The 113,491-nt window shown below is 68.8% G+C and carries 99 protein-coding genes and 1 pseudogene (1 of these 100 cut by a window edge); 46 read left to right on the top strand and 54 right to left on the bottom strand.

The genetic code is table 11. The annotated features are described in order from the left end of the window. Positions 1–616, top strand: the final stretch of a protein-coding gene (locus RZR99_RS13600) for a hypothetical protein (protein ID WP_323120297.1). Its footprint begins 1,238 nt before the window's first position; the window shows 616 of its 1,854 coding nt (coding positions 1,239–1,854); its start codon lies off the left edge, out of view; the stop codon is at positions 614–616. A 198-nt stretch (positions 617–814) separates the two neighbouring features. Here RZR99_RS13600 and soxR read toward each other — a convergent pair whose 3' ends face one another. Continuing rightward, complete coding sequence (soxR, locus tag RZR99_RS13595) at positions 815–1,285, bottom strand: redox-sensitive transcriptional activator SoxR (RefSeq protein ID WP_323120296.1); 471 nt, start codon at positions 1,283–1,285, stop codon at positions 815–817. Positions 1,286–1,364: 79 nt separating this feature from the next. On the opposite strand from soxR, the gene RZR99_RS13590 reads away from it, so the two are divergent. The 5 genes from RZR99_RS13590 to RZR99_RS13570 are packed head-to-tail and all read left to right on the top strand — an operon-like array spanning position 1,365 to position 8,941. After that, the gene (locus RZR99_RS13590) at positions 1,365–2,570 is read left to right on the top strand and encodes an efflux RND transporter periplasmic adaptor subunit (RefSeq protein ID WP_323120295.1); all 1,206 of its coding nucleotides are present in this window, start codon (positions 1,365–1,367) and stop codon (positions 2,568–2,570) included. A 15-nt stretch (positions 2,571–2,585) separates the two neighbouring features. Continuing rightward, complete coding sequence (locus RZR99_RS13585; protein WP_323120294.1) at positions 2,586–5,759, top strand: efflux RND transporter permease subunit; 3,174 nt, start codon at positions 2,586–2,588, stop codon at positions 5,757–5,759. After that, on the top strand, positions 5,756–7,231 hold the full coding sequence (locus RZR99_RS13580) for an efflux transporter outer membrane subunit (protein WP_323120293.1): 1,476 nt from the start codon (positions 5,756–5,758) through the stop codon (positions 7,229–7,231). Before RZR99_RS13585 ends, RZR99_RS13580 begins: the two co-directional genes overlap by 4 nt. 34 nt (positions 7,232–7,265) lie before the next feature. Further along, the gene (locus tag RZR99_RS13575; protein WP_323120292.1) at positions 7,266–7,706 is read left to right on the top strand and encodes a DoxX family protein; all 441 of its coding nucleotides are present in this window, start codon (positions 7,266–7,268) and stop codon (positions 7,704–7,706) included. Then, positions 7,703–8,941 carry an MFS transporter gene (locus RZR99_RS13570; protein ID WP_323120291.1) on the top strand — a complete coding sequence of 413 codons (1,239 nt, stop codon included), beginning with the start codon at positions 7,703–7,705 and terminating at the stop codon, positions 8,939–8,941. The genes RZR99_RS13575 and RZR99_RS13570 overlap by 4 nt, the downstream gene beginning before the upstream one ends. Before the next feature lie 194 nt (positions 8,942–9,135). On the opposite strand, the gene RZR99_RS13565 is transcribed toward RZR99_RS13570, so the two are convergent. Beyond that, positions 9,136–9,468, bottom strand: coding sequence for a hypothetical protein (locus RZR99_RS13565; protein WP_323120290.1), 333 nt, complete (start codon positions 9,466–9,468; stop codon positions 9,136–9,138). 53 nt (positions 9,469–9,521) lie between these two features. Here RZR99_RS13565 and RZR99_RS13560 point away from each other — a divergent pair, with 53 nt between their 5' ends. Further along, positions 9,522–9,740, top strand: a complete 219-nt coding sequence (locus RZR99_RS13560) for a hypothetical protein (protein WP_323120289.1) — start codon at positions 9,522–9,524, stop codon at positions 9,738–9,740. Positions 9,741–9,931: 191 nt separating this feature from the next. Here the strand turns inward: RZR99_RS13560 and RZR99_RS13555 are convergent, their stop codons facing one another. The 3 genes from RZR99_RS13555 to RZR99_RS13545 all read right to left on the bottom strand — a co-directional run bounded on the left by RZR99_RS13555 (position 9,932) and on the right by RZR99_RS13545 (position 13,267). Beyond that, positions 9,932–10,054, bottom strand: a complete 123-nt coding sequence (locus RZR99_RS13555; RefSeq protein WP_323120288.1) for a hypothetical protein — start codon at positions 10,052–10,054, stop codon at positions 9,932–9,934. 281 nt (positions 10,055–10,335) lie between these two features. Then, positions 10,336–11,781 carry an NAD-dependent succinate-semialdehyde dehydrogenase gene (locus RZR99_RS13550; protein ID WP_323120287.1) on the bottom strand — a complete coding sequence of 482 codons (1,446 nt, stop codon included), beginning with the start codon at positions 11,779–11,781 and terminating at the stop codon, positions 10,336–10,338. A 385-nt stretch (positions 11,782–12,166) separates the two neighbouring features. Then, positions 12,167–13,267, bottom strand: a complete 1,101-nt coding sequence (locus RZR99_RS13545; RefSeq protein WP_323120286.1) for an aromatic ring-hydroxylating dioxygenase subunit alpha — start codon at positions 13,265–13,267, stop codon at positions 12,167–12,169. A 519-nt stretch (positions 13,268–13,786) separates the two neighbouring features. Here RZR99_RS13545 and RZR99_RS13540 point away from each other — a divergent pair. From RZR99_RS13540 to RZR99_RS13525, 4 genes are all read left to right on the top strand, one after another. Next, positions 13,787–14,716 carry an alpha/beta hydrolase family protein gene (locus tag RZR99_RS13540; protein ID WP_323120285.1) on the top strand — a complete coding sequence of 310 codons (930 nt, stop codon included), beginning with the start codon at positions 13,787–13,789 and terminating at the stop codon, positions 14,714–14,716. Next, positions 14,713–15,132 (top strand): MarR family winged helix-turn-helix transcriptional regulator, encoded by a 420-nt coding sequence (locus RZR99_RS13535; RefSeq protein ID WP_323120284.1) that lies wholly within the window; start codon positions 14,713–14,715, stop codon positions 15,130–15,132. Before RZR99_RS13540 ends, RZR99_RS13535 begins: the two co-directional genes overlap by 4 nt. Positions 15,133–15,605: 473 nt before the next feature. Next, positions 15,606–17,012: a class I SAM-dependent methyltransferase gene (locus tag RZR99_RS13530; protein WP_323120283.1), complete on the top strand. Its 1,407-nt coding sequence runs from the start codon at positions 15,606–15,608 to the stop codon at positions 17,010–17,012. Positions 17,013–17,315: 303 nt separating this feature from the next. Continuing rightward, positions 17,316–18,890, top strand: a complete 1,575-nt coding sequence (locus tag RZR99_RS13525) for a hypothetical protein (protein ID WP_323120282.1) — start codon at positions 17,316–17,318, stop codon at positions 18,888–18,890. 52 nt (positions 18,891–18,942) lie between these two features. Here the strand turns inward: RZR99_RS13525 and RZR99_RS13520 are convergent, their stop codons facing one another. From RZR99_RS13520 to RZR99_RS13505, 4 genes are all read right to left on the bottom strand, one after another. Next, positions 18,943–20,652, bottom strand: a complete 1,710-nt coding sequence (locus RZR99_RS13520) for a CocE/NonD family hydrolase (RefSeq protein WP_407655446.1) — start codon at positions 20,650–20,652, stop codon at positions 18,943–18,945. Positions 20,653–20,997: 345 nt separating this feature from the next. Then, complete coding sequence (locus RZR99_RS13515) at positions 20,998–21,906, bottom strand: phosphatase PAP2 family protein (protein WP_323120280.1); 909 nt, start codon at positions 21,904–21,906, stop codon at positions 20,998–21,000. Positions 21,907–22,070: 164 nt separating this feature from the next. Beyond that, on the bottom strand, positions 22,071–23,579 hold the full coding sequence (gene fliD / locus RZR99_RS13510; protein WP_323120279.1) for a flagellar filament capping protein FliD: 1,509 nt from the start codon (positions 23,577–23,579) through the stop codon (positions 22,071–22,073). Between the two features lie 366 nt (positions 23,580–23,945). Next, complete coding sequence (locus RZR99_RS13505; protein WP_323120278.1) at positions 23,946–24,824, bottom strand: phosphatidylinositol-specific phospholipase C; 879 nt, start codon at positions 24,822–24,824, stop codon at positions 23,946–23,948. Between the two features lie 179 nt (positions 24,825–25,003). Between RZR99_RS13505 and RZR99_RS13500 the strand changes: the two genes are divergently transcribed. Further along, entirely contained in the window at positions 25,004–26,017 is a 1,014-nt protein-coding gene (locus RZR99_RS13500) for a LacI family DNA-binding transcriptional regulator (protein ID WP_323120277.1), read from the top strand. Positions 26,018–26,043: 26 nt separating this feature from the next. Here RZR99_RS13500 and ugpC read toward each other — a convergent pair whose 3' ends face one another. The 6 genes from ugpC to RZR99_RS13470 form a co-directional block, all read right to left on the bottom strand. Next, positions 26,044–27,132: a sn-glycerol-3-phosphate ABC transporter ATP-binding protein UgpC gene (ugpC, locus tag RZR99_RS13495; RefSeq protein ID WP_323120276.1), complete on the bottom strand. Its 1,089-nt coding sequence runs from the start codon at positions 27,130–27,132 to the stop codon at positions 26,044–26,046. 103 nt (positions 27,133–27,235) lie between these two features. Next, positions 27,236–28,438, bottom strand: a complete 1,203-nt coding sequence (locus RZR99_RS13490) for a porin (RefSeq protein ID WP_323120275.1) — start codon at positions 28,436–28,438, stop codon at positions 27,236–27,238. Between the two features lie 101 nt (positions 28,439–28,539). Continuing rightward, complete coding sequence (locus RZR99_RS13485; protein ID WP_456061826.1) at positions 28,540–29,430, bottom strand: carbohydrate ABC transporter permease; 891 nt, start codon at positions 29,428–29,430, stop codon at positions 28,540–28,542. After that, positions 29,400–30,269: a carbohydrate ABC transporter permease gene (locus tag RZR99_RS13480; RefSeq protein WP_323120274.1), complete on the bottom strand. Its 870-nt coding sequence runs from the start codon at positions 30,267–30,269 to the stop codon at positions 29,400–29,402. Before RZR99_RS13480 ends, RZR99_RS13485 begins: the two co-directional genes overlap by 31 nt. A gap of 37 nt (positions 30,270–30,306) precedes the next feature. After that, positions 30,307–31,545: an ABC transporter substrate-binding protein gene (locus RZR99_RS13475; protein WP_323120273.1), complete on the bottom strand. Its 1,239-nt coding sequence runs from the start codon at positions 31,543–31,545 to the stop codon at positions 30,307–30,309. A 242-nt stretch (positions 31,546–31,787) separates the two neighbouring features. Continuing rightward, positions 31,788–32,549: a helix-turn-helix domain-containing protein gene (locus RZR99_RS13470; RefSeq protein WP_323120272.1), complete on the bottom strand. Its 762-nt coding sequence runs from the start codon at positions 32,547–32,549 to the stop codon at positions 31,788–31,790. A gap of 1,006 nt (positions 32,550–33,555) precedes the next feature. Between RZR99_RS13470 and RZR99_RS13465 the strand changes: the two genes are divergently transcribed. The 4 genes from RZR99_RS13465 (at position 33,556) to RZR99_RS13450 (ending at position 36,372) form a co-directional block, all read left to right on the top strand. After that, positions 33,556–34,146, top strand: coding sequence for a tetratricopeptide repeat protein (locus RZR99_RS13465; protein WP_323120271.1), 591 nt, complete (start codon positions 33,556–33,558; stop codon positions 34,144–34,146). Between the two features lie 126 nt (positions 34,147–34,272). After that, entirely contained in the window at positions 34,273–35,100 is an 828-nt protein-coding gene (locus RZR99_RS13460) for a hypothetical protein (RefSeq protein WP_323120270.1), read from the top strand. A 110-nt stretch (positions 35,101–35,210) separates the two neighbouring features. Further along, the gene (locus RZR99_RS13455; RefSeq protein ID WP_323120269.1) at positions 35,211–35,711 is read left to right on the top strand and encodes a hypothetical protein; all 501 of its coding nucleotides are present in this window, start codon (positions 35,211–35,213) and stop codon (positions 35,709–35,711) included. A 229-nt stretch (positions 35,712–35,940) separates the two neighbouring features. Further along, positions 35,941–36,372: an acetyltransferase gene (locus RZR99_RS13450; protein ID WP_323120268.1), complete on the top strand. Its 432-nt coding sequence runs from the start codon at positions 35,941–35,943 to the stop codon at positions 36,370–36,372. A gap of 36 nt (positions 36,373–36,408) precedes the next feature. Here RZR99_RS13450 and RZR99_RS13445 read toward each other — a convergent pair whose 3' ends face one another. Continuing rightward, on the bottom strand, positions 36,409–37,071 hold the full coding sequence (locus tag RZR99_RS13445; protein ID WP_323120267.1) for a GntR family transcriptional regulator: 663 nt from the start codon (positions 37,069–37,071) through the stop codon (positions 36,409–36,411). A gap of 58 nt (positions 37,072–37,129) precedes the next feature. Between RZR99_RS13445 and RZR99_RS13440 the strand changes: the two genes are divergently transcribed. The 6 genes from RZR99_RS13440 to RZR99_RS13415 all read left to right on the top strand — a co-directional run bounded on the left by RZR99_RS13440 (position 37,130) and on the right by RZR99_RS13415 (position 43,519). Further along, entirely contained in the window at positions 37,130–38,305 is a 1,176-nt protein-coding gene (locus RZR99_RS13440) for a pyridoxal phosphate-dependent aminotransferase (protein WP_323120266.1), read from the top strand. 476 nt (positions 38,306–38,781) lie between these two features. Continuing rightward, entirely contained in the window at positions 38,782–40,086 is a 1,305-nt protein-coding gene (shiA, locus tag RZR99_RS13435; protein ID WP_323120265.1) for a shikimate transporter, read from the top strand. A gap of 165 nt (positions 40,087–40,251) precedes the next feature. After that, complete coding sequence (locus tag RZR99_RS13430) at positions 40,252–41,157, top strand: LysR family transcriptional regulator (protein ID WP_323120264.1); 906 nt, start codon at positions 40,252–40,254, stop codon at positions 41,155–41,157. A 116-nt stretch (positions 41,158–41,273) separates the two neighbouring features. Beyond that, the gene (locus RZR99_RS13425) at positions 41,274–41,954 is read left to right on the top strand and encodes an HAD family hydrolase (RefSeq protein WP_323120263.1); all 681 of its coding nucleotides are present in this window, start codon (positions 41,274–41,276) and stop codon (positions 41,952–41,954) included. 25 nt (positions 41,955–41,979) lie between these two features. Continuing rightward, positions 41,980–43,119 carry a DSD1 family PLP-dependent enzyme gene (locus tag RZR99_RS13420; protein WP_323120262.1) on the top strand — a complete coding sequence of 380 codons (1,140 nt, stop codon included), beginning with the start codon at positions 41,980–41,982 and terminating at the stop codon, positions 43,117–43,119. Then, a complete protein-coding gene (locus RZR99_RS13415; protein WP_323120261.1) occupies positions 43,109–43,519 on the top strand; it encodes a RidA family protein in 411 nt (136 codons plus the stop codon). Before RZR99_RS13420 ends, RZR99_RS13415 begins: the two co-directional genes overlap by 11 nt. Positions 43,520–43,529: 10 nt before the next feature. Here the strand turns inward: RZR99_RS13415 and RZR99_RS13410 are convergent, their stop codons facing one another. The 4 genes from RZR99_RS13410 to RZR99_RS13395 all read right to left on the bottom strand — a co-directional run bounded on the left by RZR99_RS13410 (position 43,530) and on the right by RZR99_RS13395 (position 47,192). Beyond that, positions 43,530–44,078, bottom strand: a complete 549-nt coding sequence (locus tag RZR99_RS13410; RefSeq protein ID WP_323120260.1) for a MarR family winged helix-turn-helix transcriptional regulator — start codon at positions 44,076–44,078, stop codon at positions 43,530–43,532. A gap of 153 nt (positions 44,079–44,231) precedes the next feature. Next, a complete protein-coding gene (locus tag RZR99_RS13405) occupies positions 44,232–45,488 on the bottom strand; it encodes a Zn-dependent hydrolase (RefSeq protein WP_323120259.1) in 1,257 nt (418 codons plus the stop codon). Then, positions 45,478–45,996: an L-2-amino-thiazoline-4-carboxylic acid hydrolase gene (locus RZR99_RS13400; RefSeq protein ID WP_323120258.1), complete on the bottom strand. Its 519-nt coding sequence runs from the start codon at positions 45,994–45,996 to the stop codon at positions 45,478–45,480. The genes RZR99_RS13405 and RZR99_RS13400 overlap by 11 nt, the downstream gene beginning before the upstream one ends. A gap of 20 nt (positions 45,997–46,016) precedes the next feature. After that, positions 46,017–47,192: a branched-chain amino acid ABC transporter substrate-binding protein gene (locus RZR99_RS13395; RefSeq protein WP_323120257.1), complete on the bottom strand. Its 1,176-nt coding sequence runs from the start codon at positions 47,190–47,192 to the stop codon at positions 46,017–46,019. Positions 47,193–47,392: 200 nt separating this feature from the next. Here RZR99_RS13395 and RZR99_RS13390 point away from each other — a divergent pair, with 200 nt between their 5' ends. Then, a complete protein-coding gene (locus tag RZR99_RS13390; protein WP_323120256.1) occupies positions 47,393–48,295 on the top strand; it encodes a LysR substrate-binding domain-containing protein in 903 nt (300 codons plus the stop codon). A gap of 65 nt (positions 48,296–48,360) precedes the next feature. Here the strand turns inward: RZR99_RS13390 and RZR99_RS13385 are convergent, their stop codons facing one another. From RZR99_RS13385 to RZR99_RS13365, 5 genes are all read right to left on the bottom strand, one after another. Further along, the gene (locus RZR99_RS13385; RefSeq protein WP_323120255.1) at positions 48,361–49,386 is read right to left on the bottom strand and encodes a 5'-nucleotidase; all 1,026 of its coding nucleotides are present in this window, start codon (positions 49,384–49,386) and stop codon (positions 48,361–48,363) included. Between the two features lie 349 nt (positions 49,387–49,735). Then, the gene (locus tag RZR99_RS13380; protein ID WP_323120254.1) at positions 49,736–50,683 is read right to left on the bottom strand and encodes an aldo/keto reductase; all 948 of its coding nucleotides are present in this window, start codon (positions 50,681–50,683) and stop codon (positions 49,736–49,738) included. A gap of 256 nt (positions 50,684–50,939) precedes the next feature. After that, positions 50,940–51,614 carry an OmpA family protein gene (locus tag RZR99_RS13375; protein WP_323120253.1) on the bottom strand — a complete coding sequence of 225 codons (675 nt, stop codon included), beginning with the start codon at positions 51,612–51,614 and terminating at the stop codon, positions 50,940–50,942. A gap of 485 nt (positions 51,615–52,099) precedes the next feature. Beyond that, positions 52,100–52,627 (bottom strand): cytochrome b, encoded by a 528-nt coding sequence (locus tag RZR99_RS13370; RefSeq protein ID WP_323120252.1) that lies wholly within the window; start codon positions 52,625–52,627, stop codon positions 52,100–52,102. Next, positions 52,624–53,715, bottom strand: a complete 1,092-nt coding sequence (locus tag RZR99_RS13365; RefSeq protein WP_323120251.1) for a catalase family peroxidase — start codon at positions 53,713–53,715, stop codon at positions 52,624–52,626. The genes RZR99_RS13370 and RZR99_RS13365 overlap by 4 nt, the downstream gene beginning before the upstream one ends. Positions 53,716–53,873: 158 nt before the next feature. Between RZR99_RS13365 and RZR99_RS13360 the strand changes: the two genes are divergently transcribed. Together RZR99_RS13360 and RZR99_RS13355 are read left to right on the top strand one after the other, a co-directional pair. Beyond that, positions 53,874–54,389: an RNA polymerase sigma factor gene (locus tag RZR99_RS13360; RefSeq protein ID WP_323120250.1), complete on the top strand. Its 516-nt coding sequence runs from the start codon at positions 53,874–53,876 to the stop codon at positions 54,387–54,389. Continuing rightward, positions 54,386–55,144 carry an anti-sigma factor family protein gene (locus RZR99_RS13355; RefSeq protein ID WP_323120249.1) on the top strand — a complete coding sequence of 253 codons (759 nt, stop codon included), beginning with the start codon at positions 54,386–54,388 and terminating at the stop codon, positions 55,142–55,144. Before RZR99_RS13360 ends, RZR99_RS13355 begins: the two co-directional genes overlap by 4 nt. 102 nt (positions 55,145–55,246) lie before the next feature. Here the strand turns inward: RZR99_RS13355 and RZR99_RS13350 are convergent, their stop codons facing one another. After that, a complete protein-coding gene (locus tag RZR99_RS13350; RefSeq protein ID WP_323120248.1) occupies positions 55,247–55,858 on the bottom strand; it encodes a TetR/AcrR family transcriptional regulator in 612 nt (203 codons plus the stop codon). A gap of 144 nt (positions 55,859–56,002) precedes the next feature. Between RZR99_RS13350 and RZR99_RS13345 the strand changes: the two genes are divergently transcribed. Further along, positions 56,003–57,076 carry an MBL fold metallo-hydrolase gene (locus RZR99_RS13345; RefSeq protein WP_323120407.1) on the top strand — a complete coding sequence of 358 codons (1,074 nt, stop codon included), beginning with the start codon at positions 56,003–56,005 and terminating at the stop codon, positions 57,074–57,076. A 52-nt stretch (positions 57,077–57,128) separates the two neighbouring features. Here RZR99_RS13345 and RZR99_RS13340 read toward each other — a convergent pair whose 3' ends face one another. Further along, positions 57,129–57,812 carry a DsbA family protein gene (locus RZR99_RS13340; protein ID WP_323120247.1) on the bottom strand — a complete coding sequence of 228 codons (684 nt, stop codon included), beginning with the start codon at positions 57,810–57,812 and terminating at the stop codon, positions 57,129–57,131. Positions 57,813–57,916: 104 nt separating this feature from the next. Here RZR99_RS13340 and RZR99_RS13335 point away from each other — a divergent pair, with 104 nt between their 5' ends. Continuing rightward, positions 57,917–58,816 (top strand): LysR family transcriptional regulator, encoded by a 900-nt coding sequence (locus RZR99_RS13335; RefSeq protein ID WP_323120246.1) that lies wholly within the window; start codon positions 57,917–57,919, stop codon positions 58,814–58,816. Positions 58,817–58,836: 20 nt separating this feature from the next. Beyond that, the gene (locus tag RZR99_RS13330) at positions 58,837–60,264 is read left to right on the top strand and encodes an aminotransferase-like domain-containing protein (RefSeq protein ID WP_323120245.1); all 1,428 of its coding nucleotides are present in this window, start codon (positions 58,837–58,839) and stop codon (positions 60,262–60,264) included. Between the two features lie 24 nt (positions 60,265–60,288). Here the strand turns inward: RZR99_RS13330 and RZR99_RS13325 are convergent, their stop codons facing one another. Then, entirely contained in the window at positions 60,289–60,477 is a 189-nt protein-coding gene (locus RZR99_RS13325; RefSeq protein ID WP_323120244.1) for a DUF2970 domain-containing protein, read from the bottom strand. Between the two features lie 232 nt (positions 60,478–60,709). Continuing rightward, entirely contained in the window at positions 60,710–62,200 is a 1,491-nt protein-coding gene (gene pdxR / locus RZR99_RS13320; RefSeq protein WP_323120243.1) for a MocR-like pyridoxine biosynthesis transcription factor PdxR, read from the bottom strand. 90 nt (positions 62,201–62,290) lie between these two features. On the opposite strand from pdxR, the gene RZR99_RS13315 reads away from it, so the two are divergent. Then, complete coding sequence (locus tag RZR99_RS13315) at positions 62,291–62,554, top strand: hypothetical protein (RefSeq protein ID WP_323120242.1); 264 nt, start codon at positions 62,291–62,293, stop codon at positions 62,552–62,554. A gap of 62 nt (positions 62,555–62,616) precedes the next feature. Here the strand turns inward: RZR99_RS13315 and RZR99_RS13310 are convergent, their stop codons facing one another. The 3 genes from RZR99_RS13310 to RZR99_RS13300 form a co-directional block, all read right to left on the bottom strand. Then, a complete protein-coding gene (locus RZR99_RS13310; RefSeq protein WP_323120241.1) occupies positions 62,617–64,188 on the bottom strand; it encodes a serine hydrolase domain-containing protein in 1,572 nt (523 codons plus the stop codon). Positions 64,189–64,385: 197 nt separating this feature from the next. Beyond that, a complete protein-coding gene (locus RZR99_RS13305; protein ID WP_323120240.1) occupies positions 64,386–65,576 on the bottom strand; it encodes a succinylglutamate desuccinylase/aspartoacylase family protein in 1,191 nt (396 codons plus the stop codon). 43 nt (positions 65,577–65,619) lie between these two features. Then, complete coding sequence (locus RZR99_RS13300) at positions 65,620–66,384, bottom strand: transporter substrate-binding domain-containing protein (protein ID WP_323120239.1); 765 nt, start codon at positions 66,382–66,384, stop codon at positions 65,620–65,622. A 142-nt stretch (positions 66,385–66,526) separates the two neighbouring features. Here RZR99_RS13300 and RZR99_RS13295 point away from each other — a divergent pair, with 142 nt between their 5' ends. After that, complete coding sequence (locus RZR99_RS13295; protein WP_323120238.1) at positions 66,527–67,447, top strand: LysR family transcriptional regulator; 921 nt, start codon at positions 66,527–66,529, stop codon at positions 67,445–67,447. Between the two features lie 238 nt (positions 67,448–67,685). On the opposite strand, the gene RZR99_RS13290 is transcribed toward RZR99_RS13295, so the two are convergent. Beyond that, complete coding sequence (locus RZR99_RS13290) at positions 67,686–68,021, bottom strand: hypothetical protein (RefSeq protein ID WP_323120237.1); 336 nt, start codon at positions 68,019–68,021, stop codon at positions 67,686–67,688. A gap of 10 nt (positions 68,022–68,031) precedes the next feature. Here RZR99_RS13290 and RZR99_RS13285 point away from each other — a divergent pair, with 10 nt between their 5' ends. The 4 genes from RZR99_RS13285 to RZR99_RS13270 all read left to right on the top strand — a co-directional run bounded on the left by RZR99_RS13285 (position 68,032) and on the right by RZR99_RS13270 (position 74,244). After that, positions 68,032–70,449 carry a glycoside hydrolase domain-containing protein gene (locus tag RZR99_RS13285; protein ID WP_323120236.1) on the top strand — a complete coding sequence of 806 codons (2,418 nt, stop codon included), beginning with the start codon at positions 68,032–68,034 and terminating at the stop codon, positions 70,447–70,449. A 160-nt stretch (positions 70,450–70,609) separates the two neighbouring features. Next, positions 70,610–73,465 (top strand): glycoside hydrolase family 2 protein, encoded by a 2,856-nt coding sequence (locus tag RZR99_RS13280; protein WP_323120235.1) that lies wholly within the window; start codon positions 70,610–70,612, stop codon positions 73,463–73,465. 418 nt (positions 73,466–73,883) lie between these two features. Next, positions 73,884–74,063: a hypothetical protein gene (locus tag RZR99_RS13275; protein WP_323120234.1), complete on the top strand. Its 180-nt coding sequence runs from the start codon at positions 73,884–73,886 to the stop codon at positions 74,061–74,063. Positions 74,064–74,109: 46 nt separating this feature from the next. Continuing rightward, a complete protein-coding gene (locus RZR99_RS13270) occupies positions 74,110–74,244 on the top strand; it encodes an HHHH-motif protein (RefSeq protein WP_323120233.1) in 135 nt (44 codons plus the stop codon). A 97-nt stretch (positions 74,245–74,341) separates the two neighbouring features. On the opposite strand, the gene RZR99_RS13265 is transcribed toward RZR99_RS13270, so the two are convergent. Together RZR99_RS13265 and RZR99_RS13260 are read right to left on the bottom strand one after the other, a co-directional pair. After that, positions 74,342–76,618, bottom strand: a complete 2,277-nt coding sequence (locus tag RZR99_RS13265; RefSeq protein ID WP_323120232.1) for an ATP-dependent DNA helicase — start codon at positions 76,616–76,618, stop codon at positions 74,342–74,344. Next, positions 76,615–78,315 (bottom strand): VRR-NUC domain-containing protein, encoded by a 1,701-nt coding sequence (locus RZR99_RS13260; protein WP_323120231.1) that lies wholly within the window; start codon positions 78,313–78,315, stop codon positions 76,615–76,617. The genes RZR99_RS13265 and RZR99_RS13260 overlap by 4 nt, the downstream gene beginning before the upstream one ends. 198 nt (positions 78,316–78,513) lie before the next feature. Between RZR99_RS13260 and rbsK the strand changes: the two genes are divergently transcribed. After that, positions 78,514–79,440, top strand: a complete 927-nt coding sequence (rbsK, locus tag RZR99_RS13255; RefSeq protein WP_323120230.1) for a ribokinase — start codon at positions 78,514–78,516, stop codon at positions 79,438–79,440. A 47-nt stretch (positions 79,441–79,487) separates the two neighbouring features. Beyond that, a complete protein-coding gene (gene fucP / locus RZR99_RS13250; protein ID WP_323120229.1) occupies positions 79,488–80,849 on the top strand; it encodes an L-fucose:H+ symporter permease in 1,362 nt (453 codons plus the stop codon). A gap of 107 nt (positions 80,850–80,956) precedes the next feature. On the opposite strand, the gene deoR is transcribed toward fucP, so the two are convergent. Further along, on the bottom strand, positions 80,957–81,727 hold the full coding sequence (gene deoR / locus RZR99_RS13245) for a DNA-binding transcriptional repressor DeoR (protein WP_323120228.1): 771 nt from the start codon (positions 81,725–81,727) through the stop codon (positions 80,957–80,959). A 139-nt stretch (positions 81,728–81,866) separates the two neighbouring features. On the opposite strand from deoR, the gene deoC reads away from it, so the two are divergent. Further along, complete coding sequence (deoC, locus tag RZR99_RS13240) at positions 81,867–82,547, top strand: deoxyribose-phosphate aldolase (RefSeq protein WP_323120227.1); 681 nt, start codon at positions 81,867–81,869, stop codon at positions 82,545–82,547. Between the two features lie 37 nt (positions 82,548–82,584). Here the strand turns inward: deoC and RZR99_RS13235 are convergent, their stop codons facing one another. Beyond that, positions 82,585–83,523 carry a LysR family transcriptional regulator gene (locus RZR99_RS13235; protein WP_323120226.1) on the bottom strand — a complete coding sequence of 313 codons (939 nt, stop codon included), beginning with the start codon at positions 83,521–83,523 and terminating at the stop codon, positions 82,585–82,587. A gap of 97 nt (positions 83,524–83,620) precedes the next feature. Here RZR99_RS13235 and RZR99_RS13230 point away from each other — a divergent pair, with 97 nt between their 5' ends. After that, on the top strand, positions 83,621–84,598 hold the full coding sequence (locus RZR99_RS13230) for an alpha/beta hydrolase (RefSeq protein WP_323120225.1): 978 nt from the start codon (positions 83,621–83,623) through the stop codon (positions 84,596–84,598). A 92-nt stretch (positions 84,599–84,690) separates the two neighbouring features. On the opposite strand, the gene RZR99_RS13225 is transcribed toward RZR99_RS13230, so the two are convergent. The 3 genes from RZR99_RS13225 to RZR99_RS13215 form a co-directional block, all read right to left on the bottom strand. Continuing rightward, entirely contained in the window at positions 84,691–85,722 is a 1,032-nt protein-coding gene (locus RZR99_RS13225; protein ID WP_323120224.1) for a hypothetical protein, read from the bottom strand. A 422-nt stretch (positions 85,723–86,144) separates the two neighbouring features. After that, on the bottom strand, positions 86,145–87,122 hold the full coding sequence (locus RZR99_RS13220; protein ID WP_323120223.1) for a nucleoside hydrolase: 978 nt from the start codon (positions 87,120–87,122) through the stop codon (positions 86,145–86,147). A 117-nt stretch (positions 87,123–87,239) separates the two neighbouring features. Beyond that, positions 87,240–87,425, bottom strand: a complete 186-nt coding sequence (locus RZR99_RS13215) for a hypothetical protein (RefSeq protein ID WP_323120222.1) — start codon at positions 87,423–87,425, stop codon at positions 87,240–87,242. A gap of 403 nt (positions 87,426–87,828) precedes the next feature. On the opposite strand from RZR99_RS13215, the gene RZR99_RS13210 reads away from it, so the two are divergent. The 6 genes from RZR99_RS13210 (at position 87,829) to RZR99_RS13185 (ending at position 93,615) form a co-directional block, all read left to right on the top strand. Continuing rightward, positions 87,829–88,866 (top strand): aliphatic amidase, encoded by a 1,038-nt coding sequence (locus tag RZR99_RS13210; RefSeq protein ID WP_323120221.1) that lies wholly within the window; start codon positions 87,829–87,831, stop codon positions 88,864–88,866. A gap of 66 nt (positions 88,867–88,932) precedes the next feature. Further along, a complete protein-coding gene (locus tag RZR99_RS13205) occupies positions 88,933–89,415 on the top strand; it encodes an AmiS/UreI family transporter (RefSeq protein ID WP_323120220.1) in 483 nt (160 codons plus the stop codon). Beyond that, positions 89,409–90,248 (top strand): CbbQ/NirQ/NorQ/GpvN family protein, encoded by an 840-nt coding sequence (locus RZR99_RS13200; protein ID WP_323120219.1) that lies wholly within the window; start codon positions 89,409–89,411, stop codon positions 90,246–90,248. Before RZR99_RS13205 ends, RZR99_RS13200 begins: the two co-directional genes overlap by 7 nt. Beyond that, positions 90,245–91,804: a nitric oxide reductase activation protein gene (locus RZR99_RS13195; RefSeq protein ID WP_323120218.1), complete on the top strand. Its 1,560-nt coding sequence runs from the start codon at positions 90,245–90,247 to the stop codon at positions 91,802–91,804. The genes RZR99_RS13200 and RZR99_RS13195 overlap by 4 nt, the downstream gene beginning before the upstream one ends. Positions 91,805–91,846: 42 nt before the next feature. Further along, complete coding sequence (locus RZR99_RS13190) at positions 91,847–92,989, top strand: transporter substrate-binding domain-containing protein (RefSeq protein ID WP_323120217.1); 1,143 nt, start codon at positions 91,847–91,849, stop codon at positions 92,987–92,989. Between the two features lie 8 nt (positions 92,990–92,997). Beyond that, the gene (locus tag RZR99_RS13185; RefSeq protein ID WP_323120216.1) at positions 92,998–93,615 is read left to right on the top strand and encodes an ANTAR domain-containing response regulator; all 618 of its coding nucleotides are present in this window, start codon (positions 92,998–93,000) and stop codon (positions 93,613–93,615) included. 113 nt (positions 93,616–93,728) lie between these two features. Here RZR99_RS13185 and RZR99_RS13180 read toward each other — a convergent pair whose 3' ends face one another. From RZR99_RS13180 to RZR99_RS13165, 4 genes and pseudogenes are all read right to left on the bottom strand, one after another. Next, positions 93,729–95,075 (bottom strand): LLM class flavin-dependent oxidoreductase, encoded by a 1,347-nt coding sequence (locus RZR99_RS13180; protein WP_323120215.1) that lies wholly within the window; start codon positions 95,073–95,075, stop codon positions 93,729–93,731. 16 nt (positions 95,076–95,091) lie between these two features. Beyond that, entirely contained in the window at positions 95,092–95,436 is a 345-nt protein-coding gene (locus RZR99_RS13175) for a DUF3088 domain-containing protein (protein WP_323120214.1), read from the bottom strand. 215 nt (positions 95,437–95,651) lie between these two features. Further along, positions 95,652–96,920, bottom strand: coding sequence for an HD domain-containing protein (locus tag RZR99_RS13170; protein ID WP_323120213.1), 1,269 nt, complete (start codon positions 96,918–96,920; stop codon positions 95,652–95,654). 60 nt (positions 96,921–96,980) lie between these two features. Then, positions 96,981–97,166: pseudogene (locus RZR99_RS13165) on the bottom strand (epoxyqueuosine reductase QueH); the annotation flags it as partial. Positions 97,167–97,310: 144 nt separating this feature from the next. On the opposite strand from RZR99_RS13165, the gene metE reads away from it, so the two are divergent. Further along, positions 97,311–99,602 carry a 5-methyltetrahydropteroyltriglutamate--homocysteine S-methyltransferase gene (gene metE / locus RZR99_RS13160; RefSeq protein ID WP_323120212.1) on the top strand — a complete coding sequence of 764 codons (2,292 nt, stop codon included), beginning with the start codon at positions 97,311–97,313 and terminating at the stop codon, positions 99,600–99,602. A gap of 365 nt (positions 99,603–99,967) precedes the next feature. Beyond that, a complete protein-coding gene (locus RZR99_RS13155) occupies positions 99,968–101,233 on the top strand; it encodes an acyl-CoA dehydrogenase family protein (protein WP_323120211.1) in 1,266 nt (421 codons plus the stop codon). A gap of 383 nt (positions 101,234–101,616) precedes the next feature. Here RZR99_RS13155 and RZR99_RS13150 read toward each other — a convergent pair whose 3' ends face one another. The 10 genes from RZR99_RS13150 to RZR99_RS13105 form a co-directional block, all read right to left on the bottom strand. Beyond that, complete coding sequence (locus RZR99_RS13150; protein ID WP_323120210.1) at positions 101,617–102,438, bottom strand: ABC transporter ATP-binding protein; 822 nt, start codon at positions 102,436–102,438, stop codon at positions 101,617–101,619. A 34-nt stretch (positions 102,439–102,472) separates the two neighbouring features. Beyond that, positions 102,473–102,901, bottom strand: a complete 429-nt coding sequence (locus RZR99_RS13145) for an ExbD/TolR family protein (protein ID WP_323120209.1) — start codon at positions 102,899–102,901, stop codon at positions 102,473–102,475. A 1-nt stretch (position 102,902) separates the two neighbouring features. Further along, complete coding sequence (locus RZR99_RS13140) at positions 102,903–103,766, bottom strand: MotA/TolQ/ExbB proton channel family protein (protein WP_323120208.1); 864 nt, start codon at positions 103,764–103,766, stop codon at positions 102,903–102,905. A 28-nt stretch (positions 103,767–103,794) separates the two neighbouring features. Then, the gene (locus RZR99_RS13135) at positions 103,795–104,337 is read right to left on the bottom strand and encodes a TonB family protein (protein WP_323120207.1); all 543 of its coding nucleotides are present in this window, start codon (positions 104,335–104,337) and stop codon (positions 103,795–103,797) included. 245 nt (positions 104,338–104,582) lie between these two features. Continuing rightward, the gene (locus tag RZR99_RS13130; protein ID WP_323120206.1) at positions 104,583–106,238 is read right to left on the bottom strand and encodes an arylsulfatase; all 1,656 of its coding nucleotides are present in this window, start codon (positions 106,236–106,238) and stop codon (positions 104,583–104,585) included. A 43-nt stretch (positions 106,239–106,281) separates the two neighbouring features. Beyond that, positions 106,282–107,937, bottom strand: coding sequence for an ABC transporter permease (locus RZR99_RS13125; RefSeq protein ID WP_323120205.1), 1,656 nt, complete (start codon positions 107,935–107,937; stop codon positions 106,282–106,284). 26 nt (positions 107,938–107,963) lie between these two features. Beyond that, positions 107,964–110,402 carry a TonB-dependent receptor gene (locus RZR99_RS13120; RefSeq protein ID WP_323120204.1) on the bottom strand — a complete coding sequence of 813 codons (2,439 nt, stop codon included), beginning with the start codon at positions 110,400–110,402 and terminating at the stop codon, positions 107,964–107,966. A 10-nt stretch (positions 110,403–110,412) separates the two neighbouring features. Next, positions 110,413–111,489 (bottom strand): ABC transporter substrate-binding protein, encoded by a 1,077-nt coding sequence (locus RZR99_RS13115; RefSeq protein WP_323120203.1) that lies wholly within the window; start codon positions 111,487–111,489, stop codon positions 110,413–110,415. A 52-nt stretch (positions 111,490–111,541) separates the two neighbouring features. Beyond that, the gene (locus RZR99_RS13110) at positions 111,542–112,486 is read right to left on the bottom strand and encodes a TauD/TfdA dioxygenase family protein (RefSeq protein ID WP_323120202.1); all 945 of its coding nucleotides are present in this window, start codon (positions 112,484–112,486) and stop codon (positions 111,542–111,544) included. Between the two features lie 711 nt (positions 112,487–113,197). Beyond that, positions 113,198–113,491, bottom strand: a 294-nt coding sequence (locus RZR99_RS13105; protein ID WP_323120201.1) for a cation transporting ATPase C-terminal domain-containing protein, incomplete at its 5' end; no start/stop codon positions are given.

The raw sequence follows: 113,491 nt of genomic DNA, 5'->3' as shown, positions 1-113,491 counted from the left end.
AGGCTGGGAGTGCGTGACGAAGGCCAAGCGCAAGCTCAAGCGGCAGGACGATGCGATCGCGGTACCGCCGCAGTTGCAGACGGGCGGGCGCTATTACCTGGCCGGAACAAGTGAGTTCGACGCGCTGGTGCGGACGTTCCTGCGGCCCCGGCCGGAGTTGCCGGCCGGCATCCGGTCCGACGAGTTTGCCGCGCGAACCGCGGCGATCGCGCACGACGGCGCAGCGACCGGCGACAATCTCGGCATCGTGTACCTGAACGATCCCGTGAGCGGCGGCCGGCAGCGCTTCCCGTACGGGCTCAGCCATATCTGGGCGCCCGGCGGAGGCGGCGGCGAGGACGGCCACCGTCAGGACTGGCGTGCGCTCTCGGTCGATTCGACCGGCGCCCTCACACGCGTCATCATGGCCGCTCTGACCGACGTCAACGCGCGGTACACGCAGACCCGCACGGCCGACGGAAAGGTCGTTCGCACCTATCGCCGCTTCAGCTTCATGGCCGACGGACGCCAGACCGTGTACCAGAACGTCCGCATCGTGCTGCGGCAAAACGGCATGGTCGTCACGGCGTTCCCGCTCAAGAATGCCAAACGGGAGGTCGTGCAGCTCAACATGTAAGCGTCGTCGGCATCCTCTGACGAACGTGGCGGGTGCGTTGCCGAGTCGGCCGGCAACGCACCCGGCCTTCTCCGGCCGGACGGCCGGCGGTCTCTCTTCCGCTCGCAACGGCTGCCCCGCAGCGGATATTTCCGGGCGCGGCAGGCGGTACGTCCGCCGCGCCCCCTCTCATCGCCCCCGACGCGCGGGCTCGTCCGCTCACGTCGGCGGCGGATCCCCCAGCCAGCGGCGCGCACCCGGCCCGTTGCGCCCCGCGCGGTCGTCCGGGTTGGTCAGCTTGCAGCGTTTCAGCGACAGGCACCCGCAGCCGATGCAGTGGTCGAGATCGATGTACAGCCGCTGCAACTCGTCGATCTTGTCGGCCACCCGCTTCTTCCAGTCCCGCGACAGCCTCAGCCAGTCCTCGTCGGCCGCCAGCGTCTTGCCCGGCAGGCTCGACAGCTGGTCGGCGATTTCGTCGAGCGAATACCCGATCCGCTGCGCGAACACGATGAACGCGATCAGCCGAAGCGTCGAGCGCGGGTAGTAGCGATGGCTCGACCCGCTCCGCTTCGATGCGATCAGGCCGCGCGACTCGTAGAAACGCAGCGCCGATGCACTGACCCCGCTGCGCGCCACCACCTCGCTGATCGACAGCAGCGGGTCATTAACTTCACCAGTGAGACGCACTGTTGCACCTCCGTTACCTTTACTTCAAGTTAGCTTTAATTTGTACACTGGGCGCCAGTCTAATTCATGGCGAGGCCAAATGCATCCTTCCACTCTGCGCGGCGCTCCGCGCTGGTTCGCCATCGGCGCGCTTCTGCTGGCGCTTGCCGCCTGTCACGACAACAAGAAGGACGCCGCGGCCTTCGCACCGCCCGAAGTGGGCGTCACGAAGCTCGCGGCACGCTCCGTCCATCTGGTGGACGAATTCAACGGCCGGGTCGATGCGGTCGACGCGGTCGAGCTGCGGCCGCGCGTGAGCGGCTATCTGCAGCGGCTCACATACAAGGAAGGCGATCAGGTCGCGCTCGGCACGGTCCTCTTCGTGATCGACCAGCGGCCGTACCGGATCGCGCTGGAGCGGGCCGATGCGCAGTTCGAACGGGCCCGCGCGGCGGCCCTCCTCGCGAAAACGCAGCTCAAGCGCGCCGAGACGCTGATCGGCTCGAAGGCGATATCGCAAGAAGAACTGGACAGCGCCCGCGCGACCGACGCGCAGGCGAGCGCCGACCTGCACGCGGCGGCGGCGGCCGTCGACGACGCCAAGCTGAACCTGGGTTTCACGGAGGTGCGCGCGCCGATCGGCGGCCGCGTCGGCCGCGCGCTCGTGACGACCGGCAACCTCGCTCGCGCCGACCAGACGCTGCTGACGACCGTGGTGTCGCAGGATCCCGTCTACGTGTATTTCGATTGCGACGAGCAAAGCTACCTGCGCTACAACGCGCAGCGCGCAAACGCGAAGGGGCCGGCGATCGGCGCGAATCCGGTGCGCATCGGGCTGGCCGACGAGCAAGGTTTCCCGCATCAGGGCACGGTGGATTTTCTCGACAACCGCCTTGATCCCGCCACCGGCACGATCCGCGCGCGGGTCAAGCTGCCGAATGCCGACCGGGCGTTCACGCCCGGCCTGTACGCCCGCGTGCAGCTCACGAGCGGCTACGACCAGGACGCGCTGCTCGTCGACGACAAGGCGATCCTGACCGACCAGGATCGCAAATACGTGTACGTGGTCGGCCCGGGCGACAAGGCCTTGCGCCGCGACGTCACGATCGGGCGCCTGATCGACGGCGAACGGCTCGTCAAGACCGGGCTGCGCGCCGGCGACGCCGTCATCGTCGAGGGCCTCCAGAAGATCTTCTACCCGGGCGCCCCCGTGCAGCCCAAGGCGCTTCCCGCGCGGCTCGCGACGGCCCCCGCCGCCGCATCCGATCCGGCCGACCCTTCCGCCCCGCCGGTCACGGCGCAGTAACGAGCGAGCGCGTTCATGGACTTTTCCAAATTCTTCATCGACCGGCCGATCTTCGCGGTCGTGCTGTCGATCGTCATCTTCGCGATCGGGCTGATCGCCATCCCGATGCTGCCCGCCGGCGAGTACCCCGAGGTGGTGCCGCCGAGCGTCGTGGTGCGCGCGACCTACCCGGGCGCGAACCCGAAGGACATCGCGGAATCCGTCGCCGAGCCGCTGGAGGAAGCGATCAACGGCGTCGAAGGCATCATGTACATGAAGTCGGTGGCCGGCTCGGACGGCAGCCTGCAGGTGGTCATCACCTTCCTGCCCGGCGTCGATCCCGATACCGCCGCCGTGCGGGTGCAGAACCGCGTGAGCCAGGCGCTGTCGCGCCTGCCCGACGAGGTGCGCCAGTACGGCGTGACGACGCAGAAACAGTCGCCGACGCCGCTGATGTACGTGAGCCTCTATTCACCCGACAACCGCTACGACTCGCTGTACCTGCGCAACTATCTGACGCTGCACGTGAAGGACGAGCTGTCGCGCATTCCCGGCGTCGGCGACGTCGGGCTGTCCGGCTCGGGCGACTATGCGATGCGGATCTGGCTCGATCCGAACCGGCTCGCGTCGCGCGGGATGACGTCGAACGACGTGCTCAACGCGGTGCGCGAGCAGAACGTGCAGGTGTCGGCCGGCCAGCTCGGCGCGCAGCCGTCGCCGAAGAAGAACGATTTCCTGATCTCGATCAACGTGCGCGGCCGCCTCCGGACCGTGCAGGAATTCGGCGACATCGTGCTCAAGAACGGCGCGGACGGCCAGGTCGTGCGGCTGTCCGACGTCGCGCGCGTGGAACTGGGCGCGAGCGACTACACGCTGCGTTCGTTGTTCGACGACAAGAATTCCGCCGTGGTCGGCATCTTCCTGTCGCCCGGCGCGAATTCGCTGTCGGTCGCAAAGGCCGTCTACGAAAAACTCGACACCCTCTCGAAGCGCTTCCCGGCCGGCCTCGCGTATCGCCCGGTCTGGGATCCGACGGTATTCGTGCGCGAGTCGATCCGCGCAGTACAGCACACGCTGATCGAAGCCGTGGTGCTGGTCGTGCTCGTCGTGATCCTGTTCCTGCAGACCTGGCGCGCGTCGATCATTCCGCTGATCGCGGTGCCCGTGTCGATCGTCGGCACGTTCGCGTGGCTTTATCTGCTCGGCTACTCGATCAATACGCTGACGCTGTTCGGGCTGGTGCTCGCGATCGGGATCGTGGTCGACGATGCGATCGTGGTGGTCGAGAACGTCGAGCGCAACATCGAACGCGGCCTGAGTCCGCGCGATGCCGCGCACCAGGCGATGAGGGAAGTGTCGGGGCCGATCATGGCGATCGCGCTCGTGCTGTGCGCGGTGTTCGTGCCGATGGCGTTCCTGTCGGGCGTGACCGGCCAGTTCTACAAGCAGTTCGCGGTGACGATCGCGATCTCCACCGTGATCTCCGCGATCAACTCGCTGACGCTGTCGCCCGCGCTCGCCGCGAAGCTGCTGACGCCGCACGGCGCGCCCAAGGATGCGCTGTCGCGTGCTATCGAACGCGGCTTCGGCTGGCTGTTCCGGCCGTTCAACCGCTTCTTCCAGCGCAGCTCGGAGCGCTACCACGGCGTGGTGTCCCGCTCGCTCGGCCGGCGCGGCCTCGTGTTCGGCGTCTATGCGGTACTGCTGGGCGCGACCGCGCTGCTGTTCCAGAGCGTGCCCGGCGGCTTCATTCCGATCCAGGACAAGCTTTACCTGTTCGCGGGCGCGAAGCTCCCGGAAGGCGCGTCGCTGTCGCGCACCGATACGGTCACGCGCCAGATGATCGATATCGCCCGGAAGGTCGACGGCGTGGACATGATCCAGGGGTTCGCGGGCTTCAATGCGCTCCAGCTCGCCAACACGCCGAACAGCACGAACTCGTACATCATCCTGAAGCCCTTCGACGAGCGCAAGCGCAGCGCCGCGCAAATCAACGCCGAACTGAACGCGCGCTTCGCGAACGTGAAGGACGGCTTCGCGTACGCGCTGCGGCCGCCGCCGATCCAGGGCCTCGGCAACGGCTCGGGCTACTCGCTGTACCTGGAGGATCGCGCGGGCCTCGGCTACGGCGCGCTGCAGAACGCGCTCTACGCGTTCCAGGGCGCCGTTGCCAGGACGCCCGGCATGACCTACCCGGTCAGTTCCTACCAGGCCAACATCCCGCAGCTCGAGGTGAAGATCGACCGCGTGAAGGCCAAGGCGCAGGGTGTGGCGCTGACCGATCTGTTCAGCACGCTGCAGGTGTATCTCGGCTCCGTCTACGTGAACGATTTCAACCTGTTCGGCCGCGTGTATCGCGTGATGGCCCAGGCCGATGCGTCGCACCGCCAGACCGCCGAGGACATCGGCAACCTGCGCACTCGCAACGCGAACGGCGAGATGGTGCCGATCGGCTCGATGGTGACCGTCACGCCGACCTACGGCCCGGACCCGGTCATGCGCTACAACGGCTACCCCGCCGCCGACCTGATCGGCGATTCCGATCCGAAGATGATGTCGTCCGCGCAGGTGATCGCCAAACTGACGCAGATCGCGAAGGACGTGCTGCCGCCCGGCATCACGCTCGAATGGACCGATCTGAGCTATCAGCAGGTCACGCAAAGCAATGCGGCGATCGTCGTGTTCCCGCTCGCGGTCATGCTCGCGTTTCTGGTGCTCGCCGCGCTGTACGAGAGCTGGACGCTGCCGCTCGCGGTGATCCTGATCGTGCCGGTGTGCATGTGCGCAGCGCTGTTCGGCGTCTGGCTGTCGGGCGGCGACAACAACGTGTTCGTGCAGGTCGGCCTGGTGGTGCTGATGGGGCTCGCGTGCAAGAACGCGATCCTGATCGTCGAATTCGCGCGCGAACTGGAGATTCAGGGGATGAGCATCGTCGATGCGGCGCTCGAGGCATGCCGCCTGCGGTTGCGCCCGATCGTGATGACCTCGGTCGCGTTCATCGCCGGATCGGTGCCGCTGCTGATCGGCTCCGGCGCGGGCAGCGAAGTGCGCGCGGCGACCGGCATCACGGTCTTCTCGGGGATGCTCGGCGTGACCTTGTTCGGTCTGTTCCTGACCCCCGTGTTCTACGTCACGATCCGCAAGCTCGCGCATCGTCAGCCGGCCGCCTGGAGCGAGCCGCATGAAACCACGCACGGAGTCGAACAATGATGGCGCTGGCACGTTTCACCCCGCTCACGCTGGCGCTCATGCTGTCCGCCTGCGCGGTCGGCCCGGACTACCGCCGCCCCGACGCGGCGCTGCCGGCCGGGTTCGCCCGAGCCGAGCCGGCCGACGCCCGGCTCGGCACCGCGCCTTCGCCGGTTTCGCCGGCCGATTCGGCCGATGCCGAGTTCTGGCGCGGCTTCAACGATCCGACGCTCAGCGCGCTGATCGCACAGGCGCTCGCGGCGAACAACGACCTGAAGGTTGCCGTCGCGCGCTACGACGCGGCGAACGCGCTGCTGCGCAACGCGAAATTCGATCTCTATCCGACGATCACGGCCGGCGGCCAGATCGGCCACCAGTTGCTGAGCCAGTCGCAGGCGTTCGGCGCATCGCGCGACCAGCGCGACACCCCCGTGTCCGGGCTGAACGTCAACGCCAGCTGGGAGCTGGATCTGTTCGGCCGAGTGCGGCGCGGCGTCGAATCGCAGCGCGAGGAAACCGCGGCGAGCGCAGCCGACCTGCGCGCGGTGCGCGTCGCGCTGGCGGGCAACGTCGCGAACGCCTACCTCGATCTGCGCGGCCAGCAGGAGCGGCTGCGCATCGCGCGCGACAACGCCGACAACCAGCGCCAGACCCTGGCGCTGATCGAAGCCCGGCTGAGCGCGGGGCGCGGCTCCGAGCTGGACGCGGCGCGCGCCCGTGCGCAGTTCGAGACGACGGCGTCGCGCATCGCGGTGTACGAAGCGGGAATCGGGGTCGACGAACACCGTCTCGCCGTGCTGACCGGGCGCACGCCGGATGCGCTGATCGCGTGGCTCGATACCCCCGCGCCGCTGCCGGCCTTGCCCGCCGACATCGATCCCGGCACGCCGGCCGACGTGCTGCGCCGCCGGCCGGACGTCGCGGCGGCGGAAGCCCGCCTGCACGCGGCCACCGCGCGGGTCGGCGTCGCGACCGCCGACCTGTTCCCGCGCTTCACGCTGACCGGCATGCTGGGCAGCCTGACGTCGCGCTACGGCTTCTTTTCGAGCGGCAGCGACACCAACCTGATCGCGCTCGGCGTCGACTGGTCGTTCCTCGACGTGGGCCGCGTGCGCGCCCGCATCGCCGCGAGCCGCGCCGACGCGGCCGGGCTTCTCGCGCAATACCAGCAGACCGTGCTGGGCGCGCTGGAGGACACCGAGAACGCGCTGCTCCGCTCCGCGCGCACGCGTGATGAATCCGCGCATCTCGAGCGGGCGGCCGGCAGCAGCGCGCAGGCCGCGCAATTGGCGCAGACCCGCTTCGAGGCCGGCGCGATCGACTACTACGAGGTGCTGGATGCCGAGCGCACCCTGCTGCAGGCCCAGGACGCCGCCGCCGACAGCCGGGTGCGCAGCGCGACGGCCGTCGTCGCGCTGTACAAGGCGCTCGCGGGCGGATGGCCGCCGGCGGCGGCGGGCGAACCCGGCCCGCTCGCCCAGCGGCGCGATTGAAGCCACGGACCCTGCACCGCCAATGTCCGTCGACATGCGATCTCCTCCCGCCTATCCCGGGCATCGGTCCGCGCTCCGCGCCGTCCTGCTTTCGCCGGCGGCCGCGTTGCTCGCGCGGGTGCTGCTGACGTCTCCGTTCTGGATCAACGGCCTGTCGAAAGCGGTCGACTTCTCGTCGGGCGCGGCGGAAATGGAGCATCTCGGTTTCGCGCCGGGCGCGCTGTACAGCGCGCTGACCATCGCGCTGCATCTGGGAGGCGCCGCGCTCATCATCGCGCGGCGCCGGACTGCGCTGGCCGCGTTCGCACTCGCTATGTTCACGGCGCTGACGATTCCGCTCGTCCATCGCTTCTGGGCATTCGACGGCCTCCGGCATCTGATCGCGTTGTACACCGCCGAGGAGCATGTCGGGATGATCGGCGGCCTGATCCTCGTCGCCGTGCTCGACGCCCGGGAACACAGGAGACTGCGATGAAACCGCCGGCCGCCCTCGCGGAGACTCACGCCGACCGCGCCGATCGCGCCGATCCGGATGCCGCGCCGACGCCCTGGCTGGCGATCGCCAACGTCGTGTTCGCGGGGATCGCCGCCGCGCTGCACGTCGGGAAAGCCACCATCGCGCTGCCGCTGCTGCAGCAGGAATTCGGCCGCTCGCTCGCGTCGCTGAGCTGGATCATGTCCGCGTTTCCGTTCGTCGGCGTGTTCGGCGGCATCGCCGCGGGCATGCTGGTGCGTCGCTGGGGAGACCGGCGTCTGCTGATGCTCGGGCTCGTCGTGCTCGGCGTATCGAGCGTGGCGGGTGCCGTCGTGCGCGATTTCACCTGGCTCCTCGGCACCCGCTTCATCGAAGGGCTCGGCTTCCTGATCGTGGTAGTGGCCGCGCCGGCCGTGCTGAACCGGCTCGCGCCGCCGTCGCGACGCGGCCTGGTGTTCGGGATCTGGAGCACGTTCATGGGCAGCGGCATCGCGCTGTCGCTGCTGCTCGGCCCACTCGTGGGCGGGTGGCGCAACGGCTGGCTGGCCAGTGCGGCGCTCGCGCTTGCCGGCGCGCTGCTGTTGCCGCTCACCACGCCGCGCGACGAAGCGGCCGGCGCCGCGCGACCGGCGGGCGGCCGCGCGCTACGCTCGCTGCGCGACGTGCTGACCGCGCGCTCGACGCTGCTGTTGACCTTCGGCTTCACCGCGTACAACCTGCAGTTCTTTTCGCTGATGTCGTTCCTGCCGATCTTCCTGATGCACCGCCTGTCGATCCCGGTCGGTCCGGCCGGCGCGATCAGCGCGGCGATCGTCGCCTCCAACATCGTCGGCAATCTGCTGGCGGGCGTGCTGCTGTCGAAGGGCATTCGCGCCGGGCGGCTGATGGCCGCGACCAGCGTCGCCATGGGCGCCGCGGGCGCGGGCGTGCTTCTGTCCGCCACCCCCGCGCCGCTCGCCGTGCTGCTGTGCTTCGCGTTCAGCGCGATCGCCGGCATGTTGCCCACGACCATTCTCGCGACGGCGCCTTCGACCGCGCCCGCGCCCTCGCTGACGCCGCTCAGTCTCGGTCTGGTGATGCAGGGCAACTATCTCGGGCAGGTGCTGGGGCCGATCCTGATCGGCACGATCGTCGGCGCGGCGGGATGGCCGGCCGCGGTGTTCCTGATTCTGGCGGCGGCCGTCTGGGGAGCGTGGCTCGGCCTTGCGCTGAAAGTCGAGCGACACGCGGCTTGAACGATCCGGCAGGCGCCGCCCGCGGCCATCCCGGTTGGTTCGGGCGCGGCGGACTCGTTGCGTGCGGGATCGCCGTCGGGCGGGCTGGATCCGGCTGTACGTCGGTGATCGGCAGCGGAGCCCCGTGCGGCGCATCGGGAGGTCGAGGCTTCATCCTGCCGCCTCGACCTCGCCGGAGGCCAGCCGCGCGGGCATTACCAGGGCTGGCAGACCGCCAGTTCGAGAAGACCCATCCGATACCACGGATGATCGCAACTCAGATCGAACAAGGCCGTCTTCATGGGCTGCCCGGCCTCACGCCCGGCGATGCCCGCGACCCCGGACGAACCGAGGACGGGCAGCAGGAACGCGTCCGCCTGGAGACCTGTGCCCTTTGCATGCATGGCACTCGCGCCGGACGTCAGCGAACCGTAATTGACGTGGTCGCTTTCGGCCGCGCCGGCCATGCTGCTGAACGTCATGCCGATCGCGCAAGCGACGATCAGCCCAATATGCTGCCTGCGTGCCTTCTGGTCGATGAATGCCATACAACCCCCTTGATTGAGATTTCACACAAACACTTTCGAGACGGATGAAAGCCGTGGCTGCCATGGTGGGATTGGAATTTTTCATGGTGTCGCAACGGGACTTAAATCATTGCGAATCCTTATTATTCCATTCGCACCACGAGCAACATGGCGCGATCAGGTTTGCACATCACAATCTCAAAGGCAACCCGGTCATCGAGTGGGATAAAGGCTCTATGAATTGCCGACAGAACGCGGGCTTCGCCTGGATCGATCTTGACTATTCCATATAAATCATTGACTTAATACACATTCGACAAGAAGGTGTCGGGAATTTTCACCTTGCTCTCGAGATCGCCCAGTTGCTTCAAAAGACGCAGGGTTACCTAAAATGGACGCAGGGTCACCCATTCGACCCAAAGCCACCGAGGCACGCTCAATCCGCAATGCGGTCGCCTTTATTTCCACGATTGATTCCATCGCATCAGGCGACAAACAAACTACGCAGCCGCTCAGAAAAAAGCGCGCTGCCGACGCGTGCGGAAATCAGGCAAGACATCAAACGTCCGTCGTTTCCGCCGGGTATGACATGGATGAAATACGCCATGACCGTTCGTTCAATCTTCCATGTACGGTCGACGCCCACTTCCCGGAATCCCGCGCCACCTTGCCGCATCGGCCCCCTGCGTTCCCGTCATGCACTCGCGCTATTCAATGCCCGGCGAGCGGGATGTAGTCGAGCCGGCGGTTCATTGCATCGACGCGTGCGTGCGACCCCTCCCGCACGTTCCCGCGTCCCGTCCCGGCTCGGCGGAATGAGCAACGCCCCTCGCGCCGAGCTGTCCCGGCGCGAGGGGCGTATCGAAAACGACGCGGACGAAGCGCGGCTTAAACCGCCATCACCGACACCGCCTTGGTCACGAGATACGGCTCCAGCGCTTCCGGCCCGCCTTCCGATCCATAGCCCGAATCCTTGACGCCGCCGAACGGCATTTCCGGCCACGGCGCCGCCGGCTGGTTGATCCACAGCATGCCGACCTCGAGCTGCTGGGTCAGCAGGTGCACGTTGCGGAACGACTGCGTGAACGCATAGCCGGCCAGCCCGTAAGGCAGGCGGTTCGCTTCGGCGATCGCCTCGTCGAGGGAGTCGAAGCCGCGGATCGCAGCGATCGGGCCGAACGGCTCGTTGTTGAACACGTCGGCTTCGAGCGATACGTTGGTCAGCACGGTCGGCGCGAAGAAATTGCCGGCGTCGCCGACCCGCTCGCCGCCCGTCTCGACCTTCGCGCCGGTCGCGCGTGCATCGTCGAGCACCTTGCTCATCGCCGTCAGGCGGCGCGCGTTCGCGAGCGGGCCGAGCGTCGTGCCTTCGGCAAGACCGTCGCCGAGCTTCAGGCTTTCGGCATGCTTGACGAGCGAGCGCGAGAATTCGTCGCGAATGCTGTTGTGGACCAGGAAACGGGTCGGCGAAATGCACACCTGGCCCGCGTTGCGGAACTTCGCGCCGCCCGCCGCCTTGACCGCGAGCGCGAGGTCCGCGTCCTCCGCGACGATCACGGGCGCGTGGCCGCCCAGTTCCATCGTCGCGCGCTTCATATGCAGACCGGCCAGCGCCGCGAGCTGCTTGCCGACGGGGGTCGAACCGGTAAACGTCACCTTGCGGATCACCGGATGCGGAATCAGGTAGCTCGAGATTTCCGCCGGATCGCCGTACACCAGCCCGATCACGCCGGCCGGCACGCCCGCGTCGGCAAACGCGCGCAGCAGCTCGGCGGGCGATGCCGGGGTCTCTTCCGGCGCCTTCACGAGGAACGAGCAGCCGGTCGCGAGCGCGGCGCTCAGCTTGCGCACCACCTGGTTGACCGGGAAGTTCCACGGCGTGAACGCCGCGACCGGGCCGACCGGCTCCTTGACCACCGTCTGCTGCGCGGCCAGCGTGCGCGGCGGCACGATCCGGCCGTAGACCCGGCGGCCTTCGTCGGCGAACCACTCGATGATGTCGGCGGCGGCCAGCACCTCGATGCGGGATTCCACGAACGGCTTGCCCTGCTCCTGCGTCATCAGCCGCGCGATCGCATCGGCGCGTTCGCGCACGAGGCCCGCGGCCTTGCGCATCGTCGCCGCGCGTTCGTGCGCGGGCACCTTGCGCCACCGCTCGAAACCGCGCTGCGCGGCGTCGAGCGCGCGGTCGAGATCGGCGATGCCCGCGTGCGCGACGCGGCCGATCACGGCACCCGTCGCCGGATTCACGACGTCGATCGTCTTGCCGCTCGCGGCATCGCACCATTCGCCGTTGATCAGCAACTGCGTATCGGTGTAACTCGAGATGGCCATGCTCATGCTCCACTGGGTCGGTGAGTATCGGACGGCGGCCACGGATGGCGGCGCGCCGGGAAAGCTGGGCGAGGCGTTGCACGGCCCGCCTGCCGGATCGAGCGGCGTGTTGCAACGCGGGATCGGCCGGCGAGGCAACGGCACCGTGCAACGTGTCGTGGTTATCGGGACAGGCGTCCAGGAAGAGGATGATACAGACGAATTAGACCAGTCGTCTCGCCGCCGCTTGCCGCGACAGATGTCCGCCGCCGACGGCTACCGGTTCCCGTCTCGCGCGGATTATCGGGCAGAAGCGCCAACGGCGAACCGGCGGGATCCGCGTCGAACGCGGATCCCGCGCGAAGCGTGCGGGCGCCTTCCGCCGCCCTTCGGCGATCGCGTCGGGTTACGCCTGCGCCTGATGAACCGGGATCACGGTGCGCCCGCCGCAGCTGCGCAGCAAGTCGCGCAGTTCGTTGATGACCGGAAACACCTCGTGATTCCAGTCGGCGCCCTGCTTGTCGTGCGCTTCCTGCTCGCGCTCGACGATCCAGCGGTCTTCCTTGAAGATCCGTTCCGTGAACCAGACCAGCAGCGGCCACGCCAGATCCAGCGCGAACGGGATGCCCGGCTTGCGGATGGACAGCAGGCCGAACGTGCGGTTGGTACGTTGCGCCGCATCGAGCGGCACATAGACGATCCACAGATCCATCACCAGCGTCTGCGAGCGCGAGCGGATCTGCAGGGTCTGGTACGGGTAGCCGGTGCGCACCGTCATCACGTCCTTGTCGTTGTCGCCGCGCGTCTTGCCGCCGCCGAACACCAGCGCCTCGCCCACCGGCTGCTTGCCCGCCATCCGCGAAAACGTGTAGTCGACTTCCACCCAGTCGTCGCCGCGCCGCCGGCCGAGCGAGCGCGCCCGCATCTGCCCCATCTGGCGCCGGTGCAGGAACTGGTGGTTCATGTCCATCAGGTTCTCATGCATGAACGAGTAATGGCACTTGACCTCGCGGCCGAAGCGGCGCGTCTTGTACGCCTTGTCGTCCACCGACGGCAGATCGGGCAGCGGCCGCGTCTCGGCGAGCGTCGCGTCGCCGGGAAAGACGAAGATCAGGCCATGCACCTCGCGGCACGGATAGGCGCGCACGCCGTTCGGCAGGCGCTCGCGGCCGAGATAGGGCACGTCGATACAGCGGCCGCTGCAGTCGTAGGTCCAGCCGTGATAGCCGCAGCGGATCGACTCGCCGTCCACCACGCCCGCGTGGAGAGGAACCTGCCGGTGCGCGCAACGATCCTCCAGCGCGAATACCGCCCCGGATTCGGTGCGCGCCAGCACGATCGGCTCGCCGGCGAAATGCACCCCGAGGGTCTTGCCGCGCTTGACCTCGCCGGACCAGGCGAGCGGATACCAGTGATCGGGATGAATGGGCACGCGGCGCAGGTCGCGCACGGACGCGCCGGCGGACGGATCGAGCGTAGCGCTATCGAGCAAGGGGGTTGCGTGCATGACACCTCTTTGCAAAACGGGGGCTTTGACCGTCGCCACCAGCAAACGAATCGGCGAACGGGTGATCCGACTCAGTCTACGCGAATTGGGGGAGCATGAAAGTGATCTGTCATCGGGTGTCGATGAAAAGACCGGGGAGCGATGCTGCCGACCCGGATCGTCCTTTACGGCAGGGTTTCCCGGATTGACGCCCTTCGGTTGCACGAAGCCTGCCGCCAAGCGTGCATCGAACCTGGTAATCGACGCGATGCGAGTGACCCGGCAACCGGTAGCGGCACCGGAGCCCGCGCGCCGTCCCCGGATCTCGAAACGCGCCGCGGGAAAATCACGAGCAGCGACACGCGATGCTTGGCGCCGGTATCGCTTGCCCATCCGCTCACCTGCCGGTTTCTCCGCATTTTCACGATCGCGCGGCGCCAGGGTATCGCATCCGAGCATCCGCTCCAGATCTATTTCGTACACGAAGTAAATTTCCCGATATATTTCGCACACGAAACACCTGTCGCCAGGAGGCCCGCCATGCAGCCGCATCCCGTGCAATTCCCCGCCGCCGACGGCTATCCGCTGCACGGCACGCTCTGGCACCCGCCGGGAGATGCCCGCGCCTGCGTGCTGATCCATCCCGCCACCGCCGTGCCGGAGCGGCTTTACTTCGGTTTCGCGCAGTATCTCGCCGAGCGGGGTTTCGCGGCACTGACCTACAACTATCGCGGCATCGGCGCGTCGCGTCCCGCGCAGTTGGGGCGGCTCGATGCACGGATGCGCGACTGGGCCGACCTGGACGTCGAAGCGGCCACCGGCTGGGCCCGGCGCCGCTTTCCGGACCTGCCGCTACTGGCGGTCGGCCACAGCTTCGGCGGGCACGCGATCGGCCTGTGCGACGCGACCCGGCACCTGCAAGCCGCGGTGCTCGTCGCGTCGCATGCCGGCAGCACCCGCCTCATCCGCAGCCGGATGGAACGGCTGCGCGTGCGGCTCATGATGCGTGTGATCGCGCCGCTCGCGTGCAGGCTGTTCGGCTACATGCCCGGCCGCTATCTCGGCCTCGGCGAGGATCTGCCGGCCGGCGTGCTGCGTGAATGGGCCCGCTGGACCGAGTCGCCGCGCTACTTCTTCGACGACCCGACACTTGACGCCCCCGGCCGCTTCGAGCGGCACAGCCTGCCGCTGCTGGTGATCGGCCTCGACGACGATCCGTGGGGCACGCCGGCCGCGATCGATCTGTTGGCAAGCTATCTCAAACGTGCCAAAGTCGAGCGCCGCCAGATCGATCCGCGCGCCGCCGGCGGCGGGCCGATCGGGCACATGGGCGCGTTCCGCAGCCGGCCGGGCAAAGTGCTGTGGCCGGACATCGCCGGCTGGCTGTCGTCGGCCGTGACGGCACGGCACGCCGCCCCTTCGCCATCCGGCGCCGAAGATCCGGCGTCGCCCATCGGGAACCGAGCTTGACCTCAGATCGACGCCTGTTTCTGCTGTTGAACATCGGCCAGCGCCGCGTCATGCGCTGGCTCGACCAGCGAACCGACGCCGGCGCGCAAGCGAGCGCCGTCCAGGCGGGCGCGCTGTTCCACGTCGCGAGGCACGACGGCGCGCTGATCGGCGAAGTCGCCGCCGCGCTGCATCTCGCGCCGTCCGCGATGACCGGGCTGGCCGACCGGATGGCCAAGGCCGGTCTGCTGGAGCGGCGCAGCGACGCGGACGACGGCCGCGCCACACGGCTTTACATGACCGCGGCCGGCCACGATGCGCTGAAGAAAGCGCGGGGGCTGCTGCGCGAGTTGAATGCAAGAATGTGCGAAGGGTTTTCCGACGACGAGATCGACACCGTTGCCCGCTGGCTCGCGGCCCTGCAGCAGCGCTTCTAGCCCAGGGGCCGTTCATCGCATCGCCCGCTCGTGCGCCGCCGTCATTTTCCTGGGCTTCGGCAAGGGCGGGCATCGCCTCTCACCGGAGCGGACGAAGCAACGAACGCCTCGAACGATCGAACATCGGGCCATCCGATTCGATGTCCGCGCGACCGGCGATCCGCGCGCTCATGCAGCCCGGCATCGCATGGCGAAGCGCACCTCCGCACCCGCGCGTCGCGTCGCGAACCTCGCGCGCCCCTCGTCCGGCTGCGCTGAAATCGCTGCGCCCGAGGAAGGTCAGCCGCGCCCCATGTCCCGCTCTGGCGCGCGAACCCGTGTGTTAAGCTTGGGCGCCGTCGTCGGCCGCCTCCATCACGCCGCGCCCGCCGAACCGGGCTCGCGTTGCCGCCCGGCTTCCACGCCTCGACCACGGCGAAGTTCAGGCACCGTATCCACGACGCGCGGCCGACAACACGCTTATCCGACAGCCCATGCACGCTTCCGATCGCCCCTCCTTTTATTTGAGCGACGTGACGTTCCCCGACCGGTTTCTTCGCGAACTCGCGCCGGCCTGGCTGAGCTACGTGGGTGCCGTGGGCGGTATCCCGCCGCGCGATTTCGACCGTCCTTTCACCTACCTGGAGCTGGGGTGCGGCTTCGCGCGTTCGACGGTCGTGAATGCGGCCGCCTATCCCCGCGCCGAGTTCCACGCGTGCGATTTCAATCCGGTCCACATCGAGGCCGCCGCGCGCCACGCCGCCGACCTCGGCGTCGGCAACGTCGTGCTGCACGAAGCCGGCTTCGAGACGCTGCTCGACAAGGATCTGCCTTCGTTCGACTTCATCGTCCTGCACGGCGTATACAGCTGGGTCGATACCGACGCGCGCTCCGCGCTGCGGCGGATCATCGCGCGCAAGCTCAATGACGGCGGCATCGTCTACGTGAGCTACAACTGCTTCCCCGGGTGGTCCGCCGAGGTGCCGCTGCGCAAGCTCTGGGTGGAACTGTCCCAGGCGGCCGAAGGCAGCGTCGAACAGCGCACGGACACCGCGCTCCAGGCGATGAAGCAGTTGGGCAACCCGAGCATCAAGTATTTCCGCGAGACGCCGGCGGCCGTCGAGGCCCTGGCGACGTTCTCCAGGCATCCGGTCAACTACCTCGCGCACGAATTCCTGAACGGCACGTGGGACGTGCACTACTCCGTCGACGTCGCGGACGAGATGGCCCGATCCGGCCTGTCCTACGTCGGTAGCGCAACGCTGGCGGACAATCACCCGCTGCTGCTGATGGACAAGCAGGCGGCCGACTCGATCACCGCGCTCCCCAACGCGCGCCTGAAGCATCTGGCCGCGGATTTCGCGGTCAACCGGCGGTTCCGCCGCGACGTGTTCGTCCGGCGAGGACGTACTCACCACGCGCCGGGCGGCGCGCTGGGCGACGCGATCGTCGGCTGCGCGAGCGTTGTCGAGGAGATCGACACCCAGGTGAACATTCCACGCGGCGTGCTCCACTTCCAGTCCGATTTCGTCGGTGACTTGCGCGCGCTGATGTCGCAAGGCGCGATGCGCGTCGAGGACATCGTCGCGCGCCTGAGCGCGCCGCGGCGCAACCCGATGGAGATCCGGCAGAACCTGCTGTTCCTGGTCGCGGCCGGCGCGTTGACGCCCTTTGCCAAAGCGGGCGGCTACCCCGATCCGGTTTCGCAGCCCGCACGGAATCCCGCCGCTCGGTACACGCTGAGGCAGATCGTCGAACAGTCGACGCCGGGCTTCGTCCCATGCGAACTGCTGGGCAACGGCCTTCCCGTAACGGTCGACGAAGCCGCCGCCGCGCAGCGATGGATCGCCCACCCGGACACGGCGCGCCCGGATCGGCTCGCGCGGCTGGGCATCGTATAGCCGCCCGGCGCGGGCGCGTCGACCTGCCCGCGTGTCCACCGCTCATCGCGACGCGCGATGGCCGAGATCCGGGCGGCGAACACGCGTCGCCGACGGCCCGAATCGTCCGCCACTCCCCGCCCACTCCCTCCGACCGCTCGCGATATATCCCCCCGTTGCCTTGCCCGCTGTCGCACGCCTTTAACAAAAGGCGCTCATAAATACGCCCGGCGCACCCCATTCCGCAATCGCGCCTGTCCCCTGCATTGCACACGTGTGCATCGATCGATGCCGCGCCTTTCGCAACCGTGAACAGGATTCGCCATGACTCGCAAGAAAACGCCGCCTTCCCTGCCCGCCCAGCGCCGGGCGTTCATCACGCGCGGGGCCGCGCTGGCGCTCTCGCCGCTCGTCGGCGCCCTCGCCGCCTGCGGCGGGGACAACGGCGGGGGCGCGCCGGCATCGCTGCTGTCGACGGCCGGCGCGACGAGTCCCGCCGCGCGCAACCTCAGCCTGACGGGCCGCTCGATGACCGTCAACGTCACCAGTTGGATCCCCGACCTGACGCTCGCCTACGGCAACGCCGCGAGCCAGAGCGGCTCGCAGCCGCAGGCATCGCAGCCCCGGATCGCCGACGGACAGACGACGACGGTCAGCGCGTCGAGCAGCTGGAGCGACTGCACCGGCTCGTTCAGCCTCGCCGGCGGCGGCGCGACGTTCAATCTGGCCTACGTGCATCCGTTCGGTTCGCAGCCGACCACCGTCGGCGTCACGGCGTCGTCCGGCTACGTGTCGGGCGCCAACGCGGCGACGTTCCCCGGCCACGATGCGGTCGCGAACCTCAACCTTTACCGGGGCATCGCGACCGCCAGCGGCGCGGCCGTCGTGCCGCTCGCACTGCTGGGCGCGAGCCCGCGCAACAATTGCCAGGATTTCGCGAACAGCATGTTCGGCGCGACGATTCGCGGCGCGGGCGTGATTCAGTCCGCCTACCGGAGCGCCGGCGCGGCCGGCTATGTGCCGCCCGCCGATTTCACGGGCGGCCAGTTGGCGGGATTCGTCGCGCAATGGGTGCAGCGCTGGCTGAACGGCGCCGCCTACGGGACGCTGCCCGCCAGCGACGCGCAGTTGATCGACCTGCTGAAAAGCTATGTGGCAAACGCATCGCCCAGCGGCTCGCTGACGATGTGGGTACCGCAAATCGCCTATCAGGCGGGCACGGATCCCGCCGTCTTCAGCCTGAGCGGCTATCGCGCGTTCGCGTTCGCCGATGCGGCGGGCAACTGGGACGCCGCGAGCCTGAGCGCCTTCCTGACCTTGCTGGCGTCGGGCTCGCATTTCGTCGCGATCAGCGCGACCGGCGACCTGCCGGCGGGCGTGTCGATGCAAGCGTTCGACAGCTACATCGGCGCGAGCGGCCTCGCGACCGCGCTCGATATCGGCAACTCGCACTACGCGTCGCTCGTCAACACGACGGGCCGCTACTACCTGAGCATCGGCAGCGATTTCGCGCCGGAAAACTGCGGACTGATTCTGTCCTTCCTGTACGGCCGCACCGTCAACAACCTGCTCGCGGGCGCGGGGACGTACAACACGTTCATCCAGCTCGAGGGCTGGCAGGCGGGCGGCTCGCGCCACAACGCCGACTACGACACGTATCAGAAAACGCTGTGGAATATTTCGACGTACGGCGCATCGGCGTACAGCGAGAAGCGCGCGACCTCGGTATTCCTCGCGCCGCCGGGCTGGACGCCGCAGGTGTACCAAACGACGCGCATGATGCCTTATGTCGGCGCGTACGCGCAGTCGAACGGCACGCCGCAAGGCTGGCTCGACACCGCGCTCGTGACGATCCCGGCGGATGCGCCGCCGCTGCCGTCGCGCTACGTGTCCAGCTGAACCGGAACGGACGCCCGCCGCGCGCCGAAGCCCCGCGCGCGGCGGCGGACCGTCACGACTTGACCGGCAGCACCAGCGTCGCCTGTTTCGCCGGGTCGAACTGGAACGTGACGCCGAACCGCTCGCCCGGATTGACGGGCGGCTGGTACAGGCTGTCGAACGTATCGAGCACGATGCCGATGTGGTGGCCGGCCGGCACGTCGTACGCGGTCGCCGAGAATTCGATCGGGAAATCGATCGTCGCGCCCGGCGTCGCCCAGTGCACGGTTCGCGCACCGTGCGTGATCAGCTTGCCGACCCCGAGCGCATCGACGTCGTACAGATAGGCGACCACCTGCGCGCGCGCCTGCGACGGCGTCGCGCGCAGATTCAGCGTAGGGATCCCGCGCAACTGCATCGGCGCGCGCAGCGGCGCGCCCTCGTAGCGCACGCCGGTTGCGAGATTCACGGTCGGCAGCGCGTTGATGACCGGCGCGCCCAGCCCTTCGCCGAGCGTCGACAGAATCGGAATCGGCCCGCTCGTCGCCGTGGTGTCGGAGAAATTCTGGATCAGATCGGCGCCGGCGGACGCGTTCGGCGTGGCCTGCAGCGCCCCCGTCGTCCCCTTCCAGCACAGGCAGCCCAGTTCCCAGCGCACGTTGCCGCGCGGCCCGACGTACAGCGTCTGCGCGCGCACGTTGCTGGCCGGCCAAGTATCGAAGCTGTCGCGCGTCGCGCTGAACTTGACCTGCATCGACACCTTCGGCTCGGTGTCCACGCCGTTCTGCTCTCCCTTCAGCCAGCGGTCGAACCAGCGGTGCGCCTGGTCGTACGGATAGTTCGGCGCGCCGAGCAGCGCGCCCGGGATTTCCGCCTGCGCGTGAATGCCGGGATTCAGCAGCAGCTTCTTGGGCCCGGTCAACTGCGAGAACATCCGCATCGACGAGTTCGGCGTGAACATGTCGTCCTCGAAGTTCTTGCTGAGGAACACCGGCGCGCGGCGCCGGTTGATCGCGTCGACATAGCTCGCGGGCGAGCGGACCCCGGCCCACGCGACGATCTCGTTCACTTTCTCAGGCGGCGTGTTCGGATCGAGCAGCGCCTTCACGTACTGGTCGACGAGCGGATCGAGCCGCCCCGTGACCTTTCCCGACAGGAACAGCACCGCCGACCAGGTCGCGTTCGGCGACTGCGCCGGATACAGCTGATCGACCAGATCGCCCCAGCCCGACAGCGCGACGGCCGTCTTCAGACGCGGATCCTGCGCGAGCGCGAGCAGCGACAGCCCCGCGCCGTACGAGATGCCGCTCGCCGCGAGCCGGTCGGGATCGGCCGGCGCGTTGGCCGTCACCCAGTCGACCGCGGTGGACACGTCCTTGACGTCCTGCGGCCCGGCGACCTGCACGGTGCCGCCCGACAGGTAGAAGCCGCGCGGCGTATAGCTCAGCACGATGTAGCCGTCCTGCGCGAGCTTTTGCTGCTGGCCGAGATACTCGAAGAAATCCGACGCGGCCCAGCTGGCGATCATCACGATCGTCGGGAAGGTCTGGTCGGGGCGGGTGATTTTCGGCAGAGAGAGATTCGCGGTGAGCCGGGTGCCGTCGGAGGCCGTCACCGCGAGATTGTTGATCCAGCAGGTGCCGTCCCTCGGCGACGTCACGCCCGGAAACTGGAACGGCGTGGTGTAGACGGCCGCTTCGAGCGGCGTCGCCGGCCGGCACGACACGGCGGCCTGCGACAGCGATGCGGCCAGCGCCAGTCCGGCGCCCGCGATCCAACGCATGATATTCACGTCCCCTCCGATTTTGATCTGTCCTGGATGGATGCCGCGTGCGACGCATCGCCGTCGCGGCGTTCCGCGGATTGAGCCATCCGGGACGGGACGGGTCAAGGCAATTGAAAGCTGTCGCCCGAGCACGCGCATGCTCCGTTCGTCATGAATCGTTTGAAGTCGCGCGGGGAATCGTTGACGCAAAAGCGGGGCGGCCGCGAGCCGATGTTTGAAACCGGGCGTGACCGCCCGGTATGAAGAAATCCTCGAAACACCGGATGACCGCGCGGCTTTCCGATGCTGCGGCGCGGCAACGGCACGCGCGCCGATCGCGCGTCGCGCGCCCGGCACCCGCGATCAACGCCGCGTGCGCAGCATCGGCCGGGAACGGCTTGCCGCGATCGCGGCCGCCGCCGTGGCGAGGCCCGCCAGCACGTCGACCAGATAGTGGCCGCCGTGCGTCGGCGTCGCGGCGATCACCAGCGCGTTCAGCACGAGGAACAGCGGGAACAGCCGGCTCTTGCGCATCGCGTACGCCAGGGCGACCGCCGTCACCGTGTGAAAGGACGGGAACGAGAACAGACCCTGCGTGCGCAGCAGATCGAACGACTTGAGCGTGCCGGCGCGCAGCGGTTCGAAGTCCGACCACATCGCGAGATCCGCATGCACGGCCGGCCAGTAGAACTTCGCGGCGCCCGCCGCGGGCAGCCAGCCCGCGATCACCGTGGTGACGACAAACGCGATCACCACGACGTTGAAGAACTCGACCAGCCGCGCGCGCTGCCGCCGGAGGCTCAGATAGACGATCAGGAACGCCATCTGAAACAACGCGCTGCCGTATGCCCACGCAAGCGCCTCATCGAGGCGCGGCCGGTCGTGCAGCCACCGGTACAGCCCGGGCCAGTCGAATCCGAGCCAGCGATCCCAGCGCGCGAAGGTCGCGTCGGCGAGCGGGGCGTGGGTGCTGACGACGAGATAGCTCAAGAGCGCGGCAACGTTCGTGAAAAACACGAATTGCGCGGCGGCGGTGCAGATCGAGCGGACCCTGAAATCGTTGCGGTAGCGCGGCATCGCCAGCAGCGCGAGCGGTGCCGCGCAGCCGGCCGCGCCCAGCAGCAGCTGGCGCGGCGGAATGCGCCAGCCCGCGACGACGCACCAGACGATGTCGATGCACAGAATCAGCAGCGCCGCCGGCAGCAGCAGTTCGCGCGGCGGGTCGTCGCGCCGCCCGGCGTGCGCGGGAAAACGGAGGAATTCGGTTGCCATGCGGTCCTGACGGTGGGGGACCCGTCGACATGGCGGGATGCCGTGCGCGTCCGGCCGGACGCGCGAGGCGTCCGAAGCGGCCGGACGACGAATCGCGCAGAGATGGTGCGATGATCCAGCCGTTGCGGCGCAACCGCAAGGGGCGCGGCGCGCCCCGCCGCGGCTTACTTCTTCGCGAGCGCGCCGGCGCTGAACGCGCCGCCGAACAACTGGGTCAGATAGTCCGAATTGTTCTTCATCTTCGCCATCAGCGCGTCGAGCGCGGTGAACTGCGCCTTGTACTGGCTGGTGAGATCCGCCGCATAGTTCGTCAGGCTTTCCTGCCGCTTGGTGAGGCTCTTCATGTCGCGGTCGATTCCCTCGAAGCGCCTGTCGAAGGTGCCGTCCTTCTTCAGATGCCCGGACAGCTCGTCGCTCAGCTGCTTGCCGATGCCGTCGACCTCGTTGAAGACCTTCGCGACCGTCGCCGGGCTGTTCTGGAGCACCCCGTTGAGCCGCTTCTGATCGATCACCAGCGAACCTTCCGGCAGCTTCGAGCCGAGCGGCGCGAACGTCACGCCGAGATCGGCGAGACCGACCTTGCCGATTCCGTGGCGCACGCCCTCGGACGCCAGCCGGCCCATCGTATTGCGGATCGCGGCGATCGTCGGATCGCCGAGCAGCGTGCCGCCCTGTTCACCCTTCTTTTGCGACTTGTCGAACGTCGAGTACGCCGCCATCGTCGACACCACGCTGTTGTACAGGTCGACGAAGTTCGTCACCGCCTTCGCCTGGCCTTCCAGGTCGGGGGTCACGCTGAGCGACTGCGACGTGCCGACCGACTCTTGCGTGAGCGTCAGCGTGATGCCCGCGATCACGTTGCTCACGGTGTTCTCCGCGCTGCGCGCGGTGATGCCGCCGACCGTCAGGATCGCGTCCTGCGCGGCCGCGCTTTGCGTCCAGCCGTTCTTGTCGTCCTTCGGAATGGTCGACGGGCCGCCTTTCGAGTCGGCCGTCGACGCGATCGCCAGCTTGGACAGGCCGTTGTCGTCCTTCACGCCGTCGACGCCGACGTTGATCACCTTGTCGCTGCCCGACGCCGTCGAGCGCAGCACGAGGTGCGCGCCGTCGGTGCCCGTGACGACCGTCGCCGACACGCCCGGGTTGTTCGCCGCTCCGTTGATCGCCGCGGCAATGCCCGCCGGCGTGTTGTTCTGCGCGGTGATGTCGAGTTTCATCGACTTGTCGCCGACACCGAGCGTCAGCGTGCCGGTGCCGAGCTTCTGCTTCGCGTCGAACGCGCCGGACACCAGCGACTGCTGGTTCGCGATCTGCTTCACGTCCACCTGGTAGCTGCCGGCCGCGGCGCCCTTGTCGGTGGTCGCGGTCAGGCCCTTGCCGGTCGCCTTGATCGCGTACTTCTGCAGCAGCGTGCCGTTGGACAGCGATTCGAGGCCGTTCTGCAGCGCCGTGAGATCGGTGCGAACCCGGCCGAGCGCGGCGGCCTGGTCGTTGTTCTTCTTGGCGGACTCGCTCAGCGCGACGGTCAGTCCCGCCGTCTTGCCGCCGACCAGCGCCGCGACCAGCGCGTTCACGTCCATCGAGGACTTGCCGGTCGTCCCGTTGATGATCGACTGGGCTGCGTCCTGCAGCGCGGTATTGGCTTTGGAGATGGAAGTGCTGTCGATCGCCATTGAATCACCCCGAAGTATTGGTTGGCCTATTGCTTACGTGCTTTACAACGGTAATTTTCGGAAAGAATATCGTAATACTTTAGGGTGGCTTGTGAAAAAATGTGCAGAGACCGGCCCGATGCGCCTGTTTACCGTCGACTTGGGTTGATTTTCGTCAAATTCGGACACCGTCCCGGGTGCCCGGGATCGCGGTCCCGCATGGATCGGACGTGCGTCCGGCAATTTGACCGACGGCAATTGAATTGAGTCGATCCGGTGGATTTATTGACCGGATTTTTTCCGGAATTGTGCCGCGCCGGATTCGGGGGGACGGCGGCGCGGCGGTTTCGCCTCGACCGCCTCGCGCCCGAGCCGCCGCCGGCTACCTCAAGCGTTGCGCGCGACCAGCGCCCGGACCAGCGCCCAATCGCGGTCGTCGCAGAAATCGAGCATCAGCGTGCCGCACGCGCCGTCATGGGTCGCGAGGCGCCCGAGCAGACGGGCGTGAATGCCGGCCGCCCCGGCGTCGCCGAGCGCGATCAGCCGCGGGTTCGCCCCCATCCCGGTGCCGCTGCAGAAATTGACGACCCAGCGTTGCCCGCCGACCGTCGGCGTCTCGCCGAGCAACGCGTCGATCGCGTGCCATTTGTAGTCGATCGATGCGCGCACCGGCACCCGGTACTCGTCCTGGATCGCGAACGCCGCGCCCGCGCCGTCGACCAGGAAACTGGCATTGTCCGGCCAGGCGGACAGGTCGATGCCGAGCGGCCGCTCGCTCGCGAAGCGGCGCAGCAGCACGATCGCGCCGCGCACGCTGCCGAGTGCCGGAATCGCCGTGCCGAGATGCCAGCGCACCGCGGCATCCCGCGCCAGATACGTGTCGAATGTGCGCTCGAAGCTCCGGGTACAGTCGCGCGAACCGCATTCGTCCTTCACCGACATCACGATGCACTCCCCCGGATGCGCGGCCAGGAAGCGCGCACAGTCGGCGAGCACCGCGTCGAACGTGATGCCCAGCGCAATCCCGCCGTGATTGATGTGGAACGTGTCCCGCTCGTGCCGGCAGCGGATGTCGAGCACGCGCACGCCATGGAGCAACTGCCGATCGAGCGGCGCGGACTGAGTACGGGCGAGCGCGTCGTCGACGGTATACGCACAGGTGTCATGACTGCCGGGTAAGCTCAGCGTATGGAGTTCGCGGCGGTCGTCGAGCGCCGACATCCAGTCGGCGAGCGGCAAGGTCGAATCGGTCGGGCAAGGCGTCATGAAAAATGGTCGACAGAGAAAAGACTGGCTGAACCGGCACGGCGTTCAGCCCCGAAAACGCCCGGGCAATCCGGCGGGGCGACGCCGCGCCCGCCTCACCCGGGGCGGTCGCGAAGCCGTATCATGTGTCGCTCGCGGCGCCCCGGCGCATGCGGTGCCCCGCCCCCTCCGATCCGTGCATGACTGACAAACAGAAAAAACACTGGGTTACCGCGTCCGACGTCGCGCAGCGCGCCGGCGTGTCGCGTTCCGCCGTCTCCCGCGCATTCTCGCCCACCGCGAGCATCGCGCCCGAGACCCGCGAGCGCGTGATGGAGGCCGCTCGCGCGCTCGGCTACCAGGTCAACATGATCGCGCGCGAAATGATCATGCAGCGCAGCAGCATGGTCGGCGTCGTCACGGCCGGCTTCGAAAATCCGTTCCGCGCCAAGCTGCTGGCCGACATCATCACCGCGCTCGGGCGCTATGCGTTGACACCGCTCGTGATGAACGCCGAGGATCCGCGCCAGATCAAGGATTCGCTCGAAATGCTGCTGAGCTACCGGATCGCCGGCATCGTGATGACGTCGGCTTCGCCGCCGCTCGGCCTCGCCCGCCAGTACCTCGACTACAAGATCCCGGTCGCGATGATCAACCGGGCGTCGAACCTGCCCGGCGCGGACGTCGTCGTCAGCGACAACGCGGCGGGCGCCGCGCTCGCCGCTCAGATGCTGACCCGCGCGGGCGCGACCCGGTTCGCGTTCGTCGGGCCGCTTAAAACCAGCTACAGCGCGGCGGCGCGCGGCGAAGGCTTCGCGCGCACCCTGCGGCGCGACGGCGCGGGACCGGCCGGCACGCTCGTCACGCCGTCCGACACCTACGCCGCCGGCGTCGACGCCGCCCATCGTCTGCTCGCGGGCCAGCCGCGTCCGGACGGCATCTTCTGTTCGTCCGACCTGCTCGCGCTCGGCCTGATCGACACCGCGCGTCATCATTACGGGCTGCGCGTGCCCGGCGACCTGTTCGTGATCGGCTTCGACGACATTCCGGCCGCCGGCTACGAAACCTATCAGCTCACGACCATCCAGCAGGACACGCACGGCCTCGCCAACCAGGCCGTCGGCATGCTCGCGGACCGGATCGACGCTTTCTCCGGCGATTCCCGGATGCGCGTCGTGCCGGTCGCCGGCGTGGTCCGCAAGACCTGCGGCTGATCCGCGCCCGCCCTCCCCACGCCGCGTCAATTGACGCGGCGCCCGGTCTCCCGGTCGAAGAAATGCAGATGCACGCTCGGCAGGCCGACCTCCAGCGCTTCGCCCGCCGCCGCGCGCCACCCCGACGGCAGACGCACCGCGACGCTCGCTCGCCCCCAATTGCCGAACGCAAGACTGTCCGCGCCCAGCATTTCGCACAGATCGACCGGCAGCGTGGCGCGCTCCCCCTGCGCTGCACAGCCGACCTCGACATGCTCGGGCCGGATGCCGAGCACGTAGCCGCGCCCCGGCGCCAGCGTGCCGGACTGCCGCAATACGTCCGGGACCGGGATATCGGGGCCGTCCTCGACCGCGAAGCGCCGGCCGTCGGCGGCAACGCGGCCCGGCAGCAGGTTCATCGCGGGCGAACCCATGAAGCTCGCGACGAACGTGCTTTGCGGACGCGCGTAGATCTGCTCGGGCGTGCCGGTCTGCTCGATCCGGCCTTGATTCAACACGACAATGCGCTGGGCCAGCGTCATCGCCTCGACCTGGTCGTGCGTCACGTACAGCGTCGTGGTGGCGAGCCGCGCATGGAGCCGGCGCATCTCGATGCGCATGTGCGCCCGCAGGCGCGCGTCGAGATTGGACAGCGGCTCGTCGAACAGGAACAGCGCCGGCTCGCGCACGATCGCCCGGCCCATCGCCACCCGCTGCCGCTGTCCGCCGGACAGTTCGCCGGGCTTGCGCGCGAGCAGCGCGTCGAGCGACAGCATCCGGGCGGTCTCCGCGACCCGCGCGCGGATCGTGTCCGCCGCGGCGCCGCGCATCCTCATTCCGAACGCGATGTTGTCGGCCACCGTCATGTGCGGATAAAGCGCGTAGTTCTGAAACACCATCGCGACGTTGCGGTCCTGCGGCCCGAGATCGTTGACGCGGCGCGTGCCGATCCGGATTTCGCCCGACGTCACGCTGTCGAGCCCGGCCGTCATCCTCAGCAGCGTCGACTTCCCGCATCCGGACGGGCCGACCAGCACGACGAACTCGCCGTCCGCGACATCGAGATCGAGATGATGCAGCACCGGCTGCCGGTTCTCGCGCGTCTTGGATACCGCGCTGAGCGTAAGTGTCGCCACGAAAGATTCCTGTCTTGATGGGCGGGGGAGAAAGGACCGCGCCGTCCGTGCCCCGGTGCGCGGCGTCCAGGCGGTCGAACGCCGCGCAGCGGGGTTCCGCCGCTTAGAAGCGGTGCAGCATCCCGCCGCCGACGACGAACTGCGTGCGGCTGGACGACGGCGTGCCGTTGAAGCCGTCGCCGATCGACGCGGTCGCATGGATGATCTGCACGCCGTTCGAGCCGATCGTCTTGCCGTTCGCGCGCTGATACGCCTCGCCGAGATACAGGCCGGTGCGCTTCGACAGGCTGTAGAACTGCGTGAGCGAGATCTGGTGATACTGGGCGGCGCTCGTGATGCCGTTCGACTGGGTGGCGCGCGTGTAGCTGTAGCCGCCGGCGAAATCCCACGTGACGGTCGGCTTCCAGTGCAGCACGAGCCCCGCCGTATTGAAGATCGCGGTATTGCGGAACGCCGACCCCGTGCCCGGCAGATACTGGACATTCGAGTACGACGCCGACACATCCCAAGCCGACGCGAACTGATAGCCCGCCGTCACCGCGATGCGCTGCTGCGCCTGGGCCGTCTGGTAGCCGTTGTTGATCGCGGACACGCCCGGCTGTCCTCCCGAATTGGTCGTGGAGTCGGTTCCCCACGCACCGCCGCCGAGCGTCGAGTTGTTGACGCGCTGGAACCCCGCCGCGATGCCGAGCGGGCCGTTCAGATACTGGATCGCCGCGCTCCACGTCGAACCGCGGTTGACGCTGCCGGCCACGCCGCCGAGCGAATACGAGCCGCTGACGGTGAAACCGTAGCGCTGCGGCGACGTATACACGAGCGAATTGTTCGCGCGGATCGTCGTATCGAGCGAGTCGAGGTCGCCCGGATGCGCGCCGAAGAAGCCCGTCAGGTAGGTCGTCGGGCTGTACGGCGACAGCAGCGTGTAGTAGGCCGTGTACTGGCGGCCGGCCGTCAGCGTACCGTAGGCCGGATGGGTCAGGCCGACCCAAGCCTGCCGCGTGAAGATGCCCCCCGCGAACTGCGACGTGCCGTTCGACGTGCTGACGCCCGATTCGAGCTGGAAGATCGCCTTCGATCCGCCGCCCAGATCCTCGCCGCCCTTCAGCCCGAAGCGACTGCCCGCCCACGCGCCGGTCGACATCGTCACGGCCGAATGGCCGCCCGACGTCGAACCGCGCGACGTGCTGCTGTTCTGGTAGACGATGCCGTTGTCGAGCACCCCGTACAGCGTGACGCTGCTCTGGGCCTGGGCCGCCGCGGCGGCGGCAAGACCCGCGGCCGCGACGGCTATCATGCGCTTGTTCATGTCAGATGGACTCCTAATGGTTATGAGGCGGGCGTCGGCAGCCCGGCACGGTATTGCGGCCTCTCGCGCCTGGAGCATCGCGCGCTCCGGGCTTTGTTCGGTTATTTCAGCCCGCCGGAAAAGCCCCGCAGCAGGTACCGCTGCACGTAACCGGCCACGGCCAGGGTCGGCAGCGACGCGATCAGCCCGGCGCTCATCAGGTCGCCCCAGTCGATGCCGTTTTCCGTCACGTAGCCCGCGATCGCGAGCGGCAGCGTGAAGCGGCTCGGTGTCGACACGAACAGCAGCGCCAGCAGGAATTCGTTCCACGCGGTGATGAACACGAAAATCGCGGTCGCGATGAGCCCGGGCGCGCACAGCGGCAGCACGATGTGCGTGAGCCGGCGCGCCAGGCCCGCGCCGTCGAGGCAGGCGGCCTCCTCGTACTCGATCGGCACGTCGCGGACGAACGACAGCAGCATCCAGATCGCCATCGGCAGCGTGTACACCTGATAGACGAGCATCAGCCCGACCGCCGAATCCAGCAGATGCAGCGATTTCGCGAGCGAGAACAGCGGCACGGCGATCGTGATCGGCGGCATCAGCTTGAGCGCGAGCACGAGCATCAGGAACAGCAGGTCGAGACGCGCGGGAAAGCGCATCCGCACGAGCGCATAGGCGGCCGGGAACGCGAGCGCCAGCGACACGACGGTCGCCCCGACGCTCACGGCGAGCGAATTCGCGGCCTGCCGGCCGATGCCGCTCGCCCACACCGCGGCGAAATGCTCGAAGGTCGGCGCCGACGGCCACAGCCGCAGCGGATGATCGAGCCGTTCGAGGGTCGGCATGAACGCCGCGCCCGCCATCCACAGGCACGGCAACAGCAGCACCAGCAGCGCGCCGGCCCGCAGCGCCCAGATCGCCGCCCCGCCCGCCGCCCGCCGCGACGGCCGCGCGAATCCGCCCTGCGCGCCGGCGCGCATCACTTGTCCGGCTTCCGGACCGACTGCCATACATACCCCGAAACCAGAACCGCCGACGCCGCGAGCATCAGCACCGCCGCCGCGCTGGCCGGCCCGACATTGAAAAAGCGGAAACCCGTGTCGTAGACGTAGGTCGACAGCGTCTGCGTCGCATTGCCCGGCCCGCCGCCCGTCAGCGCGTACACCTTGTCGAACAGCTTGAAGGTGTCGATCGAGCGCAGCAGCATCGCGAGCACGATTTGCGGCATCACGAGCGGCAGGGTGATGTGCATCAGGCACTGCCGCTCGCTCGCGCCGTCGGTGCGCGCCGCCTCGTACAGTTCCTGCGGAATCGCCTGCAATCCGGCGAGCACGATCAGAAAGGCCATCGGCGTCCACTGCCACACGTCGACCAGGATCAGCGACCAGATCGCGAGATGCGGATCGGACAGCCAGCGCACGCCCGGCCAGCCGAACAGCGCGAGCAGCGCGTTGAGGAAGCCGCTGTAGTTGAGCCAGTTGCGCCAGATCGCCGAGCACACGAGCGTCGACAGCATCATCGGCAGGATCGCGAGCGGCAGCGCGATGCGCCGGCCCGGAAACCGCCGCACGAACAGCAGCGCGAGGCCGAAGCCGAGCGCCACCTCGACGATCGACGCGACGACGGTGAACTGCAGCGTGTTGCCGAAGCTCGCCGCGAACGCGTCGTCCCCGAGCACCGCGCGGTAATTGGCCCAGCCCGCGAACGCGCGGCGGCCCGACGCGTAGTCGACGTTGAAGAACGAGTCGATCAGTACCCGCGCGACCGGATAGAGCGCGAGCACGCCGAGCACCAGCAGCGCGGGGCCCGTCAGCGCGACGAGCGGCAGGAAGCGGCGCGCGGCGCTCATCGGCGCGGCTCCGTCGCGCGCTGCATCGCGACGATGCTCACTTGCCCGCCGCCGCGAGCGCCTGGGTCATTTTCTGCGCGGCCTGCCGCAACGCCGCCTGCGGGGCGGCCTGGCCGGTCAGCGCCAGCTGCAGTTGATCGCCGAGAATGCTTTCGAGCTGCTGCCAGTCCTTCACGCGCGGCCGGGCGCGGCCCGCTTCGAGCGCCTTCAGCTGATCCGGATACCAGCGGAACTGCTGAACCAGCGCGGGATCGGCGAAGACGCTCTTGCGCGTCGGCGGCAGCCCGAGCGCCGCGAGCCGCGTCTGCGTATCGCGCGCCGTCAGGTAAGCCAGGAAATCCTGCGCCAGCTTCTCGTGCGGCGCATCCTTCGGAATCGCCATCTGCCAGATGCCGAGCATCGGCGCCGGTCCCTTCACCTGCCCGGGGGGCGCCTGCAACGCGATCTGGCCGACCACCCGCGACTGCTTCGGATCGTCGAGCGCCGGAATCCACGCGGGCCAGACCTCGATCGACTGCGCCGCGGTGCCGCGCTGCAGCGCATCGCGCACTTCCGCCGCGCCATACACGTCGACATCCTTCGGCGCCGACGCCTTCAGCGCGAGGAACGTCTTCAGCGCCGCCTGCGCCTCGGGCGAGTCGATCGACACCTTGCCGTTGCGGTCGAGCACGTCGCCGCCGTATGCCCAGAGGATCGGCAGGAAGCCCGTCACCACCGGATTGCCCTTGGTGCCGCGAAATACCACGCCGGACAGGCTCTTGTCCGCGCCGCCGACGGTCTGCGCGATCTTCAGCACGTCGTCCCAGTTGCGCGGCGGCTGCAGCTTGTACTTCGCGAGCAGATCCTTCCGGTACGCGAACATCTCGACGTTGCCGACGATCGGCAGCGCATACAGTCCGCCTGTCGCGGCGCGGCCCAGCGCGACCGTCGACGGAACCATGTCCGCGTCCGCGAGCGCATCGGGCAACGGTTTCAGCCAGCCGTTACCGATGAATTCGGGCGACCAGGTGTCGTCCATCATGATCAGGTCGTACGCGGCCGTACCCTCGCGCATCGACAACTTCAGCTTCTGGTACAGATTCGCGTTGGGCAGCTTCAGCAGCTCGATCTCGGCGCCCGGGTGCAGCTTGGTGAAACCGGCGACGGCCTCGGCCAGCCCCCGGCCGTAGATGTCGTCGCGCCCGGCGATCACGAGATCCGCCGCGCCGGCGCTCAGGGTCGTGACGGACAGGGCGACGGCGGCGGACAGGGCGCGCAGGCGGCGTGACAGTTTCATGCGGTCTCTCTCTGGTGGGACGACAGCTCGCGTCCGGATTGCACACGTGTGCAACATCGAATCCGGCATGCAGCGAAGCGATGAGCACGGGCGCCATTGTCACGGCGGATGGTTAAAGATTTATGGCATGGACGGCACCGGTCCCGGCGGGACCGATCAGGTTCGTCCCGCCAGGGCCGCCCGGCTCGCGCGCCGATGCTGGTTTCGTCCCGCCGGCCGGCAACGACAGGCGCGCCGCCGGATCAGCCGGCAGCGCCCGCCTGGCGCGCATGCGCCACGGTGTCGCGCGGCGTATGGCCGAACTCCGCCTTGTACACCCGGCTGAAATGTTTTTCGCTGACGAAACCGTGGCACCAGGCGATCTCGGCAATCCGCATCTTCGGACGAGACGGATCGGACAGGATGTCGCGAATACGCTTGAGCCGCTGCCGCTGAACGACACGCATCACGCCGCCCGACGGTTCGAAGAGCTGATACAGCTTCGAGCGCGAGATACCGACCTCCTTGCAGATCCGCTCGGGCGTCAGCTCCGGGCTCGACAGGTGGCTGTCGATATAGCGCTGGACGCGGTGGAACAGCATCGCGTTGATGGCGGTCTGCCCTTCGTCGCGAGCATCCTGCTGCGGCTTCAGTCCGGCTTTCATCAGACTGTTCGTCGCCTGAATCACGTGCGGCGTTTCCGCCGCGCTCAGGTGCGGCAGATGCTTGCGCAGCGAGCACAGGTAGTCGAACAGCAGCGCGCTCGCGGCCGTCGGTGTCTGCAACTCCGTCGTCGCGGCAGGCGGCGGCCCGTGCGCCGCCGGAGCGCCGGCGCACGACGCTCGCAGCTCCGCCGCGATGCGCTCGCGCGCATCGCCCCATCCGCCGTCGTTTGCCCCGGGAGCGTGGTCGATTCCGCCCGCCTCGACCGGCATGCCGATCGAGCGTGAAGCGTCTCCGTGGTCTCTCCGCGCGTGTTCGGCCACCCCCGGCCGAACCGTGTCCTGATTCGATATCTCGTCCATTGACGGCACCCCAGCCTGCCCGGTCAGCATGCGATTGATTCCCGCTGATTGGCTATGCCAACAAACCGGCCGACGTTGTTTCCTTTATCGCGCGTGATGTGTGTCGTCACGCTTTTCATTTGAGAAATCCCCTGCTTCACTCTCGCGAAGATTAACCGATAAAAATAGCCCGCATCAGTATCGGCCTTCACTCTTACACATCAAACACAGGTTCAAGGTGACAGGAATATGAGTGCAAATTGAACAACGCGCTTGAGAATCCCATTGCACGGGCGTTTTCCATGCGAGTAACCGCCCATTCGATTTCACTTAATTTTGTTTGATACCCGACTGGTCAAGCGGGTTGTTTCCAGCCATACATCAGACAAATAGGCTATCTCTACATGCAAGAAATCTTCGCGCCATCAAAATTTCGCGCTCATCTTGCCGATGAAAACACCTCGCCAAGAATCCTATGAAAAAAGGACAAGTGGTGCAAGCCCACTAGAAGCCAGGATTCCCGCGCCATAATTTCCTCTCTCCAAATGAGATGATTTGCCTCGCAGCCAGCCTCGCTAGACGGATAGTCACCAAATCTGGACGGAAGGATACCCTGCATGACGCCAAGTGATTTTATTATCCGGTTCCACACACGCCCGATTCCATCAAATCAGGCAAAAGAGGCACCATTCGATTGGGTGCGTAGTTAGACAGCCATTTAATCCACTCGAGCCTTTCTCAGAGCGGGAACGTTTGATTTCGGCAGACAACAAGAATCGAATAGAAAACACAACCCCATTGAAATACGCGTCTGAAAAATGCATCTGAGTCCTAACTTGCCGGCGATGCCTCGGCAGATCCAGTCCGGCGAGCCGCCTGTCGCGACCCGGATCTGGAAACAGGCCGTCCCGATCGGGACGCGGACGGCCTCCTCCGCCATCCGGGGGACCGGATTACAGGGTGGATCCGGCCGCCGCGCGGGACACGCACATGCATTCAACCGGACAACAGGGTATTGAGGACCGACATGAAGTATCGCTTTCTCGCGCCGTGCATCGTTCTGGCTCTGGCCGCCTGCGCCCAAAACCCTTCCTCCAGCCCGACCGTCCGAATCTGCGACGACCGCGGCTGCGCCGAGCGCCCCAAGAACCAGGCGGCCTACGAGGCCGCGGACAGTACGCCCGAGCGGCCCGTCGATCCGCGCATCGCCGCGCTGAAAGCCAGCGCCGAGACCGAACCCCGCGCCGCCTACGACCTGGGCCTGCGCTATTTCCGCGGCGACGGCGTGCGCCAGGACAGCTATCAAGCGCTCGTGTGGATGCGCAAGGCGGCGGAAGGCGGCGATCTCCAGGCGCAGAAGGCGCTGGGCACCTTCTATCTGTTCGGCCTCGAGGAGATGGGCGCCGATCCGCGCGAAGCCGAGAAATGGCTGTCGATCGCGGCCGGCCGCGGCGACAAGGAATCGAAGAAGCTGCTGGCCCAGGCCACCGCCGCCAAGCAGGCCGACGCGGACGACTACAAATGGCGCACCGAGATGCGCAACCTGTACTACGGGTACTGGTACTCGGGCTATCCGTACCAGGGCTATTGGCGCCAGCAATCCTGGTACTGGTATTGAGCAGGTGTTGAAGGAACACGGGCACGCAGCCGAGGAGACCATCCCCGCGTGCAGGGTGTCGGACGCTTATCAAGCGCCGAGATAAATAAGCCGTCTATTGAAAATCTTAACGCGCGGACAATCATCATGAATTCCATTTCGAAATACACGGGTATCAAGGGCGCGCTCACGGTCGCGCTGGTCGGTTCGCTGACCGCATGCGGCGGCATGGTGACGCCCGGCGGCCAAAATGCGGGCGTGACGGGCGCGGCGGCAGGCGCGACCAGCGCGGGCGCCGACGACACGCTGCAACGCTGCACCACCCCGCTCGGCACCATCGCGGTGGACGACGGCCGCAATGCCGACTGGTTCGGCCCGTTCGGCAGCGCCACCAAGGTGACCAGCATCGATCCGCTGCTGCGCCTCGCGGTCCAGCAGTCCAACTGCTTCGTGATCACGTCGATCGGCAACCAGAAATCCGATGCGCGCCTGTCGCACATCACCGACCTGCAGCGCAACTCCGGCGAGTATCGCGCGGGCTCGAAGCAGCAGAAGGGCCAGCGGGTCGCGGCCGATTACTACATGGAACCGCAGATCGTCATCAACGATTCGCCCGTCGGCGGAATCGGCAGCATGATCGGCGGCCTGATCGGCGGCGCAGCGGTCGCGCGCGTCGCGGGCAGTCTGCAGACGAAATCGTCGGTCGTGACGCTCACGCTGTTCGACGTGCGCTCGGCGGTCCAGATCGCCGCCGCCGAGGGCAGCTCGACGGCCACCAACTTCGGCGCGGCGCTGTCCGGTTTCGGCGGCGGCGTGGGCGGCGGCCTGAGCGGCTTCTCCGCGACACCGGAAGGCAAGGCCACCGTGGTCGCGTTCATCGACGCCTGGAACAAGATGGTCGTGTCGCTGCGCAGCTACAAGGCGCAGGACGTCAAGGGCGGCCTCGGCCGCGGCGGTCAGCTGAAGGTCAACTAGGCGCCGCCGACGCACGTCCTCGGCGCGGCGCGAACCGGGGACGGCGAATGCCGTGCTGCAGGCATGTCGCGACGACGCGCGAAACGACTGCCCAGGAACAGGAGAAAACCATGAACGCAATAGCGAATAAGGCGTGTCTCGGGCTCGTCGTGACAACGGTCCTTGCCGGGTGCATGGCGCCTCCGGTACAAAGCCGGGCGCCGTCGTCGGACGGCACGTTATCGAGCGCCGACTGGGCCAGGATGATCGAAAGCGACCGGGCGTCGGTGCGCGCGCATCAGTTGCCGCCGGAAGTGATCGGATACGATCTCGAAATAGAAAAGATGCTGCCGGAGGGCCAGCAGATCATCGCCACTCACGATCAAGCAAGAGCCCGTATCTGGTCGAAGAAAATGCACGCCATCATGGACGCGCGGAACGAGGCGACCAGAAAATTCTCGGCCAAGGAAATTGCCAAGAACAACGCGATCGCCAATGCGCTTGGCAATGGACGCCCCGACCCGTGCCTGTCCCCCATGGGCAAAAACACGTGCGCTTCGGCGCCCTCGCAGCAGCAACCGGGCACGATCCACTATACGGTGGGTCCGGGCGGGCTGGGCGCGGTTTTCTGATTCGGCCCGCGAGCGGTTGCCCATCGCGGACCCGACGCGCGGTTGCGCGCGGCCGGCCCCGCGAGCCGCTGCGTCGTGCTGCCGGACGCCGGACGAACATCGTTCGCTGTTGCGCCCGACACCGCCGATCCCGGCGGCAACCCGACGCGACGCGCAGCCCTTCCCTAGCCGCCTGCCTGTTTTTCCTCTCGGTAAAATGGCGCGACATCCCCCCTCGCGCCGATTCACCATGACCATCCGAAGTCGAGTCTCCTCGGACAATCCCGTGCTGGTTGAAATCTGGCACCGTTCCGTGCGGGCAACGCATGCCTTCCTCAGCGAGCAGGACATCGCGTCGCTCTATCCGCAGGTCAGGGATATCTATCTGCCGGCCGTCTCGGTCTGGGTCCATCAGGCCGACGACGGACACATCGCCGGTTTCATCGGCATGGATGGCGCGCAGATCGAGATGCTGTTTGTCGATCCCGACCGGTTCGGCCAGGGGGTCGGGACGCGCCTGCTCGATTTCGCCAGGGAACGGCATCCGCATCTCACCGTCGACGTCAACGAACAGAATCCCCAGGCGCACGCGTTCTATCGCCGCTACGGCTTCAAGGATGTGGGCCGCTCCGCCACGGACTCGGCAGGCCGGCCGTTTCCGCTCGTTCACATGGCCTGCTGAGCCGCTCGCAGCCGCTTCTCCCAAACACCGGCACGCTCACCCGCGCGGGTCGTTGCGCAGCAACGCATCGGCGAGCGCATGTCCGGCGGCGGCGATATGCGCGGCCAGGCGTTCGCAAGCATCGTCGACGCGCTCCGCGCGGACGGCGTCGAGTATCGCCTCGTGCTCGCCGTCGGAGCGCGCGCGCCAGCCCAGCCACTTCCAGGTCGTGAACAGATGGCGCGCACTTGCCTGATGCAGATCGGCCAGCGTGGCGACGAGACGCGGCATCCCGCACGGCGTCGTCAGCGCCTCATGAAAGCCGCGATTGGCGCGTTCCAGCGCCGCCACGTCGTCCGGCGGCGCCTCGATCGACAACCATGACGCGGCGAGCGCCAGGTCGTCTTCGGTGAAACGCGGCATCGCATGACGCAGGGCGAGCGGTTCGAGAACCGCCCGCATGCGGGCCACCTCCTCGACGGCATGCACGTCGAGCGGCGCGACGCGGACGCCGCGCCGCGGCTCCGAGATCACCAGCCCCTGCGCCTCGAGCCGGCGAAACGCCTCGCGGACCGGCACGTGGCTCGTGCCGAACGCATCGGCCAGTTCATCCTGCTTGAGCCGCTCGCCCGGGGCGATGTCGCCCGAGACGATGCGCGCAGCCAACGACTGGGCGATATGCGACGCGACCGAGCGGTCATCCTTGACATCGACATTCATTTCGACAAGCATTTTTATAGATTATCTATTATCGATCATATCAGATGGGGAGGCCCCGATGCGCCATGTCCGTCCCGCTCGTCTGCAGCACATCGCCGGCATCGGCGTCGACCGCATGGGTTCGATCGCCGATCGTTCCGGCCGGGACGTGCTGCGGCTGGAAAACCTGGACACCGACATCCCGCCGGACGCCGAGGCGCTGGCCCGGACCCGGGCCGCCGCAGGCGAAGACGCGGCGAACTCCTATCTGCCGTTCGTCGGCCAGGATCGCCTGCGCGCCACGGTCGCGGCGCACGTCAGCGCGCAAACGGGCGTCGACTGGCGGGCCGACAACGTGATCGTGTCCGCGGGCGGCCTGTCCGGCATCCTGAATACGCTGCTGGCCGTGATCGAGGTCGGCGACGAAGTGATTCTGACGGACCCGACCTACGCGGGGCTCCTCAACCGGGTGCGACTGGCGGGCGGCACGCCGGTGCAGGTTCCGTTCGGTTTCGAGGCGGGCGCCGAATGGCGGCTCGATCGTGCCGCGATGGCGGCCGCGTGCGGCGAAAAGACTCGCGCGATGCTGCTGATGTCTCCGTCGATGCCCTCCGGCGCCGTGCTCGACGAAGCGGACTGGCAGTTCGTCTCCGCGCTGTGCGTCCGGCACGATCTGCTGCTGATCGTCGACAGCGCGATGGAGCGCCTGCTGTTCGACAGGCGCCGGGCGGTCCACCCCGCCCGGCTGCCCGGCATGGCCGAGCGCACGATCACGGTGGGAGCGGCGTCGAAGGAGTTGCGGATGATCGGTTGGCGGGTCGGCTGGATCGTCGCGCCGGATGCCTTCATGCCCGACTTGATCGCGGTGTCGCTCGCGAACGTGGTCGTGCCGGTGGGCATCGCGCAGGCGGCGGCGGCCGTCGCGCTCGAGCGCTCGGCGGTCAGCCTCCCGGAATACGTCGCGGAGTTGCAGCGGCGACGCGACGCGATGGCCTCGGAACTGGGCGATTTGCCGTTCGGCCTGCCCGCGGGCGGCTGGTCGATGCTGCTGCGCGTGTCCGAATTCGGCTTGAGCGGCGAGCAGATGTCGGCGCGGCTGCTCGAACAGGATGTTTGCGCGACGGCGATGACCGGCTGGGGCCGGCGGCACGGCGACGGCTATATCCGCTTCGTGTTCGCGAACGAGCCGGTCGGCCGGCTCGCGGGTTTCGGCAGGAAAGTACGCGCGGCGCTCGCGATGCCGGCGCCGCGTTGACGGAATCCGGCCGCGTGGGATCGAGCGGCGCCCGGGCCGCTATCCGGGCTCGGGACGTGGCGTCCGACAGACCTGTGAGCGACACGCATCCCGCTCGGTATCACGCTTGCGTGATACGCGGCAGGGCAAGTGTGGCGGGCGACCTCGCGCGGCGATAGCGGCGATACCGGCGTTGCCGCCCGCGGTTGTAACCGGACCGTTCATTTCCCCATCCCGGCCGCGGACCCGGAACGGTCGAACCGCGGCTTGGTGCTAATCCGAAAATCGTTCGAGAATCGCACGCCGTGGAACGACAATCGCGCAAATTTCAGGCGCCGCTATTGTCCGGACGCGGCCGTGTCCCTATGCTCCGTTCACCTTCCACCCCGCCCGCTTACAGCGTCGCGAAAGCCGGGCGGCGCACGCCGCCCGGCAGGCAGACCGATGCGCAACGAGGCGAACAGGCGCCGCGCCCAGGCGCGACAGGAGACACCGGCATGACCCCAGCATTCGACACCCTCGACACCGCGCGCGCGTCCCACGCGAAGCGCCAGGCGCGCAAGGCGGCCCTCGGCAGCTTCGTCGGCGCCGTGGTCGACTGGTACGACTTCCTGCTTTACGGCATCGTCGCCGCCCTCGTCTTCAACGCCGAGTTCTTCCCGAAGGTGAGCCCGACGATGGGCACCCTCGCCGCGTTCGCGACCTTCGGTGTCGGCTTCTTGTTTCGACCGCTCGGCGGCGTCGTGTTCGGCCATTACGGCGACCGCCTCGGCCGCAAGCGGATGCTGGTGCTGACCGTGATGCTGATGGGCATCTCGACCGTCGCGATCGGACTGCTGCCGACCTTCGCGTCGATCGGCTGGTGGGCGCCCGTGCTGCTGGTGCTGATGCGCGCGGTCCAGGGCTTCGCGGTCGGCGGCGAATGGGGCGGCGCGGCGCTGATGGCGGTCGAAAGCGCGCCGCGCGGACGCAAGGCGTTCTACAGCAGCGGCGTGCAAGTCGGGTATGGAGTCGGTCTCGTGCTCGCGACGGGCATCGTGTCGCTGCTGAGCCACCTCCTCGGCGACGAAGCGTTCAGGGCGTGGGGCTGGCGCCTGCCGTTCGTATTCAGCATCGTGCTGGTGCTGGTGGGGCTGTGGGTGCGCGCCAGCATGGACGAGTCGCGGGAATTCGTCGATCAGGTCGAGCACGGCCGCCGCACACTGAAGCTGCCGGTGCTCGAAGCGCTGACCCGCCATCCGAAGGCCTTCCTGTTCATCATCGCGCTGCGCCTCGCCGAGCTGTTCACGATGTATATCGTCACCGCGTTCGCGCTCAGCTATTCGACCGCGAACCTCGGCCTGTCGCGCGACCTGTTCCTCAACATCGGCCTGCTGGTCGGCGCGATCAGCTGCGTGACGATTCCCTGCTTCGCGTGGCTGGCCGACCGTTTCGGACTGCGCCGCATCTACCTCATCGGCGCGCTGATCGGCGTCGCCTGCGCCGTGCCCTTCTTCATCGCGCTCGAAGCGCGCTCGACCGTGTGGATCGTGATCTGCTCGGTGATGCTCGCGAACTTCGCGCACGACATGGTGGTGAGCGTGCAGCAGCCTTTGTTCACGGAGCTGTTCGGCGCCGAATACCGCTACAGCGGCGCGGGCGTCGGCTACCAGTTCGCGAGCGTCGTGGGCGGCGGCTTCACGCCGTTCATCGCGGTCGCGCTGGTGAGCGTCGCGGGCGGATCGTGGCATCTCGTGGCCGGCTATCTGGCGCTCGGCTGCCTGGTTTCCGTCCTGGTCGCCGCACGGATGCGCGCGGTCTGACACCGCGCGCCTCGAACGCCCGACCGGCGGCGCGTTCTATCCGCGCAATTCACCGCCTGCGCGCCTCCGCCGATCGCCCGAACTCCGCATCGCCCGTTATATTCACGGATCGGAGATCTCCGAGCGACCGCCCGCTCCCGCCCATTCGTCCGCACCGACCCCGTCATGACCGATTCCGCCGACATCCGCTTCCTGCTTGCCATTCGCGACAGCGGCAGTCTCGTGGCCGCCGCCCGCAAGCTGGGCGTGTCGCCGTCCGCCGTCACGCAGCGGCTGCAGCAACTCGAGAAAACACTCGGCGCGCGGCTCGTCAACCGCACCGCGCGGCGGCTGCACTTCACCGAGGAAGGCGCGCTGCTGTGCCAGCGCGGCGCGGTGCTGGTCCAGCAGTTCGATGCGCTGGTCGACGACGTCCGGGTGCGCGGCAGCGGGCTGGTCGGTTCGCTGAAGATCAATGCGCCGCTCGGCTTCGGGCGCCGCTACATCGCCCCCGCCGTCGCCGACTTCCAGGCGGCCAACCCGCAGGTCGACGTCGCGCTCACGCTGTCCGACGAGCCGCTGACCGAAGCCGCCGACCGCTACGACCTGGTCGTCCACATCGGCGAATTGCGCGCCTCCAACCTCGTCGGCTACGCGATCGCCCCCAACACGCGCATCGTCTGCGCCGCCCCGTCGCTCGTGCGGCGGCACGGCGAACCCGCGTCGCCCGACGATCTCGCGAAGCTGCCCTGCATCGTGCTGCGCGAGAACCTCGAGGATGCGTCGCTGTGGCATTTCCGCAAAGGCCGGACGACGCGCAGCGTCAGGGTGGCCGGCGCGCTGAGCTGCAACGACGGCGACGTGATCCGCCAATGGGCCTGCGACGGCCTGGGCGTCATCCTGCGTTCGGAGTGGGACGTCGCCGACCTGCTCGCGCAACGGGCGCTCGTGCGCCTGTTGCCGGCGTGGAAAACACCGGATGCCGACGTGATCGCCCTCACCCACCATCGCACCGGGCTGCCGGCGCGGGTCCGGCATTTCCTGCGCGACCTGCAGGCTCGCTTCAAGCCGCTGCCGCCGTGGCGGCGCTGACGCGGGCCGACAAGATTCAGTTTGAAGGAATCTGAGAGTTAGCCAAACTGAATCTACCGCGCCCCGGACGCTCCTATAATCGGCGGCATCGCCATCCCTCGCAGACGCCCCGACCCATGCCCCCCTCCGCCGATTCCCCCGCCTATCCGAAAGCCGTCCTGTTCGACCTGCTGACCGCGCTGCTCGATTCGTGGTCGTTGTGGCAGGCCGCCGCCGGCTCCCCCGACGCCGGCATGCGCTGGCGCGCCGAATACCTGCGGCTGACCTACGGCTGCGGCGTCTATGTCGACTACGAGCAGCTCGTCGCGCTCGCGGCGGAACAAAGCGGGCTGCCCGCCTCGGCGCCGCGCGCACTGGCCGAAGGCTGGGCGGGGCTCGAGCCGTGGAGCGGTGCGCTCGATGCGCTGCGCCGGCTGCGGCCGCATTGCCGGCTCGCGGTGGTCACCAACTGCTCGGTACGGCTGGGCCGCGAAGCGGCCGCGCGGCTGCCGATCGACTGGGACGTCGTCGTCACGGCCGAGGAGGCCGGCGTCTACAAACCGGACCCGCGCCCCTACCGGATGGCGCTCGATGCGCTCGGCGTCACGGCGGCGGACGCGGCCTTCGTCGCCGGATCGAGCTACGACTTGTTCGGCACCGCCACCGTCGGCCTGCGCACCTATTGGCACAATCGCGCCGGACTCGCCGCCGTGAGCGGCAGCGTGCCGCCCGAATACGAATCCGCCACGCTCGACGCGCTCGCGCCCTGGGCCAGCCGCTTCGGTCTCGCCGCCCCATCCGGCCACCATCCTGCCTGAACGCACGACCTCCGGGACTCACACCATGCCAGACACGCTCGCCACCCTCGACACCCCCGCCGCCGTCATCGACCGCGCGCGCCTGGATCGCAACATCCGGCGGATGCAGACGCGCATGGACGCGCTCGGCGTCGCCTTCCGCCCGCACGCCAAAACCGCCAAATGCGTCGAGGTCGCGCACGCGCAGCTTGCGGCCGGCGCGCGCGGCATCACGGTGTCGACGCTGAAGGAAGCGGAAGCGTTCTTCGCGGCGGGCGTCGCCGACATCCTGTACGCGGTCGGCATCGCCCCGGCCAAGCTCGACCGGGCGCTCGCGCTGAGGCGGCGGGGCTGCGCGCTGAAACTCGTCGTCGACAACGTGGAGGCCGCCGCCGCGCTCGCCGCGTTCGGCCGCGCGCACGACGAAACCTTCGACGTATGGATCGAGATCGACACCGACGGCCATCGCTGCGGCCTGCTGCCCGACCAGGACGCGCTGCTCGAGGTGGGCCGCCTGCTGAGCGCGGACGGCGCGCGGGTCGGCGGCGTGATGACGCACGCGGGATCGAGCTACGACCTCGACACCCCCGCCGCGCTCGCGGCGCTCGCCGAACAGGAACGGGCCGGCTGCGTGCGCGCAGCCGAGCGGCTGCGCGCGCTGGGCATCGCCTGCCCGGAAGTCAGCGTCGGCTCGACGCCGACCGCGCTGTCCGCGCAAGCGCTCGACGGCGTGACCGAGGTACGCGCGGGCGTCTATGCGTTCTTCGATCTGGTGATGCACAACGTCGGCGTATGTACGCTCGACGAACTGGCGCTGAGCGTCGTCGCGACCGTGATCGGCCATCAGCCGGACAAGGGTTGGGCGATCGTCGACGCCGGCTGGATGGCGATGAGCCGCGATCGCGGCACCTCGCGCCAGCGGCACGACTACGGCTACGGCCTGCCCTGCGCGCTCGACGGCACGCCGCTCGATGCGTTCGCGGTCAGCTCGGCCAACCAGGAGCACGGCATCGTGTCGCTCGCGGACGGCGCTCGCTGCGCCGATATCGCCGACCGTTTTCCGCTGGGGAGCCGGCTGCGCATTTTGCCGAATCACGCGTGCGCGACAGGCGCCCAGTTTCCCGAATACCACGCGCTCGCCGGCGACGGCAGCGTCACCGTCTGGAGTCGTTTTCATGGCTGGTAACACCCCGCATCCCGCCATCACGCATCCGTCCGTCGACGGCCTCGCATCGCCCGGCGGCCACTACAGCCATGTCGCGATCGCGAACGGCTTCGCATTCGTGTCGGGCCAGTTGCCGATCACCGAAGCCGGAGAGAAGCTCGTCGATGCGCCGTTCGATGCGCAGGCGCGGCAGGTTCTGTTCAATCTCGAGCGCGCATTGCGCGCGGCGGGCTGCGGCATCGGGGATCTGGTGCAGGTGCGCGTCTATCTTGCCGACGTCGCCGACTGGCCCGGCTTCAATGCGCTCTACGCGGACTGGGCCGGCGCGGCCCGCCCCGCGCGGGCGATCGTGCCGACGGGGGCGCTGCACTACGGGTTGAGAGTCGAGATCGAAGCGACCGCACTGCTGCCTCGCGCGTAACGCCGTCGGCTCAGCGGCGCTGGTGCTCGAGCGCGCGCCAAGCCTTCGACAGCAGCCGATGCAGGTCGGCGCAATCCTGCTCGTCGAGTGCCGAGGCGACGCTTGCGCATGCGCGCCAGAAGGTCGGCAGCGCGTCGTCCAGCAGCGCGCGGCCCGTGTCCGTCAACACGAGTTCGAGGCTGCGGCGATCGCCCGGGCAGGCGCCGCGCGCTAGCAGCGCGCGCGCTTCGAGCCAGTCGAGAAGCCCGGTCGCCGACGAGCGGGTGATGTCGAAGGTTTCCGCGATGACCGACGGCGTGATCGTGCCGGACTGGATCAGCCGGCGTTCCGCCAGCGAGAACAGCATCAGCACGTGGAGCTTGCTTTCGGTGATGTCGTGCGCCTGCAACGCGCGGTTCACGTGATTCGCGACGTCGTCGGCCAGCCAGAGCAGCAGCATGCCCGCCGCGGCCCGGTCGCGCTGCGTATCGGGCGCGGCGGTCGCCGAAATCAGTTGCAGGTGGGACGCGAGCGCCTGTTCGGGGCCCGCCGGTTCAACGACATCGTTTTTGCGGATCATGATCGAATCGCCCAGGACGGAACCGCGCACTATACGGTAAAGACTTCGTAAGGTGATCGCCGCCACAGGCTATCCGTCGATCGGCGAACCGCCCGGGGGGCTCCCGGGCAGGCGCCCCGAACGCCGAGCCGCGCGGCGGCGACCGCGTATCGCCTACGCCTGCTGCGCGCTCTCCAGCACCGCGTGCAGCAGCACGTTCGCGCCCGCTTCCGCCCACTCCGGCGTGATCGCCTCGGCCTCGTTGTGACTCAGACCGTCGATGCACGGCACGAAAATCATCCCGGTCGGCGCGATGCGCGCGACATAGCAGGCATCGTGGCCGGCGCCCGACACGATGTCCTCGTGCGGCAGGCCGAGCGCCGCCGCCGCGCGGCGCACCGCGTCGATGCAGGCCGGCGCGAACGGGACCGGCGCGTAGTCGAAAATCTGTTCGAGCGCCGCATGCAGCCCGGTGCGCGCCGCGATGCGCGTCAGTGCGTCGCGCAGTGCCGCATCCATCTCGGCCAGCACCGCAGCGTCCGGATGACGGAATTCGACGGTGAAGAAGCATGCGCCCGGCACCGTGTTGCGCGAGTTCGGGCGGGCCTCGATCATGCCGACCGTCGCGCGGCCGTGCGGTGCATGACCGTGGCCGAGCGCCTCGACGAAATCGATCGCCCGCGCGGCGCCGACGAGCGCATCGCGGCGGAACGCCATCGGCGTCGTGCCCGCGTGCGCGTCGGTGCCCGTGAGCGTCACCTCGTACCAGCGCTGCCCCTGGCCGGACGTCACGACCCCGATCGTCCGTCCCGCGCGCTCGAGAATCGCGCCCTGCTCGATGTGCAGTTCATAGGCCGCATGCACCGGAAAACCGCCCACCGGTTCGGCGCCCGCATAGCCGATCTCCGCGAGCGCGTCGCCGAGCGTCGTGCCGGCGGGGTCGGTGCGCGACAGCCCGTAGTCGAGCGGATAAATGCCGGCGAACACCCCCGACGCGACCATCGCCGGCGCGAAGCGGGAGCCTTCCTCGTTGGTCCACACGACGACGTCGATCGGCCGCTCGGTTTCGATCCCCGCGTCGTTGAGCGCGCGCACGACCTCGAGCCCGCCGAGTACGCCGTAGATGCCGTCGTAGCGTCCGCCCGTCGGCTGCGTGTCCGCGTGCGAGCCGGTCAACACCGGCGCGGCGCCGGGATCGCGGCCCGCGCGCCGCGCGAAGATGTTGCCCATCCGGTCGATCCGGACCCGGCAGCCGGCCGCCTCCGCCCATTCGACGAACAGGTCGCGCGACCGACGGTCGAGCTCGGTCAGCGCGAGCCGGCAGACGCCGCCCTTCGGCGTCGCGCCGATCTCGGCCATCCGGTCGAGCGACGCCCACAGCCGCGCGCCGTTCACGCGCGGCGCCCGCGTCCTCGCATCGTCACGCCGCATGACCGGACTCCTTCGCATCCTCGCGCAGCCGGTAGCGAAAATCGCAGCGCGCGCCGCCCTGCATGATCGTGCTGGTGCGGGTCAATTCGATGCGCGAGTCGTAACCCTCGATGAAATGGCTGTCGCGCGCGCAGCTGAGCAGGTGGCCGATCTCGCCGAGCCCCATCGCGTGATACATCTCCGCGTAACGGCAACGATGCACGTCGTAGTGGTAATGCGCGTCGTCCGCGCGGCGCACGTCGACATCGAGCGCGTCGTCCTTTTCCCACAGCACCTGCAGCGCGATGAACGACGCGACGCTCGTGCCGTCCGGCTCCTGCGCGGCAAACGTGTGCCCCGCGTCGACCGCCGCGCCGCGCACCGCCTCGGCGATCACGGCCTGCGCGCGCTCGGCGCCGAACTCGCGCTTCATGATCTCGTAGATCGGTTTGATGATTTCCGCTTCGATGCGCCGCCGCGCGAGGATGCCGAGCCGTTCGTCGGCCGGCTGCGGGATGGAATTCGTCATGATGGGTCTCCCGTATCGATTCACTTCGCGGCCGTACGCGCGGCGCTGCCGCCGAGTACGTCGACCACCGCCCATTTGCCGCCGCGCACCTGATAGATCGTGAACGCGGGATCCTTCAGGTTGCCCTCGGCGTCGAACGCGATCGTGCCCGTCACGCCCTGGCGGCTGATCGCATGCAGCGCGGCGACGAGCTTCGCCGGATCGGTCGCATTCGCCTGCTGCGTCGCGGCGATCAGCGTCGCGGCCGCGTCGTACGCGAACGGCGCGTGCAGTTCGATCGGCGCGCGATAGCGGGCGCGGTACTGCGCATCGAACGCGGCGCCGCCCGGCATGCGCGCGACCGGCAGCCCCGGCTCCAACGCGGTCACGCCTTCGCCGTCCTTGCCCGCGAGCGACAGGAAAGTCTGGCTCACGAAACCGCCCGCGCCGAGCAGCGTCGCGTTCAGGTTCAGTTGCCGCATGCGCCGCGCGATCGGCGCCGCCTGCGCATCCAGCCCGCCGAAAAACACCAGATCCGCGTGTTTCGCCTTGATCGCCGTCAGCACGCCGCTAAAATCGGTGGTTTTGTCGTTCACGTACTGGCGATCGACGATCGCGCCGCCGTTCGCTTCGACGCCCTTGATGAACTGCGTCGCGAGCCCGGAGCCGAACGACGTGCGATCGTCGATCACCGCGATGCGCTTCGCGCGCAGCGTCTTCACCGCATAAGCGCCGGTATAGGCGCCGCTCGCGTCGTCGTGACCCATGATGCGCAACGCGGTCGGATAGCCTTGCTGCGTGTATTGATGGCCGGTCGATGCGGGCGCGATCTGCGCGATGCCGGCGTCGCGATACACGCGCGACGCCGGGACGCTGCACCCGGTGTTCCAATGACCGACGACGCCGATCACGTGCTGCTCGACCAGTTGCTGCGCGACCGTCACCGCGGTGCGCGGATCGGACTGGTCGTCGACGGCCACCAGCTTGTAGCGCACCGGCTTGCCGCCGATCGTCGGGTGGCGGCGGTTGGCGTCGTCGAGCGCGAGCTGCGCGCCGTTCTGCAGATCCTTGCCGATGCGCGCGGACGGGCCGGTCAGCGGCGCGGCCAGGCCGATCAGCACGGTTTGCGGCGCGGGACTCTGCGCGTGCGCGAGCGGCGCGGCGAACACGGCGGCGGCCGACAGCGCGGCACCGAACAACGAGGTAACGGTTTTCATGAGACCCATCGGAAAGCGGAAATCGAAAAGAGGAAGCGCGACGCGCCAGACGTGAGAAATATTAAACATTTGCCGACTGCACACGCAAATACTCAATTATTGGGTGCTTATGCCGATCCAGACATCACGTAACAATACTTTGAATAAAAAGCACATTTCTACATTTACGCTCGAAACGATTTTTCGATAAAATTCCAATCATGAAAAATATCGAAAGATTGAGCAATGATCCGCCGCTGCGCGCGGTTCGCGCGTTCGAGGCCTTCGCCCGCCTCGGCTCCGTCACGGCGGCCGCCGCCGAACTCGACATCACGCCGTCGGCGGTCAGCCACCAGTTGCAGGTGCTCGACGCGTTCATCCAGACGCCGCTCACCGTCCGCGACGGCCGCATGCTCGCGCTCACCGACGAGGGGCGCGACTACTACCGGTCGATCAGCGCAGCGTTTTCGGTACTGCGCAGCGCGACGGGTTTCGTGCGCGAACGCTCGACGCTGCGGCAGATCACGATCAGCCTGATCCCGCTGTTCGGGATCGGCTGGTTCATTCCCCGGCTGCACGGATTTCTCGAGGACAACACCGACGTCGACGTCACGGTGTGGTACGCCAATCACCGCAATTACCTGAGCGACGCGTCCGATCTGTCGATCCGCTTCGGCGTCGGCGACTGGCACGGCTACCGGTGCGAACGATTGCTGCCGGGCGCGATGGTGCCGGTGTGCAGCGCCGCGTTCCTGCGCCGCCACGGCCCGTTCAGGAAACCCGCCGACCTCGCCGCCGCGCCGCTCGTCCACGACGAGGACCGCAGCACCTGGGTGAACTGGCTGCACGGCGCGGGCGTCAAGCACGTATCGCATGCGGTGGGGCCGCTGTTCGAGGACGGGCAGCTGACGCTGAGCGCGGCCCGCGCGGGACTCGGCGCGGCGCTGCTGCGCGCGCCCCTGATCGAGCGCGAACTGGCGAGCGGGGAGCTGGTCCAGCTGTTCGACGACGCGCTCGACGACGGCCGCGACTACTACCTGTGCAGCCGCGCCGACAGCGATCTTCCCGACGGCGCGCGCCGGCTCGCGGCCTGGCTGCGCGCTACGATGGGTACCCGAGCGTGAACGCGGAGCCGGTGCGAGGAAGCGGCCGGGCCGCGTACTGACGCGATCCGGCCGCTCGCGGCACGTCACGCCTTGCGGCGGCGCGCGGCGGTTTTTCCCTTCGGGTTCTTCGCTTTTTTGTCGGCGGACGCGGGCCGCCCGGCGTCCTCGATCACGACGGGCGGCTTGCGGTTCGCGATGCCGAACGGGATGTGCACCATCGGCACGTTGCCTTCCGGTGACGAGAGATGGCTGCGCTGGTCGTCGAAAAACACGTGGGGCTTGAGCACCGTCAGGATGCGATGCTTCTCCATCCCGCCGAGGAAGAACGATTCGTCGGGCGACACGCCCCAGTTCTTCAAGGTCGTCACGACGCGTTCGTGCGCGGGCGCATTGCGCGCGGTGACGATCGCAATGCGGACGATCCGGCGGTAATCCTTGTCGCGGGCGAGCCGCGCGTCTTCCAGCTTCTGCAGCAGCGAGAGCTTGCGAATCAGCCCCGCCAGCAAACCGGGCTGATGCGGGATTTCGCGCTTCCGGGTCTCGTGAGCCTGGAATTCGCCCAGATCGTTGTTTCGCTTGTAGACGATTTCCGCTTCGTCGTCGGCGATCACGCCGTCGAAGTCGAATGCGACGCGCAGTTCGTTGTCGTCCGGGTCGTCGAGGACGATCGACGGCAGCACGAGGCCCGCCGCGTGATTGGCCTCGATCGAGCACTGGACGTCGGCTTCGTTGGCGCTCAGGAACAGCGACGCATTGAAGGCCGGCAGGTATTCGTGCGGCGACTTGCCGGCCATGAACGCGGCGCGCGATATGTCGAGCCCGTAGTGCTTGATCGAGCGGAACACCCGCAAGCCCGTTTCCGGCGAATTGCGCGACAGCAGCACCACTTCCACCGGCTTTTGCTCGTGGAAAATCCGGTTGAGTTCGAGAAAGCGCCGGATGAACGGAAAGGCCACGCCTTTCCCGAACGGCGCGTCGATGTTGCTTTCCTGGTGCCGGCGATATTCGTCGACGCCCTTCTCGCGATATACCGCGTCGGATTCCGCGAGGTCGAACAGCGCACTCGACGCCACGCCCACCACCAGCTTGTCTTCGATCGGATACGGCATCTATTCCCCGGTTGTCGTGGCGCGGGTCCGTGCATCCTCGCAGGCCGGTCAACCGCCCCCGCCGCCGCGCCGAGGGCTGAATACTACACAGGGATCCGCCGCCTCGCGAGCGGGAATCGGCGACGGCATCCGCTTCGCATGCCGGCGCGCAACAGTCATCGAGATTGATTCAAGCCGATCATGCGCGGCATCGATACGAATCGCGAAACCGCCATGCGATTCGCGAAAATCCGCACGGATCGCGAGCACGCGGACCTGCCGGAAACGAGGTCCGAATCCGCACCGTCCAATAAAAAAGGGAGACCCAAGCCGTCTCCCCGATCGATCCGTCCGCCCGGCCTCGCCGCCATTACGCCGCGCTGGCTTCGTCCAGACGCGTGACGTCGTCGCTATCGAGCGACAGGCGCAGCGCGGCGCCGAACGCATTCAGCTGATCCAGCGTCGTCGCGCTCACGATGGGCGCCGTGATGCTCGGCCGCGCGATCTGCCACGCCAGCGCCACCGCGGCCGGCGTCGTGTCGTGCTTGCCCGCCACGCTATCGAGCGCCGCGAGAATCCGCAGGCCGCGTGCATCGAGATACTTCTCGACGCGCGTGCCGCGCGCACTCTGCTTCAGATCCGCTTCGGAGCGGTACTTGCCCGACAGGAAGCCGCTCGCGAGCGCGTAGTAGTTGACGACGCCGAGCTTCAGCTCGTTCACTACCGGCTCCAGGTCTTGCTCGTAATCGGCGCGGTCGTACAGGTTGTACAGCGGCTGGATCACCTGGTAGGCGGGCAGCCCGTCGCGACGGCTGATGTCCGCCGCTTCGCGCAGCCGCGCGCCGCTGTAGTTCGACGCGCCGACGATGCGCACCTTGCCCGCGTCGATCAGCGTCTGGTACGCGCCCAGCGTCTCCTCGAGCGGCGCGCTGTCGGCCAGATCGCGATGCGAGAAGTACAGGTCGATATAGTCGGTCTGCAAGCGGCGCAGCGAATCGTCGACCGCCTGCAGGATGTTGTCGCGCGACAGGCCGGCGCGCGATTCGAGCATGCCCACCTTGGTGGCGATCACGACCTGGTCGCGCTTGCCGGTGCGCTTCAGCCACTTGCCGATGAGCGTCTCGGATTCGCCGCCCTGGTTGCCCGGCACCCACGCCGAATAGACGTCCGCCGTGTCGATGAAATTGATGCCGGTGTCGGCCAGCGCGTCGAGCAGCGAGAACGACGTGTTCTCGTCGGCCGTCCAGCCGAATACGTTGCCGCCGAACATGAGCGGCGAAACCTGAATGTGGGAAGTGCCGAGTGAGCGCAGTGCCATTTTCCTCTCCGTTCGATGAGACGGTGCAAGCCAAAGGTCGTGAAACGGGCATGCGGCGCGCAACCGCGAGGGCCGCATGCCCGCCGGCCGATGCTAACCCGCGCCGGCCACGGCTCAAACCGATTAAACCCGATTTCCAAAGACCTTTCGCCGCGAAGGGTCGAATACGCTCGACATTCGCCCTCGCCGTCCGCGCCCGGGCCGAGGCGCCGCGCGGCGGCCGCCGCCGTCCGGGCGCCCGCTCGGGGAAGCCCGCTCAAGGATGCTGCGCCTGCCAGCGCGGCTCGTCGCGCACGTAGGTCACGATATCGACGCGGCGATTCGGCTGAAGGCAGCGAATCAGCGCATCGCCGCCCGATCCCTGGCACTGGACGATCGGATCCTGGCTGCCGAGACCCTCGGCGCGGATCTTGTCGGCCGGCACGCCCTGTTCGATCAGCACCGCCTTGACCGCATCCGCGCGGCGCTGCGACAGGTCGAGGTTGTACGCGTCGGTGCCGAGCCGGTCGGTATAGCCGCGCACCTCGACGTGGCCGAACGGATTCGCGCGCAGCCGCGCGGCGATCTGCGCCAGATCCGCGCGGCCCTCGGGCCGGAGGTCGGCGATGCCGCCGCGATCGAACGGGAACAGGGCGTCGGCGGACAGCCGTTCGACGCGCGGGGGCGGGGGCGGAGGCGGCGGCGCGACCGGAACCCGATAGGCGCCGGGCACGGCCTCGACCGGTACCCAGACGCCGGGTGCCCACGCATAGCCGCCGTGGTCCCAGCGCCAGTAGCCGGGGTGCCAGGCCTGTCCGTGACGCGGCGGCGGAACGCGTTCGTGACGCGGCCCGGGCGGCGGCACGAGGATCACGTCGGCATGCGCCAGCGCGGGCACCAGCAGCGCGGCGGCGACGAATTGCGAGGCAAGGACCCACAGCTTTCGTTTCATTGACGTCTCTCATCGAGGGGAACCGACTCGGCGCGATCCGCCGGCGATGCACGGGTGACAACTGGCCCGATGCACGGCACGACAGCGCGCCCCTTCCCTCTTAACGGCCGGACGAGGCGTCCCAGCGACGCACGAACTTGTGAGTTGTGATACCGCAGATTTCAATAGCGACGAGTTCCGGCGGCAGCATCCGCCAGGTCCGGGCGATTCCCAACGCATGCTTGATAGTCCGCCGGCGGGGGCTCGCTTCGCGTTGGACATGACGGCAACATCGCCCCATGAACGCCCGCCCCGTGCGCGCGCCGCGCCGACCCGATCAACGGCGACGAGGTCACCCGTTCTCGGAAATCGCTCGGGTCACCTACCGCCGAAGCGGCGTGTCGACCCACCGTATCGACACGCGGCGCCGCGATCGCGGGAGCGTGCGTCACCGCGTCACTGCCTCGTCGCGCCTTCGCGCGCCACCCGGCATGCCGCCGCCCTGCTCAGCCGCGCGTCATGCTCGACAACACGCCGTCGCGCCGGATCAGACCGTGATACAGCGCCGCGCCCAGATGGGCGAGGAACGTGACGAACAGCAGATACGCCAGATAACGGTGCGCGAGCCGCAGCCACGCGAACCACACCGGATCGGCCGCGACGATGGCGGGCAGGCGCACCGCGCCGCCGAGCGTGACGGGATACCCGCCCGCCGACAGCATCGCCCACCCGACCAGCGGCAGCACGAGCATCAGCCCGTACAGCATCAGGTGCGACCCGTGCGCGGCCAGCCGTTGCCACGCGGGCAGATCGGCGGGCAGCGGCGGCGGCTTGCGGCTGAGCCGCACGGCGAGCCGCACGACGGCCAGCGCCAGCACCGCGATGCCGAGCGGCTTGTGCAGTTCAACGAGCCACGCATGACGCGCGGAGACGGACGCGACCATGCCCGCGCCGACGAACAGCATCGCGATGATCATCGCGGCCATCAGCCAGTGCAGCAGACGGGCGGGCAAACTGAACGCAGGGTGCTTCATGGCTGGACCTCCGAAGCCGGACGCGCGGCGCCGGGCACGCCGGCTTCCTCGCTCGTGCGGCGCAGATAGGAATCCGCATACGCGGCGGAGCGTGCGGCAAGGAGCGGATCGCCGGACGGCACGATGCCGGCCGGCAGGATCGTCGGGTCGTAGTTGACGTCGCGGCACGGGCCGCTGTCCTGTGCCTGCTCGCGCTGGATCACGAGGGTGCCCGCATCGATCGTCATCCGCTCCTGCGGCCACGCGCGGGTCGCGTCGTCGACCGGATCGACCGGATCGGCAAACGTGACGAGCAGGTGCCAGCGCTGCGGACCGGCGGCGAGCCGGTCGGCCAGATCGCGCTGCAGGTAGTCCGGGTCGCCCGCCGCCGGCGCATGCCCGCCGGCATCCGCCGCTTCCGGCGCCATCCGCCAGCGCACCGCGCGGCGCTCGCCCGCCGCGTCGACGAAATAGAACGCGTTCAGCCCGTAGTAAGCCTGCGTCACATAGCTCGCGGAAGGTTTCGCCGTCTTGACCCAGGCGCGGAACGCCGCCGTTTCCGGATGGGCGGCGAAGAACGCGGCGAGCTTCGCCGGATCGGGTTTGCCGGTCGCCGGATCGGGACGGCTCGCGCGGGTCTGGTCGTAGAATGCGCGCGGCGTCGCCACCGGAAAGACCGGCATCGCGTTCATCCCGGTGCGCCACTGTTCGCCGTCGGCCTGCGTGAAGCGCAGCGCCAGGCTGCGAATCGGCACGCTGCTGTCGGGGGCGTACGGATTGCCGCCCGGCAGCGCGAACCGACCGACCACGGGCGTGCGCACCGCCGCCGCGAACAGCGGCGCGCGCGAGTAGGCGCTGGCCGCGCCGTTGCCGTCGAAATAGCCGGTCACGCACACGCCTTTCGCATGATTGCGGCGGTAGCCGGGATACACGCCGCTGTTGCGCTGCAACGCGTCGACCAGCCGATGCGGGGTCAACCGATGCGGCGCGAGCCAGCCGCCGACATAGCCGAACGCCGCCGCGCTCGCCGCCACCGCGCCGCCGATCAGCACCCAGCGCCACGCGCCGCGCGCCCGGCCGGGAGAATCTGAAGCAGAAGGTTCTTGCATGGGGAATACTCCTGACCGTGACGGTCTGTGTCGATTCCCGCGTAGGACGTCCGGCCCGGCGGTTTATTCCGCCGGATCGAGAAAAATCGACAGGGAATAATACGGCGCGGGCGGCGTCTCATTCCGTATCTCCGCTGCGCAGCCCCCTCTGGCCCGACATGACCCATCACGCCCTGGACGATCAACTGCGCGACCTGCTGCCCCGCCTGCGGCGTTTCGCGCTGTGGCTGACGCGCGACGTGCACAGCGCGGACGATCTCGTCCAGGCGACCCTCGAGCGCGCGCTGTCGCGCTGGGAGAGCCGGCGCGACGACGCGGCGCTGCGCAGTTGGCTCTTCACGATCCTGTACCGCCAGTTCCTCGATTCGCGACGCCGCGCGAAGCGCTACGCGTGGCTGCTCGGCAGCATCCGACAGGACGAGGAGCCGCAATGGCCGTCGGCCGAACGCGAAGTCGCCGCGCGCGCGATGCTGGAAGCATTCGGGCAACTGACGCCCGAGCAGCGCAGCCTGCTGCTCTGGATCACGGTGGAAGGCCTCAGCTACCAGGAGGTCGCCGCGATTCTCGACGTGCCGATCGGCACGGTCATGTCGCGTCTGTCGCGGGCGCGGCAGGCATTACGCCGTCTGTGCGACGGCGAGATTTCTCCTTCTTCGCTGCGGTTGCTGAAATGAATATCCCTCCCGACGAATCCGATCTCCACGCCTATGTCGACGGCCAGCTCGAGGGTCCGCAGCGCGCGGCCGTCGAGCGCTATCTGGCGCTGCATCCCGAGCGCGCGGCGCAGGTACAAGCGTGGCGGCAGGATGCGCAGCGCCTGCGCGCGGCGCTCGGCGGCCTGCCGCTACCCGCCCGCAATCCGGCGCTCGACCCGGCCGCGCTGCGCGCGAGCCGCGCCGCGCGCACGCGGCGGCACGCGATGCTCGCGGCGTCGTTCGTGCTGTGCATGGGGCTCGGCGCGGCGGGCGGCTGGCAAGCGCACCGCTGGCAGGTCACAACCACCGCCGCCGCGCCGATGGGCGACGCGCTCGAGGCGTACCGGCTGCTGGTGGTCGAGCGCAGCGCGAGGCTCGACCTGGTGCAGGATCGTCAGGACGATCTGCAGAGTTGGCTCGCGCGGCAGGTCGGCCCGGCCGTCCGGCTGCCGGACTTGCGCGCGGCGGGCTTTCGCCCGGTCGGCGGCCGCCTGTTCGCGACCGAGCGCGGGGCGGCCGCGATGGTGCTTTACCGGGATGCGGTCGGACGCACGATCAGCTTCTACGTGCGCCCGCCGGAATCGGCGCGGCGCATGCTCGCCGCCGGGGAGCGCGTCGACGGCGACCTGCTGACGCAATACGGCTCGCGCGACGGCTTCAACTATGCGGTGGTCGGCCCCGCCGGCAATCTCGGCGACGGCGCGCTCGCGCAGGCGTTGAAGCAGCAGATCTGATCCGGGTGGGGGCTGACACAGACTGACCGACGACGCCGCGCTCGCCGCCAGTTGCGCGGAACGCTTCGGTCCGTGCGCCGCCAGCACCCGATCCGCCGGACCTCACGCGTAATGGGCGAGAAACATGTCGACCGACGACTCGGCCACCTGCCGCTGCATCGCAACCGACAGCGGCGGCTGGCCGAGCGCGATCTGCGGCCAGAACGCGAACCCCTTCACGAGCCCCTGCAGCTGGTGCGACGCGAATTCGGGGTCCGGCGCCTTCAGCCTGCCGGCCGCCGCCGCGGCGCGAATCCATTCGGTGAGCCCTTCCTCGCGCTCGCCGAAGCGCGCGATCATCGCCTGCACCCGCTCAGGCGAGTGCATCCCGGCGGCGATCGCGACCCGCGCGAGCGCCACGAACGCATCGTCGTTCAGCAGCGCCAGCTTCTGCCCGATCAATTCCAGCAGTTGTACCCGCAACGGCCGCCCGGCATCGAACGGCAGCGTCTCGCCCTCGCAGCTCGCCTCCCACAGGCGCTGCAGGATCTCGGCGAACAGCGCATCCTTGCTCGGGAAATGGTTGTAGACCGTGCGCTTGGACGCGCCCGCGCGCGCGGCGATGCGGTCCATGCTCGCCGTTTCGTAGCCGGCGGCGCGAAATTCGTCGATCGCGGCCTCGATGATGGCGGCGCGCTTGCGATCGGTGAGACGGGAGGATGAGCGTTCGGACATACGGGAATTTTACACTGATGGGTTTACTTTTTAACCCGAATAAATCTACACTGCACCGTGTAGTTTCATTTTTTGACCGCCCCGACCCGTTCCAACCGGTCCCGCGGCCACTCGTCTGATCCATGTCTGGGAGCCGCGATCGTGATTGCCCGCCTGTCCGCCCTGTTTCGCCCCGCCCTCGGCGACCATTCCGCGTCGCCGCAGCACGACGGCGCGACGTTCCGCAACCCGGCGCCGCGCCCGGCCCAGGGCGTCGCCAAGACGCTGGGCCTGATGTGGGATTTCCTGTTCAACAAGCCCGCCGGCACCCTGCCCGCCCATCCGCTGCCGGTGGAGCCGCTGACGGCCGCGCAGCTGGACGCCGCGCCGGACCGCTCGCTATACCGGCTCGGACATTCGACGCTGCTGCTGAAACTGCGCGGCGGCTACTGGCTGACCGATCCGGTATTCGCCGAACGCGCGTCGCCGTTCCGACGGCTCGGCCCGAAACGCTTCCACGCGCCGCCGATCGCACTCGACGCGCTGCCGCCGATCCGCGGCGTGCTGCTGTCGCACGATCACTACGACCATCTCGACCGCTCGACCGTGCTCGCGCTTGCCGACAGCGCGCAGGTCTTCGTCACGCCGCTGGGTGTCGGCGACCGCCTGATCGAATGGGGGGTGAGCGCCGCCAAGGTGCGCCAGCTCGACTGGTGGCAGGACGTCGAGATCGACGGACTGCGCTTCACCGCGACGCCCGCGCAGCACTTCTCCGGACGCGGGCTGTTCGACGGCAATCGCACGCTGTGGGCGTCGTGGGTCATCGCCGACGACGACCTGCGCGTGTTCTTCAGCGGCGACACCGGCTATTTCGACGGCTTCAGGACGATCGGCGAACGGCTCGGCCCCTTCGACGTCGCGCTGCTCGAAACCGGCGCCTATGACGCGCGCTGGCCCTACGTCCACATGCATCCCGAGCACACGGTCGCGGCACACCGCGATCTGCGCGCGGCGTGGCTGGTGCCGGTGCACAACGGCACGTTCGATCTCGCGATGCATCGCTGGGAGGAGCCGTTCGAGCGCGTGACGGCGCTCGCGGCGGAGCAAGGCATCCGCCTCGCGACGCCGCGCATGGGCGAACGGCTCGATCTCGCCGCGCCGCACGCGGGCGAACGCTGGTGGCGCCGGGCCGAGGCGCCCGCACGGGGCCGCCTGGATGCGGTGCTGTCGGCGAAATGAAGCCGCTGCGGGGCAGCGCGGCGCACTGCCCCGTGACGCTTCAAGCAAGCGTTCAGTCGGCGCCCGCCCGATGCAACGCCTGCTCGACGGCGGCGATCAGCGTCTGCGGGCCGCTATACAGGTTCGCGCCTTGCAGCACGTAGCCGCGATCGTCGAACGTCAACAGCAATTGCGGCACCCCCGAGGTGCCCAGCTGCTGCATCCGCCGCCGGGTGTCGACCACCCGCGCGTCCGTCGCCGCGGCCAGCGCCGGATCATGCGCGATCCGCCCGGCGACCTCATCCGCGTCCACCGTCCGCCCCGCCTCCGCCGCGACACGCGCGGCAATCCGGCCCAGCACCTCCGGCCGCGCGGTGTCCAGCCCCTCGACATAGCGGGAGACCTGCAACGCCTGCAACAGCGGCCGCTCCAGCGCGGCATCCAGCGCCCGGATCGCCGTCAGCGCGAGAGTGGCCGGACCCGAATCGAAGCGCACGCCGTCGCGCTGCAGCAGCGCGCTGCGATACGCGGCGGTAAACCGCTGGCCTGTCAGCTGCTCGATCCGCTGGTCGTTGCGCCATGCGTAGTCGCCCCACTCCGGCGTGAGATCGCGCGCGCCCTCGCCCGCGAACAATCCCGACGGCATCAGTTCGAGCGCGTGCGGATACGCCTCGGCAAGCCCGGCCAGCGCCGGCGCCGCCGCATAGCACCAGCCGCACAGCGGGTCGAAAAAGTACTGCAGTTTCAGCGTGTTCATGAATCAGATTCGCTCAAGGTTTCCGAATGGAGCGAGTCTATTCGATCTCCATTCAATCAAATACACTGCATCGGTTGACGATTTGTTGCATGGATTGAGCGAATATGGATCGATTCACAGCGATGCGCGTGTTTCTGGAGACGGTCGAACGGGGCAGCGTATCGGCCGCCGCGCAGCATCTCGACATGTCACGGGCGATGGCGTCGCGCTATGTCGCGTTCATGGAACAGTGGACCGGCGCCCGCCTGCTGCACCGGACCACCCGGCGCCTCACGCTGACGGCGGCCGGCACGCAGATGCTGCCGCTTTGCCGCGACATGCTGGGGCTCGCCGACCGGCTCGAATCGGTCGCCGCCGACGACGGCGACACGCCGCGCGGCACATTGCGGATCACCGCGAGCGCGATCTTCGCGCAGACCCATCTGGCGGACGCGGTGCTCGCCTACCTGGCCCGCTATCCGGCGGTCTCGGTCGACATGCAGGTGATGGACCGCACCGTCAATCTCGTCGACGAACGGATCGATCTCGCGATCCGCATCACCAACGAACTCGATCCCAACCTGATCGCGCGGCCGCTCGGCGTGTGCCGGTCGGTGGTCTGCGCGGCGCCGGCCTATCTGCGCGCGCACGGCACGCCGACGCGGCCGCACGACCTCGCCCGCCACAACTGCCTGACCTACGCATACTTCGGCCAGAGCTTGTGGCAACTGAGCCGCGACGGCGAACCGGCAACGGTCCCGGTGCGCGGCAACTTCAGCGCGAACGAATCGCTCGTGCTGCTGCGCGCGGCGCTCGCGGGCGCCGGCATCGCCCTGCTGCCGACCTTCGCGGCGGCCGAGCCGATCCGCGCGGGTACGCTGGTGCCCGTACTGCCCGATTACGCGGCGGCGAGCCTGAACATCCATGCGGTCTATGCGTCGCGCCGCCAGATGTCGCTCGCGATGCGCACGATGATCGATTTTCTTGCGGAGCGGTTCGGCGACGTGCCGTACTGGGATCGATGAGCGCCGCGCCGGGTCCGCGCATGAAGCGCTACGAAACCCTCGCGCATGCGCTGGCGGCCGAGATCCGCTCGGGCAACGTCGCGGTCGGCGCGCGGCTGCCGTCGCTGCGGCGGATCATCGCGCAGCACGGCGTCAGCCAGTCGACGGTGTTCCGCGCTTACTACCTGCTCGAGGAGTGGGGACTGATCCGCGCGAAGGAACGCTCCGGCTACTACGTCGCGCCCGGCGCGCGGGTCGCGGCGGCCGTGCCGGATGCGGCGCCCGATCCCGGGCCGGGCAGCAAGGTCGACATCAGCGAACTGGTGTTCTCCGTGCTGGATGCCGCGAAGCGCCCCGACATCGTGCCGTTCGGCTCCGCGTTTCCCGCGCCGCAACTGTTCCCGCTGCCGCGGCTCGCGCGCTCGCTCGCGCAGGCGGCGCGACGCATCGACCCGTGGAGCACCGTCGTCGACCTGCCGCCCGGCAACGAGGCGCTGCGCCGCCAGATCGCGCTGCGCTATGTCGGCATGGGCATCGCGCAGCCCGCCGACGAGATCGTCGTCGCGAACGGCGCGCTCGACGCGCTCAACCTGTGCCTGATGGCGGTGACGCGCCCCGGCGATGTCATCGCGGTCGAGGCGCCCGGCTTCTATGCGGCGCTGCAGGCGGCCGAACGGCTCGATCTGCGGGTCGTCGAGATTCCCGTCGACCCGGTCGACGGACTCGATCTCCCGGCGCTGGCCGCCGCGCTCGACCGCCATCCGATCCGCGCGTGCTGGTTCATGACGAATTTCCAGAACCCGACCGGCGTCACGCTTTCCGACGACAGGAAACGCGCGCTCGTCGAATTGCTCGCGCGGCATCAGGTTCCCATGATCGAGGACGACGTCTACGGCGAGCTGCACTTCGCGGCGCGCTGCCCGCTGCCCGCCCGCGCGTTCGACCGGCACGGGCTGGTGATGCATTGCAGTTCGTTCTCGAAGACGCTCGCGCCGGGCTACCGGATCGGCTGGGCCGCGGCGGGCCGCTTCGCCGCGCAGGTGCAGCGCCTCAAGCTGATGACGACGCTGTCGGCCAGCATCCCGGTGCAGGCCGGCATCGCCGATTACCTGGAATACGGCGGCTACGACCGCCACTTGCGCCGGCTGCGCGGCGCACTGCATGCGCAACTGGATCGGATGGCCGCCGCGATCGCCCGGTGGCTGCCGCCCGGCGTGCGCTGGACCCGGCCGGACGGCGGCTATTTCATCTGGCTGTCGCTGCCCGGCGAGATCGATGCGATGGCGCTGCACCGTCTCGCGATCGCGCGCGGCATCGGTCTTGCGCCGGGGCCGATCTTTTCGGCATCGCACGCGTTCCCGCATTGCATCCGATTGAATTTCGGCCATCCGTGGAGCGCCGAGGCGGAGACGGCGATGCGCACGCTCGGCGAACTGCTCGCTGACCCGGCGCCGCAGCGCCGCGCATGACTCGCGCGGCGCACCGCTTCGACACTACTGCGCGACCGCGACGGCGAGTTTCGCGAGATAGAACAGGCTCGTGCCGAACACCGACACGCACATCACGATCGCCAGCGACAGCCACGGCAGCTTGATCGCCGCGAGATCCGCGCGGTGCGCGGCGCCTTTGCGCACGCCGAAGAAACTCCAGAACACCATCCGAAGCATTTTGAGGAAGTTCATGATCTGCTCCCCGTCCCGATTCGCGGAACGCATTTCGCCTCGCCCATGGTCGCGCGAACCCGGTCGGGAAAACAGCAGCAGATGACATCGATTCGACCGCAGCAGCAGCGTATTTCGGACAGACGCGGTTGGCGGCCGGCATTCGCGGCACGCCGCGATCGACCACGGAGCGGTATCGCCCCGGCCTGCTCGGCCGGTACGCAATACGTTCACCCCGCACCGGCCGTTCGCGTCAGGCGGCGCGCCCCGTATCCGCCGCATCCGCCAGCGCGGCCCGGACCACGCCGGCGAGCCGACCGACCTGGCGCGCCGCGTCGTCCGCCGCGATGTTCGCGTAACCGATCAGCAACCCGTTGTAGCGATCGGCCCGCACGCGATCGAGCAGCAGCGTGCTGATGGGGCGCACCTCCATGCCCGCGTCGTGCGCGCGGGCCGCGACCGCCGTGTCCTCGACCGGCGCATCGAGCCGCAGCGACAGATGCATCCCGCCCGCGCCATGCGACACAGTGACGAGGCCGCCGAGCTGGCGTTCGATCTGCGCGCGCACCGCCGCCTGCCGCTCGCCGTACAGCTTGCGCATGCGGCGCACGTGCGCGGTGAACTGCCCGCTTTCCAGGAAGTCGGCCAGCGCGAGCTGATCCGTGACGTGGCCGCGCCGCTGCACGTTGCGCAGCGCCTGCGCGGCGGCGTCGGCAAGACCGCGCGGCACCACCATGAAACCGAGTCTCAGCGCGGGAAACAGCGTCTTGCTGAACGTGCCCAGATAGACGACCGGCGCGTCTTCGTAGATGCCCTGCAACGCGGGCAGCGGTTCGCCGCCGTGCCGGAACTCGCTGTCGTAGTCGTCCTCGATGATCATCGCGCCGCAATCCAGCGCACGGTCGAGCAACGCGACGCGCCGCTCGAGGCTCATCACGGCGCCGAGCGGGTACTGGTGCGACGGCGTGACGTAGATCAGCTTCGGCGGCGCCGTGCGCCACAGGTCGGGCGGCACGGCGAGACCGTCCGCGTCGACCGGCAGCGGCCGGATCGCGAGCCCCGCCGCCGCGAACGCGGCGCGCGCGCCGTGATAGCCGGGATCCTCGACCCACACCGGGTCGCCCGGATCGGCGAGCAGCCGCGCGCACAGGTCGAGACCGTTCTGGCTGCCGTCCGTGACGATCACCTGATCCCGGCAGCAGCGCACGCCGCGCGTGAGACGAAGATAGCGGGAGATCGCGTCGCGCAGCGCGCGGTGCCCGCGCACGTCCGCATAGCCGAGGTCGTCCGCATCGACTGCCTGCCACGCACGCTTCAGGCACGCGCGCCACGCATCGAACGGAAAGGCGTCGAGCGCGGGCAGCGCCGCCGAGAACGGCAGCATGCGCGAAGCGAGATCGCCGCGCGCCAGCGTGCGTGCCCGCGCCGACAGCAGCGCCGCCCAGCGCGCCTGATCGCGCGGCGGCCGCGCTTCGACGTTCAGCGCGCAGCGGGTGACGAGCGTGCCGTGCCGCGTCGCGCGCACCAACCCTTCCGCCGCCAGCAATTCATACGCATACAGCACGGAGTTTCTCGCGATGCCGAGTTCGGCGGCCAGTTGCCGGCTGGCCTGCAGCCGGCTGCCGCCGACGATCCGGCCGTCGAGAATCGCATGCCGGAGCGCATCGTAGAGCACCCGCTGCTGCGGCAAACCCTGGTTCGCGGGCCGGCGTCGGGCATCGAAATACAGCAGGCTGTAGTCCATTTGGTGGCTCTAGTCGATGGGGCTTCGGTGTCACTACCCATAGCGCCACCGGGCACCTACTATAGCGGCAAAACGCTCGCAGGTGCCCGCATGAAATCTCCCGCCGATGTGCCGCCGTTCGCGCCTTCTCCATCGCGCGCCCCGATCCGCACGCTGCATTCGCCCTGGTGGCTGACCGTGGCGGCGGCCTCCGTCGCGATCGCGTGTCTTTATCCGTTCGCGCGGCGGGCCGCCGAGCGCAACCTGATCGACTGTCTGTCGGCGCATGCGCAAGCAGACCGCGCGGAGGCCGCGACTCCGGCCTCCGCCACGGCGCTGCGTGGGTCGGAGCGCATCGCATCCTGCACCCCGTAGCCTCGCACCCGGTCCCGCCGGCCGAGACTCCGCGCGGGGCAACGGCGACGCGCAAACTCAGGTCACCCAGCGGGCGACGCGAGCCACGGGCTGCCGTCCATCGTGCCCGTGACCGTCGGCCGTTCCGTCGACGCGTAATTGACGTTCACGCTCCGGTCGAAACGCAGAAACGGGCCGTTGAAACGGCAGACCACCGTGTCGCGGAAAACGGTCTCGACGAACGACCAGGTCATCGAGAAGGTGCGATCGTCGATCCATTCGCCCGTCGCGGACACGCGCATCGTGTCGGGTTGATATTCGTGATGAAGCAGGTGGCCCGTCATGGTCGTGCTGCTCTCGATCGCGCGGCCGAGCCCCGCGCGAATCGTGTGCGTGCCGCGATCGTCGGTCAGTGTGAACGTGCAGTCGCCCGGCGTGAAATCGAAACGGATCGACGCGATGTTGTCGGCGTTGGCGGCGAACCGGTAAGCCTTGCCGCTCACGCCGCTCACCACCGGCGACGCCGTCATTGTCGGTGGCGGCAGTAGCCGCAGTCCGGCGCAGCGGGCCTTCAGTTGCGCATCGCTGCGCGCGGCGCCAACGGCCGCGCCGCCGAAAGCCGCCGGAAAATGCTTGAACACCAGCTTGCTGAACCCGCTGCGGCGCGGAATGCCGGCCGTGATCGCGAGCGCCGCGTCCTGTTCGGGAAACGCGATCGCCAGCTGGTAGAACATCCCGTCCGCATAGAACGCGCCGCGCGGTCCGAGCCACCACTGGTAGCCGTAGGTCTGCGGCACATGTTGCGCCTGCACGGCCTTCACCCACGCCTCCGGCAAGATCCGCCTGCCCTCCCACATGCCGCCGCGCGCGTGCAGCAGCGCGAGCTTCAGGCTGTCGGCCGTCTTCCAGCTGAGGCCGTTCGCGCCGGGCGTAATGCCCTCCGGACCCGGGTCCCACTGGTAGCCGCTGATGCCGAGCGGCTCGAACAGACGCGCGCGCAGATACTGCTCGGTCGACTGTCCAGTCGTTTTCGTGATGATCGCCGACAGCATGAAAGTGGCCGCGCTCGTGTACACGAAACGGGTGCCGGGCCGATAGACCACCGGAATCTTGAAGAACTCGTCGATCCAGCTGGTCTTGATGGGCCGCCACTCCGCGCCCGACACGAAGGTCGCATGGCCGGTGCGCATCGTCAGCAGATCCTCGACGGTCATCAGCGCGAGATTCGGATCGACGGGCTGCGCAGGCCGGTCCGGGAAGAACGACACGACGCGGTCGGTCAGTTGAAAGCGTCCTTCGGCGATCGCGAGGCCCACCGCGCACACGGTCACGCTCTTGGTCAGCGAGTGCATCGCGTGGATCCGGTCGGCCCGGTACGGCGCCCACCAACCTTCCGCGACCACTTGGCCGCCGCGCGCGAGCATGAAGCTCTGCAACTCGAAGCCGGCTTGCGCAGCTTCATCGAGAAACGCGAGGATCGCGGCCGAATCGACACCCTGCCGTTCCGGGCTGCTGCGCGGCAGCCCGTCCGCCGTCGGCACGGCGGGAGTCTGCGCGTGCGCGAACGGGGCGCCGGGGCCGATCCCGAGCCCGGTGGCGGCCGCGCTGCCCAGCAGCAGTTTCAGTGAAGTACGCCGCGAAGGCGAAGGAAGCATCGCATCGTCTCGATCCATGGTCTCGTTCAGTTTGTTTTCGGGTTGAAGATGAACCGGCGTCGCCTGCCCGGATGAGTCCGCCGCATCCGTCGTCACAGCACGCCGACGCGCGGCGCCCCGACCGTCGCGCATCGGAGCAATCATGCCGTATTGCCGTATCGCCGTCGTCGCGCCGCCCGCAACCCGGCGGCGGCGCATCATGCGCCCAGCAGCATCCCGCTGCGCACCGGTACGACGCCGGTTACGCGTCCCAGCGGCGCGCCGGCCGTCACGAAGCGGATCGCGCGACGCATGTAGAACACGCCGTCCGTGCGGCTGCTGACCGTGGTGATGCAATCGGTCAGCGGATCGACGATATCGAACAGCGGATCGCCGGCGCGGATCGTGGCGCCCACCTCCGCGCGATGCACCAGCACCCCGCTCACCGGCGCATAGAACTGCTCGCTGCCGGCCAGCGGTGTCGCGGGCGCGCGCAGCGGCGGCAGCGGCGCCGGTTCGCCGCGGATCGCGCCGCGCCACACCAGGTAGTCGATCAGCGCATCGGCGTCCCGCTGCGCGCAAGCATAGGTGACGTCGCGCTGCCCCCTGCATTCGACGGTCACGGCCAGCGCACCGTCCGGCACCGGTTTGCCGGCCGGCAGCCGGCGCCGCAGCGCCGACCACAGCAGATGGTGCGCATCGTCGAATGCATGGCCGCCCGAATCGTTCGCGAGCAGCGAGGCCTGCGCGCCGAGGTAGCGCGCGAGCGGTTCGATCGCGGGCCACGCGGTTTCGCTCGTGTAGACGTGCATCACCGCCTCGAGCGAGCAATGCAGGTCGATCACCACGTCGGCGTCGAACGACCGCTTCAGCAGCGCGAGCTGCAGCGAGTCGAACTCGGTCCGCGGCACCGTGTCGTCGAGCGCCGCGCCGACGCATGCGCGGACGATCGCCAGGTTGCGCGCCGGATCGCTGCCGAGCTGCTCGCCGATCCGCTCGGCCAGCGGCGCAAGCGGCAGGAAGCCGCGATTGAAATTCCGGCCGCTCGCCAGATCGAAGCGGCCGATGAACTGCCCGAGCACATGATGATTGAGCCCCACCGGATTCGCGACGGGCACGAGTACGATCTCGGCCGCCAGCGCGCCCGCGGCCTCCAGTTCGGCAAGCCGGCGCTTCAGCAGGAACGCGGTGAGCATCGCGGGCGTTTCGTCGGCGTGCAGCGCGGCCTGCAGATAGATTTTCTGGGCGACGGCGGGCGCGTCGGAATCGGATACCCCAGAAGCGGGTCTCCCCGCGCCGGGCGTCCCTATACCGGGCGTCCCTATACCGGGCGTCCCAAAATGAAAACTGACAAGCTCTCGGTGCGTGCCGATCGTGGGCGACAACAAAGGCGTCGTGCGGATTTGCATGGAACGGGAATCGATGAAAAAACAGCGGCGCGCGGGTGCGCGGTCAGTCGCCGTACGGGTTGAAATCGAAATACTGCTTCGCGATGCGCGCGTAGGTACCGTCCTTCAGCATCGACGCAATGGCGCCGTCCAGCGCCGCCTTCAGCGCGACGTCCTGCTTGCGCATGCCGATCCCGACGCCGCGGTCGCCCATGTCGAGCGGCGCGCCGACGAACGCGAAGCCCTTGCCCGCCGGGGTACGCAGGAACCCGAAATCCGCCTCGACCGTGCCCAGCAGCGCCCCGTCGAGACGCCCGGTGACGAGATCCTGAAACACGTCATCCTGGCTCTTGTACGCGGTGACGGTCACGCCCGCCGGCGCCCAATGAGCGAGCGCCCACGCCTCGAACTGCGTCCCCGACTGCACGCCGATCCGCTTGCCGGCAAGCGCCTCGGCCGTGCCGGCGAGCCCGCTGCCCTGCCGGGCCACGAGACGCGACTTGAACTGGAACAGCTTCGACGAAAACAGGATCTGCTGCTCGCGCTTCGCGGTGATCGCCATCGACGACATGATCGCGTCGATCTTGCGCGCCTGCAGCGCGGGGATCATCCCCGCGAACTCGAGTTCGACCCACTGACAGCGCAATTGCGCGCGGCGGCAGATCTCGTTGCCGAGGTCGACGTCGAAGCCCTTGACGCTGCCGTCCGGCGCCTTCGCGTCCATCGGCGGATAGCTCGGATCGATGCCGAGCCGGACGACCTCCCGGTCGAACGCGAACGTGGACGATGCGGCGAGCGACACGGCCAGCAGCGCGAGCAGTTTCTTCATGAGCGACCCGACTGGACAAGGAGCAAGGAGCGGACGGGCAACGGCGACCGACCGGACTCCATGCTAGCCCGCCACAACGCGCCCAAGAAGCGCCGGCCGGCTTATCATGATCACTCTTTCCGATCACGGCGTTCGAATCCGCATGGCGCTGACGCTTTCGCAGCTACGAGTCTTCACGGCCGTCGTCGAACACGGCAGCCTCCGCGCGGCCGCGCGCGCGCTCGATCTCGCGCAAAGCGGCATCACCCAGCAATTGCAGAATCTGGAGCTGGCGCTCGGCGCGACGCTGTTCACCCGCACCAATCGCGGCATCGTGCCCACGGCGCTCGGGCAGCGCCTGCTGCTGCGTTCGAGCGCCATCCTCGGCGAGTGCGAACAGGTCGAACGCGAGATCCGGCAGTTGAGCGGCGCGTACGAAGGTACGGTGACGCTCGGCCTGGTCACCGAGCCGCTGATCGATGCGTTCGCGCCGGTGCTGACCGGTTTTCGCGCGCGCTTCGACAAGGTCGACGTGCATCTGCGCACCGGCACCTCGCGGATGATGATCGGCTGGGTGCGCGAAGGCACGCTCGATTTCGCGGTCGCGCTGGTATCGCGGCAAACCGATACGACCGACCTGTCGGTCACCGCGCTGTATCCGTCCGATCCCGTCGTCGTGTGCCGCAAGGGTCATCCGCTCGCGGATGCGACGTCGCTCGCGCAACTCGCGGGCTGCAACTGGGTCGCGACCCGCACGCCGAACCTGAGCGTCGATCCGGTCGCCAATCGATTGCTCGCCTACTTCGATGCGCACGGCGAACCACCGCCGACCATCATTGCAACGGTCGAAGGCATGTTCGAAACGCTGCACCTGGTGACCGAAACGGACTGCCTGTCGCTCGAGTCGGCGGCGGTCACGCGGCACGGCCTGTTCGCCGACGCGCTGACGATCGTTCCCGTGCGCGAGCGCGTGAATCCGCCCGACGTGTGCCTGCTGCAACGCGCGGCGGTGCCGCTCACGCCGGCCGCGCAGGCGTTCGCCGCGATGCTGACGTCGTACATGCGGATGGTGAAAAGCAGCTGATTCCCGCCGCGCCGGCCATGCGCCGCCACGCGCAATGCGATCCTGGCCGGCGTCCCGAACAAGCGCCGCGCATCCCTCGGCGGCACAAAACAAGACGAAACACGGCCGCGCGAACGCTAAACTGCATCGTTACAGGGTAATCCCACCTTGCCGCTGCAACCCTGGCCAAACAAGATTTCCGCATCGACGTCGCGCGATATTGTTTATTCGAATTGCTAAACATTTATCCGAATGTCGATCACATCCGACAATAAACGCTGGCCGCAACGGCACATTCGATCCAGTTCATCATGAATACACGTTCACTCGTCATCAGTCTCGCGGCATGCGCATTGCTCGGCGCATGCGGCGGCGACGGCACCGATAGCGCTTCGATACTGGCCCACCCGGACAAGCCGACGAACAACACGCCGGCCACCGTTTCCCCGGCGACGTCGACTCCGACTCCGACATCGACTTCGACTTCGACTCCGACATCGACACCGACGTCGACCCCAGCTTCGACACCCGCGGTATCGCAACCGCCGGCGGCGCGAGTCAATCTCGCGCTGACGCAATACGTCAATCCGTTCATCGGCACCGCGGTGTCCTCCGACAGCGGCTACGCGGGCAACGTCAATCCCGGCGCGATGGTGCCGTTCGGCATGGTCAACTTCGGACCGAATACGCCGCGCTCCGATTTCAACGGATCGGGCGGCTACCTGTCGAGCGGATCGACGGGCGGACAGCTCGACTTCTTCAGCATGCGTCATCTGAACGGCGTCGGCTGTCCCGGCCAGGGCGCCGTCGCGATGCTGCCGAGCACGACCGGCAGCGCAGTCGCGTCCGCGTCGGGCCGGCCGGTGAAGATCGCCTACAACTATGCCGACGAAGCGGCCGAGCCGGGCTACTACAAGGTGAAGCTCGCGAACGGCATCAAGACCGAACTGACCGCGACGCTGCGCACCGGCAGCGCCCGCATCACCTACCCCGACAGCAGCAAGGGGTACTTCGCGATCGACGCCAAGCTGAACGGCAACAGCGACTCCGGCAGCGCGACCGCGATCGCCGCCAAGAACGTCTCGCTGGCGCTCGGCAGCGACGGCCGTTCGCTGTCCGGACAGGCCGTCGCGCCCGCGTTCTGCACGCCGTACGGCACGATCTGGAACTCGCCCGTATATTTCTACGCGAGCTTCGACAAACCGTTGCGCGCGCAATCGGGCAAGTCGACCGTGAATACCGTCGTCAACGGCGCGGCCGTCCTCCAGTTCGATCTCGCGACGACGGACCCCGTCGTCAACGTGAAGATCGGCATTTCGTCGGTCAGCATCGCGAACGCCAAGGACAACCTGTCCAAGGAGAACGCCGACCAGACGTTCGACGCCGTGCGCACTCAGGCGTCGGCTGCGTGGAACGACCGTCTGAACACGATCCAGATCGACCAGGCGGCGAACCCGGGCACCCTCAACGCCACGCAAAAGGCCAATCTGACGAAGTTCTACACGGCGCTCTATCGCGTGTTCGGTTCGCCGACCGTGTACAGCGACGCCAACGGCGAATTCCGCAGCATGCGCCAGCCGAAGGACGCGAACGGCACCTACCCGACCACGGTCGACCGCACCGGCGCGATCCCGGCCCGCGACACCGCGAAGGTCGGCGACTACAGCTACCGGCAGGCGGACGGCTCGACAGGCGGCTACCGCACCCACTACACCGGATTCTCGCTGTGGGACACGTACCGGTCCCAGGCCCAGCTGCTGGCGTGGCTCGCGCCGAAGGAGTCCGGCGACATCCTGCAGTCGCTGACGGTGGATGCCCTGCAATGCGGCGCATTTCCGCACTGGGTCGACGCGAGCGACGATTCGACGCCGATGGCGGGCGACAACGCGCTGAACGTGATCGCGGGCGCCTACAAGTTCGGCGCGACGAACTTCGATCTCGTATCGGCCGCGCGGCTGACCAAGCAGTCGGTATTCGATCCGTCCAGCGCGTGCAACAACAACGCCAGTTCGCCGAATCTCGCCAGCTACCTGACGACGCACTACTACACCGACAGCGGGCATCCGTCGTCCGAGCAGATCGAGCGGATCCTCAGCGACCGTTCCGCCGCCGCGTTCCTGAAAGCGCTGCCGGCAAGCGTGCTCGCCGACGCATCGGTGCAGGTCACGCAAGCGGACATCGGCACGCTGTTTGCGCGCGCATCGTGGTGGACCAACATCTTCGACGCCACGAACAAGCGGCTCGCCGCGCGCTCGGCGCCGCCGTCGGGCTCCCCGCCCGGCACCCTGGGTCCGCTCGTGGCCGGCTCGTTCCACGAATCGACCGAGCCGAACTACTTCTGGACATTCGCGCAGGACTGGAGCGCGCTGATCAAGGCGATCGGCGGCAAATCCGCGGCCGTCACCCGGCTGAATACGCTGTTCTCGATCGACTCGGCGCTGACGGTCACGCCCTCGTCCTCGCAGCTGAACGGCGGCGAAAGCTCGAACGGCTATTACATCGGCAACGAGCCGTCGTTCCAGGCGCCGTGGGCGTACAACTGGGCGGGCGCCCCGAGCGCCGCGCAGTACATCATCCCGATCGTGATGCGCGAGACCTTCTCCACCGGGCGCGACGGCCTGCCCGGCAACGACGACATGGGCGCGATGTCGAGCTGGTACGTGTGGGCCGCGCTGGGCCTCTATCCGGTCGTGCCGTCGGAGTCGGGCCTCGCGATGTCGACGCCGCAGTTCGGCGGGATGACCGTCTGGTTCGGCAACGGCAAGAAGCTGCGGATCGAGACCGACAAGCAGGCCGTTGACGATCGCGCGCCGTTCATTCGCGCGCTGAAGGTCAACGGCACGGCCTACGCGGGTTCATGGCTTCCGCTGCAGACCGTCGCCGACGGCGGCACGCTGAGCTACATGCTGTCGTCCACCGCCACCGACTGGGCCGCCGCCGAGAACCTGACGCCGCCGTCCGGACCCAATGCCGACTACACCCGGATGACGGCAGCGGGACCGACCGCGGCACCCGCCCGGTAGCGCCGGGCATCCGAAAAACCAGGGCCGGACGCGACCCGCGCGATACCCGCCCTGACCGATCGCGAGCCCGTCCGGGAAACCGGCGGGCTCACGATCCCTCGGCGAAGCCTGAGCCGCCGAAGCTCCATCGAAACTCAACACCAACAGATTGGGAGATGCGATGAAGTCACGACAGCGTAGACGATTCCTTTCACAAAGCGCGGCACTGCTCGGCAGCGGCCTGCTTGCGGGCTGCAACGACGGTATCGACGGCGTGGGCGCCGCACCCGCGCCGGGCGGTACGGCCGTCGCCGACGCCATGTTGCCCGGCACGGCCGCCGCCCCGCCGGCCGCCGGTCTGGCATCGGCCCGCCCCGTCGCCGGACCGTGGACGTTCCAGGCCGCGTCGTCGGCGCCCGGCGTCAGCGGCGCCCAGCTGGCCAGCGCGGCGGAGCTCGCCGGGATGGCGCCGGCCACCGTGCCCGGCACCGTGCTGAACAGCCTGATCGTCAACGGCACCTATCCCGATCCGCTCCATCGGCGCATCGTCACCGACACCGTCCCCGATACGCTCAAGGACACCGACTACTGGTACCGGACGCGCTTCGACACGCCGCGCCTGCTGCCGGGCCAGCGCCTCTGGCTGCGCTTCGAAGGCGTCAACTACAAGGCGGCGATCTGGCTGAACGGCGCATCGGTCGGCACGCTCGAAGGCGCGTTCAAGCACGGCTCGTTCGACGTGACCCGGCTGGTCCCGGCCGCCGGCGGCCCCGCTTATCTGGCCGTGCGCGTCGTCAAGCTGGATTTTTCCGAGGGACCGCTGAAGCCGAGCTACGCGAGCGGCGTGACGCGCGGCGGACGCAACGGCGGCCCGACCGGCGTCACGCTGAAGAACGGCCCGACCTTCTTCTGCACCGCCGGATGGGACTGGCTGCCGACGGTGCCCGACCGGAATCTCGGCATCTGGCGGCCGGTGTCGTGGTTCACGACGGGCGCCGCGCGCATCGCGGACCTGCGCGTCGACAGCACGCTATCCGACGACCTGCGCACCGCCGAGCTGCGGCTCGATCTCGCGCTCGACAATCGCGGCACGAGCGCGCTTGCCGCCACCGTGCGCGGCACCCTCGACGGCATCGCCTTTCGCCGCGATATCCGGATCCCGGCCTCCGACCAGCCGGCCACCGTCACGCTGACGTCCGCGGACATCCCCGAACTCCGGCTGGCGAACCCCCGGCTATGGTGGCCGAACGGCTATGGCAAGCCGGAGCTGTACCGGCTGTCGCTGCGCGTCGAGATCGGCGGCCAGATCTCGGACGAGCGGACGATGAACGTCGGCATCCGGCGCATCGAGTACTCGCGCGACATCGGCCTCGGCACCCAGCTGAGCCTCACGGTCAACAAGCTCCCGATCCTGGCGATGGGCGGCAACTGGGGGCTGGACGAGGCATTCAAGCGCATCCCGCGCGAGCGGCTGTTCCACCAGGTGAGGCTGCATCGCGATGCGAACCTGAACCTGATCCGCAACTGGAACGGCCAGAGCACCAGCGAGGATTTCTTCGACGCCTGCGACCGGTACGGCATTCTCGTGTGGCAGGACTTCTTCTACTCGACGGAAGGCCCGGCGCCGGCCAACGTCGCGCGCGACCTCGACAACATCCGCGACGCGATCGTCCATTACCGCAATCATCCGTCGATCCTGCTGTGGTGCGGCGGCAATGAGGGCTCGCCGCCGCCCGCGCTGGTCGACGGGCTCGACCGGCTGGTCGCCGAACTGGACCCGAAGCGGCTATGCCTCACCAGTTCCGCGGGCGACACGGGCGCTCACGCGGTCAACGGCTACTCGTCGGGCGGCCCCTATCATTGGGTCGCGCCGAAGGCGCACTTCAGCCGCGGCTACGGCACGCTTCAGGTGGCGTTCCACAACGAGGTGGGCTCGTATTCGATTCCGACGCTGGAATGCGTCGAGGCGATGCTGCCGCCGACATCGTGGGAGCATCCGGACGATTTCTGGGCCGACCGCGACGTCAACGGCAACGGGGGCAACGGCGGCGGCGCCGGCTACATCGCGCTGACCGGCTCGCGCTACGGCACGGCCGTCAACCTGCCCGATTTCATCCGCAAGTCGCAGCTGATGAACTACGAATGCATCAAGGCGATCTACGAGGCCAACGCGGCCGTGATGATCGGCCCCGCGTCGGCGACCGTGACGTCGCCCGCCACCGGCGTGATCATGTGGATGACCAATCCCGCGCAGCCGAGCTTCGTCTGGCAGATGTACAGCCACGACCTGGAGCAGCATGCGTCGTTCTTCGCCGTCCGTCACGCATGCCGCCGCGTCAACGTCATCATGAACGCGAACACGCTCGACGTGACGATCGCCAACCACACCGCCGCCGCGCTGTCCGGCAGCGTCCGCATCCTGATCCACAACCTCGACGGCACGCTGAGCAGCCGGACCGTGCAGGCCGTGGCCAACGTGGCGGCCGCCTCGTTCCAGGTCGCCGCGAATCTCGCCGCGCGGATCGCGCGCGCGTCGTCCGCGGTCTGCTTCGTGTCGCTGAGCCTGCTCGATGCCGGCGGGTCGGTGCTGGCGGACAACTTCTACTGGTATCAGACCAGCGGCGCGGACAGCACGTACACGTCGCTCGACGCGATGCCGGCGGCCGCCGTGTCGATCGCCGCATCGGCGACGGAAGCGGACGACGGATGCGCGACGCGCATCGTCGCGGACGTGAAGAACATCGGCGGCACGATCGCGCTGATGACACACCTGCAGTTGTTCGACACGGCGACCGGCCAGCGGATCCTGCCTGCGTTCCATAGCGACAACTACCTGAACCTGCTGCCCGGCGCGTCCACCCAGGTCACCATCGAGGTTCCGCACGCGAGCGGGCAACCGCCGGCTCGCGCGGCCATTCGCGTGGACGGCTGGAAGCTCGACCGCGGGCGTTGCCGCCTGAGCCCCGACGGCCTGCCCGTGACGTTCAACGATCGGGCGCTCGCGGTCACCGGGCCGACCACGTTCGCCGTGAGCTGACACCGGTTCGTCACACTCGCGCGGCACGGGTCCGGACAAACCCTCGTGCAGATGACACCGCGCGGCCGTTTCTTTCGACGGAAGAAACGGCCGCGCGGCGTGCCGCATCGAAGCCGACGCACGCGCATCAGGGACAACCCATGGCCCGCCGGATACGCGCCGCAACGGGTTTGCATGTTGATATCGCGCCGCCTACGCTGTAGTCACCGGCCACGGCGCACGGTCCGCGCGCGACGCATGCATCGCGCGGCGCGCGTCCGCGCTCATCGCCGCGGATGCCCCTTTCTTTTGTTTCTTTCGGATTCTTTACGATTCGCCGAATGGCGGCGTGCCGCCGTGTCATCAAGCGTAGCAACTTCTTACATCTGAAATGGCAGTCGTTCGTATGATCGGGTCGCCGGTTCAATAGGGAGGTGAAATGAAAAAGATGATGTTGTTCGCACTGGTGCTCAGCGCGCTCTCGAGCGTGATGCTCAGCGGATGCATCGCGTATGCGCCGGGCCCCGAAGTCACGGTGGGCTGGCACGGCGACCGCTACTGGGATGGACACCGTTACTGGGAACGCCGCGAATGGGAATCGCAGCACCCGCAATGGTAACGGTTCGCCCCCTCACGATACGTTCTCTACTCAAGGATAAGAAAACATGAAAGCACTGCTGATGTCGACCCTGGTCGCGGCTGTCTCGTTCGCGCTGCTCGTACCGGTGGCCGAGGCGCACCCCCACAAGGTGTGCCACTTCGATCACCATCATCACCGCACGTGCCACTGGGTTCATTGAGCGGCCCGCTCCCGATGCGGGGCCGGTAAGCGGAACGGAGCGGTGCCGCTCCGTTCTCACGCGCCACGCCGGACCGCTCCCCGGCGCCGCCTGACGCTCAGGTGACGCGCCACCATGTCGGCAGCAGCCGCTGCACGTCGCGCGACCGGTAGCGGTCGTCGATCAGATGCACGACGCCTTCGTCGCGCTCGGTGCGGATCACCCGGCCTGCCGCCTGCACCACCTTCTGCAGCCCGGGAAACAGATACATGTAGTCGTAGCCGTTGCCGAAACGCGCGTCCATCGCGCGCCGCATCTGCTCGTTGACGTCGTTCATCTGCGGCAAACCCAGCGTCGCGATGAACGCGCCGATCAGCTTGTCGCCCACCAGATCGATCCCCTCCGCGAACGCGCCGCCCAGTACCGCGAAACCGATCCCCTGCCCGGCGCCCTCGAAGCGCGCGAGAAACGCGTCGCGCGCGGCTTCGTCCATGCCCGGCTCCTGCGTCCACACCGGCAGCGCCGGATGACGCGCGCGCAATCGCGCCACCACCTGCTGCAGATAGTCGAAGCTGCTCAGAAACCCCAGGTAGTTGCCGGGCCGGGCCGCATACTGCGCCGCGATCAGCTCGACGATCGGCTCCAGCGACCGGTCGCGGTCGCGCCAGCGCGTCGACACGTGCGCCGCCACCTTGACGGTCAGCTGCTCCGCGCGGAACGGCCCCTCGACATCGATCCAGCCGGTGTCGTCCGGCAGGCCGAGCGTGTCGCGGTAGAAGCGGAACGGGCTCAGCGTGCCGGAGAACATCACCGTCGCGTGCGCGGCCGCATGCCGCGGCGCGAGGAAATCCGCCGGCACGACGTTGCGCACGCACAGCGTCGACGGTGTCTTGCCGGCGCGTCCCGGCACGCGCGCCCCGCCCGCCTCCGCCCGGGTCGCGTCAAAGATCGAGTGCGTATCGAACTGCTCGGCGAGCGCGACGAAATGCATCGCGTCGAAACAGAAGCGCAGCACGGTGTCGTCGATCGACAGCGGCGCGTCCGACAGCTGCTCGGTCACCTTGCCGATCAGGTTCTGCGCGGCGGACAGCACGCGCGGCGGCACGCCCGGATGAACCTCGTACGGACGCTCCTGCGCGCGGTTCAGCGCGTTCCATTCGCGATTGAGGCGTTCGAGGGGCTTGTCCAGCGGCGCGCTCGCCAGCTTGCGCGCGCCGGCGAGCGCGAACTGATCGAGCGCCGCGCTGTACATCTTGCGCGCGCGGTCGAGCAGGTTGTGTGCCTCGTCGACCAGCACGCCGGCCCGCCACGCGTTCTGCTGCGCGAGGCCGTGCAGCAGCGCGCTGCTGTCGTAGTAATAGTTGTAGTCGCCGATCACGACGTCGCACCAGCGCGCCAGCTCCTGCGCGAGATAGTACGGACAGACCGCGTGCGCGAGCGCGGCGGCCCGCACCGCCGCGCGATCGAGCCGGGCGGCGTCGAGCGCGGCGCGGCGCGCGGCGGCCAGCCGGTCGTAAAACCCCTGGGCGAGCGGGCACGATTCGCCGTGGCACGCCTTGTCCGGATGCTCGCAGGCCTTGTCGCGCGCCACGAGTTCGAGCGTGCGCAGCGGCAGCGCGGCGGCGGACCCGCGCAGCGTATCGAGCGCATCCAGCGCGAGCGCGCGGCCGGGGGTTTTCGCGGTCAGGAAGAACACCCGATCGATCCGATCTTCCGCACACGCCTTCAGCATCGGAAAAAGCGTGCCGAGCGTCTTGCCGATGCCGGTCGGCGCCTGCGCGATCAGGCAACGGCCGTCGCGCGCGGCCCGGTAGACGGCGACCGCCAGTTCGCGCTGCCCGCTGCGGAACCGGCCGTGCGGAAACGGCAGTGCCAGCAGCGCCGCGTTGCGCGCGGCGCGGTGCGCGGTCTCGCGCGCCGCCCACTCGGCGAAGCGCTCGCACTGCTCGACGAAGAACGCTTCGAGCGACGCGGCGGTATGCGCTTCGGTCAGCACGGTTTCCGTATGCGTCGCGATATCGAAGTACACGAGCGCCACCGTCAATTCGACCAGTCCGCGCGCCCGGCACAGCAGATGGCCGTAGACGCGGGCCTGCGCCCAATGCAGCGCGCGGTGGTTCGCCGGCATCCGGTCGAGCGCGCCGCGGTAGGTCTTGATCTCTTCGAGCCGGTTCAGCGCGGGATCGTAGCCGTCCGCGCGCCCGCGCACCGTGAGATCGCGGTACACGCCCGTCAACGACACCTCCTTCTCGTAGCCGTCGCTGCGGCGCGAGGTCACCATGCCGTGCCCGGCGATACCTTCCTGCGCGCTCGGCGCGGGCGTGAAGCGCAGATCGAGATCGCCGCCGCGCGCGGTGAATTCGCACATCGCGCGGACCGCGACGACATAGCTCATGCGGCCGCCCCCGCATCGTGCGCGCCGGCGGACGGCGCCGCGTCCGTCCACTGCACGTCGAGCACGCGCACCGGCATGCCGTGCGCGACGCAATAGGTCAGCCAGCGAATCTGGTTGTCCTGCAGGCGGTCGCCCGGGCCCTTCACCTCGATCAACTCGTAGCGCCGCTCGGCGGGCCAGAAACGCACCAGGTCCGGCAAACCCGACCGGTTGCCGCGAATATCCTGCAGCAGCCGCTCGAACCACAGCCGCAGATGCGCGGCGGGCAGGCAGTCGAGCGCCTGCCCGAGCAGCGCGTCGTCCAGCGCGCCCCAGAACACGAACGGCGATTGCAGGCCGGCCTTCGACGCAGCGTGGCGAAGAATCGTGTCGCGATACTGCCCGCTGTCGAGCTGCGCGAGACAGGCATCGAATCGCGCGGCGCGGCGCTGCCGGAAATCCGGCGCGTGCAGATCGGCCGGGCCGCGCTGGAACGGGTGGAAGAACGCGCCCGGCAGCGCCGCGAACACCGGCTCCCAGCATAGCAGGCCGAACAGCGAATTGATCAGCGTGTTCTCGACGTAATGAACCGGCGCGTCATGCCGGGTCAGGTGATCGCGCACCGCCGTCTCGACACTGACCGGCGGGTCCGGCGGAGCGATTGCGAGCACGCCGCGCGGAATCGGGCTGGCGCGCGCCGCCCGCGCCGTCTCCCGCCCTTCGCGGCGCCGCAGCCGCGGCAGCATCCGGGCGATGCGCTGCTGCTCTTCCTCGCTTTCCGGCTGCCGGGCAGCCTGCTCGGCCAGCGCGAGCGCGTCGCCGCCGCGGCCGCTGCGCTCGAGCACCCGCACCCGCCGGTGCCGGCTGCCGGGCCAGCCGCTGCGCGCGTAGGCGGCCAGCGCCCCGTCCCATTCGGCGCGCCGCTCGCCGGCCTGGCCGATCTGGAACAGCAGCTTCGCGCGCCGCTGCGCGAGCCACGCATTGCCGCAGTCGAGCGCGCCGGCGTGCTCGGCCAGCGCGTCGAGCGGCGTGTCGTCCGGCCACGCGCCGAGCGCTTCGCGGCAGCCGTCCAGCGCGAGATACGCATCGACGTCCGCGCGCTGCTGGAACGCGCGCGACGACGGCGCGAACGGAACCTGCTCGTACTGGAACACGCCGAGATCCGCCAGCACGAACTCCGACCAATCCTGGTGGAGATTGCCGAAGAACATCAGCCGCAGCCGGTCGCACAGCGGGCCGACCGTCACCTCCAGCACGCGATCGTCCAGCGCCGGCTGCCAGTGCGCGAACGGATGAGCGCCGTCATGCGCGCCGCGCAGCCATTCGAGCAGATCGCCCTTGCGCGCCGCCGCGCCGCCGGGCGGCGGCGACGCGAAACGCCGCGCCAGTTCCGCCCGGGTCGACAGCGCGAACAGCTGGTCGAGCGACAGCGCGGGCGCGGGATCGACCCAGCCCAGCTCGACGAGCGCGGCGGCCGCGAGCCGGGTCGGGCCGATTTCGTCGTAGACCAGCTTGCTCTCGCGAAACAGCGGCCCCTTGCGCATCAGCATCCGCACCAGCAGCGCGCGCGACGGTCGCGGCAGCGCCGCGAACGCGTACAGGAACGCGTGCTCGCCGGCGTCGAGCACGTCGCCGTAGCGCGCGCCGATCCACTCGAGCGCACGCTCGAAATTCGACAGGTAATAGAACGCGGGCGGAAGCGACGGGTCGGGCGGCACGGATCGGCGATCACTGTACGTTTATACAGTCGCGATGATAGCAAAAGCACCGCCCGCGCCACCAGCGCGCCTTCCCCGCCCCCGGGCCGGATGACGCGGGCATCACACGAAAAGATTGAATTTAAACATTTTATGTGATTATATTCACACACGAGAAGCAACCGGCCAGCCGGTACGACATGTGAGGAAGACAGCAAGATGGGAAAGATCGCCGTCATCGGCAGCAACATGGTCGACCTGGTGACCTACGTCACCCGGATGCCGACCCGGGGGGAAACGCTCGAGGCGCCGGGTTTCGAGATCGGCTGCGGCGGCAAGGGGGCCAATCAGGCGGTCGCGGCGTCGAAGCTCGGCGCGCAGGTGGTGATGGTCACCAAGGTGGGCGACGACCTGTTCGCCGACAACACGCTGCGCAATTTCGCGAGCGTCGGGATCGACACCGAGCACGTGCGCCGGGTGCCCGGCGTGCCGAGCGGCGTCGCGCCGATCTTCGTCGAGCCGGATTCGAGCAACAGCATCCTGATCGTCAAGGGCGCGAACCGCCACCTGCTGCCGGCGGACATCGACGCGGCCGCGGCACGGATCGAGGCCTGCAGCCTGATCGTGCTGCAGCTCGAGGTGGAACTGGACACCGTCTACTACGCGCTCGACTTCGCGGCCGCGCGCGGCATCCCGGTCCTGCTGAATCCCGCGCCGGCCGTGCGCGAGCTCGATCTCGCGCGGGTCGCGCAGGCCGAATTCTTCGTGCCGAACGAGACCGAGCTCGCGATCGTGACCGGCAGGCCCACCGATTCGCTGGAAGCGATCGAGCGCGCGGCCGTCTCGCTCGTCGAGCGCGGCCTGCGCAACGTGATCGTGACCCTCGGCGCGCGCGGCTCGCTGTGGGTATCCGCGCACAGCGCGCGCTACGTGCCGGGCTTCGCGGTCGACGCCCGCGACACCACCGGCGCGGGCGACGCGTACATCGGCTGCTTCGCGCACTACTACACGGAAACGCGCAACGTCGCGCGGGCGATGCGCTACGCGTGCGCCTACGCCGCGCATTCGGTGACGGGCCTCGGCACGCAGAAGTCCTACGCGGACGCCGGCACCTTCAAACGCTTCCTGCGGGACGTCGCCTTCTGACGACGCGCGCCGCTTTCGCTTCACGAGACAACCGGGAAGGAGACAGCATGAGCCAGGCCAGGATCGTACAGACGCCGGACGGGTATTACCTGAACCGCACCCCGCTTTTCGCATTCACGCTGCTCTGCTGCCTGTTCGCGCTGTGGGGCACGGCCGCGAACCTGAACGACGTGCTGATCGCGCAGTTCAAGAAAGCCTTTTTCCTGTCGGATTTCGAGTCGGCGTTCGTGCAGTCGGCGTTCTATCTCGGCTACTTCTTCCTCGCGATTCCGGCCGCGACGGTCGTCAAGAAGTTCAGCTACAAGACCACCATTCTGATCGGCCTGTGCTTCTACACGATCGGCTGCCTGCTGTTCTTTCCGGCGGCGTCGATGGCGAAATACGGGATGTTTCTCGTCGCGCTGTTCGTGATCGCGGCGGGCCTGTCGTTTCTCGAGACCGCGTCGAACTCCTATTCGACGCTGATGGGACCGCGCGAGACCAGCACGCGGCGGCTCAACATCTCGCAGACGTTCTACCCGTTCGGCGCGATGGCGGGCGTCTACATGGGCAGCTTCCTGATCTTCCGCGAAGGCGACGCATCGCACGCGCAGCTCGCGCGAATGTCGGCGGCCGAAGCGCACGCGCATCAGCTCGCGATGATCCAGGCGACGCTCGAACCGTACAAATGGATCGTCGTCGTGCTGGTGGCGGTGTTCGTCGTGTTCGCGCTGACGCCGTACCCGGCCTGCAAGGGCAACGGCGCGGACGGCCCCGCGCAGCGGATCGACCCCAAGGGCACGCTCGCGCGGCTGTTCGGCAACCGGCGTTTCGTCGCGGGGATCGTCGCGCAATTCCTGTACGTCGGCGCGCAGGTCGGCGTGTGGAGCTTCACGATCCGGCTCGCGATGCAGATCGGCGGGCTGAACGAGCGCGGCGCGTCCCGCTACCTGCTCGTCACCTTCTTCGCGTTCTTCGTGGGCAAGCTCATCGCCACGCTCGTGATGAAGCGCGTCGGTCCGGCGAAGGTGCTGATCGTCTACGGCCTGCTGTGCATCGCGCTGCTCGCGTACACGGTCGGCGTGCACGACATCACGGCCGTCTACGCGGCGGTCGGGGTCAGCGTGTTCCTCGGCCCGTGCTGGCCGACCATCTACGGGCTCACGATCGACGGTCTCGGCAAGGATACCGAGTATGCGGGATCGATCCTCGTGATGAGCATCGTCGGCGGCGCGGTCGTGCCGCTGCTGCAGGGGCTGATCTCGGATCACACGGGCGGCAACATGCAGCTCGCGTTCGTCGTGCCGCTGCTGTGCTTCGTCGTGATCGTCTATTACGGCTTTTTCTGCCTGCGGCATCTGCCCGCCGCGCTGCCCGGCACGCCGTCGAAGCCGGCCTACCCCGATGCGCGGAACACGTCGGGCGCATGAGCGGATGGCCCGCCGCACCGGATCGGCCCGTCGAGCGCGCCCCCCGCGCGGCGCGGGGCCGCGCTGCCGCACCGGCGCCCCGGGCAGCCGACGCGCGCCGGCCGCGGTCAGATCACGAGCGCGATGCCGCGTTCGCGGATCAGGGTTTCGTACTTCCGGTTGAGCTGATGATCGGAGAGGATGAAGTTGAAGTCAGCCAGCTCGGCGAAGTACGCCGGCCGCACTTCGTCGAACTTGGTATGGTCGACCAGCAGGAACTTGTTCTGCGAACGCTGCATGACCTTCTTCTTCACGTCGACTTCGTGGAAGTTGAAGCAGGTCACGCCGCACCGGTCGCTCACGCCCGCCGCCGAAATGAACGCCTTCGACACGCGCACCGTGTCGAGCATGCCGGCTTCCGCGCTCGACTCGAACACCATGTTCTTGCGGTGATAGGTGCCGCCGCACAGGATCACGTCGCAGTGCGGCTTCTGCTGCAGCTTCACGAACACGTTCAGCGAATTGCAGACGGCGGTGAACTCCAGTTCGTCGGGAATGAAATCGACGACGAACGGCGTGGTCGATCCGCAATCGAGAAACACCGTGTCGCCGGTCTTCACGAATTGCGCGGCGAGTTTGCCGATCTTGCGCTTCTCCTCGATCTGCCGGTTGTTTTCGGCGCTGATCAGGTATTCGCCGATGTCGCTGCGCTGCGCGGCGAAATTGCGCGTGATGTAGCCGCCGACCAGGCTCAGCCCGTGCGGATTGTCCGTGAGATCGCGCCGGATCGTCATTTCCGACACGTCGAACAGTTCCGCCACCTCGCGCAGATGAATCGCGTTCTGCCCTTGCAGCACGTTCATCAGCGCCTTGATCCGCTCGCCCTTCTTGGTTTCCATGCTCCGTCCTTCCGCTGTATTCCGCGCGCCGGGCAGGTCTCCCCATCCGGCGCCGCATGCTCTATTAGTAACAAACCGATGTTAAAACATCAACTTTCGTGTGAGCCGGTCCGTCACACAGCACTACGGAGTCTTTGTCATGCCTTACACCAACGCGCAACTCGCCCAGTTCATCGATCACACGCTGCTCGCGCCCGACGCCAGCGACACGCAGCTCCGCGCGCTGTGCGGCCAGGCGGCGGCGTATCGCTTCTACTCGGTGTGCGTCAATTCCGCTAACGTGCCGCTCGCGGCCGCCGCGCTGGCGGGCACGGGCGTCAAGGTCTGCTCGGTGATCGGCTTTCCGCTCGGCGCGGGCCTGAGCGCGTCGAAGGCGTTCGAGGCGTCGGCGGCGATCGCGGCCGGCGCGGGCGAGATCGACATGGTCGTCAATCTCGGCGCGCTGAAGAGCGGCCGGCTCGACGACGTGAAGGCGGATATCGCGGCGGTCCACGCGGCGTGCGGCGCCGTGCCGCTCAAGGTCATCCTCGAAACCGGCCTGCTGACCGACGACGAGAAGGTGCGCGTATGCGAGATCTGCCGCGAGCTCGGCGTGGCGTTCGTGAAAACCTCGACGGGCTTCGGCCACGGCGGCGCGACGCTCGAGGACGTCGCGCTGATGCGCAGGACGGTCGGCCCGGCGCTCGGCGTGAAGGCATCGGGCGGCGTGCGCGACCGCGCCGCCGCGCTGGCGATGATCGAAGCGGGCGCGACGCGGCTCGGCACCAGTTCGGGCGTCGCGATCGTCACGGACGGACAGGCCGCCGCCGCCGCGTACTGAACGGGCGCGGCACGGCACGCGGGCGGCATCGGCGCCCTCAGCGCCGGCGTTCGTCGACGTAGCCCCGCGCCGCCTCGAGCGCATCCCGCGCCGCCGTGCCGTTGTGGCGGCCGCGATGCAGCAGCGTGAGCGGCGCGCGAATCGCGTCGAGCTGCGCGCAGGGCAGATAGTCGACCCGCCCCGCCAGCACGCTGCGCATCGATGCGGGCACGACCGACACCCCCGCGCCCGCCGCCACCAGGTTCAGGCAGGTCAGCATCCGCGTCACCTCGGCCGCGACGCGCGGCTCGAAACCGGCGTGCCGGCAGGCGCCCAGCAGTTGCTCATAGATGCCGCCCTGCCCGGGCCGCCGCACCAGAATGAAATCCTCGTCGCGCAGCACGTCCAGCGTCGGTGCGCGACGCCGGCGCGGCGCCGCGCTCGCGGCGGCGGCAAGCGGATGCCCGGCGGGCAGCGCGAGCCATACCGGCTCGTCATCCACGACGAGCGCTTCGACATCGTTCGCGCGCAGCACCGGTACCCTCAGCATCACGAGATCCAGTTCGCCGCCGCCGAGCCGCTCGGTCAGATCCTGCGCACTGCCGTCATGCAGTTCGACACTGAGATCGTCGTGCCGGGCGAGACAGCGCCGCAGCACCGCCGACGACGACTCGTGCAGCGCGGCCGAGGTCGTGAGCCCGACCCGCAGCGCCCGGTGCCGGCCGCGCGCCGCCTGCCGGACGTGGGGCACCAACGCATCGGCGCCGTCGAGCAGCTTGCGGGCGCGCTCCAGCAACGCGACGCCCGCGGCCGTCGGCGCGACGCCGGTCGGCTGGCGGTCGAACAGCCGCACGCCGAGCCGGGTTTCGAGCACCCGGATCTGCTGGCTGAGCGGCGGCTGCGCGATGCCGAGCCGCTGCGCGGCCCGCGTCACGCTGCGCTCTTCCGCCACCGCCACGAAATAGCGCAGCAGGCGAAGGTCGACGATCTCGTTCATATTCAATCGATATGAAAATCCAATAATCCATATATTTTACATACGCCCTCGATACGCGTTAAATAGCGCGATCGAATCGACGAGACGGAGCGAGACCATGAACGACACTCGGCGCAATCTGATCGGCGCGGCGCTGGCGGGCGGGCTGGCCGCGCTCATGCCCGCCGCGCGGGCGGAGGATGCCGGCCCCGGCGCATGGCGGGCAGCGCCCTCGTCCGGTCCGGCCGACGAGACGATCGACCTGTGGCCGGCGGCCCCGCCCGATCCGTCGCCTGACGGCGGGCCGGAGGGCGAGCAGCGCGGCAAGCACGGCAGCGTGTCGCACGTGATGCGGCCGCGGCTCGCCGTCTACCGGCCCGAGCGGCCGAACGGCAGCGCGGCGCTCGTGATCGCGGGCGGCGGCTACGACCATATCGAGCTGGGCAACGAGAGCACGCCGGCGTGCCAGTGGCTGAGATCGCTCGGCGTCACCGCGTTCGAACTGGTGTATCGGCTGCCCGAACAGGGCTGGTCGCGGCTCGCGCCGCTGCAGGACGGCCAGCGCGCGATGCGGGTGATCCGTGCGCGGGCGCGCCGCGAGCGGCTCGATGCCGGGCGGATCGCCGTGCTCGGTTTTTCGGCGGGCGGGCATCTCGCGGGCATGACCGCCGTCGCGCCGGACGCGGCGCGCTACGCGCCCGTCGACGCCGACGACCGCGAATCCGCCCGCCCCGACCTGGCCGGCCTGATCTATCCGGTGCTGACGCTGATGCCCCCGTTCGACCATACCCGCACGCGGCTGCACATCGTCGGCGCGCATCCGGCCGAAGCGGACAGCGCCGCGCTGTCGGTCAACCTGCAAGTCGATACGGGCACGCCGCCCGTGTTTCTCGCGCAGGCGCTGGACGATCCCGTCTCGCCCATCGACAACAGTCTGCTGATGCTGCACGCGATGCGCGGCGCACGGGTGCCGGCGGAACTGCATGTGTTCCAGCGCGGCGGCCACGGCTGGGGGCTCGGGGCGGCGGACAGCGAAGTGCGGGCGTGGCCGGACCTGTTCGCGGCCTGGGCGCGGTTGAACCGGTGGTTCGCGTAGGCCGGCCTCGCCATGCGCGGGTGACGGCCGCAACAAGACAGGCATGGACCGGCGGCCAACCCGCACGATGGCCGCCCGGTTCGCCGCCGCGATCAAAGCGTGCACTTTTTCGGCTTGTCGAACACCACGCCAAGCGGCGTTTTTCTCGCGAGCATGTAGTTTTCGTCGCCCAGCCCGGCAACGCGATATCCAGGCTCGCCCCCGCACGCCGTGCCCGGATACATGTCGAATGCGTAGATCGAGCCCGCGATGGTCGATTCGATCGCCTCGCCATGCCGGCTCATCGACGAGAAGATCATCTTCGGCAGCATGGCGGCGACGAAAGAATAGAAGAATGCCTGAAACAGCAGCGTGGCAATGACATAGCGACGCGCCGGCTTCTCGAATTTCCGCGCGAAAATCCATTTCATCAGTCCCGGCGAACGCTTTTCCAGATCGGATGCGAGCCAGATGAAGGGAACCGAGAGTACGACAAAAGGCAAGTAAATCGCACCCGCGATAAGAAATAGAAAGGGAATGGCGACGATTGCCAGAAACGACAGCGTATGCGGGAACGTGGATGGCGCAACGTGCGTCATCTCGCCGATGATCCATCCGGAAAAACAGAACGCAAAATTGGAGCCGACGGCGAAACCCAATGCGATCAACCCTTTTCCAACCAGCGTATTCGACAGCGCGACATAAATTCTGATGATGTCGTTCGCGGCAACGATCACGCAATAGATGACGAACAGCTGGAACACCTGCACGAACATCCATTTCTCGTCCAGCACGTAGGTGTAGGCCAGGAAAGGAATGCACAGCGCGATGTTGAGATAGAACTGCTGATGACGCTCCAGGCTGTCGCGCCACGCGAGCGCGCGGGTACGGAGATCGGTGAATACGAATCGGCCGGGATACCGTATCTGGAGAAATCTCAGGCTACCCGCGATCGCTATCGCGATCGCCCCGCTCAGAAAATAGCCCAGTTTGCTGCCGATCGGAATGTAGCAGGAAATGATTCCGAACATCACCAGCAACGAAATAGAGAGAACGATCAGACTTCTTACTTTCAGTGCGAATTCCGCCGATTGACGCGTCGGCGCGCCGGATTCCGGTCCGTTGCCCGGTTGATTGACCGCCATGGATTCTCCCCATTGAAATTCGATGTTTTCGAATAACGGCTGTCGCCGCGAAAACTTTACACGAGCGTATTCGCCGTCTGGAAAAATCGGCAGCGAAGCGCCGCGATCACTCGAATCGCATGACGCAACAACGGATAATCGGCATCAGTTGCGCCGGAGACCCGCGACGGCGGCGAATCGGGGCGCGCGGCGGTGTCCGCCTCGTCATCCCGCCTCGTTGCGCGCCCCCGCCTGAATGCAGGGCCGTGGCGAGCCGCACGCCTGCGTTCCGGGGCGAATGGCATGCCTGCCGGCAAGTCCTTGCCCGCCCCTCTCTGCAGCGCCCGGGGCCGACGGATCGGCGAAAGCGGACGGGCGCGGCGAACCTCATCCCGTCACGCCACCTCGGCCTCGTCGGATGCCGATCCGCGCCCCGCTCGCCCTCAACCGATCAGCGTGCGCCGATACAGTTCGAGCATCCCGTGCGCATCGACGCCCACGCAGACATCGCGCGACGGTCGACCGTCCCAGTCGGGCGCGGGCACGCCCATCGCCACCGGCTTCTGGATCGTCTGGCCGACGGCGATCCCCGTCGTCAGCACCCGCACCGGGCCGGAGCGCGTCGTGTACAGCTGCGGCGCGACCACGTAGGCGACCGCCGACGAATCGTGCACGTAGATGCCCGCCAGCCCCGCGCTGGCCAGATGAAACGCCTCGTAGTGGCGCGACACGTCCCACACGAAGCGCCCGGCCTCGCCCGCGTCGTCGCGCAGCGCGGCGAGATAGGCGGTCGTCATGACGGTGTTCTGCGTGACGTCGAGCCCGACGACCGCGAGCGGCCACGCCGCCGACAGCACCTGGTCGGCCGCGTCGGGATCGCCGTGGATGTTCGCTTCGGCGGCGGGCGTCACGTTGCCGAGCACGCCGCCGGTGCCGAACGCGCCGCCCATGATCACGACCTGCTTCACGAGCGTCGCGATCTCGGGATCCTCGGCGAGCGCGTGCGCCAGATTGGTCAGCGGCCCGACCGCGACCAGCGTGACCTGATGCGGATGCGCGCGCACCGTGTCGATGATGAAACGGTGCGCCGGCCGCGCGTCGAGCCCGGGATGGCGCGCCGCATCGAGCGCGTCCAGCGCGCCGGCTTCGATGTTGCCGAGGCCGTTGTCGCCGTGGATCCAGCCGAGCGGCTCGGGCGGCGCCCGGCGCAGCGGCGCGGCGGCCCCGCGCGCGACCGGCACGCCGGGCGCGAAGCGGCCGGTCAGGTACAGCGCGTTGCGCGTCGTCGTGTCGACGGTCGCGTTGCCGAACACGCTCGTCACGCCGAGCAGTTCGATGTCCGGGTGGCGCGCCTGGAAGACGAGCGCCATCGCGTCGTCGACGCCCGGATCGGTGTCATAGATGATCTTGTGCACACTCACGGAAAGTCCTTGGTCGGCTCGGCACCGGGCCGCGCCGGTTGGTTCGGATGGGCGCAATGATACCGCCGCATCCCGCGCGCGGCACGGCGCACGGCGGGCGGCGCGGCGCTCGCGCGCTCAGCGGCCGCCGTCGCGATCGCCCGGCTTGCGCCGCCGAAGCGTGAGCAGCCCGACGAGCGCGCCGATCGCGACCGTCGCCGCGTAGCCGGCCAGTTGCGCGAGCGTCGCGGCATCGGCGCCGGCGAGCCGCGCCAGCGATAATCCGAGCGCCGCCACGGCGAGTCCTGCGAGCAGCCATTTCATCGGGCTTCGTCTCCCTGTCCGGTCTTGTGTACCGTTATAGCCGGATCGCGCGCATTCCGCCGTCCGAAGAAACGACGAAAAGCGGCGCACGCGCGCCATCGGCGCCGCACGCCCGGATCGCGCCCCTTGCGGCGGGGTATACGCGGTGTTGCATCCGAAAAAAAGATTGCTTAGAGTGCGTCGAGCAATACGGCAGACAAAGACGTCGCCGCCTTGCGCGATGCCGGGCCCGCGCCCGCATCGATGGCTGCCCAGGCGGCCGGTACCGACGAATTCCCCGCGTTATCCGACAGCGTTGTCGGAGAAACGAGATACGGCAAAGAAGCCCTTGCCTCGCTAGTCGAGGCAAGGGCTTTTTTTTGTCCGCCGAAAACGGCACGGCTTCACCCACCAGGAGAGCAGCATGCGTCATGGCGATATTTCCAGCAGCAACGACAGCGTCGGCGTCGCGGTCGTCCAGTACAAGATGCCGCGCCTGCACACGCGCGCCGACGTGATCGCGAACGCCCGCGAGATCGCCGAGCGCGTGGCCGGCATCAAGCGCGGCCTGCCGGGCATGGACCTGATCGTGTTCCCGGAATATTCGACGCACGGCATCATGTACGACGCGCAGGAAATGTACGACACCGCGTCGACGATTCCCGGCGAGGAAACCGAGATCTTCTCGGCCGCGTGCCGCAAGGCCAACGTGTGGGGCGTGTTCTCGCTGACGGGCGAGCGCCACGAGGACCATCCGGACAAGGCGCCGTACAACACGCTCGTCCTGATCAACAACCACGGCGATATCGTGCAGAAGTACCGCAAGATCATGCCGTGGGTGCCGATCGAGGGCTGGTATCCGGGCGACTGCACGTATGTCGCCGACGGGCCGAAGGGCCTCAAGATCAGCCTGATCATCTGCGACGACGGCAACTACCCGGAGATCTGGCGCGATTGCGTGATGCGCGGCGCGGAGCTGGTGGTGCGCTGCCAGGGCTACATGTACCCGGCGAAAGACCAGCAGGTGCTGGTATCGAAGGCGATGGCGTTCATGAACAACTGCTACGTGGCGGTCGCGAACGCTTCCGGCTTCGACGGCGTGTACTCGTACTTCGGCCACTCGGCGATCGTCGGCTTCGACGGCCGCACGCTCGGCGAATGCGGCGAGGAGGAAAACGGCGTGCAGTACGCGGAGCTGTCGGTGAGCCTGATCCGCGACGCGCGCCGCAACATGCAGTCGCAGAACCACCTGTACAAGCTGCTGCATCGCGGCTACACCGGCCGGATCGGGTCGGGCGAATCGCCCGACGGCGTCGCGGCCTGCCCGTTCGAGTTCTACGGCAAGTGGGTGAACGATCCGGAAGGCGCGCGCAAGATGGTCGAGAACATCACCCGCGCGGCGCCCGGCACCCCGGAATGCCCGATCGAGGGCATTCCGGCGGAAACGCCCGCGCATCGCTGAAGCGCGCCTCGCTCCGCCGCCGGCCGCGCGTCGGCGGCCCCTTCACGCTCTGCCGGAGGACACGCCATGCTGGGCGTCTCACTGTTTTTCATCGGCGCGGTGCTGGTCGTCAACGGCGTCGCGCTCACCGGCCGCATCGAGTCCCGCGACGCGGCCGCGATCAACCTGCTGGTCGGCCTGCTCACGCTGATCCTCAACCTCGGCGGCCTCGCTCACGCGAGCGCGCCGGCGCAGTACTTCGCGAGCGCGGGCGGCCTGCTGTTCTCGTTCACCTACCTCTATCTGGCCGCCGTCCAGTGGCTCGGCCTCAAGGGCGCGGGGCTCGGCTGGTACTGCCTGTTCGTCGCGCTGAGCGCGCTCGTCTACGCGGCGCTCGCGCACGACGTGCGCTTCAGCGTGATGTGGGTGCTGTGGGCAAGCCTGTGGTTCCTGTTCTTCGTCTCGCTCGGCCTCCAGCGCCCGGTGCGCATCCTGCCCGCGTACACGATCGCGATCGGCGTCGGCACCTGCTGGGTGCCCGGCATGCTGATGCTGACGGGGAAATGGTGATGACGGCGCCCGCGCCGCGCGCCGACATCGATCCGCTCGCGCCGCACCGCGTCGCGGCGCAGCCCTACTACCGCCCGAGCGGCGACGAAGTCCGCTGGTTCGAGGCGGCGTGCAGCCGGCACCTGCCGCTGCTGCTGAAAGGCCCGACCGGCTGCGGCAAGACCCGTTTCGTCGAAGCGATGGCGTGGCGCATGGGCGTGCCGCTGATCCAGGTCGCGTGCAACGAGGATACGTCGGCCGCCGACCTGACCGGCCGCCACCTGCTCGACGGCGACGGTACCTACTGGGCGGACGGTCCGCTCACGCTCGCCGCGCGGCACGGCGCGATCTGCTATCTGGACGAGATCGTCGAGGCGCGGCCGGATGCGACGGTCGTGATCCATCCGCTCACCGACGGACGGCGTCTGCTGCCGCTGGAGCGGAACGGCGAAGTGGTCCGCGCGCACCGGGATTTCCATCTGGTGATCTCGTACAACCCGGGCTACCAGAGCGAACACAAGCGCCTCAAGCCGTCGACCCGGCAGCGGTTCGTCGCGATCGATTTCGGCTACGGCGACGCGGCGCACGAGATCGACATCGTGGTGCGCGAAAGCGGCGTCGCGCGCGATACCGCGCGGCGGCTCGTCGACATCGCGCAGCGTACCCGCACGCTCGCGGACGACGGGCTCGACGAAGGCGCGTCGACACGCCTCGTCGTGCAGGCCGCGCAATTGATCGCGGCGGGACTCTCGCCGCTCGCGGCGTGCCGGCTCGCGATCAGCGCCGCCGCCACCGACGACGCGGACAGCGCCGCCGCGCTGCAGGCGTTCGCCGCCGCGCATTTCGCCGAATGAGCGCGGCGCGGATCCGGCGTTTCCTGCACGGGATGGCCGGACGGCGCGTCGACCTCGCGCCGCCCGGCGAGCGGCCGCGCGCGACGCTGGGCGACGCGCGGCTCGCGCTGCCCGCCGCGCTGACGGAATCCGAACAGTTCGCCGCGGCCGCGCACGCGCTCGCCCACTGGCGGCATTCGCCGTGCGATGCGAGCGCCGATGCGCTGACGCCGATCGGGCTCGCCGTCGCGGGCCTCGTCGAGGATGCCCGCGCCGAAACCCTGCTGCTCGCGGCGTGGCCCGGCCTGCGCGCGGGCTGGGCGCCGTCGTACGCGCCGATCGACCGGACCGGGCTGACTTTCAACCTCCTGTGCGCGCGGCTCGCGAAGGCCCTGTTCGAGCCGGCCTACCGCGACGGCAACCCCTGGGTCGACAGGGGCGCGGCGCTGTTTCGCGATCGGCTCGGCGCGCTCGGCGACTACCGCGCGCTGCGGCAGGTCGCGTCGGTGCTCGCCAACGATCTCGGCCAGATGCGCGTGCGCTTCGAACCCGACGACGGCACGTGGCTGCGCTACCGCGACGACAACGCTTGGCTATGGACCCGCACGGTCGACGCGACCGAGCCCGCCGCGCCGCCGTGGCTCGACGCGCTGACCGGCGACGCCGCGCGGGACGGCGGCGACGCCTACGATCCGCCGACGCCCGACACCGCGGCGCCGCGCTACCCGGAGTGGCATGTCCGGACCCGGCGCGAGCGCCGCCGCTGGACCACGGTGCTCGAGCGGCCCACGCCCGCCGCGACGCCCGACGCGGCACTTGCCGCCGCGATCGCCGCCGACCGGCTCGCGGCCCCGGCCGCGCCGGCGGCCCGCGCGCATGCGCTGGCCCGTCGCGCGGGCGCGCAGCTCGACGGCGATACGCTCGACCTCGACGCAACGATCGCGCTGCGCGTCGCCCGGCGCGCCCGGACGGCGCCGGACCCGCGCATCTTCCGCCGCCGCGTGCCGCGCGAGCAGCCCGCGCCGGTCCTGATCCTGCTCGATCTGTCGGCGTCGACGGCGATGCAGGTCGCCGCGCTGGAAAAGCGCGCGGCCTGCCTGTTCGGCGACCTGCTGGAAGGGCAGCGGCGCCGCTGGGCGATCCACGGCTACACGTCGAACGGCCGGCATCGGGTGTACTACACCCGCTTCAAGGATTTCGACGAGCCGTTCGACGCCCCGCGACGCGACGCGCTGCTCGGGGCGGGCAGCGGCCTGGGTACCCGCACGGGCGCCGCGCTGCGCCACGCGGCCGCGCTGCTGCGCCGGGCGGCCCCGCGCGAGCGCGCGAACCTGGTGCTGATCGGCGACGGCGAAGCAGCGGACATCGACGTCTTCGATCCTCGCCATCTCGCCGAGGATGCGCGCCATGCGGCCGCGCGGGCGCGGCACGGCGGCATCGTGCTGCTCGGGTTGTCCTTTGGCGCCCCGCCGGGGCTGTCTACAATACTCGACACGGGCGCGCACTGCCGCCACGCCGCCGACGACGCGCCGCTGCCCGCGCTGGTCGCGCGGCTGGCCGCGCGCCTGAGCGGCTGAGCCGGCACGATCGGGATCGCGAGGACACGAGGAACGAATCAGATGGAGACGGTGAAAGTAGGCGTGCTGTTTTCGCAAAGCGGCTGCACCTCGCATCTCGGCCAGAGCCAGCTGCGCGGCACGCTGCAGGCGATTGCCGAGATCAACGAAGCGGGCGGCGCGGGCGGCCGCGAAATCGTGCCGGTGGTGCGCGACGCGTGCTCCGATCCGGCCACTTACGCGCGGCTCGCGGACGAGCTGATCGCGGCCGACGGCGTCAACGTGCTGTTCGCCGCGTACATGTCGAGCAGCCGCAAGGCGCTGATCCCGGTCGTCGAGAAATGGGACAAGCTGCTGTTCTACCCGACCCTCTACGAAGGCTTCGAGTTCTCGCCGAACGTGATCTATACGGGCGCCGCGCCGAACCAGAACAGCGTGCAGCTCGCCGAGTTCATGACCGCGCGGTTCGGCGCGCGGGTCTACATGATCGGGTCCGACTACATCTATCCGTACGAGTCGAACCGCATCATGATCGACCTCGTCACGCAGCGGCCCGACGGCCGGATCCTCGGCGAGGTCTACATGCCGCTCGTCGTCTCCGACGGCGACTTCGACCCGGTGATCGCCGATATCCGCGCGAAGCAGCCCGACTTCGTATTCAGCACGCTGGTCGGCGACAGCACCGCCGCGTTCTACCGCGCCTATGCGGACGCGGGACTCGACGCGCGGCGCTCGCCGATCGCGAGCCTCACGACCTCGGAAATCGAGTTGCGGCAGATGGGCGCGGCGGCGGCCGGTCACTTCACGTCGTCGCCTTACTTCCAGAGCATCGACAACCCGGTCAATCACCGCTGCATCGCGCAGTTGAAGGCGCGCTTCGGCGCCGACGCGGTGGCGTCGGCGCCTTGGGAGGCCGCGTACTTCCAGGTGCATCTGTTCGCGAACGCGCTGGCGCGCGCGGGCAGCGAGCGGCGCGACCAGCTGGTCGCCCAGCTCGCCGATGCGGAGTTCGACGCGCCGCAGGGCCGCGTCAAGATCGACCGGCTCACCCAGCACACCTGCCTGTATCCGCGCATCGGCTGCGCAACGGCCGGCGGCGATTTCACGATCGTGCGCGAAGCGACGCGCCGCGTGCATCCCGATCCCTATCTCGTCACCCACTCGCTCGGCGACCGGGTGCACGCGCTCGACGACGTGAAACGGTAGCCGCCGCGATGCGCCCCCGCTCCCACGTCCGCTCGACGCCGCGCCTGCTCGCCGAACTGCGTTCGCTGCGCGTGATCGTGTATTACCCGGACGACGACAACGGCCTGCTGATCGTCGAGCAGCTGTCGCGGATCGGTTGTCCGACCGAGCAGCGCTGGCCGCCGCCCGCCGCGCTGCCGGAAAGCGTCGATCTCGTGATCCTCGCGGCCCGCCCGGACCTGCTGAGCCTGTCGATCCCGTGGCTCGAGGACGACGCGCGGCCGCCGCTGATCGCGGTCACCACCTACGAAAGCCCGACGATCCTCGAACTGCTGCTGCGGATCGACGCGGAAAGCGCGCTGTCGACGCCCGTGCGCTCGTTCGGGCTGTTGAGCGCGATGGCGCTCGCCTGCCACCAGCATCGCCGCGATGAAGACTACCGGCGGCGCATCTCGCAGCTGGAGCAACGGCTCGTCTCGGTGCGCACGCTGCAGGAAGCGAAGACGCTGCTGATGCAGGCGCACGGCATCAGCGAGGACGAGGCCTATCAGCAGATCCGCTCGCAGGCGATGGAGAAACGCATCCCGGTTCATCAACTGGCCGAGCAGATCGTGCAGGCGCACGAACTGCTCAAGCGGCAGGACTGAGCGCAGCGGCATGACACGACGGCAAACCGGCAAACCGACGTTGTCGGCCCCGGTGCCCCGCCGGCGGCGCGATCCGCATCGCTTCGCCCTCCTCCATGCGGCAACGCGCAGGATCAGGCCGATTCCCGCGCCGGATTCGCGCCCCGGCCTGCCGGCCGCGCGAGACCGAGGTGGTCCCGCAGCGTCGCGCCCGCGTACTCCGCGCGAAAAATCCCGCGCCGCCGCAGCAGCGGCACGACGCCGTCGACGAAGTCCTGCAATCCGCCCGGCAGCACGTCCGGCATCAGGTTGAAGCCGTCGGCCGCGCCCGCGTCGAACCAGCGCGCGATATCGTCGGCGATCTGTTCCGGCGTGCCGACGACCACCCGATGGCCGGTGCCGCCCGCCATCGCGCGCACCAGCTCGCGAGCCGTGTAGCCGTGCCGCCGCGCCTGCGCGAGCGTGGCGTGAAAGAACGTGTGATTGCCGCTGCCGCCTGCCGGCAGCGCCAGCCCGTCGGGCAGCGGCGCGTCCGGCGCCAGCCGTTCCGCCGGCACGCCCAGCGTGCCCGCGAGCCGGTTCGCGCTGTAGCGCCACGGAATCAGATCGACCAGCTCGTCGCGCCGGCGCAGCGCTTGCGCCTCGGTTGCGCCGACGATGGTCGTCAGGCCCGGCAGCACCTTCGGCGCCGCGCGTCCGAGCGCGGCGGCCGCGTCTTTCAGGCGGCGCGCATACGCGAGCGCGTCGTCGAACGACGGCGACGCGGTGAACACCGCTTCCGCGTGCCGCGCGGCCAGCGCCAGCCCGTCGGCCGACCCGCCCGCCTGCACCAGCACCGGATGCCCCTGCGGCGAACGCGGCAGATTGAGCGGCCCCTGCACGCTGAAGTGCGCGCCCCGGTGCGCGACCGGCCGCACCTTGTCGGGATCGACGAAGCGGCCGAGCGCCTGATCGCCGATGAACGCGTCGTCGTCCCAGCTGTCCCAGAGCGCCTTCACGACGTCGACGCACTCCGCCGCGCGCGCGTAGCGCTCGGCGTGCGCCGGTACGGCGTCGAGTCCGAAGTTGCGCGCCGAGCCGAGATCCGCCGTGGTGACGACGTTCCAGCCGGCCCGCCCGCTGCTCGCATGATCGAGCGTCGCGAAGCGCCGCGCGAGATTGTAGGGTTCGTTGTAGCTGGTCGATGCCGTGCCGATCAGGCCGATCCGGTCGGTGGCCGCCGCGATCGTCGCGAGCAGGATCGACGGCTCGAGCGCGGTGATCGGCCGGAAGTCGAGCTGATCGGCGATCGACGCGTTGTCGGCCAGGAACACCGCGTCGAACTTCGCCGCTTCGGCGATGCGCGCGACGTTCACGTAATGCCGGACGTCGAGGAACGCGCGCGGGTCCGCGCCCGGTACCCGCCAAGCCGACGGCAGAAAACCCGAGTGCAGGATGTTGACGTTCAGGTGCAGCTGGCGCGGCGGCGGCTCGTTGCGCATCGGGTCGCGCCGCCGTTCAGTGGATTTTGGGGAAACCGTGCCGTTCGGCGAGCAGATCGAGAATGCGCCGGGTATCGGTCACGTAGCGCGTGTCGCCGAGCGTCAGCGCGTCGTCGGGCGCCGGCTGTTCATCGCCGAACACGAGCGCCGGCAAACCCTGATGCTCGGCATCGAGCGCGGCGACCACGGCCGCGCGCGGCCGCTCGAACGGCACGCGCCGCACGTCGAGGCCCGCCTGTCTCGCCGGATCGCTCGCGAGCAGCCCCTCGATCGGCGCGCCGCCCGGACAGACGAAGCGTTCGCCCGGATATTGCGGGTCGGTGAATCCCGGTTCCAGAAGCAGCAGCAGATCTCGGCTCATCGGCGCTCGGCCCCGTGTTGGATGGCGATGGAGCGATCGATTGTGCGCCGTGCCGCGCCGCCCGCGCCACGAAGAAATCCGCACATGGTTATGCCCGCGCGCACTAAGGCCGCCCGGCGCCGTCCGTCATGGAAAGGCGCGAGACGGCGAACCGGCGGCGTGCCGGCGCGCATTCGTCGCGCCGGATGCGGCGCCGAACCGGCGCGCATCCCGATTCAGCGCGACTGATGCTCGCAGCGGACGCCGAACATCTCCCGGGCGGCCTCGGCGGCACGCCCGGCCGCCTGCGCGGGCACGAACACGTAGAAGCGCCACAACTCGGCATACCGGTCCTGCAATGCGCTGATCTCGGCGAACGCGGCGCCGCCGGGATCGTTCAGGTGCTCGATGCCGCGGCTCGTCTCGACCGCAACCGCCGCCTCCTTCATCGCGGTCAGTGCCGGGCAGTACAGCACGACGTCCTCGAACGGCAGCCCGAGCGTCGCCGCGAGCTGGCGCTCCGCGGCGGCCCGGCCCTCGCGCGACACGTGATAGCGCGCCACCCACGCGCGGCGCAGCGCGAGCGGCACGCTGCGGCCCGACACGACATAGCCGCGCTTGAGCAGATCGCGCCCGAGCGTGCGCCGCGCGAGCGATGCCGAGGCGTCGTTGCCGCGCGTCAGCCGCTCCAGCAGCGTCCAGTCGTCGAGCCGCAGCAGGTCGTCTTCATGCAGTTCCCCGTGATCGAGCGCGATCTCCACCGCCTTCGAAATCATCGCGCCGGCGACCACCTTGGTGTGGTGGTAATAAACCCGTTCGGTGAGGAAATAGCGCAGCCGCAGCACGCCGACGATCTCGGAGCGCGCATCGGGCCGGTCCATGCCGTGCTTGGCGAGCCGGATCGCCAGGCGATCGTCGTGCACCGCGAAGCAGCGGAAGATCCGGTCGTCGTACGCATGCGAAAGACCGGAGAAGAAACTGTCGCGGCGCAGGTAGTCGAGCAGGTCGGCGTCGATCGTGCCCGAGACGATCTCCCGCGCCCAGCGCGGCGTGGCCGACGCGCCCTCGTCGGGGAGCAGGCCGAGCAGCCCGCCGACGCGCTCGCGCAGATCGAGCCGGGCGAGCGCGTCGCCGAGCCGGCCCGCGAACAGCCCGGCGAGACGCGAGCCTTTGTCGTGGCGCGCGAACAGCCGGCGCTCGTCTTCCAGCGTATGGCCGAACGGCACGTGCGTGACGTCGTGCAGCAGCGCGGCGACGCCGATCGCCTCCTCCAGCGCCGGCGGCACTGCGACGCCCGACGCGGCCAACTGCCCGACGATCCGGTGCGCGACCGCGCACACGCCGACCGAATGATCGAAGCGCGTATGCAGCGCGCCGGGATAGACCAGGTGCGCGGTGCCGAGCTGCTTGACGCCGCGCAGGCGCTGCATGTCGGGCAGGTCGAGCACGGCGGTTTCGCGCTCGCTCAGGTCGACGTCGCCGTGGATGGGATCGCGTATCAGCATGGTTCGGACTCCTCGCTGCGGTGGCGCGGCGCGCGGCGTGCCGCGCATAGGACGGCGGGATCAATCATGCGGCGTCTCGTCGTCGGAGGCCGGCGGATGCTGCGCGGGCGTCGCCCCGTAATACCGCTCGCCGAGCCTGATCCGCTCGCGCCCGGTCGCGACGCGATGGCGGTTGGTGTCGCGCGGCGCGTACACGCAGCCGCAATATGCCTGCTGGTAGAAATTCTCGCGCTTGCTGATCTCGATCGATCATCAGGTGAATTCGCTCAAGCATCCCGATCCATGAACAAAAATAATAGATCGTTGAAATAACACCATTTTACTTCATGCGATGGGTGACCTACGATGCCTTTTCTGCGCCTTCATCGGCACGCTGACGGGATCGACGACATGGCGACCACACACAATCTGGGCTTCCCCCGCATCGGCGCGAAGCGCGAACTGAAATTCGCGCTGGAGTCGTACTGGAAAGGCGAATCCTCGCGCGACGAACTGAAGTCGCTGGGCGCGACGCTGCGCCAGCGTCACTGGGACAGCCAGTCCGGCCTGGACCTCGCGCCGGTCGGCGACTTCGCGTTCTACGATCAGGTGCTGGACATGAGCTTCACGCTCGGCAACCTGCCCGAGCGCGTCCGGGACTTCCACGGCGACGCGCTGGACAACACCTTCCGCGTCGCGCGCGGCCGCTCCGCGCAGGGCGCCGAAGAGCACGGCGCCTGCTGCGGCGGCGTCGCGGCCGGCGAAATGACCAAGTGGTTCGATACCAACTACCACTACATCGTCCCCGAATTCAACGCGGCCACCGCGTTCAAGCTGGACACCTCGCGCCTGCTGGAGCAACTGGGCGAAGCCCGCCGCCAGGGCGTCAAGGCGAAACCGGTGATCGTCGGCCCGGTCACCTATCTGGCGCTCGGCAAGGCCAAGGACGATTCCGACAAGCTCGCGCTGCTGCCGCGCCTGCTGCCGGTATACGCCGAACTGCTGGCGACGCTCGCCGAGCAAGGTGTCGAATGGGTCCAGATCGATGAACCCGCGCTGGTCACCGAACTGTCGCCGGCGTGGCAGCAGGCGTACGTCACGGCGTACGACGCCCTCGCGACCGGCCGCGTCAAGCTGCTGCTGACCACCTATTTCGGCCAGTTGCTGGACAACTTGTCGCTGGCCTGCCGGCTGCCGGTGCAAGGCCTGCACCTCGATGCCGTCAACGCGCGCGCCGAGGTGGATGCCGCGATCGCGCAACTGCCGCAGGATCGCGTGCTGTCGCTGGGCGTCGTCAACGGCCGCAACATCTGGAAGGCCGACCTCGGCACGCTGCTCGACTGGCTCGAACCGGTCGCGCGGAAGCTGGGCGAACGCCTGTGGATCGCGCCGTCCTGCTCGCTGCTGCACGTGCCGGTGGATCTCGGCAGCGAACAGAAGCTCGATGCGGAAGTCCGCTCGTGGCTCGCGTTCGCGCTGCAGAAGCTCGACGAAGTGACGGTGCTCGCGACCGCGCTCAACCAGGGCCGCGACGCGGTCGAGGACGCGCTGGCCGCCAATCAGGCGGCGATCGCCGCGCGCCGCGCGTCGCCGCGCGTGCACAACCCGGCGGTCAAGGCCGCCCTCGCCGCGATCACCCCGGCGCTGGGCCGCCGCAAGAGCCCCTACCCGGTGCGCGCCGACAAGCAGGCGGCGCTGCTGAACCTGCCCGCCTACCCGACGACCACCATCGGCTCGTTCCCGCAGACCGCTGAAATCCGCCAGGCGCGCAGCCGGTACAAGAGCGGCGCGCTCGACGAAACGGGCTACCAGGCCGCGATGCGCGCGGAAATCGCCCGCAGCGTGCGCGAGCAGGAAGCGCTGGGGCTCGACGTGCTGGTGCACGGCGAAGCCGAGCGCAACGACATGGTCGAATACTTCGGCGAACAGCTCGACGGCTACGCGTTCAGCCAGTTCGGCTGGGTGCAGTCCTACGGTTCGCGCTGCGTGAAGCCGCCGATCCTGTTCGGCGACATCAGCCGCCCGAAAGCGATGACCGTCGAGTGGATCAAGTACGCGCAGTCGCTCACCAGCAAGCCGATGAAGGGCATGCTGACCGGCCCGGTCACGATCCTGAACTGGTCGTTCGTGCGCGACGACCAGCCGCGCCCGGTGTCGTGCTACCAGCTTGCGCTGGCGATCCGCGAGGAAGTGCTCGATCTGGAGCGCGCCGGCGTGCGCGTGATCCAGATCGACGAGGCCGCGCTGCGCGAAGGCCTGCCGCTGCGCAAATCGCAATGGAAGGAATATCTCGACTGGGCGGTGGCGTCGTTCCGGATCACGGCCAACGGCGTGCAGGACGAAGCGCAGATCCACACCCATATGTGCTATTCGGAGTTCAACGACATCATCGCGTCGATCGCCGACATGGATGCCGACGTGATCACGATCGAGACCTCGCGCTCCGACATGGAACTGCTCGACGCGTTCGACCATTTCAACTATCCGAACCAGATCGGTCCGGGCGTGTACGACATCCATTCGCCGAACATCCCGACCCGGGAGCACATCGTGCAACTGATGACGAAGGCGGCCGAGCGCATTCCGGCGGAGCGGCTGTGGGTGAATCCGGACTGCGGGCTGAAGACCCGGCAGTGGAACGAGGTGATCCCGGCGCTGACCAACATGGTGGCGGCGGCCAGGACGCTGCGCACCGCGGGCTGACGCCTGCCCGTGCGCCGCGCGGCGCGCCGCCCCGGTTCGATCGATGCCGGGGCGGCGCGCGTATGGCCCCGCTTCCGCTCGGATGCGCATGGACATCGGCCGGACGGAACGAGCGGAAGGGCGTGAGCTGTCCGCTCTGGTCCTTCGCTCGCCCTTCGCACCCTTCGCACCCTTCGCTCGCCAGGTACTCGCACACGCGGCTCGACGCCCCCCGGCCCGCCGCTCCGTACCGTTCGCCTCGCGCCCCGGCGGCGCCGCGTTCGCGCTCGCCCTGATAAGAATCGAACGAATCGTTCGTTGTCTCCGCCCCCGGCCTGCGTTTAACGTCGACGTTTCCCACATTGCCGCCTCCGCCAGGATTGCCGATGGCCCTGACCGAAATTTCCCCGCCGCTCCCGTCCGTCTCCACCGCGCCGCTCGCCGACGCCGCTCTGTTGTTCGGCGACGATCCGCTGATCGCGCGCTTCGCGCCGGTGTTCGAGCGCATCGCGCAAGGCGCGGTCGCGCGCGACCGGGACCGCGCGTTGCCTGACGAACCGGTCGAATGGCTACGCGCGGCCGGCTTCACGAAGCTGCGCGTTCCGCAACGTTACGGCGGCGACGGCATCGGCCTCGCCGCGTTTTTCCACCTGATCGCCCGCCTCGGCGAAGCGGATTCGAACCTGCCGCAGATCGTGCGCGTGCACGGCGGTTTCATCGAAGCGCTGCTGGAAAGCGACGACGAGGCGTTGCGCGAACGCTGGTTCACCCGCATCGTGCGCGGCGAGCTGATCGGCGGTGCGACCGCCGAGCGTGCCGGCACCACCAGCAACACCGTGCGGCTGTCGCGCGAAGGCGGCAAGCTGTATCTCGACGGCGAGAAGTACTACACGACCGGCACGCTGTACGCGGACTGGGTCGACGTCACCGCGAACGACGGCGCGAGCGACCTGCGCGTGCTCGTGAAAACCGACGCGCCGGGCCTCGAACGCATCGACGACTGGGACGGCTTCGGCCAGCGGCTGACGGGCAGCGGCACGACGCGCTTCACGCGCGTCGAGGTATCGGAGGCCAACCTGTACCGGCGTTTCGATGCGTCGGAGCGGCGCCGCAACAGCCTGTTGACGAGCTATTACCAGACGCTGCATCTCGCGAATCTCGCCGGCATCGGCCGCGCCGTGCTGCGCGACGCGATCGCGTTCACCCGCGACCGCACCCGCACGTTCGGCGTGCCGGGCGCATCGAGCCCGCGCCACGATCCGCTGGTGCAGCGGGTGATCGGCCGGCTCGCGAGCCTCGCGTATTCGACGCAAAGCCTGGCCGCGACCGTCGCGCAGGCGCTCGACGCGGTCGCGGCCGCCCGAGCCGCGGGCAGCGCCGACGAAGCGGCCTACGTGCGGCTCGACATCCAGGTGTTCCAGGCCCAGCAGATCGTGCTGCAGCAGACGCTCGACGCCGCCACGCTGCTGTTCGAAACCGGCGGTGCATCCGCGACCAGCGACACGCGCGGCTTCGATCGTCACTGGCGCAACGCGCGCGTGCTGGCCTCGCACAACCCGGCGATCCTGCGCGAGGCGGCGATCGGCAACTTCTATCTGAACGGCGAAGGACACAACGAACGGTTCGGCATCGCGAAGGCCGCCGGCGCTTGACGCGCACGCGACGGGGCGACGCGCCGTTCATGCGCGGCCCCATCGCTCTTTCTCCCGTTCAGCCGGCCTCCTGCTCCGGGCACCTGCCCGGCTCGCCCCGCGCCATCCGGATCAACCCCGGCCCCTCCCGCGCGCATGGCAAACAGGCTTCGATATCGTCCGCCGAAAAGCGGCTTGCCGTCGTCACCGCGAAGGGCTCGCCGTCGACGTCGAAGCGCGTGCCGAGCGGTCGGTCGGCCAGCCGGCCACGTTCGACAGAGCGTCGACCGCGCGATGGGCGTCGAGCCCGTCGAAAGCGCATCGGCGCAGCAGGCGGGAGCGCGACGCGCAGCGGCCGGCATCGCGTGCTTGCGAACATCGGCGCGGCGCGCTCGCCGCCGTGTCTACCATGCGAACGCGCTCAGTTCGAGCGTCCGCACCGGCCCCGGAGCGCGGCCCGCGTCGACCGGCTCGTTCAACAACGCGGCCGTCAGCGTTTCGCGTATCCGGTGGAAATCGTAGCTGAGCCGTTCGCGCGGCCTCGTCAGCGCCACGTCGACCACCTGCCCGATCCGGCCGGGCCGAGCCTGCATGACGACGATCCGGTCGGCGAGAAACACGGCTTCCTCGACATCGTGCGTGACGAGCAGCGTCGTGATCCGCTCTCGCTCGCGAATGCGCAGCAGCTCGTTCTGCATCTGCTGGCGCGTCAGCGCATCGAGCGCGCCGAACGGTTCGTCGAGCATCAGGATCCGCGGGCTCGCGACCAGCCCGCGCGCGATCGCGACGCGCTGCGCCATGCCGCCCGACAACTGGTGCGGCAGCGCGTCCTCGAATCCTTCCAGGCCGACCAGCCGGATTGCATCGTTCACGCGCCGCGCGGCCTCGGCACGGTCGACCCGCTGCGCGGCGACGCCCAGCCCGATATTGCGCGCGACCGTCAGCCACGGAAACAGCCGGTGCTCCTGGAACACGATGCCGCGCTCCGCGCCGATCCCGTCGATCGGCGCGCCGTCGACGCGAATCTCGCCGTCGAATGCCGTATCGAGCCCGACCAGCAGCCGCAGCAGCGTCGATTTTCCGCAGCCGCTCGCGCCGACGATCGCGACGAACTCGCCGTCGGCGATGTCGAGCGAAAACCCGCGAATCGCCTCGTAAGGGCGCCCGCCCACTTCAAACGTCTTGCCGACGCCGCGAAACGCGACGGCGGGATTCGCTGCATGCATCGCCGCTCCTTGTGAGGATTCCAGACTTCTTCGATCAGCGCACGCCGGCCGGCTCGGACACCAGCGCGATCTTCGTGTAGCCGGCCGCGTTGATCTCGCTCATCGCCTCGATCACGCGGCCGTACGGCAAGCCCTTGTCGCCGCGAATCTCGATGCGGCGCGCCGGATCGCCCGCGGCCTCGCGCGCGAGCGCGGACACGAGCTGCGCGGCCGGCACCTCGGTCTTGCCGACGAACACCTTGCCCGCGCGGTCGAAGCTGACCGCGATCGGCGGCTTGTCCTCGTTCAGCGCGGGCGCCTTCGCCTGCGGCAGGTCGACTTTCACGCCCTGCGCCATCAGCGGCGCGGCCACCATGAACACGATCAGCAGCACCAGCATCACGTCGACGAGCGGCGTCACGTTGATCTCGCTGACGGGTGCCGCGCCGCGCACGGACGGCGATGACGGAATGCGCGCGGCCATCTCACGCCCCTCCCGTCGCGGCGCGCACGCCGCCCGGCAGGCCGCCCGGCGGCGGGTGAAGTCTGGAAGCCGCGGACGCGGCGGCGCCCGGCACCGGCGACAACGCGGCGGCGACACCCGTCGCCGCGCCGCGGGCAAGCTCGACCGGCTGCGCATCGATCACCGGATCGCCCGCCTCCAGCTGCCGCGACAGACGCACCTCGACCAGCCCCGTCAGCGTGTCGAGCCGGTTCGCATACGCGTTCAGGTCGCCCGACGCGCGGTTGTACGCGACCACCGCCGGAATCGCGGCGACCAGCCCGAGCGCGGTCGCGAACAGCGCTTCCGCGATGCCCGGCGCGACGACCGCCAGGCTCGTGTTGTTGGTGGCGGCGATCCCCTGGAACGCGTTGATGATCCCCCACACCGTGCCGAACAAGCCGACGAACGGCGCGACGGAACCCACGGTCGCGAGCACCGGCAGCCCTCGCTGCAGATGTTCGATCTCGACGCCGCGCGCGATCGCGCCGACCCGCGCGATCCGCTCCTTCAGGCTGTCGCGGCCGGATGCGCCGTGTTCGAGCCCCTGCCGCCAGGTCTCGCGCCATTCGGCGGCGACGGCGCGATAGACGCGGGCGAACGGGTCGTTCGGGACGGCGTCGAGCGCCTGCGCGAGCGACGCCAGCGAGTGCTGCGCGTGCAGCTCGGCCAGCCAGCGGGCCGCGCGCCGCTCCAGCGCGCGAAACCGCAGCAGCTTGTCGGCGATCACGCCCCAGCTGGCCACCGAGGCCAGCGCGAGCAGCACCATGATGGTCTTGACGAGCAGGTCCGCCTGCGCGAACAGCGCCAGCGGCGAGAGTTGAGCGGCAACGTTGACGGGATGCATCGCGGTTCTCCTGAAAAGTAAGCGTGGGTCAGTCGGTCAATTGATAGACGATCGTGCCGGCGAGCTGATAGGCGCTCGCGCCGAGATCGGGCGGTTTCGGAAACGGCGCGGCGGCCCGGATCGCGTCGCGCGCGGCGGCGTCGAGGTCGTCGTTGCCGGAGGACGTGATGTCGACGCGTTGCACGCGCCCGTCCGGATCGAGCGTCAGCCGGTAGGCGATGCGGCCCTCCTCGCGGCGCAGCCGGGCGGCGCGCGGATAGCTGTCGGCCGCGTAGCGGTTGATCCGGTCGAATACCTTCGTCACGTAATCGCTCGGGATGGCGGCCATCCCGACGGTGCGGGGCGCGGGCCGCGCCTCGGCCGGCGCGGAAGGCGCGGCCTGGGCAGCCGGCGCGGCGGGCGCGGTGTCGGCGGGCGGCGCCGGCGCGGCAGGCGCCGGTGCCGCTTGCGCGGACGTCGTCACCGGCGCGGGCGCACGCGCGGCGGCCGGCGCGATCCGCCTGGGCGCCTCGGCGGGCGGGCGCGGCGCGGACGGCGCCGCGACGGCCGGCGGCGCCACCAGCGTGCGCACCGGTTCGGGCGGCGGCGCGAGCGTCAGTTCGATCGTGCGCTCGCGCGGCGGCGGCGCGCTCGGCTGCGTCCACGCGAGCCACAGCGCAGCCAGCGCCGCGCCATGCAGCGCGATCGAGATCGCCGCGCCCGCCCGCGCGCGGGCCGTCCGAACGATACCGCCGGAACGCTGCCGGCGGGAACCGCGAGTGGCACTGGAATCGTCACGAGATCCTCCGCTTCGGTCGAGGGAATCGGCGCGTTGCGTTACGCATCCTGCGGATCCGGCGCGAACACGCGAACGGCGCCGTCCTGAACGCCGTTGTCGGCCACGTACTGCGCCCAGTGCGCCAGCAACGCATCGAGACGGGCCGGCTCGGCGGCCGCGAGATCGCGCGTCTCTCCCGGATCGCGGGCAAGGTCGTACAGCTGCCATTCCCCCGGGCCGACCGGCTGCGGAATGAAGACCGCCTTCCAGTCGCCCTGGCGCACCGCGCGCATGCCGAACAGCTCCCAGCCCGTCACGTGCTGCGCGTCGTGCACGGCCGGCGCGTCCCCGCGCAGGTGCGGCACCAGCGACGCGCCCTTCGGCGCGGCAACCGTCCGGCCCCGGTAGGTCGTACCCGGATGCGACACGCCCGCCAGTTCGAGCACGGTCGGCACGACGTCCATCACGGTCGAGAATGCCGCGCTGATCGCGCGGCGCGCGAACGGCGGATAGTGCGCGAACGCGACCACGCGAATCCCGCCTTCGGTCGTGAACGCCTTGTAGAGCCGCGACGGCGCGGTTGCCGCCTGCGCCCAGCGCGGCCCGTACCAGACATACGAATTGCCGCGCCCGACGTTCTCGAGACGGTTGTCGTAGTAGTCGCGCAGGAATTGCTGCAGGTTCGGTCCGAACACCGGCAGCGCTTCCAGCAGCGCGCCTTCCGCGCCGTTGTCGGACAGGAACAGCACGAACGTGTTGTCGATCTCGCCGCTCGCCTTCAGGTAGTCGATCACCCGCCCGACGTTCCAGTCGAGTCGCTCGACCATCCCCGCGTAGACCTCCATCGTGCGCGCGGAGAACGCGCGTTCGTCGGGCGTCAGCTGCGCCCACTCGGCGTTGCGCGCGACGACGGGGTGCGCGTCGACGCCTTCGTCCAGCAATCCCAGCTCGCGCTGCTTCGCGAGCCGCGCGTCGCGCAGCGCGTCCGGGCCGTCCGCGTAGCGGCCGCGATACGTCTCCACGACGTCCTCGGGCGCCTGCAGCGGCCAGTGCGGCGCGGAAAACGGCAGGTACGCGAAGAACGGCCGGCCGTCGTCCGGGCGCTCGCCGAGGTATTGCAGCAGCTTGTCCGCGAATGCGTCGGACGAATAGAAATCGTCCGGCAGCGTCTCGACGAACTGCGCATCCTCGACGTACAGCGAACGCGTCGAGCGCATCAGGCGCGGCTGTTCCGCGTCCCGCGACACCGGCTCGAAGCCGTAATGATTGGCCGCGCCCGGCAGCAGCGCGAACGAGCACTCGAAGCCGCGCGCGGCCGGCGCGCGATCGAGGGTCAGGCCGAGATGCCACTTGCCCGCCATCGTCGTGAAATACCCGGCGTCGCGCAGCAGCTCGGGCAGCGCGACGACACGGTCGTTCAGGTAGCCCTCGTAGCCCGGCTTGCCCTGCAATTCCGGCGACAGCGCCTCGGCCATCGTGCCGATCCCGGCCACGTGATGATCGGTGCCGGTGAGCAGCATCGAGCGGGTCGGCGAGCAGGCCGACGCGGTATGAAAATCGGTGAAGCGCACGCCCGCATGCGCGAGCGCGTCGAGGTTCGGCGTCGCGATCTCGCCGCCGAACGCGCCGAGATCGGAAAACCCGAGATCGTCCGCGACGATCACGAGGAAGTTGGGACGCGAGGCCGGCGTGCGGCGCGAAGCTTGGGATGTCATGATGCTCCTGGGTTCGACGAACGATAACGAGAGGAAACCGGGCTCAGCGCGGGCCGCGCCAGCGGGTCGCGGCGGCTTCGAGCCGGCTGCCGAGCCAGCCGAACCCGGCGCCCAGCACGCCGACGATCACGGCCGCGCTCAACAGCCGGTCCATCCGGAACAGCTGCTGCGCGTCGAGCATGAAACTGCCGATGCCGATGCCCGACGGCATGAAGTACTCCGCGCCGATCGCCCCGAGCCACGCGTAGACCAGCGCGAGCCGCAGTCCGGCGAACAGGCCCGGCGCGATCGCGGGCAGCACCAGCACCCGCAGCCGCTGGCGGCCCGACAGGCGCAGCGTGCGCGCGACCTCGGCCAGTTGCGGCGACAGGTTCTCGACCGCCCGCGCCGCCGCGACCAGCATCGGAAAAAACGCGGCCAGCGCGACGAAGATCACTTTCGACAGATCGTCGATGCCGGCCCAGGCGGTCAGCAGCGGGATCCACGCGAAGATCGCCACCTGCCGCAACGCGGCCAGCGTCGGGCCGGCCACCCGGCGCAGCGGCACGCTCAGGCCGAGCGCGAGGCCCAGCAGCGCGCCCGCCGCCGCGCCGAGCGCGAGTCCTTCGAACGCGCGCAGCAGCGTATGCGCGAGCGGCACCGGCAGCGCGCCGCTCGCGAGATCCCGGAAAGCGCTTGCGACCACGGCTTGCGGCGCGGGCAGAATGCGCGGATCGATCCAGTGCAGTTGCGCGGCGGCCGTCCACAGCGCCAGCAGCGCCAAGGGCAGCCAGATGCCGCTCAAGCGGCGCAGGCCGCCGAGCGGAGCCGCCCGCGCATGCTCCGCGAGCGCCGCGCGCGGCCAGCGCACGATCCGGTCGTCGAGACGCTGGATGCCGTAGTCCATCGCGAAACCCGTCGCGCCGATCACCGCGATGCAGACGAACACGATATCGAGCTGGAACATCTGCCGCCCCCACACCATCAGGTAGCCGATGCCCTCGGACGACGCGAGCAGCTCCACCGCGATCAGCGTCAGCCAGCCCTGCGCGAGCGCGATCCGCAGCCCGGTCATGAACGGCGGCAGCGCGGCCGGAATCACCAGCCGGCTCAGCGTCGCCCGGCGCGACAGCCGCGACACCGCCGCGATCTCGCGCAGCCGGGGCGGCACGCCGCGCACGCCGAGCTGGGTGTGGATCGCGACCGGCACCAGCACCGCCTTGAAGATCAGCACGACCTTGAGCGCCTCGCCGATCCCGAGCACCACCATCAGCAGCGGCAGCCACGCGAGCGTCGGGATCTGCGCGAACGCATAGAACAGCGGCGCGACGACCGCGTCGACGGTGCGCGAGCGCCCCATCCATGCGCCGAGCAGCGCGCCGCCCGCGATGCCCGCCGCGAGCCCGCTCGCAAGACGTTTCAGGCTGATCGCGAGCTGACCGAACAGGGTGTCGCCGGCCAGTTCGCGCGCCGTCGCCCACACCTGCTCGGGGGTCGGCAGGATCTGCGGCGACATCCATTGCCGATGCGCCGCATGCCACCACAGCGCGGTCAGCAGCACCGGCAGCACCCACGCGGCGCATTCGCGCCAGCTGCCCGAGCGCGCGCGGCGGCCCGCCGCGCGGCGCAGCGTCTGCGCGGAGAAACGTCCGGCGCCGCGCCGCGCCGGCGATGCGCGCCATTGCGGCCACGCGGGGGAAGCGGAACGGCTCGGTCTCATCGTCGGGCTCCTTGAGTCGGTCGCGTTCAGAAGTCGTAGCGCAGCGTCGCGCCGAACATCCGCTCGTCGCCCACGGACGCCGTGTACGCGCCGTTGTAGGTCGCGAACGACGCGAGGTAATAGCGCTTGTCGAGCAGGTTGCGCACCCACAGCGACAGATCCCATTGATGCCGGCCGGTGGCGAGCCGCCAGCCGGTCGTGAGGTTGACGACGCCGTAGCCCGGCAACCGCCCGTAGCTCGAATCGTCGAGCGTGCCGTATTGATTCGAGCGCAGCGAATACTGCGCGGCGAGGTACTGGTCGATGTCGTGCCGGATGCGGAACTGGTACTGCGCGTTCAGGTTCACGATCCAGCGCGGCGCGCCGGCGACCGGCCGGCCGGTCAGGCTGCAGGTCGCCTTCGGATTCGGGATCGAGACTTCCGCCGGGCACGGCGCGTTGCTGTACGACGAATAGGTGGCGTCGATGTAGGACGCGTTGAGTCCGAGCACCAGATTGCGGATCGGCATCGCGCGCAGATCGAGTTCCGCGCCGCGGCTGCGTACGTCGGCGGCGTTCGACAGCACCGACACCACGCCCGTCGGCGTCGTGACGAGGCTCGTCGCCTGATAGCCGCTGACCTGGGTCCAGAACAGGTTCGCGTTGACCATCAGGCGGCGTTCGAGGAATTCGCTCTTGATGCCGATCTCCGCGTTGTTCGCGCGCTCGGGGCCGACCACCAGCGATTGCGCGCCCTGCGTCGGCGCGGACGACACCGACAGGTTCACGCCGCCCGACTTCTCGCCGTGCGACAGCGTCACGTAGCCGAGCACGTTCGGCGCGAGCTTGTAGCCCAGGTTGAGCAGCGCGGACGGGCTGACGTTGTACAGGTTCAGGTCGCCCGATGCGTAGGCGCCGATCACGCCGTTGCGGGTCGCGAGCGCCGCCGCCGACGGCGCCGCGCCCGCCAGCGGCGCGTTGCGCGTGACGCTCGCCGACTTCGCCTCGTAGGTGCCGCGGATGCCCGCCGTCAGGTCCGTGCGCGTATTCAGATGCCACGTCCCTTGCGCGAACAGTGCGACGCTGTCGGTCGTCATCGTCGCGGGCGCGGTCGATACCGCGTCGTTCAGCGCGCCGAGGTTCTTGCCGAGGATCACCGCGTCGGCGTACGGGCCGTACAGCGTGAACGTGTTGTTGCTCAGGCGCTGGTGGAAGTAGTACGCGCCCACCACGTAATCGACGGGGCCGCCCGTCGGCGACGCGAGCCGGAATTCCTGGGTGATCTGGTGATCGTTGACCGACACGCCCGTGTTGTAGATCACGGGCTTGTTGAGGTTGTCGTCGTTCGCCGGCTCGAAATTCCAGAAGCGCGCCGCGCTGATCGACGTGAGCGTATAGCCGCTCGGCAGCGTGTAGTTCACCTCGGCGGACACGCCGCCCTGGTGCACGCTGACGTGTTGCCGCGAATCGAGATTGACCTGGTACAGCGCGGGATTCGTGACGGGCGACGCGCCGACCGACGCCGCGCGGCTCAGAAACTGGTTGTAGCCGTTGATCGTCGGCCCCAGTCCGTACAGCACCGTGGTGCCGTAGCTCGAATCCTCGCGGTGATAGTCGGCGATCACCCGCACGTTCAGGTCGCCCGACGGCTTGAACAGCAGTTCGCCGCGCGCGCCCTCCCGCGTGCCGCCGTTCAGCTGCGACCCGGTGTAGAGATTCTTCACGTCGCCGTCGTCGTGCGTGCGGTAGAGCACGAGGCGCCCCGCGAGCGTGTCCGACACCGGCCCCGACAGCACCGCCTTGCTCTGCACGTAGCCGCGCTGGCCGATCGACTGTTCGAGCGACGCCTCGGTCCGGAAAGTCGGCTTGCGGGTCGTGATGTTGATGATGCCGGCCGTGCTGTTCTTGCCGAACAGCGTGCCCTGCGGCCCGCGCAGCAGTTCGATCTGGTCGATGTCGAACGCGTCGAACACCGCCATCCCGGGACGGCCCAGGTACACGTTGTCGAGATAGACGCCCGCGCTGCCCTCCAGGCCGTCGTTCGCCGGATTGTTGCCGAGCCCGCGAATCGAGATGCTCGACTGCCGCGCGTGAATGAACGCGACGTTCGTGCTCGGCAGCACGGTCTGCAGATCCTGCACGCGGTAGTTGCGCTGCAGGTCCAGATCGTCGCCGCTCACGGTCGAGATCGGCGCGGGCACCTGCTGCGCATTTTCCTTGCGGCGGCGCGCGGTGACCACCACGTCCTTCAACGCGGCGGGCGCCGCCGCGCCGGCGGCCGGCCGGGATGCGGCCGAAGCGGCCGAAGCGGAGGCGGGCGCCGCCGCGCCGGCGGCCGGCCGGGATGCGGCCGAAGCGGCCGAAGCGGAGGCGGCCGCCGCCGCACCGTGCTGCACCGTGGCCGCTTCCTGCGCCCACGCCCCCATCATCGGCAGCCACGCGGCCGCCATCAAGGTCGATTTGAGTTGTCGTGTGTTGCGTGTCATCGATGATCCGTCAAAGCGCCTTGTCGGTCTGTCCGAACGACTGGTAGGCCTGCCAGCGGCTGCCCAGGTCCAGCTCGCGCAGCGCCTGGTCGAGGTAGCGGCGGTCGATCCACTGGTCGACGTCGAAGGTGCGGCGAATCAGCCCCTGCTCCTTGGCGGTCTGCACGTCGCGCTTGAACGCGTCGACGTAGTAGCGGTCCAGCAGCGGCGAGAACACCACCGCCGGATCGTTGGCGGCCAGCTCGTTGCGCCAGACGGTCGGCGGCAGGTTCGCCTGTTGCTGCTCGAGCGCGATGTAGGCGTCCAGGTTGCGTTTGTCCGACAGCCATTGCGACGCTTGCACCACGGTCTTCACGACCGTGCCCGCCAGGTCCGGATGCGCGCTCAGGAACGCCGCCGACGCGACGAGTCCAGCCTTCAACGTGCCGACGCCGCGCCGCCCCCGGGTACTGACCGGCACGTCCACGAGCCCCTTGTCGCGCAGCACGAATACGCCCGCCGATCCCCACGCCGCATCGATCCGGCGCGCCGCGAGCGCGGCGGCGGCGGCGTTCGGGTCGAGATTGACGACGCGGAAGTCGCGCTCGCTCAACCCCTCGGACTGCAGCACGCTATCGAACGACAGCTGCAGCGCGGTGCCGCGAAACACGCCGACCTGCTTGCCCTTCAGCGTGCGCAGGTCGGTGACGCCGGAGCCCGGCGTCACCGCCAGGAAGCCGTTGACGTCACGCGCCAGCGCCACGACCAGACGCGTATCGAGCCCGTTCGCGCGGCCGATCACGGCGGCCAGATCGCCGAGAAACGCCAGATCGACCTGACGATTCGCGAATGCCTCGTTGATCGCCGGCCCCGCTCCCTTGAAGTGCGTCCAGCGCACCTCGACGCCTTGATTCGCGAACGCCTTTTCCAGCAGCTTGTTCACGTAGAGGACATCGACGATGCCGCCGCCCGCGGGCTTCGGCCCCGCGCTGACGTCCGGCACGGCGATACGGATGACGGTCTGCGCGGCGGCCGCGCCGGACGCGGCGAACGTCCAGGCGAGCGCCAGCAGCGCGAGCGGCTTGAGCCAGTGTGAAAGTAGCTTCATGGTGTCCTCGTTCGTGGGAAATGGGCGCCGGAGTTCGCGCCGCTTACGCCGCTTACGCCGCTTTCGTCTCGACGGCCGCGCGCGGATTCGCCTCGCGCAGCCGGGTCGCGCTGCGGCGGCCGTCGACGCTCACCGGCACGTCGCCCGCCAGCGTCACGCGGCGCACCACGCGATGCGCGTCGCCGTAGTCGTTGACCGCGTAGTGCTGGGTCGCGCGGTTGTCCCAGATCGCCACGTCGCCCTCCTGCCAGCGCCAGCGCACGATGTTCTCGAGGCGCGTCACATAGCCTTGCAGCAGTTCGAACAGGTGCGCGGAGCCGCTGGGCGTCACGCCCACGAAATGCTTGAGGAAATGACCGAGGATCAGCGTCTTCTCGCCGGTCTCAGGATGCACGCGCACGACCGGGTGTTCGGTTTCGTAGCGGGTCGACACGAACACCTCGCGATAGCGCTTGAGCGCCTCGGCGTCGCGCCCCGGCTCCCCGACCCGCGCATGGGCCGCGTAGTCGTATTCGTTGCTGTGCACGGCCCACAGCCGCTCGGCCAGCGCCTGCAGCGGCGGCGGCAGATCGTCGTACGCGGTTGCGGTGTTCGCCCAGACCGTGTCGCCGCCGACCGCGGGAATCGTCACGCCGCGCAGGATCGACGCCTGCGGATAGGCGTCGACGAAGGTCACGTCGGTGTGCCAGGAGTTCGCGCGGCCGCCGCGATGCGAGTCGAGTTCGAGCAGGTACGTCGTGCCGTCGACGACCGGCACCGTCGGGTGCGCGACCGGGTCGCCGAGACGCTTCGCGAACGCTTCCTGCTCGGCGTCCTCCAGGTGCGTCTGGCCGCGGAAGAAAATCACCTTGTGTTTCAGCAGCGCGGCGCGGATCGCGTCGAGCGTGGCCGGCTCGAGTTGCCCGGACAGGCGCACGCCGCGGATTTCCGCGCCGATGCGGCCGGTGACCGGATGGATGTCGAGCGCGTTGGATGCGGCGAGACTCAGGTTCGTCATGATGCGGCTCCTCAGGTAAGTGGCAGGCGAGACAGGTCGGCGCGCCGGCGCGGCGCACAGGGTGAAAACGGCACGATTCGGGAAAGATCCGGCGCGAAGGCGCCGGCGAGCGAGCGCGGACGGCTCAGCGACAGCGGTGACAACACCCCGTTCGCCGCCCGGCGGGGAGGCGGCGCATGCGGGACACGCGGATGGCGAGAGAATTCAACACGTCGATGGCTCGGTCTGGATCAGATATCGGAGACCATTATCGACAGACACGCACCGCCGAATCTATCGCGCGTTGGACATTTGACAGAAGAAGTTCAGCTACCGTTATGCGAGGTTCGCTGCAAATGACAGCAGGGATTCGGGTTAGGCGCGGAGCGGCCCCGGGAGATCGCACCCGTGTCGCCGGGAACGCGGGCCAGGGTGACCGGCCGGCTCGCCGGCCGGTCCTCGATGCGTGGCATGTCGTGGCGAAGATCGGCGCAGCGCCGGCGATACGTCACGCTCCGGCGCGGCGGTACGTTCTGGTGCATGTCGTCGGCCCGGCTCCGCCGGACGCACAAGCGTGATCCGTTCGATCGACGGCGGCGTCCCGTGGAGGCATCGTTCGCGCGCCGCACCGCAAATGGCTCGCGCCGCCGTCGACGCGAGGCCTCGTCGAATACTCCCCGCCGCCGATCATGAAGTCGTTCAGTCGTTCCAGAGCGGACATGCGCGAACCCATCAGAACCACTGCCGGTAACGCTTCACGTAGACCGTCTTCACGATCTGCGCGAGCGCGATGTAGCCGACCATGGTCGCGATCAGCCAGAACCAGTAGCTGCCCGGCAGATGGATGAAACCGAGCGCCTCGGCGAACGGAGAGAACGGCAGCCAGCAGCCGATCCCGATCGCCACCGCGGTGGACAGCAGCACCGGCAGCGCGGCCGTGCTTTGCAGGAACGGTATCTTCTGCGTGCGCAGCAGGTGCACCACGAGCGTCTGCGACACCAGCCCTTCGATGAACCAGCCGGAGTT

Source organism: Burkholderia alba (genome assembly GCF_034721475.1).
Taxonomy (GTDB): Bacteria; Pseudomonadota; Gammaproteobacteria; order Burkholderiales; family Burkholderiaceae; genus Burkholderia; species Burkholderia alba.
The sequence above is the reverse complement of the archived record's forward strand: the minus strand, read 5'-3'. Positions and strand labels throughout refer to the sequence as shown.

Excerpts from the sequence above, each read along its gene's own strand:
- RZR99_RS13115 (WP_323120203.1), bottom strand. The coding sequence starts at position 111,489 with ATGAAGCTACTTTCACACTGGCTCAAGCCGCTCGCGCTGCTGGCGCTC.
- RZR99_RS13330 (WP_323120245.1), top strand. The coding sequence starts at position 58,837 with ATGAAGCGCTACGAAACCCTCGCGCATGCGCTGGCGGCCGAGATCCGC.
- shiA (WP_323120265.1), top strand. The coding sequence starts at position 38,782 with ATGACCCCAGCATTCGACACCCTCGACACCGCGCGCGCGTCCCACGCG.
- RZR99_RS13210 (WP_323120221.1), top strand. The coding sequence starts at position 87,829 with ATGCGTCATGGCGATATTTCCAGCAGCAACGACAGCGTCGGCGTCGCG.
- RZR99_RS13195 (WP_323120218.1), top strand. The coding sequence starts at position 90,245 with ATGAGCGCGGCGCGGATCCGGCGTTTCCTGCACGGGATGGCCGGACGG.
- RZR99_RS13385 (WP_323120255.1), bottom strand. The coding sequence starts at position 49,386 with ATGCCGTATCCGATCGAAGACAAGCTGGTGGTGGGCGTGGCGTCGAGT.
- RZR99_RS13120 (WP_323120204.1), bottom strand. The coding sequence starts at position 110,402 with ATGACACGCAACACACGACAACTCAAATCGACCTTGATGGCGGCCGCG.
- RZR99_RS13170 (WP_323120213.1), bottom strand. The coding sequence starts at position 96,920 with ATGCTGATACGCGATCCCATCCACGGCGACGTCGACCTGAGCGAGCGC.
- RZR99_RS13265 (WP_323120232.1), bottom strand. The coding sequence starts at position 76,618 with ATGAGCTATGTCGTCGCGGTCCGCGCGATGTGCGAATTCACCGCGCGC.
- deoC (WP_323120227.1), top strand. The coding sequence starts at position 81,867 with ATGCCTTACACCAACGCGCAACTCGCCCAGTTCATCGATCACACGCTG.
- RZR99_RS13270 (WP_323120233.1), top strand. The coding sequence starts at position 74,110 with ATGAAAGCACTGCTGATGTCGACCCTGGTCGCGGCTGTCTCGTTCGCG.
- RZR99_RS13190 (WP_323120217.1), top strand. The coding sequence starts at position 91,847 with ATGGAGACGGTGAAAGTAGGCGTGCTGTTTTCGCAAAGCGGCTGCACC.
- RZR99_RS13520 (WP_407655446.1), bottom strand. The coding sequence starts at position 20,652 with ATGCGTTGGATCGCGGGCGCCGGACTGGCGCTGGCCGCATCGCTGTCG.
- RZR99_RS13415 (WP_323120261.1), top strand. The coding sequence starts at position 43,109 with ATGGCTGGTAACACCCCGCATCCCGCCATCACGCATCCGTCCGTCGAC.
- RZR99_RS13295 (WP_323120238.1), top strand. The coding sequence starts at position 66,527 with ATGGCGCTGACGCTTTCGCAGCTACGAGTCTTCACGGCCGTCGTCGAA.
- RZR99_RS13565 (WP_323120290.1), bottom strand. The coding sequence starts at position 9,468 with ATGGCATTCATCGACCAGAAGGCACGCAGGCAGCATATTGGGCTGATC.
- RZR99_RS13420 (WP_323120262.1), top strand. The coding sequence starts at position 41,980 with ATGCCAGACACGCTCGCCACCCTCGACACCCCCGCCGCCGTCATCGAC.
- RZR99_RS13180 (WP_323120215.1), bottom strand. The coding sequence starts at position 95,075 with ATGCGCAACGAGCCGCCGCCGCGCCAGCTGCACCTGAACGTCAACATC.
- RZR99_RS13370 (WP_323120252.1), bottom strand. The coding sequence starts at position 52,627 with ATGAAGCACCCTGCGTTCAGTTTGCCCGCCCGTCTGCTGCACTGGCTG.
- metE (WP_323120212.1), top strand. The coding sequence starts at position 97,311 with ATGGCGACCACACACAATCTGGGCTTCCCCCGCATCGGCGCGAAGCGC.
- RZR99_RS13450 (WP_323120268.1), top strand. The coding sequence starts at position 35,941 with ATGACCATCCGAAGTCGAGTCTCCTCGGACAATCCCGTGCTGGTTGAA.
- RZR99_RS13325 (WP_323120244.1), bottom strand. The coding sequence starts at position 60,477 with ATGAACTTCCTCAAAATGCTTCGGATGGTGTTCTGGAGTTTCTTCGGC.
- RZR99_RS13470 (WP_323120272.1), bottom strand. The coding sequence starts at position 32,549 with ATGGACGAGATATCGAATCAGGACACGGTTCGGCCGGGGGTGGCCGAA.
- RZR99_RS13570 (WP_323120291.1), top strand. The coding sequence starts at position 7,703 with ATGAAACCGCCGGCCGCCCTCGCGGAGACTCACGCCGACCGCGCCGAT.
- RZR99_RS13340 (WP_323120247.1), bottom strand. The coding sequence starts at position 57,812 with ATGAACACGCTGAAACTGCAGTACTTTTTCGACCCGCTGTGCGGCTGG.
- RZR99_RS13405 (WP_323120259.1), bottom strand. The coding sequence starts at position 45,488 with ATGCGGCGTGACGATGCGAGGACGCGGGCGCCGCGCGTGAACGGCGCG.
- RZR99_RS13455 (WP_323120269.1), top strand. The coding sequence starts at position 35,211 with ATGAACGCAATAGCGAATAAGGCGTGTCTCGGGCTCGTCGTGACAACG.
- RZR99_RS13580 (WP_323120293.1), top strand. The coding sequence starts at position 5,756 with ATGATGGCGCTGGCACGTTTCACCCCGCTCACGCTGGCGCTCATGCTG.
- RZR99_RS13125 (WP_323120205.1), bottom strand. The coding sequence starts at position 107,937 with ATGAGACCGAGCCGTTCCGCTTCCCCCGCGTGGCCGCAATGGCGCGCA.
- RZR99_RS13305 (WP_323120240.1), bottom strand. The coding sequence starts at position 65,576 with ATGCAAATCCGCACGACGCCTTTGTTGTCGCCCACGATCGGCACGCAC.
- RZR99_RS13410 (WP_323120260.1), bottom strand. The coding sequence starts at position 44,078 with ATGATCCGCAAAAACGATGTCGTTGAACCGGCGGGCCCCGAACAGGCG.
- RZR99_RS13460 (WP_323120270.1), top strand. The coding sequence starts at position 34,273 with ATGAATTCCATTTCGAAATACACGGGTATCAAGGGCGCGCTCACGGTC.
- RZR99_RS13200 (WP_323120219.1), top strand. The coding sequence starts at position 89,409 with ATGGTGATGACGGCGCCCGCGCCGCGCGCCGACATCGATCCGCTCGCG.
- RZR99_RS13145 (WP_323120209.1), bottom strand. The coding sequence starts at position 102,901 with ATGGCCGCGCGCATTCCGTCATCGCCGTCCGTGCGCGGCGCGGCACCC.
- RZR99_RS13275 (WP_323120234.1), top strand. The coding sequence starts at position 73,884 with ATGAAAAAGATGATGTTGTTCGCACTGGTGCTCAGCGCGCTCTCGAGC.
- RZR99_RS13205 (WP_323120220.1), top strand. The coding sequence starts at position 88,933 with ATGCTGGGCGTCTCACTGTTTTTCATCGGCGCGGTGCTGGTCGTCAAC.
- RZR99_RS13365 (WP_323120251.1), bottom strand. The coding sequence starts at position 53,715 with ATGCAAGAACCTTCTGCTTCAGATTCTCCCGGCCGGGCGCGCGGCGCG.
- RZR99_RS13175 (WP_323120214.1), bottom strand. The coding sequence starts at position 95,436 with ATGAGCCGAGATCTGCTGCTGCTTCTGGAACCGGGATTCACCGACCCG.
- RZR99_RS13485 (WP_456061826.1), bottom strand. The coding sequence starts at position 29,430 with ATGGCAGTCGGTCCGGAAGCCGGACAAGTGATGCGCGCCGGCGCGCAG.
- RZR99_RS13300 (WP_323120239.1), bottom strand. The coding sequence starts at position 66,384 with ATGAAGAAACTGCTCGCGCTGCTGGCCGTGTCGCTCGCCGCATCGTCC.
- RZR99_RS13490 (WP_323120275.1), bottom strand. The coding sequence starts at position 28,438 with ATGAACAAGCGCATGATAGCCGTCGCGGCCGCGGGTCTTGCCGCCGCC.
- RZR99_RS13130 (WP_323120206.1), bottom strand. The coding sequence starts at position 106,238 with ATGACATCCCAAGCTTCGCGCCGCACGCCGGCCTCGCGTCCCAACTTC.
- RZR99_RS13400 (WP_323120258.1), bottom strand. The coding sequence starts at position 45,996 with ATGACGAATTCCATCCCGCAGCCGGCCGACGAACGGCTCGGCATCCTC.
- RZR99_RS13150 (WP_323120210.1), bottom strand. The coding sequence starts at position 102,438 with ATGCATGCAGCGAATCCCGCCGTCGCGTTTCGCGGCGTCGGCAAGACG.
- RZR99_RS13530 (WP_323120283.1), top strand. The coding sequence starts at position 15,606 with ATGCACGCTTCCGATCGCCCCTCCTTTTATTTGAGCGACGTGACGTTC.
- RZR99_RS13550 (WP_323120287.1), bottom strand. The coding sequence starts at position 11,781 with ATGGCCATCTCGAGTTACACCGATACGCAGTTGCTGATCAACGGCGAA.
- RZR99_RS13590 (WP_323120295.1), top strand. The coding sequence starts at position 1,365 with ATGCATCCTTCCACTCTGCGCGGCGCTCCGCGCTGGTTCGCCATCGGC.
- RZR99_RS13440 (WP_323120266.1), top strand. The coding sequence starts at position 37,130 with ATGCGCCATGTCCGTCCCGCTCGTCTGCAGCACATCGCCGGCATCGGC.
- RZR99_RS13395 (WP_323120257.1), bottom strand. The coding sequence starts at position 47,192 with ATGAAAACCGTTACCTCGTTGTTCGGTGCCGCGCTGTCGGCCGCCGCC.
- RZR99_RS13225 (WP_323120224.1), bottom strand. The coding sequence starts at position 85,722 with ATGGCGGTCAATCAACCGGGCAACGGACCGGAATCCGGCGCGCCGACG.
- RZR99_RS13525 (WP_323120282.1), top strand. The coding sequence starts at position 17,316 with ATGACTCGCAAGAAAACGCCGCCTTCCCTGCCCGCCCAGCGCCGGGCG.
- rbsK (WP_323120230.1), top strand. The coding sequence starts at position 78,514 with ATGGGAAAGATCGCCGTCATCGGCAGCAACATGGTCGACCTGGTGACC.
- RZR99_RS13290 (WP_323120237.1), bottom strand. The coding sequence starts at position 68,021 with ATGAACGGATTGACGTATTGCGTCAGCGCGAGATTGACTCGCGCCGCC.
- RZR99_RS13515 (WP_323120280.1), bottom strand. The coding sequence starts at position 21,906 with ATGGCAACCGAATTCCTCCGTTTTCCCGCGCACGCCGGGCGGCGCGAC.
- RZR99_RS13585 (WP_323120294.1), top strand. The coding sequence starts at position 2,586 with ATGGACTTTTCCAAATTCTTCATCGACCGGCCGATCTTCGCGGTCGTG.
- RZR99_RS13480 (WP_323120274.1), bottom strand. The coding sequence starts at position 30,269 with ATGAGCGCCGCGCGCCGCTTCCTGCCGCTCGTCGCGCTGACGGGCCCC.
- fucP (WP_323120229.1), top strand. The coding sequence starts at position 79,488 with ATGAGCCAGGCCAGGATCGTACAGACGCCGGACGGGTATTACCTGAAC.
- RZR99_RS13575 (WP_323120292.1), top strand. The coding sequence starts at position 7,266 with ATGCGATCTCCTCCCGCCTATCCCGGGCATCGGTCCGCGCTCCGCGCC.
- RZR99_RS13335 (WP_323120246.1), top strand. The coding sequence starts at position 57,917 with ATGGATCGATTCACAGCGATGCGCGTGTTTCTGGAGACGGTCGAACGG.
- RZR99_RS13155 (WP_323120211.1), top strand. The coding sequence starts at position 99,968 with ATGGCCCTGACCGAAATTTCCCCGCCGCTCCCGTCCGTCTCCACCGCG.
- RZR99_RS13465 (WP_323120271.1), top strand. The coding sequence starts at position 33,556 with ATGAAGTATCGCTTTCTCGCGCCGTGCATCGTTCTGGCTCTGGCCGCC.
- RZR99_RS13375 (WP_323120253.1), bottom strand. The coding sequence starts at position 51,614 with ATGAAACGAAAGCTGTGGGTCCTTGCCTCGCAATTCGTCGCCGCCGCG.
- RZR99_RS13315 (WP_323120242.1), top strand. The coding sequence starts at position 62,291 with ATGAAATCTCCCGCCGATGTGCCGCCGTTCGCGCCTTCTCCATCGCGC.
- RZR99_RS13380 (WP_323120254.1), bottom strand. The coding sequence starts at position 50,683 with ATGGCACTGCGCTCACTCGGCACTTCCCACATTCAGGTTTCGCCGCTC.
- RZR99_RS13235 (WP_323120226.1), bottom strand. The coding sequence starts at position 83,523 with ATGAACGAGATCGTCGACCTTCGCCTGCTGCGCTATTTCGTGGCGGTG.
- RZR99_RS13545 (WP_323120286.1), bottom strand. The coding sequence starts at position 13,267 with ATGCACGCAACCCCCTTGCTCGATAGCGCTACGCTCGATCCGTCCGCC.
- RZR99_RS13230 (WP_323120225.1), top strand. The coding sequence starts at position 83,621 with ATGAACGACACTCGGCGCAATCTGATCGGCGCGGCGCTGGCGGGCGGG.
- RZR99_RS13185 (WP_323120216.1), top strand. The coding sequence starts at position 92,998 with ATGCGCCCCCGCTCCCACGTCCGCTCGACGCCGCGCCTGCTCGCCGAA.
- RZR99_RS13110 (WP_323120202.1), bottom strand. The coding sequence starts at position 112,486 with ATGACGAACCTGAGTCTCGCCGCATCCAACGCGCTCGACATCCATCCG.
- RZR99_RS13425 (WP_323120263.1), top strand. The coding sequence starts at position 41,274 with ATGCCCCCCTCCGCCGATTCCCCCGCCTATCCGAAAGCCGTCCTGTTC.
- RZR99_RS13310 (WP_323120241.1), bottom strand. The coding sequence starts at position 64,188 with ATGCTTCCTTCGCCTTCGCGGCGTACTTCACTGAAACTGCTGCTGGGC.
- RZR99_RS13360 (WP_323120250.1), top strand. The coding sequence starts at position 53,874 with ATGACCCATCACGCCCTGGACGATCAACTGCGCGACCTGCTGCCCCGC.
- RZR99_RS13475 (WP_323120273.1), bottom strand. The coding sequence starts at position 31,545 with ATGAAACTGTCACGCCGCCTGCGCGCCCTGTCCGCCGCCGTCGCCCTG.
- pdxR (WP_323120243.1), bottom strand. The coding sequence starts at position 62,200 with ATGGACTACAGCCTGCTGTATTTCGATGCCCGACGCCGGCCCGCGAAC.
- RZR99_RS13355 (WP_323120249.1), top strand. The coding sequence starts at position 54,386 with ATGAATATCCCTCCCGACGAATCCGATCTCCACGCCTATGTCGACGGC.
- RZR99_RS13215 (WP_323120222.1), bottom strand. The coding sequence starts at position 87,425 with ATGAAATGGCTGCTCGCAGGACTCGCCGTGGCGGCGCTCGGATTATCG.
- RZR99_RS13540 (WP_323120285.1), top strand. The coding sequence starts at position 13,787 with ATGCAGCCGCATCCCGTGCAATTCCCCGCCGCCGACGGCTATCCGCTG.
- RZR99_RS13500 (WP_323120277.1), top strand. The coding sequence starts at position 25,004 with ATGACTGACAAACAGAAAAAACACTGGGTTACCGCGTCCGACGTCGCG.
- RZR99_RS13445 (WP_323120267.1), bottom strand. The coding sequence starts at position 37,071 with ATGAATGTCGATGTCAAGGATGACCGCTCGGTCGCGTCGCATATCGCC.
- RZR99_RS13555 (WP_323120288.1), bottom strand. The coding sequence starts at position 10,054 with ATGGCGTATTTCATCCATGTCATACCCGGCGGAAACGACGGACGTTTG.
- RZR99_RS13140 (WP_323120208.1), bottom strand. The coding sequence starts at position 103,766 with ATGCATCCCGTCAACGTTGCCGCTCAACTCTCGCCGCTGGCGCTGTTC.
- RZR99_RS13430 (WP_323120264.1), top strand. The coding sequence starts at position 40,252 with ATGACCGATTCCGCCGACATCCGCTTCCTGCTTGCCATTCGCGACAGC.
- fliD (WP_323120279.1), bottom strand. The coding sequence starts at position 23,579 with ATGGCGATCGACAGCACTTCCATCTCCAAAGCCAATACCGCGCTGCAG.
- RZR99_RS13280 (WP_323120235.1), top strand. The coding sequence starts at position 70,610 with ATGAAGTCACGACAGCGTAGACGATTCCTTTCACAAAGCGCGGCACTG.
- deoR (WP_323120228.1), bottom strand. The coding sequence starts at position 81,727 with ATGGAAACCAAGAAGGGCGAGCGGATCAAGGCGCTGATGAACGTGCTG.
- RZR99_RS13350 (WP_323120248.1), bottom strand. The coding sequence starts at position 55,858 with ATGTCCGAACGCTCATCCTCCCGTCTCACCGATCGCAAGCGCGCCGCC.
- RZR99_RS13390 (WP_323120256.1), top strand. The coding sequence starts at position 47,393 with ATGAAAAATATCGAAAGATTGAGCAATGATCCGCCGCTGCGCGCGGTT.
- RZR99_RS13505 (WP_323120278.1), bottom strand. The coding sequence starts at position 24,824 with ATGACGCCTTGCCCGACCGATTCGACCTTGCCGCTCGCCGACTGGATG.